Annotated in this window: 103 protein-coding genes, 2 tRNA genes and 1 riboswitch (1 of these 106 running past the window's edge); of the genes, 78 read left to right on the top strand and 27 right to left on the bottom strand. The window is 70.6% G+C overall.

The genetic code is table 11. The annotated features are described in order from the left end of the window. The 3 genes in view from AB4078_RS05185 to AB4078_RS05175 are tightly spaced (each overlapping or abutting the next) and all read left to right on the top strand, a layout consistent with a single transcriptional unit that may run on beyond the window. Positions 1–685 carry the 3' portion of a general stress protein gene (locus AB4078_RS05185; protein WP_441976232.1) on the top strand. It extends 104 nt beyond the left edge of the window, so the window shows 685 of its 789 coding nt (coding positions 105–789); the start codon falls outside the window, past its left edge; its stop codon occupies positions 683–685. Further along, on the top strand, positions 682–1,437 hold the full coding sequence (locus AB4078_RS05180) for an alpha/beta hydrolase family protein (RefSeq protein WP_441976231.1): 756 nt from the start codon (positions 682–684) through the stop codon (positions 1,435–1,437). Before AB4078_RS05185 ends, AB4078_RS05180 begins: the two co-directional genes overlap by 4 nt. Next, on the top strand, positions 1,434–2,612 hold the full coding sequence (locus tag AB4078_RS05175; protein WP_441976230.1) for a MalY/PatB family protein: 1,179 nt from the start codon (positions 1,434–1,436) through the stop codon (positions 2,610–2,612). Before AB4078_RS05180 ends, AB4078_RS05175 begins: the two co-directional genes overlap by 4 nt. Positions 2,613–2,645: 33 nt before the next feature. Here AB4078_RS05175 and AB4078_RS05170 read toward each other — a convergent pair whose 3' ends face one another. From AB4078_RS05170 to AB4078_RS05160, 3 genes are all read right to left on the bottom strand, one after another. Then, the gene (locus tag AB4078_RS05170) at positions 2,646–3,587 is read right to left on the bottom strand and encodes a phosphotransferase (protein WP_441976229.1); all 942 of its coding nucleotides are present in this window, start codon (positions 3,585–3,587) and stop codon (positions 2,646–2,648) included. Continuing rightward, the gene (locus AB4078_RS05165; protein WP_441976228.1) at positions 3,554–4,984 is read right to left on the bottom strand and encodes an aminopeptidase P family protein; all 1,431 of its coding nucleotides are present in this window, start codon (positions 4,982–4,984) and stop codon (positions 3,554–3,556) included. Before AB4078_RS05165 ends, AB4078_RS05170 begins: the two co-directional genes overlap by 34 nt. Positions 4,985–5,091: 107 nt before the next feature. Next, the gene (locus AB4078_RS05160; protein ID WP_441976227.1) at positions 5,092–6,588 is read right to left on the bottom strand and encodes a S8 family peptidase; all 1,497 of its coding nucleotides are present in this window, start codon (positions 6,586–6,588) and stop codon (positions 5,092–5,094) included. A 184-nt stretch (positions 6,589–6,772) separates the two neighbouring features. On the opposite strand from AB4078_RS05160, the gene AB4078_RS05155 reads away from it, so the two are divergent. Then, complete coding sequence (locus AB4078_RS05155) at positions 6,773–7,168, top strand: DUF3054 domain-containing protein (protein WP_441976226.1); 396 nt, start codon at positions 6,773–6,775, stop codon at positions 7,166–7,168. A gap of 52 nt (positions 7,169–7,220) precedes the next feature. On the opposite strand, the gene AB4078_RS05150 is transcribed toward AB4078_RS05155, so the two are convergent. Then, the gene (locus AB4078_RS05150) at positions 7,221–8,255 is read right to left on the bottom strand and encodes an endonuclease/exonuclease/phosphatase family protein (protein WP_441976225.1); all 1,035 of its coding nucleotides are present in this window, start codon (positions 8,253–8,255) and stop codon (positions 7,221–7,223) included. Between the two features lie 118 nt (positions 8,256–8,373). Between AB4078_RS05150 and AB4078_RS05145 the strand changes: the two genes are divergently transcribed. Then, entirely contained in the window at positions 8,374–9,264 is an 891-nt protein-coding gene (locus AB4078_RS05145; protein WP_441976224.1) for a PHP domain-containing protein, read from the top strand. 117 nt (positions 9,265–9,381) lie between these two features. Here the strand turns inward: AB4078_RS05145 and AB4078_RS05140 are convergent, their stop codons facing one another. Further along, positions 9,382–10,908: a DEAD/DEAH box helicase gene (locus tag AB4078_RS05140; protein ID WP_441976223.1), complete on the bottom strand. Its 1,527-nt coding sequence runs from the start codon at positions 10,906–10,908 to the stop codon at positions 9,382–9,384. Between the two features lie 210 nt (positions 10,909–11,118). Here AB4078_RS05140 and AB4078_RS05135 point away from each other — a divergent pair, with 210 nt between their 5' ends. Next, positions 11,119–11,832 (top strand): ferritin-like fold-containing protein, encoded by a 714-nt coding sequence (locus AB4078_RS05135; RefSeq protein ID WP_440734522.1) that lies wholly within the window; start codon positions 11,119–11,121, stop codon positions 11,830–11,832. Here AB4078_RS05135 and AB4078_RS05130 read toward each other — a convergent pair. The 3 genes from AB4078_RS05130 to AB4078_RS05120 are packed head-to-tail and all read right to left on the bottom strand — an operon-like array spanning position 11,829 to position 12,878. Next, positions 11,829–12,341 carry a hypothetical protein gene (locus AB4078_RS05130; protein WP_441976222.1) on the bottom strand — a complete coding sequence of 171 codons (513 nt, stop codon included), beginning with the start codon at positions 12,339–12,341 and terminating at the stop codon, positions 11,829–11,831. The two genes, AB4078_RS05135 and AB4078_RS05130, sit on opposite strands and share 4 nt — an antisense overlap. Before the next feature lie 7 nt (positions 12,342–12,348). Next, positions 12,349–12,636, bottom strand: a complete 288-nt coding sequence (locus AB4078_RS05125; RefSeq protein ID WP_441976221.1) for a hypothetical protein — start codon at positions 12,634–12,636, stop codon at positions 12,349–12,351. A 17-nt stretch (positions 12,637–12,653) separates the two neighbouring features. Then, entirely contained in the window at positions 12,654–12,878 is a 225-nt protein-coding gene (locus tag AB4078_RS05120) for a DUF3107 domain-containing protein (protein WP_233311956.1), read from the bottom strand. Between the two features lie 167 nt (positions 12,879–13,045). Between AB4078_RS05120 and AB4078_RS05115 the strand changes: the two genes are divergently transcribed. Both AB4078_RS05115 and AB4078_RS05110 read left to right on the top strand, forming a co-directional pair. Then, positions 13,046–16,270 (top strand): ATP-dependent helicase, encoded by a 3,225-nt coding sequence (locus AB4078_RS05115; protein WP_441976220.1) that lies wholly within the window; start codon positions 13,046–13,048, stop codon positions 16,268–16,270. Then, entirely contained in the window at positions 16,267–19,836 is a 3,570-nt protein-coding gene (locus tag AB4078_RS05110) for a UvrD-helicase domain-containing protein (protein ID WP_441976219.1), read from the top strand. Before AB4078_RS05115 ends, AB4078_RS05110 begins: the two co-directional genes overlap by 4 nt. Here the strand turns inward: AB4078_RS05110 and AB4078_RS05105 are convergent. Next, the gene (locus AB4078_RS05105; RefSeq protein ID WP_441976218.1) at positions 19,782–21,215 is read right to left on the bottom strand and encodes a phosphotransferase; all 1,434 of its coding nucleotides are present in this window, start codon (positions 21,213–21,215) and stop codon (positions 19,782–19,784) included. The genes AB4078_RS05110 and AB4078_RS05105 overlap by 55 nt on opposite strands. Before the next feature lie 68 nt (positions 21,216–21,283). On the opposite strand from AB4078_RS05105, the gene nudC reads away from it, so the two are divergent. Next, a complete protein-coding gene (gene nudC, locus AB4078_RS05100; RefSeq protein ID WP_441976217.1) occupies positions 21,284–22,297 on the top strand; it encodes an NAD(+) diphosphatase in 1,014 nt (337 codons plus the stop codon). After that, on the top strand, positions 22,294–24,021 hold the full coding sequence (locus tag AB4078_RS05095) for an ATP-dependent helicase (protein ID WP_441976216.1): 1,728 nt from the start codon (positions 22,294–22,296) through the stop codon (positions 24,019–24,021). The genes nudC and AB4078_RS05095 overlap by 4 nt, the downstream gene beginning before the upstream one ends. Before the next feature lie 756 nt (positions 24,022–24,777). Here the strand turns inward: AB4078_RS05095 and AB4078_RS05090 are convergent. Beyond that, positions 24,778–26,196 (bottom strand): zinc-dependent metalloprotease, encoded by a 1,419-nt coding sequence (locus AB4078_RS05090; RefSeq protein WP_441976215.1) that lies wholly within the window; start codon positions 26,194–26,196, stop codon positions 24,778–24,780. 234 nt (positions 26,197–26,430) lie between these two features. On the opposite strand from AB4078_RS05090, the gene AB4078_RS05085 reads away from it, so the two are divergent. The 4 genes from AB4078_RS05085 (at position 26,431) to AB4078_RS05070 (ending at position 31,836) form a co-directional block, all read left to right on the top strand. Beyond that, complete coding sequence (locus AB4078_RS05085) at positions 26,431–27,498, top strand: YlbL family protein (protein ID WP_441976446.1); 1,068 nt, start codon at positions 26,431–26,433, stop codon at positions 27,496–27,498. Between the two features lie 77 nt (positions 27,499–27,575). After that, complete coding sequence (locus AB4078_RS05080) at positions 27,576–30,485, top strand: UPF0182 family membrane protein (RefSeq protein ID WP_440734514.1); 2,910 nt, start codon at positions 27,576–27,578, stop codon at positions 30,483–30,485. A 48-nt stretch (positions 30,486–30,533) separates the two neighbouring features. Then, positions 30,534–30,607 (top strand) — tRNA-Met (locus tag AB4078_RS05075). 149 nt (positions 30,608–30,756) lie between these two features. Continuing rightward, the gene (locus AB4078_RS05070) at positions 30,757–31,836 is read left to right on the top strand and encodes an alkene reductase (RefSeq protein WP_441976214.1); all 1,080 of its coding nucleotides are present in this window, start codon (positions 30,757–30,759) and stop codon (positions 31,834–31,836) included. Positions 31,837–31,880: 44 nt separating this feature from the next. On the opposite strand, the gene AB4078_RS05065 is transcribed toward AB4078_RS05070, so the two are convergent. Next, the gene (locus AB4078_RS05065) at positions 31,881–32,669 is read right to left on the bottom strand and encodes an SPFH domain-containing protein (RefSeq protein ID WP_441976213.1); all 789 of its coding nucleotides are present in this window, start codon (positions 32,667–32,669) and stop codon (positions 31,881–31,883) included. 139 nt (positions 32,670–32,808) lie between these two features. Between AB4078_RS05065 and AB4078_RS05060 the strand changes: the two genes are divergently transcribed. Continuing rightward, a complete protein-coding gene (locus AB4078_RS05060; protein ID WP_441976212.1) occupies positions 32,809–33,612 on the top strand; it encodes a carbon-nitrogen hydrolase family protein in 804 nt (267 codons plus the stop codon). Positions 33,613–33,619: 7 nt separating this feature from the next. On the opposite strand, the gene AB4078_RS05055 is transcribed toward AB4078_RS05060, so the two are convergent. Further along, the gene (locus AB4078_RS05055; RefSeq protein WP_441976211.1) at positions 33,620–34,828 is read right to left on the bottom strand and encodes an aminotransferase class I/II-fold pyridoxal phosphate-dependent enzyme; all 1,209 of its coding nucleotides are present in this window, start codon (positions 34,826–34,828) and stop codon (positions 33,620–33,622) included. 98 nt (positions 34,829–34,926) lie between these two features. Between AB4078_RS05055 and AB4078_RS05050 the strand changes: the two genes are divergently transcribed. From AB4078_RS05050 to AB4078_RS05040, 3 genes are all read left to right on the top strand, one after another. After that, on the top strand, positions 34,927–36,408 hold the full coding sequence (locus AB4078_RS05050) for a S1C family serine protease (RefSeq protein WP_441976210.1): 1,482 nt from the start codon (positions 34,927–34,929) through the stop codon (positions 36,406–36,408). Between the two features lie 127 nt (positions 36,409–36,535). After that, a complete protein-coding gene (locus AB4078_RS05045; RefSeq protein ID WP_441976209.1) occupies positions 36,536–37,846 on the top strand; it encodes a CDP-glycerol glycerophosphotransferase family protein in 1,311 nt (436 codons plus the stop codon). Continuing rightward, complete coding sequence (locus AB4078_RS05040) at positions 37,843–39,297, top strand: CDP-glycerol glycerophosphotransferase family protein (protein WP_441976208.1); 1,455 nt, start codon at positions 37,843–37,845, stop codon at positions 39,295–39,297. Before AB4078_RS05045 ends, AB4078_RS05040 begins: the two co-directional genes overlap by 4 nt. Positions 39,298–39,339: 42 nt before the next feature. Here the strand turns inward: AB4078_RS05040 and AB4078_RS05035 are convergent, their stop codons facing one another. The 4 genes from AB4078_RS05035 to AB4078_RS05020 form a co-directional block, all read right to left on the bottom strand. After that, the gene (locus AB4078_RS05035; protein ID WP_441976445.1) at positions 39,340–40,377 is read right to left on the bottom strand and encodes a glycosyltransferase family 2 protein; all 1,038 of its coding nucleotides are present in this window, start codon (positions 40,375–40,377) and stop codon (positions 39,340–39,342) included. A gap of 139 nt (positions 40,378–40,516) precedes the next feature. Then, positions 40,517–40,822, bottom strand: coding sequence for a hypothetical protein (locus AB4078_RS05030; protein WP_441976207.1), 306 nt, complete (start codon positions 40,820–40,822; stop codon positions 40,517–40,519). 101 nt (positions 40,823–40,923) lie between these two features. Next, positions 40,924–41,922 carry a hypothetical protein gene (locus tag AB4078_RS05025; RefSeq protein ID WP_441976206.1) on the bottom strand — a complete coding sequence of 333 codons (999 nt, stop codon included), beginning with the start codon at positions 41,920–41,922 and terminating at the stop codon, positions 40,924–40,926. 98 nt (positions 41,923–42,020) lie between these two features. Continuing rightward, on the bottom strand, positions 42,021–42,713 hold the full coding sequence (locus AB4078_RS05020; RefSeq protein ID WP_440734504.1) for an NTP transferase domain-containing protein: 693 nt from the start codon (positions 42,711–42,713) through the stop codon (positions 42,021–42,023). 240 nt (positions 42,714–42,953) lie between these two features. Between AB4078_RS05020 and AB4078_RS05015 the strand changes: the two genes are divergently transcribed. From AB4078_RS05015 to AB4078_RS05005, 3 genes are all read left to right on the top strand, one after another. Then, entirely contained in the window at positions 42,954–44,810 is a 1,857-nt protein-coding gene (locus AB4078_RS05015) for an ABC transporter ATP-binding protein (protein WP_441976205.1), read from the top strand. Positions 44,811–44,815: 5 nt separating this feature from the next. Then, positions 44,816–46,354: a hypothetical protein gene (locus tag AB4078_RS05010; RefSeq protein ID WP_441976204.1), complete on the top strand. Its 1,539-nt coding sequence runs from the start codon at positions 44,816–44,818 to the stop codon at positions 46,352–46,354. Positions 46,355–46,429: 75 nt separating this feature from the next. Beyond that, positions 46,430–46,696, top strand: coding sequence for a DUF3039 domain-containing protein (locus AB4078_RS05005; RefSeq protein ID WP_045272272.1), 267 nt, complete (start codon positions 46,430–46,432; stop codon positions 46,694–46,696). A 3-nt stretch (positions 46,697–46,699) separates the two neighbouring features. Here the strand turns inward: AB4078_RS05005 and AB4078_RS05000 are convergent, their stop codons facing one another. Then, positions 46,700–48,022 carry a nicotinate phosphoribosyltransferase gene (locus tag AB4078_RS05000; RefSeq protein ID WP_441976203.1) on the bottom strand — a complete coding sequence of 441 codons (1,323 nt, stop codon included), beginning with the start codon at positions 48,020–48,022 and terminating at the stop codon, positions 46,700–46,702. A 64-nt stretch (positions 48,023–48,086) separates the two neighbouring features. Here AB4078_RS05000 and murI point away from each other — a divergent pair, with 64 nt between their 5' ends. The 5 genes from murI (at position 48,087) to AB4078_RS04975 (ending at position 52,136) form a co-directional block, all read left to right on the top strand. Continuing rightward, positions 48,087–48,920: a glutamate racemase gene (gene murI, locus AB4078_RS04995; protein ID WP_441976202.1), complete on the top strand. Its 834-nt coding sequence runs from the start codon at positions 48,087–48,089 to the stop codon at positions 48,918–48,920. Next, positions 48,917–49,678 (top strand): ribonuclease PH, encoded by a 762-nt coding sequence (rph, locus tag AB4078_RS04990; protein ID WP_441976201.1) that lies wholly within the window; start codon positions 48,917–48,919, stop codon positions 49,676–49,678. Before murI ends, rph begins: the two co-directional genes overlap by 4 nt. Then, entirely contained in the window at positions 49,675–50,265 is a 591-nt protein-coding gene (gene rdgB, locus AB4078_RS04985; RefSeq protein WP_440734498.1) for an RdgB/HAM1 family non-canonical purine NTP pyrophosphatase, read from the top strand. The genes rph and rdgB overlap by 4 nt, the downstream gene beginning before the upstream one ends. Before the next feature lie 54 nt (positions 50,266–50,319). Continuing rightward, on the top strand, positions 50,320–51,108 hold the full coding sequence (locus AB4078_RS04980) for an alpha/beta fold hydrolase (protein ID WP_441976200.1): 789 nt from the start codon (positions 50,320–50,322) through the stop codon (positions 51,106–51,108). A 95-nt stretch (positions 51,109–51,203) separates the two neighbouring features. After that, positions 51,204–52,136 (top strand): cation diffusion facilitator family transporter, encoded by a 933-nt coding sequence (locus AB4078_RS04975; protein WP_441976199.1) that lies wholly within the window; start codon positions 51,204–51,206, stop codon positions 52,134–52,136. An 18-nt stretch (positions 52,137–52,154) separates the two neighbouring features. On the opposite strand, the gene ligD is transcribed toward AB4078_RS04975, so the two are convergent. Beyond that, positions 52,155–54,164: a non-homologous end-joining DNA ligase gene (gene ligD, locus AB4078_RS04970; RefSeq protein WP_441976198.1), complete on the bottom strand. Its 2,010-nt coding sequence runs from the start codon at positions 54,162–54,164 to the stop codon at positions 52,155–52,157. A 46-nt stretch (positions 54,165–54,210) separates the two neighbouring features. On the opposite strand from ligD, the gene ku reads away from it, so the two are divergent. Continuing rightward, entirely contained in the window at positions 54,211–55,047 is an 837-nt protein-coding gene (ku, locus tag AB4078_RS04965; RefSeq protein WP_441976197.1) for a non-homologous end joining protein Ku, read from the top strand. 7 nt (positions 55,048–55,054) lie between these two features. On the opposite strand, the gene AB4078_RS04960 is transcribed toward ku, so the two are convergent. From AB4078_RS04960 to AB4078_RS04945, 4 genes are all read right to left on the bottom strand, one after another. Continuing rightward, positions 55,055–55,741 carry a DedA family protein gene (locus AB4078_RS04960; protein ID WP_441976196.1) on the bottom strand — a complete coding sequence of 229 codons (687 nt, stop codon included), beginning with the start codon at positions 55,739–55,741 and terminating at the stop codon, positions 55,055–55,057. A gap of 309 nt (positions 55,742–56,050) precedes the next feature. After that, positions 56,051–56,132: transfer RNA gene (locus tag AB4078_RS04955), tRNA-Leu, on the bottom strand. Between the two features lie 48 nt (positions 56,133–56,180). Further along, entirely contained in the window at positions 56,181–57,032 is an 852-nt protein-coding gene (locus AB4078_RS04950; RefSeq protein WP_441976195.1) for an aldo/keto reductase, read from the bottom strand. Positions 57,033–57,081: 49 nt separating this feature from the next. Further along, a complete protein-coding gene (locus AB4078_RS04945; protein WP_441976194.1) occupies positions 57,082–58,293 on the bottom strand; it encodes an MFS transporter in 1,212 nt (403 codons plus the stop codon). A gap of 110 nt (positions 58,294–58,403) precedes the next feature. Here AB4078_RS04945 and AB4078_RS04940 point away from each other — a divergent pair, with 110 nt between their 5' ends. From AB4078_RS04940 to AB4078_RS04905, 8 genes are all read left to right on the top strand, one after another. After that, positions 58,404–58,853, top strand: a complete 450-nt coding sequence (locus AB4078_RS04940; RefSeq protein ID WP_441976193.1) for a MarR family winged helix-turn-helix transcriptional regulator — start codon at positions 58,404–58,406, stop codon at positions 58,851–58,853. Positions 58,854–58,931: 78 nt separating this feature from the next. Beyond that, a complete protein-coding gene (locus tag AB4078_RS04935; RefSeq protein WP_441976192.1) occupies positions 58,932–60,107 on the top strand; it encodes a CpaF family protein in 1,176 nt (391 codons plus the stop codon). Continuing rightward, positions 60,104–60,958: a type II secretion system F family protein gene (locus AB4078_RS04930; RefSeq protein WP_441976191.1), complete on the top strand. Its 855-nt coding sequence runs from the start codon at positions 60,104–60,106 to the stop codon at positions 60,956–60,958. Before AB4078_RS04935 ends, AB4078_RS04930 begins: the two co-directional genes overlap by 4 nt. Next, positions 60,955–61,881 (top strand): type II secretion system F family protein, encoded by a 927-nt coding sequence (locus AB4078_RS04925; RefSeq protein ID WP_441976190.1) that lies wholly within the window; start codon positions 60,955–60,957, stop codon positions 61,879–61,881. Before AB4078_RS04930 ends, AB4078_RS04925 begins: the two co-directional genes overlap by 4 nt. Positions 61,882–61,919: 38 nt before the next feature. Continuing rightward, on the top strand, positions 61,920–62,117 hold the full coding sequence (locus AB4078_RS04920) for a hypothetical protein (RefSeq protein WP_441976189.1): 198 nt from the start codon (positions 61,920–61,922) through the stop codon (positions 62,115–62,117). A gap of 7 nt (positions 62,118–62,124) precedes the next feature. After that, complete coding sequence (locus tag AB4078_RS04915; RefSeq protein ID WP_441976188.1) at positions 62,125–62,538, top strand: TadE family protein; 414 nt, start codon at positions 62,125–62,127, stop codon at positions 62,536–62,538. A gap of 31 nt (positions 62,539–62,569) precedes the next feature. After that, positions 62,570–63,004, top strand: a complete 435-nt coding sequence (locus tag AB4078_RS04910; protein WP_441976187.1) for a TadE family protein — start codon at positions 62,570–62,572, stop codon at positions 63,002–63,004. Continuing rightward, complete coding sequence (locus AB4078_RS04905) at positions 63,001–63,501, top strand: pilus assembly protein TadG-related protein (protein ID WP_441976186.1); 501 nt, start codon at positions 63,001–63,003, stop codon at positions 63,499–63,501. Before AB4078_RS04910 ends, AB4078_RS04905 begins: the two co-directional genes overlap by 4 nt. Positions 63,502–63,507: 6 nt before the next feature. Here AB4078_RS04905 and AB4078_RS04900 read toward each other — a convergent pair whose 3' ends face one another. Both AB4078_RS04900 and AB4078_RS04895 read right to left on the bottom strand, forming a co-directional pair. After that, positions 63,508–65,004, bottom strand: coding sequence for a bifunctional phosphatase PAP2/diacylglycerol kinase family protein (locus AB4078_RS04900; protein ID WP_441976185.1), 1,497 nt, complete (start codon positions 65,002–65,004; stop codon positions 63,508–63,510). 120 nt (positions 65,005–65,124) lie between these two features. Beyond that, complete coding sequence (locus AB4078_RS04895; RefSeq protein ID WP_441976444.1) at positions 65,125–66,387, bottom strand: MFS transporter; 1,263 nt, start codon at positions 66,385–66,387, stop codon at positions 65,125–65,127. Positions 66,388–66,415: 28 nt separating this feature from the next. Here AB4078_RS04895 and prfB point away from each other — a divergent pair, with 28 nt between their 5' ends. From prfB to smpB, 5 genes are all read left to right on the top strand, one after another. Further along, a complete protein-coding gene (gene prfB, locus AB4078_RS04890; RefSeq protein WP_441976184.1) occupies positions 66,416–67,528 on the top strand; it encodes a peptide chain release factor 2 in 1,113 nt (370 codons plus the stop codon). 95 nt (positions 67,529–67,623) lie between these two features. Beyond that, on the top strand, positions 67,624–68,256 hold the full coding sequence (locus AB4078_RS04885) for a C40 family peptidase (RefSeq protein WP_440734481.1): 633 nt from the start codon (positions 67,624–67,626) through the stop codon (positions 68,254–68,256). 276 nt (positions 68,257–68,532) lie between these two features. Then, positions 68,533–69,528, top strand: coding sequence for a cell division ATP-binding protein FtsE (ftsE, locus tag AB4078_RS04880; protein WP_441976183.1), 996 nt, complete (start codon positions 68,533–68,535; stop codon positions 69,526–69,528). Continuing rightward, entirely contained in the window at positions 69,525–70,439 is a 915-nt protein-coding gene (gene ftsX / locus AB4078_RS04875) for a permease-like cell division protein FtsX (RefSeq protein ID WP_441976182.1), read from the top strand. The genes ftsE and ftsX overlap by 4 nt, the downstream gene beginning before the upstream one ends. A 51-nt stretch (positions 70,440–70,490) precedes the next feature. Further along, positions 70,491–70,967, top strand: coding sequence for an SsrA-binding protein SmpB (gene smpB / locus AB4078_RS04870; protein WP_045272294.1), 477 nt, complete (start codon positions 70,491–70,493; stop codon positions 70,965–70,967). 26 nt (positions 70,968–70,993) lie between these two features. Here the strand turns inward: smpB and AB4078_RS04865 are convergent, their stop codons facing one another. Continuing rightward, positions 70,994–72,892 carry a S9 family peptidase gene (locus tag AB4078_RS04865; protein ID WP_441976181.1) on the bottom strand — a complete coding sequence of 633 codons (1,899 nt, stop codon included), beginning with the start codon at positions 72,890–72,892 and terminating at the stop codon, positions 70,994–70,996. A gap of 103 nt (positions 72,893–72,995) precedes the next feature. Between AB4078_RS04865 and AB4078_RS04860 the strand changes: the two genes are divergently transcribed. Further along, positions 72,996–74,006: a methylenetetrahydrofolate reductase gene (locus tag AB4078_RS04860; protein WP_441976180.1), complete on the top strand. Its 1,011-nt coding sequence runs from the start codon at positions 72,996–72,998 to the stop codon at positions 74,004–74,006. 36 nt (positions 74,007–74,042) lie between these two features. Next, positions 74,043–76,364, top strand: coding sequence for a 5-methyltetrahydropteroyltriglutamate--homocysteine S-methyltransferase (gene metE, locus AB4078_RS04855; protein ID WP_441976179.1), 2,322 nt, complete (start codon positions 74,043–74,045; stop codon positions 76,362–76,364). A 120-nt stretch (positions 76,365–76,484) separates the two neighbouring features. Here the strand turns inward: metE and lexA are convergent, their stop codons facing one another. Next, entirely contained in the window at positions 76,485–77,171 is a 687-nt protein-coding gene (gene lexA, locus AB4078_RS04850; protein ID WP_441976178.1) for a transcriptional repressor LexA, read from the bottom strand. Between the two features lie 322 nt (positions 77,172–77,493). Between lexA and AB4078_RS04845 the strand changes: the two genes are divergently transcribed. The 6 genes from AB4078_RS04845 (at position 77,494) to AB4078_RS04820 (ending at position 81,962) form a co-directional block, all read left to right on the top strand. Further along, positions 77,494–77,850 carry a LysM peptidoglycan-binding domain-containing protein gene (locus AB4078_RS04845; protein ID WP_441976177.1) on the top strand — a complete coding sequence of 119 codons (357 nt, stop codon included), beginning with the start codon at positions 77,494–77,496 and terminating at the stop codon, positions 77,848–77,850. 100 nt (positions 77,851–77,950) lie between these two features. Further along, a complete protein-coding gene (locus tag AB4078_RS04840) occupies positions 77,951–79,036 on the top strand; it encodes a histidinol-phosphate transaminase (RefSeq protein WP_441976176.1) in 1,086 nt (361 codons plus the stop codon). Then, a complete protein-coding gene (gene hisB, locus AB4078_RS04835; protein WP_441976175.1) occupies positions 79,033–79,653 on the top strand; it encodes an imidazoleglycerol-phosphate dehydratase HisB in 621 nt (206 codons plus the stop codon). The genes AB4078_RS04840 and hisB overlap by 4 nt, the downstream gene beginning before the upstream one ends. Continuing rightward, on the top strand, positions 79,650–80,300 hold the full coding sequence (hisH, locus tag AB4078_RS04830; RefSeq protein WP_440734470.1) for an imidazole glycerol phosphate synthase subunit HisH: 651 nt from the start codon (positions 79,650–79,652) through the stop codon (positions 80,298–80,300). Before hisB ends, hisH begins: the two co-directional genes overlap by 4 nt. A 110-nt stretch (positions 80,301–80,410) precedes the next feature. After that, entirely contained in the window at positions 80,411–81,157 is a 747-nt protein-coding gene (gene priA, locus AB4078_RS04825; RefSeq protein WP_441976443.1) for a bifunctional 1-(5-phosphoribosyl)-5-((5-phosphoribosylamino)methylideneamino)imidazole-4-carboxamide isomerase/phosphoribosylanthranilate isomerase PriA, read from the top strand. Next, on the top strand, positions 81,141–81,962 hold the full coding sequence (locus AB4078_RS04820) for an SseB family protein (protein ID WP_441976174.1): 822 nt from the start codon (positions 81,141–81,143) through the stop codon (positions 81,960–81,962). The genes priA and AB4078_RS04820 overlap by 17 nt, the downstream gene beginning before the upstream one ends. Positions 81,963–81,980: 18 nt before the next feature. Here AB4078_RS04820 and AB4078_RS04815 read toward each other — a convergent pair whose 3' ends face one another. Continuing rightward, positions 81,981–82,316: a DUF1844 domain-containing protein gene (locus tag AB4078_RS04815; protein ID WP_440734732.1), complete on the bottom strand. Its 336-nt coding sequence runs from the start codon at positions 82,314–82,316 to the stop codon at positions 81,981–81,983. 333 nt (positions 82,317–82,649) lie between these two features. Between AB4078_RS04815 and infC the strand changes: the two genes are divergently transcribed. From infC to argH, 30 genes are all read left to right on the top strand, one after another. Further along, positions 82,650–83,297, top strand: coding sequence for a translation initiation factor IF-3 (infC, locus tag AB4078_RS04810; protein WP_440734731.1), 648 nt, complete (start codon positions 82,650–82,652; stop codon positions 83,295–83,297). 91 nt (positions 83,298–83,388) lie between these two features. Next, positions 83,389–83,583: a 50S ribosomal protein L35 gene (rpmI, locus tag AB4078_RS04805; RefSeq protein ID WP_440734468.1), complete on the top strand. Its 195-nt coding sequence runs from the start codon at positions 83,389–83,391 to the stop codon at positions 83,581–83,583. A 33-nt stretch (positions 83,584–83,616) separates the two neighbouring features. After that, on the top strand, positions 83,617–84,003 hold the full coding sequence (gene rplT, locus AB4078_RS04800; RefSeq protein ID WP_045272308.1) for a 50S ribosomal protein L20: 387 nt from the start codon (positions 83,617–83,619) through the stop codon (positions 84,001–84,003). 87 nt (positions 84,004–84,090) lie between these two features. Then, positions 84,091–84,891: a TrmH family RNA methyltransferase gene (locus AB4078_RS04795; RefSeq protein ID WP_440734467.1), complete on the top strand. Its 801-nt coding sequence runs from the start codon at positions 84,091–84,093 to the stop codon at positions 84,889–84,891. Positions 84,892–84,893: 2 nt separating this feature from the next. Next, the gene (locus AB4078_RS04790) at positions 84,894–85,562 is read left to right on the top strand and encodes a response regulator transcription factor (RefSeq protein ID WP_440734466.1); all 669 of its coding nucleotides are present in this window, start codon (positions 84,894–84,896) and stop codon (positions 85,560–85,562) included. A gap of 3 nt (positions 85,563–85,565) precedes the next feature. Then, complete coding sequence (locus tag AB4078_RS04785; RefSeq protein ID WP_441976173.1) at positions 85,566–86,945, top strand: sensor histidine kinase; 1,380 nt, start codon at positions 85,566–85,568, stop codon at positions 86,943–86,945. Then, positions 86,942–87,970 (top strand): TAXI family TRAP transporter solute-binding subunit, encoded by a 1,029-nt coding sequence (locus AB4078_RS04780; RefSeq protein ID WP_441976172.1) that lies wholly within the window; start codon positions 86,942–86,944, stop codon positions 87,968–87,970. The genes AB4078_RS04785 and AB4078_RS04780 overlap by 4 nt, the downstream gene beginning before the upstream one ends. 174 nt (positions 87,971–88,144) lie before the next feature. Then, positions 88,145–88,909, top strand: coding sequence for an amino acid ABC transporter ATP-binding protein (locus tag AB4078_RS04775; RefSeq protein WP_440734463.1), 765 nt, complete (start codon positions 88,145–88,147; stop codon positions 88,907–88,909). 42 nt (positions 88,910–88,951) lie between these two features. Continuing rightward, complete coding sequence (locus AB4078_RS04770) at positions 88,952–89,860, top strand: glutamate ABC transporter substrate-binding protein (RefSeq protein ID WP_441976171.1); 909 nt, start codon at positions 88,952–88,954, stop codon at positions 89,858–89,860. Between the two features lie 90 nt (positions 89,861–89,950). After that, positions 89,951–90,607 (top strand): amino acid ABC transporter permease, encoded by a 657-nt coding sequence (locus AB4078_RS04765; protein WP_440734461.1) that lies wholly within the window; start codon positions 89,951–89,953, stop codon positions 90,605–90,607. Next, positions 90,604–91,530, top strand: a complete 927-nt coding sequence (locus AB4078_RS04760; protein WP_441976170.1) for an amino acid ABC transporter permease — start codon at positions 90,604–90,606, stop codon at positions 91,528–91,530. The genes AB4078_RS04765 and AB4078_RS04760 overlap by 4 nt, the downstream gene beginning before the upstream one ends. Positions 91,531–91,607: 77 nt before the next feature. Next, positions 91,608–92,246: a hypothetical protein gene (locus AB4078_RS04755; RefSeq protein ID WP_441976169.1), complete on the top strand. Its 639-nt coding sequence runs from the start codon at positions 91,608–91,610 to the stop codon at positions 92,244–92,246. A 52-nt stretch (positions 92,247–92,298) separates the two neighbouring features. Further along, on the top strand, positions 92,299–93,369 hold the full coding sequence (gene pheS, locus AB4078_RS04750) for a phenylalanine--tRNA ligase subunit alpha (protein WP_440734458.1): 1,071 nt from the start codon (positions 92,299–92,301) through the stop codon (positions 93,367–93,369). Further along, a complete protein-coding gene (gene pheT, locus AB4078_RS04745; protein WP_441976168.1) occupies positions 93,369–95,891 on the top strand; it encodes a phenylalanine--tRNA ligase subunit beta in 2,523 nt (840 codons plus the stop codon). Before pheS ends, pheT begins: the two co-directional genes overlap by 1 nt. A gap of 93 nt (positions 95,892–95,984) precedes the next feature. Beyond that, the gene (locus AB4078_RS04740) at positions 95,985–97,790 is read left to right on the top strand and encodes a substrate-binding and vWA domain-containing protein (RefSeq protein ID WP_441976167.1); all 1,806 of its coding nucleotides are present in this window, start codon (positions 95,985–95,987) and stop codon (positions 97,788–97,790) included. An 11-nt stretch (positions 97,791–97,801) separates the two neighbouring features. Continuing rightward, positions 97,802–98,866, top strand: coding sequence for a hypothetical protein (locus AB4078_RS04735; protein WP_441976166.1), 1,065 nt, complete (start codon positions 97,802–97,804; stop codon positions 98,864–98,866). Positions 98,867–98,991: 125 nt separating this feature from the next. Further along, positions 98,992–99,678 carry an urease subunit gamma gene (locus AB4078_RS04730; RefSeq protein ID WP_441976165.1) on the top strand — a complete coding sequence of 229 codons (687 nt, stop codon included), beginning with the start codon at positions 98,992–98,994 and terminating at the stop codon, positions 99,676–99,678. Continuing rightward, positions 99,678–101,378 (top strand): urease subunit alpha, encoded by a 1,701-nt coding sequence (locus AB4078_RS04725; protein WP_441976164.1) that lies wholly within the window; start codon positions 99,678–99,680, stop codon positions 101,376–101,378. The genes AB4078_RS04730 and AB4078_RS04725 overlap by 1 nt, the downstream gene beginning before the upstream one ends. A gap of 2 nt (positions 101,379–101,380) precedes the next feature. Next, positions 101,381–102,082 carry an urease accessory protein UreF gene (locus AB4078_RS04720; RefSeq protein WP_441976163.1) on the top strand — a complete coding sequence of 234 codons (702 nt, stop codon included), beginning with the start codon at positions 101,381–101,383 and terminating at the stop codon, positions 102,080–102,082. Then, positions 102,075–102,830 (top strand): urease accessory protein UreG, encoded by a 756-nt coding sequence (ureG, locus tag AB4078_RS04715; RefSeq protein WP_440734451.1) that lies wholly within the window; start codon positions 102,075–102,077, stop codon positions 102,828–102,830. Before AB4078_RS04720 ends, ureG begins: the two co-directional genes overlap by 8 nt. Continuing rightward, positions 102,827–103,570: an urease accessory protein UreD gene (locus AB4078_RS04710; protein ID WP_441976162.1), complete on the top strand. Its 744-nt coding sequence runs from the start codon at positions 102,827–102,829 to the stop codon at positions 103,568–103,570. The genes ureG and AB4078_RS04710 overlap by 4 nt, the downstream gene beginning before the upstream one ends. Then, positions 103,560–104,531 carry a HoxN/HupN/NixA family nickel/cobalt transporter gene (locus tag AB4078_RS04705; protein ID WP_441976161.1) on the top strand — a complete coding sequence of 324 codons (972 nt, stop codon included), beginning with the start codon at positions 103,560–103,562 and terminating at the stop codon, positions 104,529–104,531. Before AB4078_RS04710 ends, AB4078_RS04705 begins: the two co-directional genes overlap by 11 nt. Positions 104,532–104,587: 56 nt before the next feature. After that, a riboswitch (TPP riboswitch) is annotated at positions 104,588–104,681 on the top strand. After that, positions 104,672–105,538: a hydroxyethylthiazole kinase gene (thiM, locus tag AB4078_RS04700; protein ID WP_441976160.1), complete on the top strand. Its 867-nt coding sequence runs from the start codon at positions 104,672–104,674 to the stop codon at positions 105,536–105,538. (Overlaps the previous riboswitch by 10 nt.) Next, the gene (locus AB4078_RS04695; RefSeq protein WP_441976159.1) at positions 105,535–107,742 is read left to right on the top strand and encodes a bifunctional hydroxymethylpyrimidine kinase/phosphomethylpyrimidine kinase; all 2,208 of its coding nucleotides are present in this window, start codon (positions 105,535–105,537) and stop codon (positions 107,740–107,742) included. Before thiM ends, AB4078_RS04695 begins: the two co-directional genes overlap by 4 nt. 328 nt (positions 107,743–108,070) lie before the next feature. Further along, a complete protein-coding gene (gene argC, locus AB4078_RS04690) occupies positions 108,071–109,123 on the top strand; it encodes an N-acetyl-gamma-glutamyl-phosphate reductase (RefSeq protein WP_440734446.1) in 1,053 nt (350 codons plus the stop codon). Continuing rightward, positions 109,120–110,277, top strand: coding sequence for a bifunctional glutamate N-acetyltransferase/amino-acid acetyltransferase ArgJ (gene argJ / locus AB4078_RS04685; RefSeq protein ID WP_441976158.1), 1,158 nt, complete (start codon positions 109,120–109,122; stop codon positions 110,275–110,277). The genes argC and argJ overlap by 4 nt, the downstream gene beginning before the upstream one ends. Further along, positions 110,274–111,173 carry an acetylglutamate kinase gene (argB, locus tag AB4078_RS04680; protein WP_440734444.1) on the top strand — a complete coding sequence of 300 codons (900 nt, stop codon included), beginning with the start codon at positions 110,274–110,276 and terminating at the stop codon, positions 111,171–111,173. Before argJ ends, argB begins: the two co-directional genes overlap by 4 nt. Further along, a complete protein-coding gene (locus tag AB4078_RS04675) occupies positions 111,170–112,423 on the top strand; it encodes an acetylornithine transaminase (protein WP_441976157.1) in 1,254 nt (417 codons plus the stop codon). Before argB ends, AB4078_RS04675 begins: the two co-directional genes overlap by 4 nt. Next, entirely contained in the window at positions 112,420–113,370 is a 951-nt protein-coding gene (gene argF / locus AB4078_RS04670; RefSeq protein ID WP_441976156.1) for an ornithine carbamoyltransferase, read from the top strand. Before AB4078_RS04675 ends, argF begins: the two co-directional genes overlap by 4 nt. After that, entirely contained in the window at positions 113,367–114,806 is a 1,440-nt protein-coding gene (gene argH, locus AB4078_RS04665; RefSeq protein ID WP_441976155.1) for an argininosuccinate lyase, read from the top strand. The genes argF and argH overlap by 4 nt, the downstream gene beginning before the upstream one ends. The last annotated feature ends 537 nt before the right edge of the window (positions 114,807–115,343 follow it).

Raw genomic sequence — 115,343 nt, 5'->3', positions numbered from 1 at the left:
GGGAGAGATCCCGGCCAGGGCGATCGCCATCGTCGGGGTCGGCGTGCAGACCGTGGAGCGGGTCACCGGTCGCCTCGGCTATGCGAACGCGGCGCGCTCCGGCGCGGTCAACGGCGTGCTCATCGGCCTCTTCCTCTCGGCGATCTTCGTGCTGGGCAACCCCGCCGTGCCGATGCAGGCCTTCGTGGGGATCCTGTTCGTCGGCGTCGCGATCGGGATGATCCTTAGTCTCATCACGTACTCGATCGTGCGTCGTCGCCGCGACTACGCGAGCGTGATGCAGCTCAAGGCCGATCATTACGAGGTCACGGTGCTGTCCGATTCGGTCGGCAAGGCGCGCCAGGTGCTCGGCCGTGCCGTCACCCCGATCCCGCAGTCCGCCCCTGCCGCCGGCACGACCGCGGCAGCGCCGCCCCAGTACGGAGAGCGGGTCGAGGAGCCGCCGCGGTACGGCGAGCGCATCGCGCCGCCGCGCCCGCCGATGCCGCCGGCACTGCCGACCGCCTCGGTGCAGCCCGCACAGGACGGTGGCCCGGCGACGGACGGTACCCCGGCGACCGACGGTACCCCGGCGACCGACGAAGCTCCCGCCGCCCCCGCGGAGAGCCCCGCCCTCGAGACGCCGCCCTCCGCGGCCACGCCCGTGGACGGCGAGAACCCGGCGGGCGACGGCACCTCGCGATGACGGGACGGGCCGAGGAGCGGTTCCGGATCGCGGTTCCGCTCCCTGCCGGTACGGCCGAGGTGTCGGCCGCGTTCGGCGCTGCCGACGGGGACCTCGCTGCCGGGGCCGATGCGCCGATCGTGGCGATCGCCCATGGCGCGGGCGCGGGCATGGATCATCCGTTCCTCATCGGTTTCGCCACGGCGCTGCGCACCGCGGGCCTGCACACCATGCGGTTCAACTTCCCGTACGTCGAGGCGGGACGGCGCATGCCGGGCCCGGCGGCGCACGCGATCCTCACCTGGCGCGCCGTCGTCGCCGCGGCGAGCGAGCGCGGATCCGGATCCGTCGTCGCCTGCGGCAAGTCCTATGGTGGGCGGATGGCGTCCATGGCCGCCGCCGAGGAGGCCGGCCTCGCCGCGACGGGGCTCGTCTACCTTGGCTATCCGCTGCACCAGCCGGGCAAGCCGGAGAAGCCGCGGACCGAGCATCTGCCGGCGGTGCCGCAGCCGCAGCTGTTCGTGGAGGGCACGAACGATCCGTTCGTGCAGCCGCTGTCGCAGCTCGAGGAGGCGGTGGCGTCGTGTCAGGACGCGCGGATCGCCTGGATCGACGGCGGCGGGCACTCGTTCGAGGTGAAAGGCCGCAAGCGCCCTGCCGCGGAGATCGGGGCGGATCTCGCGCCGCTGGTCGTGGAGTTCGCGTGGTCGGGTTTCGGCAAGGGCGCGTCGGAGATCGGCGCATCGGGGCGCAACGAAGGGGGAGACGCATGAGCATGGCGCAGGAGCTGGACGCGATCGGCATCGCCCGGCTGCGCGAGATCGGCAGCCTGAAGTGGTCGGTGTTCCCCGAGGCGATCGGCGCGTTCGTCGCCGAGATGGACTTCCCGCCCGCGCCGGCGATCGCAAGCGCGATGAAGGGCGCGATCGATGACGGCCTGACCGGATATCTGCCGGCGGCCGTGCGGGCGCGCATGAGCGAGGCGACCGCGCGCTGGCAGAAGGATCGCTACGGCTGGGACGTGCCGGCCGATCGGATCCGCCCCGTGCCGGATGTGCTGACCGCACTGCGCGCGACGATCGACTTCTTCACCGAGCCCGGCTCGAGGATCGTGCTGCCCACGCCCGCGTACATGCCGTTCCTGACGATCCCGGCGATGCACGACCGCGAGATCATCGAGGTGCCGATGCTCGTCGAGGGCGGGCGCCACGTCTACGACCTGGACGGCATCGACCGGGCGTTCGCGGACGGCGGCGGCCTGCTGATCCTGTGCAACCCGTACAACCCGCTGGGACGTGTGTTCGAGCGCGCGGAACTCGAAGCGGTCGCGGAGGTCGTCGCGCGGCACGGCGCGCGCGTGTTCTCGGACGAGATCCACGCGCCGCTCGTCTTCGCGCCGCACCGCCACGTTCCCTACGCCGGCATCAGCGCCGTGACAGCGGGACATACGATCACCGCCACCAGCGCCTCGAAGGCGTTCAACCTGCCCGGCCTCAAGGCGGCGCAGGTGATCCTGACGAACGACACGGATGTCGAGACCTGGGCGCGGCCGGAGGTCGCCTGGGCGGAGCACGGCACGGCGAATCTCGGCGTGATCGCGACCACCGCGGCCTTCGACGACAGCCGCGACTGGCTCGACGGCACGCTCGATTACCTCGACGGCAACCGCCGGCTGCTGGGCGAGCTCCTCGCCGAGCACATCCCCGGGATGGGCTACCGCGCCCCGGAGGGCACGTACATCGCCTGGCTGGAGGCGCGCGGGCTCGGCATCGAGGGGTCGCCGGCCGCGTTCTTCCGCGAGCACGCGGGCGTCGCCATGACCGACGGCATCGCCTGCGGCGCCGCCGGGGAGGGCTACCTGCGCTTCATCCTCGCCACGCCCCGCCCGGTCATCGAGCAGGCCGTGCGCCAGATGGCGGCGGCGCTGGGCGAGCACACCGTCGGCTGACAGCCGGAACATCCCCGCCGAAGAGCCTCGGCCTCAGCCCAGATCCGGATCGGCGAGCAGCCGTCGCATGGTGCGCAGGCCGAGAGCGGCCATCACGGGATTGGTGCGCTCGTAGTACCAGCCGAGGCCCATCGCCTGCTGCAGCGCCCACGCAGCTCCCCGGCACCATTCCTGGTCATCGCTGCCCAGAGCCGCACGGAGCCGGCGCCGGTCGTCGAGTCCGAGCAGGTGCCACGCGACCACGAGATCGAGCGACGGATCCGCCGCTCCGAAGGACCCGCCGTCCAGCACTCCGGCGAGCCGATCATCGTCCGAGACGAGCAGGTTCGGCGGGATCAGGTCCTTGTGCGACATGACCTCCGTGCCGGGGTGCGGGATCTGCGACAGCCGCTGCCAGAGCGCACGCGCGGACGGGACATCCAGCAGATGTCCGCTCTTCGCGAAGCACTGCGTCATCCACTCCTCGTGCGCGTGCAGCTCGCCGCCGCGCCCTCGGCCGTCGAACGTCCGCCCCCGCAGGGGTGCGAGACGCAGGGCCCCGATCAGCCGCGCCAGATCGTCGGCGAGCAGCGGGAGCGCACCAGGATCCTCGTCCGCCACGGTCTCGGAGGCAGTGCGACCGGGGATCCAGGCCTGCACCGACCATGCCGAAGGGTAGCCCTCGTCCCGGTCGATGACACCGCGCACGACGGGTGCGGGGAACGGGGAGCACGTCGCGAACTCGTCGAGGGCGCGCGCCTCCGCGGCCACGTCCTCGAGCGCCGCGGACTGCAGCGGGAACCGGGCGACGTGCGCGTCGCCGATCCGGAACAGTGCGTTCATCGTGCCCGGTGTCGACAGCGCCACCACCGGCTGCCCCGCCAGCGCGGGAAAGGCCGCCGCGATCCTCTCGGTCGCGGCGGCCTCGTCCAGCCGGAGCTGATCCGGGTGCATGTCCTCGGTCAGGACGCGGATCCCTGCACGCGGGCGATCCACGCCTCGACCTCGGCGGAGGTGCGTGGGATGGCGGCTGAGAGATTCACCGGGCCTTCGGCGGCGATGAGGATGTCGTCCTCGATGCGCACGCCGATGCCGCGGTACTCCTCGGGCACGGTCAGATCGTCGATCTGGAAGTACAGGCCGGGCTCGATCGTGAACACCATGCCGGGCTCGATCAGGCCGTCGTAGTACATCTCGCGGCGGGCCTGGGCGCAGTCGTGCACGTCGATGCCGAGATGGTGGCTCGTGCCGTGCACCATGTAGCGGCGGTGCTGGCCGCCCTGGTCGGCGTCGAGGGCCTCCTCGGCGGAGACGGGCAGCAGACCCCACTCGGCGGTACGACGGGCGATCACGTCCATCGCGGCCGCGTGCACCTCGCGGAACGGCACACCGACCTCGGCAGCGGCGAAGGCGGCGTCCGCGGCCTCGACCACGGTGTCGTAGATGCGGCGCTGCACCTCGCTGAACGTGCCGTTCACCGGCAGCGTGCGCGTGATATCGGCCGTGTAGAGGCTGTCGGCCTCGGCTCCGGCGTCGATGAGGATGAGGTCGCCCGGAAGCACGGCGCCGTCGTTGCGGGTCCAGTGCAGGTAGCACGCGTGCGGGCCGGATGCGGCGATCGTGTCGTAGCCCTCCCAGCTGCCGTCGCTGCGGGCGCGCTGGTGGAAGACGCCCTCGACGATGCGTTCGCCGCGCGGGTGCGCGACCGCCCGCGGAAGGTCGCGGATGATGTCGTCGAAGCCGTCCGCGGTGATCGCCACGGCTCGGCGCATCTCCGCGACCTCGTACTCGTCCTTGACGAGGCGCAGCTCGGAGACGAACCGGGTGAGCTCGTCGTCCTGGTCGACCACGAGGTCTTCCTCGCCCGCGGCGAACTCGTCGAGATGCGCGGTGGTCACGCCAAGGTCTGCGGCGACGCCGGCGAGAGCGGGACGCGGTCCGATCCAGAACTCGCCGATCGTCGCGTCGGAGTAGAACTCGCTCGTGGTGCGGTCGGCGCGCTCGCGGAAGTACAGCGTGACGTCGTGGCCGTCCGCGGTGGGCTCGAACACGAGCAGCGAGTCGGGCTCGGAGTCGACCGCCCAGCCGGTGAGGTGCGCGAACGCCGAGTGCGCCCGGAACGGGTAGTCGGTGTCATTGCTGCGCTGCTTGAGGGATCCGGCCGGGATCACCAGGCGCTTGCCGGGGAAGGCCGCGGAGACGGCGGCGCGACGTGCTGCTGCGTAGGGCGCCTGCGCGCGCGGAGCGGGCAGGGACTCGGGGCGTTCGGCCCAGCCCGTCGAGATGGTGTCGAGGAAGCCCTGCGGGAAAGGCTGGCGGCGGTTGGTCGTCGTCGAGGTGGTCGCGGTGGCGGCATCGCCCGGCTGCTCGATCGTGTCGTGCTCGGAGGTCATGGATCCATCCTCTCACCGGCCGGTGCGGGAAGGATCCGGGCGGCAGGCGACAAGGGCCCGGATCGCCGTGTCGGCGATCCGAGCCCCTCCTGTCGATCCGGATCAGATCACTGCACGGCCTTGAGCGCGTTCACGATGCCGTGACCGTAGTAGCTGTTCAGCTCGGCGGTGCCGACGCAGGCGGCTCCCTCGTCGTACTGCGGAGCCGAGCACTCGGTCGGCGTCGCGTCGTCCTCGAGCTTCTGCACGAGCTGGGCCGGGGTCAGCTCCGGGTGCGCGGACTTCATCAGCGCCAGCACGCCGGCGACGTGCGGGGAGGCCATCGAGGTGCCGCTCTTGAGGCCGTACTTCGCGCCCGGGATCGTGGAGAGGATCCTCGATCCGGGCGCCGCCACGTCGATCTCGCCGAGACCGCGGTTGGAGAAGTACGACAGCTGGCCGTCCTTGGTCAGCGAGGCGACGGTCACGACACCGGGGACCTGGGCCGGGATGTCCTTGCAGCCCTGGTTGATGGTGCGCGGCGTCGGGGTGGCTGCATCGTCCGGGCTGCCCTCGTCGAGGGTGTTCACCGTCAGGTCGAGGCCCGAGTTGCCGGCCGCGGCCGCGCTCACGACGCCCTTGGAGTTGGACCAGTTCACGGCGCGGGCGACGGCCTCGCGGACCGCTGCCTGGTCGGGCTGATCGTCGCACCAGAACTCGAACGGGTCGATGTAGTAGCTGTTGTTCGTGACGTCCATGCCGCGCTGGGCCGCCCACATGAAGCCGCAGACCGCGTACTCCGGGTAGATGAACCCGTCGTCGTTGACGACCTTGACCGACGCGAGGCGCACATTCGGGGCGACCCCGACGATGCCCACGCCGTTGCGGGCCGCCGCGATCGTGCCCGCGACGTGCGTGCCGTGGTCGGACGTGGTCGGGTACCACCCGCCATCGGTCTGGTCAGGGCGGCCGCCAGTGGTGCAGTTGACCGAGTCGGCGACGTCGATGTTCGCCTGCAGGTCGGGATGGGTCGGGTCGATGCCGGAGTCCAGCACGCCCACGAGCACGTTGCGGCTGCCGTCGGTGATCTGGTGCGCCTGATCCGCCTGGATCATGGTCATGTCCCACTGCTGGCCCTCGAGCGAGTCGGACGCGGAGGCGGGCACCGGCTCGGTGGGCTCATCGCCGTTGACCGGCTTGTTCTTGCCCTGGTTCCATCCGGAGGCTCCGGGACCCCACGGCGCCTGCGGGCCGGTGACCTTGTCCTTCACCTCGACGGTGCGGGTCGCGCCGACCGACGCGACGACGTTGCGGCCCTTGGCCTTCACGGTGTCGCGGAACGCCGCGCGATCGGACTGCGCGATCACGACGCCGATCTCGGGCCAGCTCTGCACGACGACGCCGCCCGCGTCGGTCACCGCCTTCTCGGCCTTGCGGGTCTGGCCCGGGTTCGCCTGGCCGGTGTTGACGACGTAGCTCATGACCGTGCCGTCCGGCGGAGTGATCGGGACGGGCGTCGAGGGCTCGCTCGTCGCCGCAGTGGCGCTGACGGAGCCCGCCAGGACCAGTCCCAGCGCCGCGACGGTGCAGGCGATGGTGCGGAACGAGCGGTGGGGGGTTGGCATCCTCATTGGTGAGGGTCCTCTCGTGGGGGTGGGTGCCGACAGGTCGGCGCGGGCGGATGGCCCTGCATCGTTTCTACTGGGCGCTCCCAGCCATTTCAATGCTTGCTGATAGCCGGATATCAGGGTAGGAGCGCGGCACGGCGCACGGCGCAGGACCCATAGCCCGCCGGGCTACCGTGGAGGGATGACCGAAGCCGCCCCTGACCGCCGATCCGTTCCGACCTGGCCCTGGGCGCTGGGGATCGACGCCGTGCTGGTGATCGTCTTCGCCGCGATCGGCCGGGCGAGCCATGATCACACGGTCGACGCCGTGGGCGTACTGGAGACGGCGTGGCCGTTCCTGGTGGGCTTGGCGGCGGGCTGGCTGATCCTGCGGGCATGGCGGGCGCCTTCCGCCCCGCTGCGCACCGGGATGGGGCTTGTCATGATCACGGTCGTGCTCGGGATGATCCTGCGCGTCGTGACCGGTGGCACCACCGCGGTCGCGTTCATCATCGTGGCCACGATCACTCTGCTCGTGTTCCTGGTCGGCTGGCGCGGGATCGCGGCGCTCATCGCCCGGGGGCGCGCTCGCCGCTGAGCCGCCGCGCCGCCCGGGCGCGCTTCGTGGATCGGCGCGCACGCACGCTCCGCTAGGGCGTCGCGGGCTCCAGCTGGGTGATCAGGGCGCGGTGGTCGCTGCCGCCCGCGCCGGCCGGGAGCACGGCGGACCCCGTGGCGCGCCAGTGCGCGGTCGCCATGACGTGGTCGATCGGGGCGCCGAGCAGCGCCGGCACGGATGTCGGCCAGGTGCCGACGCCACCCGAGCCGGAGTGGGAAGCCGCGTCGTGGCAGGCGCCGAGGTCGCCGCCGCCGGTGCCGAGCCCGCCCATGTGGTCCAGGGTCGCGTTGAAGTCGCCGGCGAGGATCACGTTCTTCCCGGCGGGGCACTGGTCGGCGACCCATCGCAGATCCTGCGTCCAGTCCGCCATCTCGTCCTCGCGCGGAGCGACGGTGTGCACGGCGACGACGATGGGGCCGTCGCCGTCGACCGGCATCACGACCGCGCTCGGGACCGAGGAGGTGTTGCTGGATCCGTCGGCGGAGGAGGGGATGACCGCGTAGTCGCCGAGGGCCGGCGAGATGAGCACCGTGGTCTGCCACGAATCCGGTCCCTGGGTGACCTCGGGACGATACTGCACGTGGTGCACCCACATCGGGTGCCCTGCCTCGCGCAGTGTGAGCGCGATCTCCTCTCCCACGGCCTCGGTCGTCTCCGGGAGCGCCACGATGTCGGCCTTCTGGGCGACGATCGTGGTCGCGATCTCGTCGGCCGAGACTGCCTCGCCCGCGGTGTTCCAGGCGAGCACGCGCACGCTCGTCGCGGTCTTGTCCGGCAGGGAGACGGCGGTGTCGATGCCGCGCAGCGCGAGGATGGCCGCCGAGGCGCCTCCGCCGAGCAGGGCGACGAGTGCGATCGACGCCGCGAACCCGCGCAGCGGGCGGGCGAACAGGAGCAGCAGCGCCAGCACCAGGATCCCGGCGAACACGAGCACGAGCACCGCGCGTGAGGCCACGATCTGCGTGATCGGGAACGTCTGCTCGAGGTGGAAGAACTGCGGCCAGGTCACGATCGCGGTGGCGATCGCGAAGAGCACGGTGAGGAGGATCCCGATCAGTCGAAACATCGTCTTCGAGCCTAGGCGAGCGGATCTGTGAGACATCTGGTGCGCAGCCGGGGATCCGCCCGACCGCCGCCCCGTGGCCGCGGCGGTCCGAGAGGCGGGGGATCGCTACGCTCGGAGGATGACCGATGCCGATCCGACGTCACGCCCCGCCCTCTTCGACGGGCCGATCGATCTGCATCTGCACTCGAACCGCTCGGACGGCACGGAGGATCCCGCGACCGTCGTCAGACGGGCCGCGGACGAAGGCCTGGGCACGATCGCTCTCACGGACCACGACACGACGGCCGGATGGGGCGATGCGGCCGCTGCCGCGACGGAACGCGGCATGACGTTCATCCCCGGCATGGAGCTGTCCTCGAAGGACGGCTGGCGCAGCGTCCACGTGCTCGCGTATCTGTTCGACCCCACGGATCCGGATCTTCTCGCCGAGACGGCGCGCATCCGCGACGACCGCATCGGCCGTGCCGAACGCATCGTGCGCAACATCGGCCGTGACTATGCGCTGCGCTGGGAGGACGTGCTCGAGCAGACCGATCCGGGGGCGACCGTGGGCCGGCCTCATATCGCCGATGCGCTGATCGCGCGAGGGATCGTGGGCGACCGCGGAGAGGCGTTCGACGGGATCCTGCATCCGCGCCAGGGGTACTACGAGGCGCACTACGCGCCGGATCCGCTCACGGCGATCGAGCTCGTCGTCGGCGCGGGGGGAGTGCCCGTGATCGCGCACCCGGCCGGGCGCGAGCGCATGACCGACGCCACCCTGCGGCGTCTCATCGACGCGGGCCTGGCCGGGCTCGAGATCGATCACCGCGAGAACACCGCCGAGGGGCGCGCCTGGCTGTGCGGCGTCGCCGCCGAGAACGACCTGATCGTGACCGGGTCCAGCGACTACCACGGCGCGGGCAAGCCGAACGTGCCCGGAGAGAACACCACGGATCCGGCCATGCTGCAGCGCATCATCGACCGCGGATCCGGTTCCGCCCCGGTCTACCCGATCCGGGCCCGGTAACTGCCCGCGAGACTGCAAATGGGCGACGAGACTGCACCTGTGAAGTGCAGTCTCGTCGCCCAGATGGAGTCTCGCGGTCAGAGGCGAGCGCGGGGCGGGAGCGAACGCGGGGCGGGCTCAGGCTCCGGGCTGCGGTGCGCTGCCCGCGGCGGCACCGCCGGAGGGACGGCGACGACGGCGGCGACGACGCTGCGCGGCGGGCTTGCCGTCGTGATGCTCGGCGCCCTGGCCGTCGTGCGTTCCGGATCCCTCGGCGGCACGGTCGGCGTCACCGGATCCGGCCGCCTTGGCGGCGGGAGCCTCCGCGCCCTCGGTGAACGTCGATCCGACCTCGTCCTCCGCGTTGCGGCGGCGGCGGCGACGGCGGGTGGTGCCCTCGCTCATGCCCTCGGCGGCGGCGGCGTCGGCGGCACGCTGCGGCTCGCGCTGCTTGCGGGCCGGCTTCTCGGAGACCGGTGCGGTGACCAGGCGTCCCTTGGTGCCGGCCGGAATGTTCAGGTCCTCGTAGAGGTGCGGGCTCGACGAGTACGTCTCGATGGGCTCGGGCTGGCCGAACTCGAGGGCGCGGTTGATGAGGGCCCACTTGTGCAGGTCCTCCCAGTCGACGAACGTGACCGCGATACCGGTCTTGCCCGCGCGGCCGGTGCGGCCCGCACGGTGCAGGTAGGTCTTGTCCTCGTCCGGGATCGTGTGGTTGATCACGTGCGTGACGTCATCGACGTCGATGCCGCGGGCGGCGACGTCGGTCGCGACCAGCACGTCCTTCTTGCCGGCCTTGAACGCGGCCATCGAGCGCTCGCGCTGATCCTGACCCATGTCGCCGTGCACGCCGCCGACATTGAAGCCGCGGTCGCCCAGCTCGTCGACCAGGCGCTGGGCGGCGCGCTTGGTGCGCGTGAAGATCACCGTCTTGCCGCGGCCCTCGGCCTGGAGGATGCGGGCGATGACCTCGTCCTTGTCCAGCGAGTGCGCGCGGTAGACGAGGTGCTTGATGTTCGCCTGAGTGAGGCCCTCGTCGGGGTCGTTCGCGCGGATGTGGATCGGGTTCGTCATGAACCGGCGCGCCAGCGCCACGATCGGTCCCGGCATCGTGGCGGAGAAGAGCTGCGTGTGGCGCACCGCGGGGACCTTCTGGAAGATCTTCTCGATGTCGGCGAGGAAGCCGAGGTCGAGCATCTTGTCGGCCTCGTCGAGCACGACCTCGGTCGCGTGGGACAGGTCGAGCAGACGCTGCCCCGCGAGGTCGATGAGGCGCCCGGGGGTGCCGACCACGATCTGCGCACCCGCCTTGAGCTGGTCGATCTGGCCCTCGTAGGCCTTGCCGCCGTAGATCGCGACGACGCTCGTCGAGCGGTTGCTGGTCAGCAGATCCATGTCCTCGTACACCTGCACCGCGAGTTCGCGGGTGGGCACGACGATGAGCGCCTTCACACCGGGCTCGGGGTCGAGTCCGAGACGCTGCACCACGGGGATGCCGAAGCCGAAGGTCTTGCCGGTGCCGGTCTTGGCCTGGCCGATGATGTCCTGGCCGGGAAGGCCGAGCGGGATGGTCTGCTCCTGGATCGGGAAGGCGTCGACGATGCCCTTCGCCGCGATGGCGTCCACGATGTCCTGATCGATGCCGAGATCGGCGAAAGAAGTCACAGTCTTTGATTGCCTGTCCGGCGGGCCTTGCGATCGCGGCGCCGCCTCGTTGATGGGGTCCACGCCGAATCCGTATGCACAGGCGCGGGGCTCCGATCCGTCGCCGGAGCGGGATCCAGCCTACCGGAGCGGGCACGCGTACCCGGGATCGGAGTGATCGGCGTGCGCGGCGCCCCCGGTCGGGCGGGACGTCTCGACTAGGCTGGGCGCGTGGTGAGGTGGTTCTGGCAGCGCGATAAGGCGCCGCGGCGCGCGCTGGTGCTCCGCTCCCGGGGCGATGCGGGTGACGCGACCCGCGTCGACTTCGCCGAGCTGGCGCCCGAGCTGAACACCTTCCTCGGTCAGGCCGCCTACCTTCAGCTCGGCTACTTCGAGACGCTGACCCGTCTCATCCGTGCGACGGACGATCTCGCGGAGAAGGAGATCCTCTCCCGCGCCGCCGGGGCGGCCCTCGCCAAACACCACGGCATCGTCGCGATCATCGCCGCGCACGGCGACCGTCCGACCGAGGTGATGCTGCCGTTCCGCGAGCAACTCGACGCGTTCCGCCGCAAGACCCTGGGCCCGCGCATCGCGGAGACCATGCTCGCGGTGTACCTCACCGCCGGCATGCTCGACGACTTCTACCTCGCGCTCGCCTCCAGCTACGGCGAGACCGGGACGAAGGTCGCCAGGATCCTCTCCGAGGCTGATGACCGGCACGAGATCGTCGGGATCGTGCAGGCCACGATCGCGAGCGACGAGCAGTGGCGCTCACTCCTGTCGATGTGGGGGCGCCGTCTCGTCGGCGACACGATCCTCGTCGCCAGGGCGGCGCTGCGCCCGCACCTGCCCGGCGCGGAGGACGACAAGCTCGAGCCGGTGTTCACCGAGCTCATGGGCGCGCACGCCCGCCGCATGGACGCGATGGGCCTCGCCTCCTAGTCGGGCATCCGCTCCAGCCGCCGGGTCAGCCGCCAGGCGATCGCGACAGGGATCACTCCGAGGATCCCGAACGACATGTCGATCAGCTGCCACCCGAGCGGGATTCCGCGGATCGAACCGGCGATGAGGGCGAGGGGGATGATCCCGGCGCAGGCGATCACGCCGAACTGGATCACCCAGATGTTGCGCACGGGGTCGATCAGCGGGCCGAGGAACACGACGGCGATGACGAGGTGGGCGAAGGCCAGCCAGTCGGTGCCGTACGCGATGAACGGATAGCGCGCCCCCGTGTCGGCGAGGGCGTCCGCGACGCGATCCACCCACGCCGCCGCATCCGGGAACAGCGCGGACAGCGCCGAACCGTCCAGCACCCCAGCAGCGAGACGCAGCTCCTCGCGGAGCGGGAAGGCCGTCACACCGCTCACGACGAGGCCGATGATCATGATGCCCAGGCAGAGCCGGATCCCACGCAGCGTGCGTGCGCGATCCCCGCCTTCGGAGGCGGTCACGCTCGGCTCAGACGCCGAGTTCGGCACGGCGCACGGCGTCGCCGCGACGGCGGGCGCCGGTGAGGATGACGCCGGCTGCCGCGGAGATCACGATCGCGCCGCCGAGGGCGATCAGCCACAGCCACACGCTCGACTCCTTCAGGCCCGCCCACTGCCCGAGAGTGTAGGCCGCGGCTGCGACGGCCGTCGCGATCGCCGGCACGAGAGCCACACCGCGGAGTTCGCGCTGGGGGATCGTGAAGTGCACTGCGACGCCGAGCGCGCAGGCGGCGATCAGCGCGAGCAGGATGTACACGCGGCTCGGTCCGTGCGTCAGGCCACGAAGCCGACGCGGCGGGACTCCTCGGTCCCGAGCTCGACGTAGCCGAGGTTCGCGGTCGGCACGATGTAGGAGTTGCCCTTGGTGTCGCTCAGGGTCACGTGGCTGGCACCCTGATCGAGGGCGCCGGCGATCTGGGTGCGCACCTCGTCGGCGGAGGCCGAGGTCTCGAAGCTGAGCTCACGGCCGGTGTTGATGATGCCGATGCGGATCTCCACGGGAATGCTCCTTGAAAGGTCGTGCTCTTGAAAGCCGATGTCCCGTCACTCTATCGCGGGGGCGAGTGGGTGGGACTGTGTGCCGGGCGGTGTTCGCCGAGGGCGATTCCCCGCCGGCGCCGCGGATCGCGGGCGGCGATGTCGGCCGCGGCAGATAGCGTGGGAGCATGCCCGCACAGCCCGCCCCGACCCCTGCGCAGGCAGCCGTGATCGGCGCCCCGGCGACGGCGGTCGGCACCGTGATCGGCGCGCCGGGCACGGGAAAGACGCACGCGCTCGTGGAGCGGGTCGCCGCGCTCGTCGACGGCGGTCTCGCCCCGGAGCAGGTGCTGGCACTGACTCCGAACAGACAGGCGGCCACGGCCCTGCGCGACCGGATCGGCGTGCGCGTGCGCGTCGCGACGCCGGGCCCGCTCGCCCGATCTCTGGGCTCGTTCGCGTTCCAGCTGGTCCGCGGCACCATGGTGCACGCGGGGCAGGAACCGCCGGCGCTGCTCACCGGTGCCGACCAGGATCGCATCATCGCGGATCTGCTCTCCGGCGATGCGGAGGACGAGGCCGAGGGTATCCGCAGCCGCTGGCCGGAGAGCTTGCCGGCGGCGGTGCGCTCGTCGAGAGCGTTCCGCTCCGAACTGCGCGCCTTCCTCGCCGAATGCACCGAGCTCGGCGTCACCCCGGCGGAGCTGGGGCGATCGGAGCGCCCGGCCTGGCGTGCCGTCGGATCCTTCGCACAGTCCTATCGGAGGGTGCTGGATCGCGCCCGCGCCGCGCACCGCGACGCCGCGGATCTGCTCGCGGAGGCCGCCGCCATCCTGCACACCGCCCCACAGGAGATGCTGGGCCCGCTCGGACGTCTGCGGGTGGTGCTCATCGACGACGCGCAGGAGCTGACCGCCGGCGGCGTGACGCTGGTCGAAGCTCTGCGCGCTCGCGGCATCGCGGTGCTGGCGTTCGGGGATCCGGACATTTCCTCCGGCGCGTTCCGTGGCGCCGGCCCCGAGCTGTTCGCGCGCCTCGCTGCGACGCTCGGCGACGTGCACGTGCTGGACGAGTCGCATCGGCAGGATCCGCCGCTCACCGCGCTGACCCGCACCGTGGTGCAGACGATCGGCGCGTCGGGACGGATCGAGCACCGCCGCGCGCCGGGAGCGGCAGAGGACGGCGCGCCGGGAGACGCGGTGCAGGCGTTCATCGCGCCGTCGCCGCACGAGGAGCACGACCTCATCGCACGCACGCTGCGCGAATGGCACCTGCTGCAGGGCATCGGGTGGGAGCACATGGCCGTGATCGCCCACGACACCCGCCAGGTGGCGGCCCTGGAGGCCGAGCTCGCCGCCCGCGAAGTGCCCACCCGCGCGGCCGGCGTGCAGCGCCCGCTCGGCAGCGAGACCATCGTGCGCGACATCGTCGGGATCGTGCGGCTCGCGCTCACCGAGCCGACGGAGCGGGATCCGCAACTGCTCGCCGAGGCGCTGCGCACGCCGTTCGGCGGGCTGGACGGCGTGGGGCTGCGCCGGCTCCGGGCGCGGCTGCGTCACCTCGAACTGGAAGCCGGCGGGTCCGCACCCGCACGGCTGCTGCTGCGTGACGGTCTCGCGGAGCCCGCGCGGTTCGCGAGGATCGACACGGCCGAAGCGCGTACCGCGGACCGGTTCGGCACCGTGCTGCACGAGGTGCGCGAAGCCCGGCTGCGCGGCGAGACGATCCACGAGCTGCTCTGGCGGGTGTGGGACTCCTCCCGCGCCCCCGACGGCCGACGCCTCGCGCTCGCGTGGCAGGAGGCCGCGGGCTCTCCTTCCGGCGCCGAGACCGCGCGCGCCCTGGACGCCCTGGTCGCGCTGTTCGACGCGGCCAAGCGCTCGGTGGAGCGCGCGCCGGAGAAGGGTCCCGAGGCGTTCATCCACGACATCCTCGACAGCGAGGTGCCCGAGGACTCCCTCTCCGCCCCGGAGCGCCCCGCCACGGTCACCCTGATGACGCCGGCCACCGCCCTCGGCACGGAGTTCGATGCCGTCGTGATCGCCGGCCTGCAGGACGGGGTGTGGCCGAACGTCCGGCTGCGCGGCGGGCTGCTGGAGACCTGGCGTCTCGGCGAGGCGGTCGCCGCGGCGCGCTCCGGTGAGCCGGAGCACGAGCACTCCACACTCGACCGGCGTCGTGCGGCGCTGCATGACGAGCTGCGTCTGTTCGTGCGGGCGCTCTCCCGCGCTCGCCACCGGCTGCTGGTGACCGCGGTCGACGACGACGATCAGAGTCCGAGCGCGTTCTTCGGGTTCCTGCCGGATCCGCTGCCCGCCCAGGAGCGGCATGCGCATCCGCTGACCCTCCGAGGCCTCGTCGCCAAGCACCGCAGGGTGCTCACGACCTCGCCGGACCCGGCTGCGCGGTCCGAGGCGGCCGGGCAGCTGCGACTGCTGGCCGAGGCGGACGTGCCGGGGGCGGATCCGGATGAGTGGTTCGGCGTGCGAGGGCCGTCCGATGAGCGTCCGCTGCGGGATCTGGAGACCGGATCGGTGTCCGTCTCGCCGTCACGGCTCGAGGCGTTCGAGGAGTGCGGGGTCAACTGGGCCGTGGCCGCGCTCGGGGGAGACACCGTCGCTCCGCCTTCGGCGGGCATCGGCACGATCGTGCACGCGGCGATGGAGCACGTGCCCGACGGCGACCTCGAGGCCATGCGGCGCATCCTCGAGGAGCGCTGGGGCGAGCTCGACTTCGAAACGCCGTGGATCGACGCCAAGGAGCGCCGCAGAGCGGACCTGTACCTGCAGCGCCTGCACGACTACCTGACCGAGGTGCAGCGCGAGGGAGGCCGAGTGATCGCCTCCGAAGGCGGATTCCGCTTCGCCGTCGACCTCGCCGCCGAGCCGACCGCGCACTCCATCGATCCCGAGAAGCCGGCGCAGCAGGCGATCGTCAGCGGCTACATCGACCGCGTCGAGGCGTATCCGGCGGGTTCCGGTGAGCACGAGGCCGCGCGCGGGCGCACCTGGAGCACGATGGCGGACGGCGCCGGGGGAGAGCGCGTGGTGGTGGTGGATCTGAAGACGGGCAAGTACGAGCCCGGCACAGAGGCGCTCGTGACCGAGCACGCGCAGCTGGCCGCGTATCAGCTCGCCGTCGAACAGGGTCAGGTCGAGGATGCGGATCCGGCCGCGCTCGCCGGTGCTCGCCTCGTCCTCGTCGCGCAGACCATCGGGCAGAGCCCCTACCGCGTGGCGCACCAGCATCGGCTGGGCGACGAGGCGCGCGCCGCGTTCCTGCAGCGCGTCGCCGAGGCGGGCCGCGGTATGGCCGCGTCGAGCTTCACGGCGCAGGTCGAGGCGCACTGCGCCGACACGCAGGTGCGGATCAGCCCTTGTCGCATCCACACCATCCCGGCGGTGAGCGCATGAGCGGCACGAGCGGGCCGGCCGTCGCAGGCCCCGCCGTGGTCAGCGACGGCGCGATCGAGGACGGCTGGGGCCCCGGCCACGGCATCGCCGCCACCGACATCTCCGCTGCCCTCGGCCTGCCTACGCCGACCCTGGCGCAGCAGCGCGTGATCGAGGCGCCTCCGACTCCGGCGCTCGTCGTCGCCGGCGCCGGCAGCGGCAAGACCGAGACCATGTCGGGCCGCGTGGTCTGGCTCGTCGCGAACGGTCACGTCGAGCGCGACGAGATCCTCGGGCTCACGTTCACCCGCAAGGCCGCCGGCGAGCTCGCCGAGCGGATCGCGCTGCGTCTCGATCGCATCGACGAGTACGGACGCAGGGGCCTGCTGCCGCATCTTGCGGAGATCGTGCGCACCGGCGCACTCGACCGGGTGGGGGCGGCGACCGGTCCCGCGCAGCGCGCCGCCGTGCAGCGCGAGGTGCTGGACGAACTCGCCGTGCGGTTCGACACCGGGTGGGATCCGACGGCCCCCCGCGCTGCGGAGGATCTCATCATCCGGCCTCGCGTGTCGACGTACAACGCCTTCGCGGACGGCATCGTGCGCGAGCACGCGGCGCACATCGGCCGTGACCCCGATGCGGCGATGCTCAGCCAGTCGGCGTCGTGGCTCATCGCCCGTTCTGTCGTGCTGCGTGCTGAGTTGGATGGCCTCGACGAGGTGGACCGCTCGTTGAACGGCGTGATCGATGCCGTGCAGCGTCTCGCGGGGGACGTGCTCGATCATCGGGTCGACCTGGATGCGATGGTCCGCATCGCCGCTCGGACTGCCTCCGACTTCGAGCCCTATCGCGGCAACGCCGATGTGGCCAAGGCCGTGGACAACCTCCGCACGATGCCGATCCTCGTGGATCTGGTGCGCGAGTACATCGCGGAGAAGGGACGCCGCGGCGTGCTCGACTTCGCCGACCAGGTCGGCGGTGCGTTCGACATCGTGCAGGCGTCGCCCGAGGTGCGTGCCGAGCTGCGCGCGCAGCACCGCGTCGTGCTGCTGGACGAGTATCAGGACACGTCCGTGATCCAGACGCGGTTCCTCGCCGCGCTGTTCCGCGACGGTGCCGTGATGGCGGTCGGGGATCCGCACCAGTCCATCTACGGATGGCGCGGTGCGAGCGCGGACAACCTCTACGCCTTCGGACGCACGTTCGCCGAGGAGCGGACCGCCGAGACCTACAGCCTGATGACGAGTTGGCGCAACGACGAGCGGATCCTCGATGTCGCGAATCGCCTGCTGCTGCCGCTGCAGCGCCCGGGCCTGGACGTACCGGCTCTCGAGCCGCGGCCCGGATCCGGCACGGGACGGGTGCAGGTGCGGTACGGCGAGACGGCGGACGACGAGGCCGAGGCGGTCGCGACCTGGTTCGCCGAGCGCCGGGCCGCGCACGACGAGGCACAGGAGGGGCGCACGCAGGATGCCCGCCCGCACACCGGCGCGATCCTGTTCCGGTCCAAGCGGCACATGCAGACCTTCGCGGGCGCCCTCGCCGCACAGGGCATCCCGCACCGGATCCTCGGTCTCGGCGGACTGCTGGCGACGCCGGAGGTGGTGGACGTGGTCTCGGCGCTGCGGGTGATCCACGATCCGGCGGCGGGATCCGCGCTGATCCGGCTGCTCGTCGGCCCGCGCTTCGCGATCGGCGTCGCAGACATGGCGGCGCTGTACGACCTGGCGCGGGAACTCGCGGTGCGAGACGGCGCGCTCGCTCCGCTGACGGACGAGCTGAAGCAGCGGCTGCGCTCCTCGCGCGGCGCCGACGAGGCCGTGTCGATCGTCGATGCGGTCGATTTCGTGCGCACCGCCCGCGACGACTACCGGCTGATCGAGCGGATCAGCCCTGCCGGCCGCGAGCGGCTGCGCGCGGCGGGGGAGATGCTGGAGCGACTGCGCCGGGCGGCAGGGCAGCCGATCCTCGAGCTGATCCGCGCGATCGAGTCCGAGCTGCGCCTGGACATCGAGCTCGCCGTGAACGAGACCCGGGGGCCTGCGAGGGTCGCCGCGACGCAGCTGCGCGCGTTCGGCGACGAGGTGCGCGCGTTCCTCGTCGCTGACGACCGTGGCACGATCTCGAGCCTGCTCGCCTGGCTCGACAAGGCCGAGATGACGGACGAGCTCATGCCCCGCACCGAGCCGCCGGAACCGGGCGTGGTGCAGCTGCTCACGATCCATGGCTCGAAGGGGCTGGAGTGGGACGCGGTGGCCGTTGTCCGCCTCGTGGAGGACGAGCTGCCGGGCCGGATCGCCGATGCGCAGGGCTGGTTCGGCTTCGGCGTCGTACCGTTCGCGCTGCGCGGCGACAGCGATGCGCTGCCGCGGTTCGCCTGGGATCCGCAGGCCGCCAGGGACGTCGCCGGCGACGATCCCCGCAAGCGCGAGAAGGCGGCTCTCGACTCGCTCGCCGCGGGCATCACCAAGGCCTACCCGCACGGCGGTGCGCTGCGCCGGTTCAAGGACGACTATCGCGACTACCAGCGCGCCGAGGAACGACGGCTGGCGTACGTCGCCGTCACGCGGGCGCGCACGGATCTGCTGCTGACCGGCTCGCACTGGTCCGGGCAGAAGAACTTGCGCAAGCCGAGTCCCTACCTGCTCGAGGCGATCGAAGAGCTCGGACTCGATCCGCTGCCCGAACCGCAGTCGGAGGACAACCCGTACGAGGGGGCGGCACGCACGAGCGTGTGGCCGATGGATCCACTCGGCGGACGCCGGGAACGGGTCGCAGGCGCCGCCGAGGAGGTGCGCCAGGCGATGGCCGATGCGACCGCACCGGCGCCGAGCGCGGAGCTCTCACGGCTGCTCGCCGAGCGGGCGGCGCGGCAGCGCGGCACGATCGCGGACGCGCCCACGCGCGTGCCGGCCTCGCGCTTCAAGGACTACGTCACCGACTACGGCGGCACGATCCGTGCGATCGCCCGTCCCATGCCGGAGCGCCCCTACCGGCAGACCCGGCTCGGCACGCTCTTCCACGCCTGGGTCGAGCACCGCTCCGGATCCGTGGGCGTCGGCACATCGCTGGATGATGCGCTGTGGGATCTGGACGACGATCAGCTCTCCCTGGCCGGCGGCGGTGCAGCCGCGGCAGAGGGCGATGCGGGGGACGAGATCGCCCGCGCGGACGCCGAGGACCTTGCACGACTGCGGGAGATCTTCGAGCGCAGCGAGTGGGCGCCACTCCGGCCGATCGCCGTGGAGACGGAGATCGATTTCGCTCTGCCCGTCGGCGACGGCGAGCCCGCGCGCATCGTGATCTGCAAGCTCGACGCCGTCTACCGGCGCGAGGATCGCGGCGGGCGCATCGAGATCGTGGATTGGAAGACCGGCCGACCGCCCGCGACGGCGGCCGAGCGCGAGGAGCGCATGCTGCAGCTCGCGCTGTACCGGCTCGCCTACCATCGCCGGTTCGGGGTGCCACTGGACGAGATCGACGTCGCGCTGTTCTACGTCGCTGACGACCTCGTGCTGCGGGGCGACACCGTCTACTCGGAGGAGGCGCTGGTCCAGCGCTGGAATGCGGCCCGCGCCGCGCGGTGAGCCTCGGCGACGTCGGAGTCGGAGCCGGCGATGCCGCCCTCGCTGGGCAGCAGCGTGCCGGGCCGCTCCGGGCTGTCTTCATCGTCCCGGTCCGCGGATCCCTGCGGGCTGGTGCCGCTGGGGCCGAACGACGCGCGCAGATCACCGAGATCCTCGGTCGCGTTCGGATCCCGATGCTCGATCGAGCCCGTCGCGGTCAGGTCCTCCCGGGCTCCGTCGTGGGGCGCCGCATCCTCCTCGGGCGCCTGGGATGCGCCTTCGTCGTCCTCGTCCGTGCGCGCGGCACCGCGTGGCCCGAACGCGGAGGTGTCGTCCATCGAGATCCCCGCGAACGCGCTCGCGTCGTAGGTGTCGGTGTGCATGGAGGTGTCGATGCGGGTCGCGCCGGTCGCGGGCACCCGGTCCAGGGCGGACATCGCCTCGTCCACGCCGGCGCCGGCGCTCGCGCGCGGGGCCAGGTCGTCATGGATCCCGTCGGCGAGAGCGTCCAGGAGCTGTGCCGCGTCGTCGACGATGTCGGCGCGATGCGTGTCGTGCCCGTGCAGCAGCCAGCGCGCGAGCTCGAGCTCGGCAAGCAGTCGGGCGCGCGTGGCGAGGCCGGCATCGGGAGCGCGCAGCGTGGCGGATGCATAGGCGTCCAGCACATCGGAACGCGCATCGGCGGCCAGGGTCAGCCAGGCGAGGTCCACGGCGGGGTCGCCGATCGACAGCGCATGCCACCCCACGATCCCGGTGACCCGCGGGCCGCGCTCGTCGTCATCCGCGAACACGAATGACTCCGCATGGGCGCCGCCCAGGGTGACGGCGGACTCGAAGCGCCACAGATCGTCGGCGTCGACCGCCTCGCGCCAGCGCACCGTGAGGCGAGCCGAGACGCGGCCGGTGGCTGCGGCGCGATCGATGAGCAGGCGCACCTCGTCGCGCGCCTCGGCGGCCGTCCGCTCCGCAAGACCCGCGCTGCGGACGACCGACGCGGGAAGGGCGTGCACCCCGGCGACGGCCTTGCCGATCGCGACGGCGGCGCCGGGGCCGGCCGGCACATCGGCGGCGTCGATCTGGAAACCGGGCAGCAGCGTCGTGACCAGCGCGCGCGTGTCCCCGACCCGGCCGTCGCCGAGGTGCTCGGGGGCGGCGAAGCGCAGCATCGAGCGGGCCCCGGCGGTGAGGGCGCGCAGCGCCAGGCTCTCCTTGGCGAGTTCGGAGGCCGTCTCGTCGTCGTTCGACGCGCGGATCACGACCTCCGTGCCGTCGGCCAGCGTCGCCACGGCGGAGTCGAATCGGCCGTCGCCGCCGGATGACAGGGCCCGTGCGCCGACGACATCGGCTCCGGGCACCGCCGCCGTGACCGCCGCGGCTAGAGTGAAGGGTGAGCGAGCCATGTCACCAGGGTAGGTCGAGCCTCGTCCGCACAGGGCCCGCCACGCCTGTGAGAAGGGGAGTCGAGACCGTGCCGGAGACCGTCCCCGAACCGAACGCCGATGACACCGTGGTCCTGGACGCCGCCGTCCTGGATGGCGTGGTCGCCGAGGGCGCAGTGCTCGACGGAGCCGCCCCCGAGGGCGCAGCAGCCGACAAAGGTGCCCCCGAGCGTGCGGCACTCGACAAGGGTGCGCAGTGGCGCGACGACCCGCAGACGATCACCCGTCTCCGCGCCGATCCCCGCACCGGAGTGCTCGTCGTGCGTGAGCGCCGCGTGCCCCTGGACGACGGCCTCATCCTCCTCTCCGCCGGTGACCCCGTCCTCGCCCGCACGCGGGAATGGGCTCTCTTGGGACGTCGTGCCGACGGATCCGGTCTGCTTCTCGCACTACAGGATCCGGAAGATGACACGGACGCGGACGGATCCTGGGCGCCGCGTTGGAGCGACCTGCGGGAAGCTCTCCCCGTGGTTGACGAGGTCGACGCGGAACTGGTCGTCTCCGCCATCGCCCTGGCCGGATGGCTGCACGACGCCGGATTCTGCCCCGCCTGCGGCAGCGCGGCCGAGCTGAGGCAGAGCGGCTGGTCCCGGCACTGCCCCTCGTGCGGGCGGGAGCACTTCCCCCGTACGGACCCCGCCGTGATCGTGGCTGTGCAGAGCGCCGACGGCGAACGCCTGCTCCTCGGCGCCAATGCGCAGTGGAAGGGCCGCTTCTACTCCTGCTTCGCGGGCTTCGTCGAGGCGGGGGAGTCACTCGAGACCACGGTGCACCGCGAGCTGTTCGAAGAGGCGGGCGTGCGCGTCCGCGACGTGGAGTACTTCTCCTCTCAGCCGTGGCCGTTCCCCCGCTCGCTCATGGTCGGGTTCCACGCCACCGCCGTGGACGAGGACGGCGTGCAGGGCGACGGCGAGGAGATCATCGACGTGCGCTGGCTCACCCGCGCGGAGGTCGGATCCGCTCTCGAGGGGAACGGACCCGTGGGACTGCCCGGCGCGGCATCGATCGCGCACCGTCTCATCGTCGACTGGCTTCGGCGGTGAGCGCGCTCGACGGCCTCGACGAACGCCAGCGGGAAGCCGCGTCCGTGCTGCGCGGACCGGTCGCCGTGCTCGCAGGTGCGGGCACCGGTAAGACCCGGGTGATCACGCACCGCATCGCGCACGGCGTCGAGACAGGCGCCTATACGCCGTCACGCGTCATGGCCGTGACGTTCACCGCGAAAGCGGCGGGGGAGCTGCGCGGCCGACTGCGCGCGCTCAACGTGCAGGGCGTCGCCGCACGCACGTTCCACGCCGCCGCCCTCTCTCAGCTCGGCTTCTTCTGGCCGCAACTGGCAGGAGCCCCCGCCCCCGCGATCGTGGACAACAAGGTGCGCCTGCTGGCCCAGGCCGCGGACATGCTGCGCCTCCGGCCCGACACCGCCACGCTGCGCGATCTGGCCTCCGCGATCGAGTGGCGCAAGGTCTCCATGCTGTCCATCGAAGAGGCGGCGCGGCGCGGACGGTCCGTCGGGCGGTTCGACGAGAACCAGGTGGCCGAGCTCTCCCGCGCCTACGAGACGCTCAAGGATGACCGGCATCAGCTCGACTTCGAGGACGTGCTGCTCGCGTGCGCGGGCATGCTCGAGGCGGAACCCCGGGTCGCCGCCGCGGTGCACGAGCAGTACCGGCACTTCACGGTCGATGAGTTCCAGGACGTCTCCCCGCTGCAGCACCGTCTGCTCGAGCTGTGGGTCGGCGACCGCGGGGACCTTTGCGTGGTCGGTGACGCCTCGCAGACCATCTACTCCTTCGCGGGCGCCGACCAGCATTACCTGCTCGACTTCGAGCGCCGTCACGCCGATGCGACGGTGGTGCGGCTGGAGACCAACTACCGCTCCGCGGCCGGGGTGCTCGGTGTGGCCAACGCGCTCATGAAGGGACGTCCCGGGGCGCTCGAGCTCGTGCCGGCCGCAGCCCCCGAATCCGAGGAGCCGCCGGCGATCCCCGTGCATGACCCGGTCGTGGTGGCGTTCGACGACGACGCGGAGGAGGCTCGCGGGGTCGCTGCGGCGATCGCCGCGCGCATCGCCGAGGGGGTGTCACCCGAGGAGATCGCGGTGCTCTACCGTGCCCACTCGCAATCCGGGGCGCTTCTGCAGGCGCTCGCCGCGGCCGGGGTCGCGGCCACGGTGCTGGGAGGGAAGCGCTTCTTCGACCTGCCGGAGGTGCGTCAGGCCGTGCAGGGCCTGCGCGCCGCCGCTGTCGCGCCGCAGCAGCACTCGTTCCTCGGCGCCGTGCGCGACGTGCTGCGCGGCCTCGGCTACACGGACGATCCGCCCGAGGCTGGCGGAGCACTGCGCGACGCCTGGGAGGCCCGCCGCGCCGTGCTGCGCCTCGCCGAGGACGCTCCGGCCGGCACCACCATGCGCAGCTTCGCGGACGACCTCTTCGCCCGGGCCAAGGATCAGCACGAGCCGGTGCTGCGGACCGTGACCCTGTCCACGCTGCACGCCGCGAAGGGCCTGGAATGGCCGCACGTGTATCTCGTGGGCTGCTCGGAGGGTCTGCTGCCGATCTCGTACGCGACGGGCTTCGACGCGATCGACGAGGAGCGCCGGCTCGCGTACGTCGGAGTCACGCGGGCCGCGCGAGCGCTGACGATGACGTGGTCGCGGGATGCGGATCGCGCAGGGCGGCGCCCGTCTCGCTTCCTTGCGGAGATCGGCAGAGGCAGTCTGCGTGAAATTCCACCGTCCGCGATGATCGGCGCCCGTCGCGGGTGATCCGCATCAGCCGGCCCGAGCCGTCGCGTACGGCCTGGGATCGCGTGCTGAGCAGGTCGGCGATCGCCTCCGCGGCGGACGCGATCCCGCCGAGCGGGACCCGGCCCGGATCCCGCTCGAGCAGCTGGACATGCAGGGCCGCCCAGGACGGATCCCGTTCGCGGTCGTGCGAGTCGCGGCAGGAAAGGCACGGGGTCCGCCCTGGCACCACGAGGGGTCCGACGGTCGATCCGCCGGCATCGAAGGCCAACGGCAGGTGCGGCAGATCGTCTGCCAGCATCGCCGCGGCGTCGCGCGCGGCTACGGCCCCGTGCCGGACGACCACCGCGACCGTGTCCGTGTCGTCCACGACATCGACGCCGGCATCCGCGAGCGCCTCCTCGAGGCGGAGCAGCGTGCGGGCCCCGACCACGGGCGACGGCGCCAGCCGTGTCGCGGCCCGGGGGACCACCTCGACGAGCACCGGCTCCAGCTGGGCGTGCAGTCTTCGGGCGGCGGGCAGCGGCGCGCCGACTCCGTGGGCGACGACCTCGAACGCGCGGGCGGGGATCCCGTGCGCGAGCTCCTGCAGCATGCGGGGGATCCACGGCGCTTCCACGTGCAGTGTCAGCGCCGGGTCGGCGCCGAGCTGCACGGTGTCGGCGTCGCGCCAGAGCACGGGGTGCGCCGGATCGAGTCGGATCGTGGACATGCCCCGATCATGACCGGTCCAAGACCTTGCCTGGAGGCCGGATGCGCGATCGGTGGAGAACTCGGTCAGACCGGCTTCTCGTCGGACCCATCGCCGGAGCCGTCCGGTTCGCCCGATCCGTCATCCTCGGAACCGTTCACGGCCCCGGGATCATCCGACTTCTCCGGATCGCCGAAGTCCTCGCCGTTCAGCAGCCGCTCGAGCGCCTCGTCCATCTCGTCGGGCGCGGGCTGCTCGCCCCGTGCGCGCGACTGCAGCCGCGCCACGAGCGCGGCCGGATCATCGATGTCGGACGCATCCGGCATCAGGTCGGGATAGTCCCACAGCGCGTCGCGGGCCTCCACGCCGACCGCCTCGGTGACGGCCCGCCACATCGCGGCGGCCTCGCGCAGCCGGCGCGGCCGGATCTTCAGCCCGACCAGGGCGCCCAGCGCGTCCTCTGCGGGGCCTCCCGCCGCGCGACGGCGGCGGGCCGCCTCGGCGATCCGAACGCTGTCGGGCAGCCGCGAGGTGGCCTGGGTGGTGACCACGTCGACCCAGCCGTCGATGGTGGCGATGAGGTTCTCCAGCCGCTCCAGCGCCTCTCGCTGTGCATCCGACAGCTCCGGCAGCAGCGCCCCGCCCTCGATCGCCTCGCGGAGCTCCTCGGGGTTCGACGGATCGAGCCGGCCGGCGACGTCCTCGAGCTTGTCGACGTCGACCGTCACGCCCTTCGCGAACTCGGTGATCTGCGTCATCACGTGCAGGTGCAGCCAGCGCGCGTGCCGGTACAGCCGGGCGTACGCGATCTCCCGGGCCGCCAGGTACAGCGCGATCTGATCCTCCGGGATCTCCAGCCCTTCGCCGAATGCAGCGAGGTTCTGCGGGATGACGGCCGCGGTGCCGGCCGGCAGCACGGGGATGCCCACGTCGCCGCCGGAGACCACCTCGAGCGACAGGTTGCCCAGCACCTGACCGAACTGCATCGCGAACACCGAGCTGCCGATGCCGCGCATCAGGCGCCCTGCGCCCTGAACCATGCCCTGCATCTCTTCGGGGGTCTGGCCCTCGAGCGCGCTCATCAGCGCGTCGGCGATGCTCGTGGACACCGGGGCGGCGACCTCCTTCCATACCGGAAGGGTCTGCTCGACCCACTCGCCGCGCGTGAGGGCGCGCGGGGCGGAGCCGAGCTCGGAGATCGTGGTCGCCTCGCCGACCCAGAGATCCGCGAGGGCGAAGGCGTCGGCGATCGACGCGCGGGAGCCCGTGTCGATGCCCTGACCATCACGGTTGGCGATGTGCAGCGCCTGCCGCAGCGTGGTCTCCCACGGGTCGCCGTTCATGGCGCCCTGCATCTGCTGCATCATCTGCTGCATCATCGCGGGGTCGAGGTTCAGCCCCTGCATGCCCTGCAGGGCGCTCAGGTCGAAGTCATCCGCCGACCCGCCGAGCATACGGCGGAGGAACTGCAGGAAGTCGTCGGAGTTCGGGTCGTTCTCAGCCATCGGGAGCCCTCTCAGCACGTGTATAGCCCGTGCTGACTACGCTAGTTGCACCACCACAGGATGCGCCGGGAACGGACCGCTCCGCTGTACGCCGCTCGCGAACGAGCATCAGACCCCCGGCCTGGAGGCCCTGTGACGATCAGTCCCGCGCCGAGCGATCCCGAGCAGACCGGGCGCGGAGGATCCGACGCGGGAGCGACGCGCGGGCGGCGGCGTGCACCCCGGGGCACCCGGATCGGGCTGATCGCGTTCATCGTGTCGCTCGTCGCGCTGCTGGTGCTGACCTTCCTCCCGCTGCCGTATGTCATCGAGCAGCCGGGACCGGTCTTCAACACTCTTGGCGAGGTCAAGGACGCGAAGGGCAAGTCCGTGCGGCTGATCTCCGTCACGGGCGCCGACACCCATCCCACCAAGGGTGCGCTGGATCTCACCACCGTGCAGGTCGTGGGCAACCGGGAGAACCCGCCGTCGTGGATGCAGCTCGTGCTGGCCTGGTTCGACCCGTCCAAGGCCGTGGTGCCGGTCGACGCCGTCTTCCCGCAGGGGGTCACCACGACGCAGCGCGATCAGGCGAACCAGCTGATGATGGTCGACTCGCAGCAGGAGGCCACCGCCGCAGCCCTGCGTGAACTCGGCCACGACGTGCCGGTTACGATCCAGGTCGCCTCGGTCACCGACGACGGCGCCGCGCACGGGATCCTGAAGGCGGGAGATGCGGTCATCGCCGTCAACGGCGCGAATCCGTCGGACACGGACGCGGTCCGGGCGGAGATCCAGCAGTCGGCGGGATCTCCTGTCACGCTCACGATCGAACGCGATGGCACGAGGCAGGACGTCTCGGTCACCCCGAAGAAGCAGGTCCAGAGCGGAAGCAGCCGCTGGCTGCTCGGCATCACGCTGCAGCAGAAGTACGACTTCCCGATCGATGTGAAGCTGCAGCTGGACAACGTCGGCGGTCCGAGCGCCGGCATGATGTTCGCGCTGGGCATCATCGACACGCTCACCCCCGGGGCCCTCAACGGCGGCAAGCAGGTCGCAGGCACCGGCACGATCACCGCGGACGGCACGGTCGGCCCGATCGGCGGCATCCGGCAGAAGCTCTACGGTGCGCGCGCGGCCGGCGCGGACTACTTCCTCGCGCCGGGGTCCAACTGCGACGAGGTCTACGGCCACGTCCCCTCCGGGCTGACGGTCGTGCGCACCGACACCCTGGAGCAGTCGCTCGATGCGCTCAAGGTCATCGCCGACGGGGGAGACGTCGCCGCGCTGCCCACGTGCACGGCGGCAGACCTGAAGAAGTAGCCCGCGCGTTCGCGACGGGCGAAGCCGGGGCGCCCGCGGCTCGGGATCTCGACAAAGCGCCGACCTAGGATGGGACGGTGACCACCTCACCCGCACCGGCCGCGCCCCGTACTGCCCGACGCATCGTCCTCGCGACGGTGGTGATCCTCGCCGTGCTCATCGCCGCGTTCTTCGTGTTCGCATCGATGTACACCGATTTCCTCTGGTACGACCAGCTGAACTTCGCCGGCGTGCTCACCACCCGCTGGATCGCGACTGCGACGATGTTCGTCGTCGGCTTCCTCGGCATGGCGGTGCCGATGTTCATCGCCATCCAGCTGGCCTACCGGATGCGGCCCGTCTACGTGCGGCTGAGCTCGCAGCTGGACCGGTACCAGGAGGTCGTCGAGCCGCTGCGTCGCCTGGCGATGTGGGGGATGCCGGTCTTCTTCGGCCTGTTCGCCGGCTTCGCCGCCGCGGGGCAGTGGGAGACCGTGTGGCAGTGGGCGAACGGCACCGCGACGGGCCAGAAGGACGCCCAGTTCCACCTGGACACCGGCTTCTACCTGTTCGACCTGCCCTTCTACGAGGCGCTGCTCGGCTTCATCTCCGCGGTGCTGATCCTGTCGCTGCTGGTGTCGGCGCTCGTGCTGTACCTGTACGGCTCGGTGCGGATCGGCCAGGGGGAGCTGCGCATCTCCAAGGCGGCCCGTGTGCAGCTGGCCGTGATCGCCGGCGTCTACCTGCTGACCCAGGCGGTGAGCCTGTGGATGGACCGTTACAAGACGCTCACCACCACTGAGGACAAGATCACGGGTGCGGCCTTCACCGGCGTCAACGCGGTGATCCCCGGTCTGTCGATCCTCGCGATCATCGCCGCGCTCGTGGCCGTGCTTTTCTTCGTCACCGCGGTGATCGGGCACTGGCGCTTCCCGCTGGCGGCGACCGCGCTGCTCATCGTGGCGGCCCTCGTGCTCGGCATCGCCTATCCGTGGGCGGTGAACACCTTCCAGGTGAAGCCGAACCAGAACCAGCTGCAGGCGCAGTACTACGAGCGCAACCTGACCGCCACCAAGGCGGCCTACGGGATCAACGGCGTGGAGACCACCCCGTTCAAGGCGCAGACCACGGCCGAGTCGGGGCAGCTGCGCAGCGACGCCGACACGACGGCGTCGATCCGCATCATGGATCCGAATGTGATCGGGCCGACGTTCCAGCAGCTCGAGCAGTACCGGAGCTATTACAAGTTCCCGTCGAAGCTCGACGTCGACCGCTACACGATCGACGGCAAGACCCAGGATGCGGTGGTCGCCGTCCGCGAGATCGACACGGACCGCATCGGCAGCCCGACGTGGAACAACAACACCCTCGTCTACACGCACGGCTACGGCCTCGTCGCCGCCGCCGGCAACAAGCGCACCGACGACGGGGAGCCGGTCTTCCTGGAGCGGGGCATCCCGACCTCGGGCACGCTGACCGACGCCCAGAAGTTCGAGCCGCGAGTGTACTTCGGCGAGAACTCGCCGGCCTATTCGATCGTGGGAGCGCCGAAGGGCACCGCGCCGGTCGAGATCGACTATCCGCGCGGCAAGGACTCCAGCGAGAACCAGACGAAGACGACGTTCACGGGTGACGGCGGACCGCGGGTCGGCAACTTCTTCACGAAGCTGCTGTACGCGCTGAAGTTCCAGTCCGAGCAGATCCTGTTCTCGGAGAGCGTGAACGAGGACTCCCAGATCCTCTACGACCGTGCACCGAAGGATCGAGTGCAGAAGGCGGCGCCGTACCTGACGCTGGACAGCGACCCGTACCCGAGCATCGTGGACGGCCGGATCGTGTGGATCGTGGACGGCTACACCACGAGCTCGAGCTACCCGTACTCGACCACCGTCAACCTGCCCAAGGCGATCAGCGACTCGGTCAACACCCAGCCCGGCTTCGTGACGGACGACATCAACTACATCCGCAACTCGGTCAAGGCCACCGTCGACGCCTACGACGGCAAGGTCACCCTGTACGCGTGGGATCCGACCGACCCGGTGCTGAAGACCTGGCAGAAGATCTATCCGTCCACGCTCAAGCCGATCAGCGACATGTCGGCGCAGCTCATGAGCCACGTGCGTTACCCCACCGACCTGTTCAAGGTGCAGCGCGCGATGCTCGGCACCTATCACGTCAACGACGCGGCCTCGTTCGCCCGGCAGGACAACCTCTGGGAGACCCCGAACGACCCGCAGAGCGATTCGGCCAACCCCGAGCTGCAGCCTCCGTACTACCTGACCATGAAGATGCCCGGGCAGGAGCAGTCCCAGTTCTCCATGTACACGAGCTTCATCCCCGCGTCGCAGGGATCGAACAGCCGGAACGTGCTGATGGGCTATCTGTCTGTCGACGCGGATGCCGGTTCGACCGCGGGGAAGAAATCGGATTCCTACGGCAAGCTGCGCATGCTGGAGATCGACGCCGACACCACGGTGCCGGGCCCCGGCCAGGTGCAGAACTCGTTCGACTCGGATCCGACCGTGGGCCAGCAGCTCAACCTGCTCAAGCAGGGGCAGTCGAAGGTGACCCACGGCAACCTGCTGACGCTGCCCGTCGGCGGCGGGTTCCTGTACGTGCAGCCGGTCTTCGTGCAGTCGTCCGGTGGCACCCAGGTGCCGCGTCTGCAGAAGATCCTCGTCGCCTTCGGCGACAAGATCGCCTTCGCCGACACGCTCACCGAGGCGCTGGACCAGCTGTTCGGCGGCGACTCGGGCGCCGCGGGCGGTGACAACAACATCACGCCCACTCCGACGCCGACCCCCGGGACGGGGACCGGCACCACGCCGCCCACCGGCGACGCGGCGTTCCAGTCCGCCCTGGCGGACGCGAAGGCGGCGATGGTCGCGCGCGACGCCGCGCTGAAGGCGGGGAACCTCTCGGAGTTCGCCGTGCAGGACCAGAAGCTCACCGACGCCGTGAACCGGCTGATCGAGCTCGAGGGGAGCGGCAGCACCACCACGAAGTAGCGCTCGATTCGCGCACTGCCGATTCCCGTGTTAGGCTATTCCTTGTGCCGCGGGGTGGAGCAGTTCGGTAGCTCGCCGGGCTCATAACCCGGAGGTCGCAGGTTCAAATCCTGTCCCCGCAACAAGAGAAGGCCCCCTGATCAGGGAAATCTGATCAGGGGGCCTTCGTCATGCGGCGATCGTGAGTCGTTCCGAGGGCCGCGATCCGGTGCCCAGGCGATCCGCATGCCGGTATCGGAATATCGTGCGAGGGCCGCGCCTTACCCTCCTTGTGAATCTTTACGAACCCGCCGTCTTCGGCGCCCTGCAGCTGTCCAACCGCGTGGTCATGGCCCCGCTCACCCGCACTCGTGCCCGGGCGGACGGCGTGCCGACGGCGACCATGGAGGAGTACTACCGGCAGAGGTCCGGACAGGGGCTCATCCTGACCGAGGGCACCTGGCCGTCCGCGGAGGGCAAGTCGTACCCGGGGCAGCCGGGCATCGTGACTCCCGCGCAGATCGACGGCTGGCGGCGGATCGCCGATGCCGTGCACGCGGCAGGCGGCACGATCGTCATGCAGCTCATGCATGGCGGCCGGATCTCCCATCCCGACATCTCGGGCGAACCGCGCGTGGTCGGCCCCAGTGCGCTCGCCGCGCCGGGGGAGACGCACACCCCTCACGGCAAGGCCGAGCTGCCGGTCGCGCACGCGCTGACCGAGGAGGAGATCACCGAGGTGATCGCCCAGTTCGCCGATGCGGCCCGCAACGCGATCGCTGCCGGCATGGACGGGGTGGAGGTACACGGTGCGAACGGCTATCTGGTGCATCAGTTCCTCTCGCCGGCGTCCAACACCCGTGAGGACCGCTACGGCGGCTCTCCCGAGAACCGAGCACGCTTCGCCGTCGAGGTCACGCGTGCCGTGGCCGACGCCGTGGGCGCCGAGCGGACCGGGATCCGGCTGTCGCCGCAGCACAACATCCAGGGCGTGCTCGAGCAGGACGACGCCGACGCCTGGGCCTCGTACACCGCGGTCGCCCAGGGCCTCGCACCCCTGGAGCTCGCCTTCGTCGACGTTCTCTTCGCGCAGCCCACCGCCGAGATCGTGCAGCACATCCGCCGCAGCGCCGGCGCGCCGCTCATCGTCAACTCGGGTTTCGCCGCCGTGACCGTCAAGGAGGAGGCGGAGGCGCTCGTGGCCGAGGGATGGGCGGACGCGGTGGCCGTCGGCCGGCCCGTCATCGCCAACCCCGACCTGGCGACGCGCTGGGTGCAGGACGCCGGACTCAATGCGCCGCGACCGGAGCTGTTCTACGGCGCCACCGCTGAGGGCTACATCGACTACCCGGCGCTCGAACCCATCGCGTGACGACATCGGAGGGCGGCGCCCCGGGTGCCGCCCTCCGATGCTGCTCAGTGCGCGCGCACCTGCGCCACCGCCGCCTCCCGGTCGATCATGTTCATGACCTCGCCGATCGTGTTGACCAGCGGCGCCGGCACGATCACCAGGGTGTTCTTGTCCACGCCGATCTCCACGAGCGTCTGCAGGGTGCGCAGCTGCAGCGCGAGCGGGTGCGACATCATCGTGTCGGATGCGGTGCCCAGCTGGGCGGCGGCGAGCGCCTCGCCCTCCGCGGCGATGATCTTCGCCCTCTTCTCGCGCTCGGCCTCGGCCTGCTTGGCCATCGCGCGCTTCATCGAGTCGGGCAGCAGGATGTCCTTGAGCTCGACGAGGGTGACCTCCACGCCCCAGTCGACTGTGGTCACGTCGAGGATCTCGCGGATGTTCACGTTCAGCGCCGCCGTGTCGGACAGGGTCTCGTCGAGGTGGTGCTGGCCGACGACCTTGCGCAGCGTGGTCTGCGCGATCTGGTCGATCGCAGAGCGCACGTTCTCGATGGCGATCACCGACTTCACCGGATCGACCACACGGTAGTACGCCACGGCCGAGACGCCGACCGTCACGTTGTCCTTGGTGATGATGCCCTGCGACTGGATCGGCAGCGTGACGATCCGCAGCGGCACCTTGATCATGACGTCGACGATCGGGAAGATGAACCGGATCCCGGGCTCCCGCACGTTGTGCAGCCGTCCGAACCGCAGCACGACGCCGCGTTCGTACTGCCGCACGATGCGCACGGACATGAAGAACACGATGATCGCGAGGATCACGACGACGGAGATGATGATGAGCGGGGTCATGGGGACCGCCTCCTCCGGCTCCGGTGACGTGCCGCGGGCCAGTGTCTCCATTGTCCTCCTGCCTGTGGCGTGCGTCGCCGGTTGCGGTCAGTTCGGGTGCGCGGATTGTCCATGCCGCACGGTGCGCGATGATGGAGCGATGACCGCCGTCACCGTTTCCGTCGCCGTGTGCCAGTTCGCGCCTGTCGCCGACCGTGCGGCGAACCGGGAGAGGATCGGCGACCTCGTCGTGCAGGCCGCCGGACGCGGGGTGCGGCTGATCGTGCTGCCGGAGTACTCCAGCTACTTCGTGGATCCGCTCGACGAGAGCCTCGCCGCGAACGCGGAGGAGCTGGACGACGCGTTCACCGGTCGGCTGCGGGAGCTGGCGGACCGGCACGGGGTCGTGATCGTCGCAGGTCTGGTCGAGCGGGCAGGTGCAGGACGGATCCGCAACGCCCTCGTCGCGGTGGACCGGACGGGGCTGCTCGCCGTCTACCGCAAGCAGCACCTGTACGACGCGTTCGGTCAGTCGGAGTCGCGCTGGATCGAGGCGGGCGAGCTCGGCGATGCCGCGACCTTCACCGTCGACGGAATGACGTTCGGGCTGATGACCTGTTACGACCTGCGTTTCCCCGAGGTCGCCCGCACCCTCGTCGACGCGGGCGCCGAGGCGCTCGTGGTGCCTGCGGAGTGGGTGCGCGGCCCGCTCAAGGAGCACCACTGGACCACGCTGCTCGCGGCGCGCGCGATCGAGAGCACCGCATACGTCGTCGCGGCCGATCACCCGACGCCGGTCGGCGTGGGGCATTCGGCCGTGATCGATCCGCAGGGCGTCACGGTCGCCGGGATCGGAACAGGCGAGGGGATCGCCGTCGCCGACCTGGACGCGGCGCTCGTCGCCCGCACCCGCGAGATCAATCCGGTGCTGCGGCTGCGCCGCTACCGGGTCGTGCCGCGCTGACCCCCGTTCACACTCCCGCGCGAAGTCCTGCCAGGCGCTCTGCGGCCTCCGCGATCACCTCGGGGCGCTTGCATGCGGCGAAGCGCACCAGGCCGCGGTAGTCCTCCCGGTGCTCGGGGCGCACGAACGCGGTGAGCGGGATCGCCGCGACACCGATCCGTTCCGGCAGCGCCCGGCAGAATGCGTCAGCGTCCGCCCCTCCGATCGCGGAGGCGTCGGCAACCGTGAAGTAGCCGCCGTCCGGGCGGTGCACCTCGAAGCCGGCCGCACTCAGGCCCTCCGCGAGGAGATCGTGCTTCGCGCGCAGCTGCTCCGCGGCGCCCGTGAAGAACACGTCGGGCAGGCGCAGGCCCGCGGCCACCGCCGGCTGGAACGGCCCGCCGTTGACGTAGGTGAGGAACTGCTTGACGCTGAGCACCGCGGTGATGAGCTCGGCGGGGCCGTGGATCCAGCCGATCTTCCACCCGGTCACCGAGAACGTCTTGCCCGCCGAGGAGATCGTGAGGGTTCGTTCGGCCGCGCCGGGCAGGGTCGCGATCGGCACATGCGGACCGGCGAAGGCGAGGTGCTCGTACACCTCGTCCGTGACGATGATCGCGTCGTGCTGGTGCGCCAGGCGCACGATCTCGCTCCGGACGGCGTCGCTCAGCACGGCTCCCGTGGGATTGTGCGGGTCGTTCACGAGGATCACCCGGCAGCGATCCGTGATCGCCGCCGCGAGCTCGTCGGGATCCGGCTGGAAGTCGGGCATGCGCAGCGGCACGGTGCGCAGCGTGGCGCCGCTGAGCGCCGCGATCGCCGCATACGAGTCGTAGAACGGCTCGAACACCACGATCTCGTCCTCGGGGCCGTCCACGAGGGCGAGGAGAGACGCGGCGATGGCCTCGGTGGCGCCCGCGGTGACGAGGACCTCGCGATCCGGATCGACGTCCAGACCATAGAAGAGCCGCTGATGCTCGGCGATCGCCTGCAGCAGGTCCGGCACACCGCGTCCGGGCGGATACTGGTTCGTGCCGTCGAGGATCGCGGCGCGGGCGGTCTCGAGGACCTCGGCCGGACCGTCCTCATCGGGGAACCCCTGCCCGAGGTTGATCGCCCCGGTGCGGCCCGCGAGCGCGGAGATCTCGGCGAAGATGGTAGGGGCGACCTCACCGGCTGCGGAGAGCAGACCGGCGCCGGCCGCCGTGCGGCGCCAGGCGCCGGGCAGGATTCCCATGCCGCCCAGGGTAACGCCATAGCGGAATCTCCCAGCCAGCATAAGAAAAACACAGAAACGGCCGTCAGTCTGTAAGGGCAAGGTTCAAAGGAGCAGACATGAACGAGCAGACGCCTCACCCCGACGCTGGGCACTCCGTGCCCCCGTCGTTCTCGTCCACCCCCGCGGCCGCCCCGGGCGCCTCCGCCCCGGACGGCGCCACGGCGCCCACCACCCCGATCCCGCCCACCGGCGCCTACGCGGCACCGGAGCAGGCGCACCCGACCCTGCCCGTGAACCCCGGGCATCCGGGAGCGCACGCCGGCGCCGCATTCGGTGCGGCCGCCACCACGGCTCCGGCCGCAGAGCCCCGGGCCAAGAGCGGCGTCGGCGGCGGCAAGATCGCAGCGATCATCATCGCCGCGGCCCTCGTCGGCGGCCTCGCCGGCGTCGGCGGAGCCGTCGGCTATGGTTCGCTGACCTCGTCGAACTCCTCCTCGACGAAGTCGAGCTCCGGGCCCAGCACCGTCACGGTGAACAATCCCGAGTCCGTGTCGGAGGCCACCGCGATCGCCGCGAAGACCGTGCCTTCGGTGGTCACGATCGAGGTCTCCGGATCCAGCGCCGCAGGATCCGGATCCGGCATCGTGCTCGACAAGGAAGGGCACATCCTCACCAACGCGCACGTGGTGACGCTGGACGGCGAGGTCTCCGATCCCACGATCCGGGTGACCACCTCGGACGGCCGCATCCTCGACGCCACGGTCGTCGGCGTCGACCCCACCTACGACATGGCCGTGATCAAGGTGAAGGACGGCTCGAGTCTGACCCCGATGGAGTTCGCCGACTCGTCCAAGGTCAACGTCGGATCCATGACGGTCGCCGTGGGCGCGCCCCTGGGCCTGTCCAACTCGGTGACCACCGGCATCGTCAGCGCGCTCAACCGCAGCATCCAGATCCAGTCGTCCGCCGCTCCCTCGCAAGGCTCCAACGGCGACCAGCAGCAGAGCCCGAACCAGGACGGTTCGCAGCAGCCGTTCCAGTTCGACATCCCCGGACGCGGATCCGGATCCCAGAGCGCCGCGGCGACCATCTCCATCTCCGTGATCCAGACGGACGCGGCGATCAACCCCGGCAACTCCGGCGGCGCGCTGGTCGACAGCGACGGCAAGCTCATCGGCGTGAACGTGGCGATCGCGAGCGCCGGATCCTCGTCCTCGTCGTCGGGCCAGTCCGGCAACATCGGCGTGGGCTTCGCGATCCCCTCGAACATCGCCAAGCGCGTCGCCGGCGAGATCATCGCCGACGGCAAGGCCACCCACGGCCTGCTCGGCGCCACCGTGCAGGACGCGAGTGGTCAGAAGGGCGCCACGGTCGTGGGCGCTGCCATCGCCTCGGTCACGAGCGGCGGCGCGGCGGCGAATGCGGGCGTCCAGGCCGGCGACGTGGTCACCGCTTTCAACGGCAACCCGATCACCGACGCCAGCGACCTCACCGCGCAGGTGCGCTCGGTCGCCGGCGGCAGCTCTGCGACCCTCACCGTCAACCGTGGCGGGAAGTCGCAGGACATCAAGGTCACCCTGGGCACGCTGTCCCAGTGACCCGCGCCTGAACCTTGCCAAGCAGAAGGGCGCCACCTCGCGACGCGGTCGCGGGTGGCGCCCTTCCTCGTCTGGGTCCCGGGGGATCCGTTCGTCGGCTCCGCCGACAGGGCGCTAGGCTCGCGGGGTGGCGTCCTTCTCCTTCCGTGCGGGCAACGCCGGCAAGCTGCTGAGGATCCCGCTCTATCTGCTCGGACGCGTGGGGACCCTGATCGTCCCGCGCGGGCGCGGCTGGGTGATCGGCTGCGGGGCGGGGATCGGAGACGGCGCCCTCGCCCTCTGGCGGGCCGCGGTCGAGGCGGGGCTGCAGCCGCTCTGGCTGACCGGATCCGACCGAGAGCAGCGCGATGCCGCAGCGCTCGGCATCCGCACGATCCCGAAGAACGGACTTCGCGGCTGGTGGGCCACGGCCCGTGCCGGCGTGGTCGTCGTCACGCACGGATTCGGCGACGTCAACCGCTACGCGACATCGGGCGCCTATCTCGTCCAGCTCTGGCACGGCATCCCGCTCAAGCGCATCGGGCTCGACTCCCCGGCCACGGTGCAGAGCGCGTTCCTGCCCGGCTTCGTGCCGCTGCAGAAGCTGCTCGGGCTGCTCTACCGCGCGCAGACCCGGCGCATCCGCGTCCTGCCCGCGGCGTCCGAGCGCTCCCGCGGGCGCCTGGAGTCCGCCTTCGGTCTGGGCGTGCAGCAGGTGCTCGTGACCGGCGAACCGCGCGTCGATGTGCTCTCCGCCGGGGATCCGGCCGAACGTCGTGCCGACGCGGTCGCGCGCCGCGACGACGCCGTCGGCCCCATCGCCGAGGGCACGCGCGTGGTGCTGTACGCGCCCACCTGGCGCGACGGAGCGCCAGACCCCGCCGTGCCGAGCGATACGGAATGGACGCGGATCCTCGAGGTCCTCGAGCGCACGGACAGCGTGCTGCTGGTGCGCTCGCATCCTCTGGGCGAAGGGGAGTACCGCCCTCCCACGCCGTCGGAGCGCGTTCGCACGATCGGATCCGCGCTGGTGCCCGACATCACGCCCGTGCTGCCCGCGATCGACGTGCTCGTGACGGACTACTCGTCGATGGCCTACGACGTCGGGCTGCTCGCGATGCCGGTGATCTACCTCGCTCCGGACCCGGTCGCGTACGCCACTTCGCGCGGCTTCTACGGAGAGTACGCCGAGGTCGCCGGCTCCGACCCCGCTGCGGACTGGACCGACGCGGCGGCGCAGCTGCAGGCGACCCTGCTGGAGGATGCGGAGTTCGAGCGCCGTGCCGCCCTCTCCCGCGAGCTCAGCGCGCGCATGCACGCGCATCGTGACGGCGGCAACACCGCCCGTGTGCTCGCCGCGATCCTCGCTCGCACCGGTGCCGCCACGAGCGCGGCGACGCCCGGCACCGCGACGGCGTTCCACGCATCTCCGACCCCCGCTTCGAAGGGAACCGCATGACGACCCCCCGCGTCACCTCTGTCCGCGTCGATGAGGAGCAGCAGGCGCTGCTGATCGCGGGGGAGGGCTCCGCGCCTGCCGAGGTCGAGCTCGCCGGCCGCCGAGCTGTCGCGGCCGCGATCGTCGCCGAGGACGGTCCGGACACGTGGAGCGCCGAACTGCCGCTTCGGGCTTCGCGCTGGGGCGGGGCTGAGCTGCCGCTGCCGAGTGGGGACTACGAGTTGACCGTGGATGGCGTCCCGCTCGACGACCTCGAGATCGGGAGCGTGCTGCTCGCCGGGCTCCGTGTGTCTGCGACGAGCGGCACCGTGCGCATCGCGCCGCCCGTCGACCCCGCCTACGAGACCGCGGAGGGCCGTCTCGCGCTCGAGGGCCGCTACGCGGCGCTGCCGGGCGCCGGCGAGAACGCGGTGTTCTTCGAGTCGTTCTACGGGCAGTCCAGTGGCTGCAATCCCGGCGCGATCGACCGCGAGCTCGCGCGACGCGCACCCCGCGTGACCCGCTACTGGAGCGTCGTGGACCTCTCCGTCCCGGTGCCGGAGGGGGCGATCGCCGTCGTCGAAGGTTCGCCGGAGTGGTGGCGGGCGCGTGCGGACGCGCGGCTGCTCGTGGTGAACGACTGGCTGCGCCGTCGGTTCGACCGCAAGCCCGGCCAGCGCGTGCTGCAGACCTGGCACGGCACTCCGCTCAAGCGGCTGGCGCTGCACCGCCCTGGGCTGCATCCGCGGCGCTGGCTCGCGGTCATCCGCGAATCCCGGCGCTGGGATGTTCTGCTCGCGCAGAACCCTTATGCGGAGCGCGTGCTGCGCAAGGCCTACGCGTTCCTGCGGAAGCCGATCTGGGTCGACGGCTATCCCCGCAACGACGTGCTCCTCACGGGCGACGCCGCACGCGTCCGCACGGCTCTCGGGATCGGCGAGAGCGAGCGAGTGCTGCTGTATGCGCCGACCTGGCGCGACGACCGGTCCGAGATGGTCGACTTCGTGGATCCGAATGCGCTCGCCGCGGCCGCCGACGCGGTTGTGCTCGTGCGCGGGCACTCCCGCACGATCCGCCCCGGGCGCGACCACGCCGGATCCCGCGTGATCGACGTCACCGGCTATCCCGATACCGCGGAGCTGCTTCTCGCTGCGGATGCGCTGGTCACCGACTACTCCTCGGTCATGTTCGATTTCAGCGCGACGGGCAAGCCGATGTACTTCCTGGTGCCGGATCTCGAGCACTACCGGGGCAAGCTGCGCGGCTTCTACTTCGACCTCGCCGCACGTGCGCCCGGGCCGCTCCTGCACACTCAGGAGGAGCTGGTCGCAGCGCTCTCCGACATGTCCGCGGTGGCACAGCATGCACCGAAATACGTCGCCTGGCAGGCGCAGTTCAATGGACGCGACGACGGGTCTGCCTCCGGCCGCGTCGTCGACCGGATCCTGGACCTCGGCTGGCTGGAGGCCTGACGCCCTCTCGGGCGCGGCCGGAGACAGGCGCAGGTACGCCGGTCATGGCAGCGGGGTGTTCCGCGACCCGAGCCGTGAGGTGTCGACGGTGTCGTGCGCGCCGCGCAGCACCCCCATCAGGAAGCCCAGTCCCCAGGAGAGGTGCATGGTCGGCAGTACCGCGAGGGTCCACAGCCGCTCCCGCGGGCTGCGGGGCGGATCGTGGGGGCGTGCGGGAGTGAGAGCCATTGCGATGACGAGCAGCGCATACGCGACGAGCGGCAGATACACCGCGGACGCGATGACCGAGCCGATGCCCGCGAGCACCCCGGTCACCTGCAGCACGCCGACGACGACCGCGAGCACCAGGAGCACGAGCAGCGCGGGCGGGGCGAAGAAGCGCACGCCGTTGCTGCGGCCGTAGCGCCGCACCAGCTCGCCGCGCCACGCGCCTGTGGAGCGGAACTGGCGAGCGAGCCGGATCCAGCTCTCCCGCGGCCAGTAGGTCACCGCGAGCTGCGGATCGAACCACACCGTGTGACCGGCCTGACGGATCCGGAGATTCAGCTCCCAGTCCTCGCCGCGCCGGATGGACTCGTCGAACAGTCCGACCTCGTCGAGGACGGCGCGGCGCATGACACCCAGGTACGCGGACTCCGCCCTGCCCTCCCTGGTGCCGCCGTGATAGCTGCCGCCGCCGAGACCCACCGGTGAGTTGTAGGCGCGGGCGACGGCGGCCTGGAACGGGGTGCGTCCGTCAGCGCGCATCACGCCGCCGACGTTCGCCGCGCCGGTGCGCTCGAGGGTGTCCAGGGCGCGCGCCGCGTATCCGGAGGAGAGCTCGGAGTGCGCGTCCACGCGGATGATCGTCGGATACCTGCTGGCGCGGATCGCGGCGTTCAGTCCGACCGGGATGTCCGCGGCGGGGTTGTGCACGATCCGGAGCCGTGGCTCGCGCGCGGCCATGCGCTCGGCGAGTTCGGTGGTGCCGTCGGAGGAGGGGCCCAGTGCCAGCACGAGCTCGGTCGGCCCGTCCACGTCCTGAGCGAGCACCGACGCGACGGCGTGCTCGAGGTAGGCGCGTTCATTGAGGACCGGCATCACGAACGACACGCCTGCGCCGGACAGCGGGGCGCCCGCGTCGGAGGGGGGCTCGCGAAGGGTCACTCGTCGATCCTTTCATGTCGGACTGCGAGATCAGCGGGAGCGGCGTCCGGGCGCGGCGGATTGTCGGTTCGGCTCAGACGACGAATCGCCAGATGTACTCGTGCCCGTCCTCAGGGCGGAACCAGGCGAGCGTGACGACGACGTCGTCGACGTCGGTGTCGCATAAGCACACCTCCATCTGCTCGCCGTGCTCGACGTGTCCCCACATGAGCGTGCGCCCCGGATCGCGCGAGGTGCGGGCGAAGACCCGGGCGAACTGCACCGTCGCACCCCTGTTCGTCACCATCGGGTGCGTGCGGTCGCGACGATCGACGTGCCACGGCACGGGATACGACGGCTGGGGGAGAGGCGGCTGCGGAGGGTCGGCGGAACGGTTCATGGCGTCACGCTAAGAGCAGGCGCCGACGAAGAATCGTCCTCTCGCCTCGCGATCACCTGGACGGTGCAGACTTCGTCCGAGCACGCGACTGTGCGGATCGATCAGACGTCCCGGTCCGGATCCGTCGGGTGCAGTTCGGACCCCGGCGCCTCGGGGGCCGAGATCGGCGCGGGCTTGCGGTGCAGCGATTCCACGGCCTTGCGGCCGACGAACCCGACGCCGCGCGCGGCGCCGCCGGCGGCTCCGACCACGGCCGATCCCGCCAGCTGAGCGCCACGGGCGATCCGACGTTCGATGCGCTGCGCACCCGGCACCGGTTCGAGTTCTGCCGGCAGCACCTGCGGCGGAAGCCCGAAAGCGCGATGCGAACTGGCGAGCACCCGGCGGCCGAGCACGTGGTTCCCTGCGCCGCCGATCACCGCGCCGACGCCGAACGGCAGTGCCTTGCCGATCAGTGACGCGCCGCCCATGCCGGCGAACTGCTTGATGAGCATGCTCTTCAGTCGGTCAGCGAGCGGCCCCACGGCGGCACGCGGCAGGGACTTCGTCACCAGCTCGCCCCAATAGGCGGGCCGGCCCACCCCTTTGCCGCCGGCCTGGCCGGCGAGCTGGCGGATCAGATCCACCCCCTCCTTGCCGAGCATGAGGGTCATCACGAGAGCCCTGGCGCGGTCCGGGTTCGTCACCGTGATGCCGTGCACCTCGGCGATCGACTGTGCGAACAGCGCCGTCGTCTCGACGAAGCCCGCCGTCTCGACACCGGACAGCGCAAGGGTCACGCCCGTGCCGATCCCGGGAATCACAGCGGTCGCCCCGACTGCGGCCCCGCCGGTCGTGACAGCCGCGAGGTAGCGTCGCTCCAGCAGCGTGATGATCTGTGCCGGAGTCGCATCCGGGTGGCGCAGACGGATGCTGCGGATGTGCGCGAGCACGAGCGGGCGCTGCACGGCCAGGACACGGTCGAGGCCGCGGATGTGCGCCGGGTGCTCTGAGGACCCGGCCGGAGGGAGGCCGCCGGCCCACGGCGCGTCATCCGGCAGGGAGTGGATCCGATGGATCGTCTTCTCGTCCCTGCCGCCCTTGCCTTCTTTTCGCCCCATGATTCAGAGCCTATGTCGACAGCCCTGCGAGAACGCCCGCAACGCAGAGAGAGCCCGTGCGCGCGAGGGGCGCGGCACGGGCTCTCCGGGTAGGAACGTCAGACGAAGAGGTTCGCCCGCTCCAGGTCCTCGGCGAAGTCGACCTCGACGGCGTACAGGTCGGAGATGTCCATCGGCTCCAGCAGCAGGCCGTTCTCGACGATCGCGAGCTCGAGTCCGCGCTCGAAGTAGTCCTGGTCGTCCACGCGCTGCAGCTGGCGCATGAACGCCTGCTTGTCGCGCGAGGAGATGTAGTTGATGCCAACGGCCTCGCCGATGCCGCCCTTGACGGTCTTGGAGAGCTCCTTGATGAAGCCCTCGGTGTCGACCGTGTACTTGACCTCTTCGTCGCTCACCTTGGCGGTGTTGACGGTGACGAAGGACTGGTCGCGCTCGATGTAGGCGATCGCGCGGCCCAGGATGCGCGGGTCGAACACGACGTCGCCGTTCATCCAGAGCACGCCCTTTCGCCCCGTGGCGGCGAGGCCGCGCAGGAGGCTCTTGGAGGTGTTGGTCTGGTCGTAGCGCTCGTTGTGCACGTAGTTCACATCGGGGAAGGCCTCGATGATCGTCTCGGCGCGATATCCCACGATGGTCGTGATGCGCACGTCGTCGCCGAAAGCGGCGTGGATGTTGTCGTGCTGCTGCTGCATGATCGAACGCCCGTCGTTGAGCTCGGTCAGCGGCTTCGGGAGGGAGCGCCCGAGGCGCGAGCCCATCCCGGCAGCGAGAATGATGGTCTGAAGAGTCACAGAAATACTCCTGTTACGTGTGTTCACGGTTATGTCACCGATGGGACACTTCCTCGTGCCGAAGATCATGGTATCGATCTGCCCTGAGTGCTTCATGGGCAGAGGGGGTGCGATGCCATTCCGTTACCGACTGCTCGGTTCATTCCCAGGTTCATCGTGGGCGACATCCTGTGCGTCGGATCCCGTCACTTCGGGTCGTCGGCCCTTTGCGCATCATCGTCGGTTGCTACCGTGAAGGGCATGACCGGAGCTCCCAACGACCCTCGCGCGCCCAAGGATTCCTCTCCTCCTGCAAAGCCTCGCCGCCCCGCGTCCGGCGGCGCCAGAGCGACGACGGCGCAGACGGCGCGGGTGAAGGCCGAAACCCAGGCGGCAGCGGCGCGTTCCGCGGCCGCGAAGCGCACGGCGGCCCGGACGAGTGCCGCGCGCGCCGCGGCCGCGAAGGCTGCGGCGGAGAAGGCGGGCGCGGCGAAGGCGGAGGCCGCCGCCGAGGAGGCGAAGGAGTCTGCGGCCAAGGTCGCCGCGGTCAAGGCTGCGACGCCGCGCGCCACGCGCGCGCCGCGCGCCACGGCCAAGGGCTCGACGGCCGCCGGGCGCGCGACCGCTGCGGCGAAGAGCACCGCTGCGGCTGCGGGAACCGAGGCGCCGGGGGACGCCTCGAGCTCGGAGGCCGGTGCCACCACGGCGAAGCGCACGACCGCAAAGCGCGCGACCACGCCGAAGACGACGGCTGCGAAGAGCACGGCCGCGAAGACGACGGCGGCCAGGACCACGGCCGCGCGGACGACGGCGGCGAAGAGCACGGCATCGAAGAGCACGGTATCGAAGGACACAGCCGCGAAGCGCACTCCGCGGGCGAAGGCCGAGGGCGCGGCGCCTACGACCGCACCCGCCGCCCTCGCCGCGCAGTCCGCGGCCTCCGTTGCAGAGGTCGTGAACCCGCCGTCCCCGGCGGAATCGGCGATCGAGACGGAACCGGACCAGCACACGCCCTCCCCGGAAGAGGCCGTGACGGGGCATGATGCTCCTGTGGACACCGAACTGGGGGCGGCCGCGCCGGCCGCGGATTCGGCGCAGGGCGCAATGGGGCCCGACTCACGGCCGGGGACCGACGCCGCATCGGCGGAGATCGTCGACTCCGTGCCCGAACCGACGGACTCGGACGGATCCGCCGAGCCCGAGCCTGAGCCTGAGCCTGAGCCGGCCGACCCCGCGCCCGCGCAGACGACTTCGAGCGAGCCGCCTACGGCTCCGCCTGCAGAAGAAGACGCATCCGCGTGGCAGGACGTCGCGGAAGATGCCGCCGCGGTGTCGGAGAGGCCTGCCGCAGACGTCGACGGACAGGCCCTCGTCGTGCGCGGGCTCGTCAAGCGCTTCGGCGACTCCGTCGCAGTGGCCGGGATCGACCTGACCGTCCCGGCCGGGTCCTTCTACGGCATCGTCGGGCCCAACGGCGCCGGCAAGACCACCACCCTCTCGATCATCGCGGGGCTGCTGCGCCCCGACGAGGGCACGGTGCGGATCAGCGGAATCGATCAGAGTGCGGATCCGGCTGCCGCGAAGAAGGCGCTCGGTGTGCTGCCTGACCGACTGCGCACCTTCGACCGGCTCACCGGACGTCAGCTGCTGCACTACTACGGTCTGCTGCGGGGACTGCCCGCCGACGTCGTCGAGAAGCGCGTGGCAGATCTGGCCAGGGCGTTCGATCTCACCGGTGCGCTCAGCCGCGTGGTCTCCGACTACTCCGCCGGTATGACGAAGAAGATCATGCTCGCCGGCGCGATGATCCACTCGCCGCGCGTGCTGGTGCTGGATGAGCCGTTCGAGTCGGTGGATCCGGTCTCCTCCGGTGTGATCCTGGACATCCTGCGCGCCTACGTCGCACACGGCGGCACCGTCGTCCTCTCCAGCCACGGCATGGATCTGGTCGAGCAGGTGTGCGCGCGGATCGCGATCATCGTCGGCGGCGAAGTGCTCGCCGAGGGCACGGTCGACGAGGTGCGCGCGGGGCAGACCCTCGAACAGCGCTTCGTGGAGCTCTCCGGCGCGGCCTCCGAAGTGGAGGGGCTGGAGTGGTTGCACACGTTTTCCGACTGAGACTGATGCTGGCGCTCGGCGCGCTGCGCGGCGACCGCAGCCGAGTGACCCGCACCATCCTGGCGCTGCTGCTCACCGCCGCGGCGACGACCGTGTCGGTCATCGCGATCCGCAGTCTTGCGCACACCTCCGAGGCCGCCGCGCACACGGTGATCGTGCTGGGCAGCTCGGCGGTGGTGCTGGGGTTCTTCGTGGCGCCGATCCTGGCGGGGTCCGTGGACCAGCTGGATCCGCGCCGCTTCGTGGTGTTCGGGGTCGATGAGCGCCGGCTTCCGCTCGTGCTCACCCTCGCCGCCTTCGTGAGCGTGCCGAGTCTGGCGCTGCTCGTGATCCAGGTGGCTGTGGTGATCGTCGCGATCTCGTTCGGAGCGCCCTGGGTCGTCGCGGTGCTCTCCGCGCTGCTGACGTTCGTCACGGCGGTGCTCGCAGCGCGCGTCGGGATGGCGCTCAGCGCGCGACTTCTGCCGGAGCGGCGCTCTCGCGAACTCACTGCGCTGTTCGCGCTCGCGGTGATCGTGATCGCGGTGCCGGTGTGCGTGTTCGTGGCCTCACTCGGCTGGGCTGGGGCGGTTCCCCCGGTCCTGCATGCCGTGGCCGGGGTGCTGGGCGTCACGCCGCTCGGCGCGTCTGCGGCGCTCCCGTTCCTCGCCGCATCGGGGCAGGCGGGTGCCGCGTGGGCGGCGGCCGTCATCGCGGTGCTGACGGCTGCGGTCGTCACGGCCGGGTGGCTGATGCTCGCCCGGCGCGCGCTGAGCACGACAGAGCGGCCGACAGCGGTGCGCGAGCGCCCGGGCCTCGGCTGGTTCGGGTTGCTGCCGTCGAATGCGTTCGGCGCCGTGGCGGCGCGCAGCCTGGTGTACTGGCTGCGGGACCGCCGCTACATCATGAACTTCGTGATCGTGCCGATCGCCGGCGCGCTCACCGTCGTGCCGCTGCTGGTCGCCGGGGTGCCGGTCGAGATCGCCGCGGCGTTGCCGGTCACGGTGATGGCGCTGTTCTTCGGCTGGCTCCCGCACAACGACGTCGCCTACGACTCCACGGCGTTCTGGATCCACGTGGCGAGCGGCATCAAGGGAGTGCCCGATCGGCTGGGCCGGCTCGTCCCTGTGCTCCTGATCGCAATCCCGACGTTGGCGGTGGCGATCCCCGTCACGCTCGCCGTGATCGGGCGCTGGTCCCTGCTGCCGGCGTTCGTGGGCGTGGTCGCAAGCCTGCTGCTGACCGGCCTTGGGCTGTCGAGCATCCTGTCTGCGGTGGCGCCGTACGCCGTCTCACGCCCGGGCGACAGCCCTTTCCAGCAGCCGCAGCGGGCGCGCGGTGGCGCACTGGGGCAGGCCGGCACGCTGGTCGGCGCCGTCGTGCTCAGTCTCCCGGCGCTTCTGCTGGCGTGGCCGGCGCTGGTGTCGGACGAGGCCTCCACGGCTCCGGCGCTGTGGACCGGGGGGCTGGTGGGCGTCGCCGTGCTCTTCCTCGGCGTCCAGACCGGCGGGCGTGCGTTCGATCGTCGTGGTGCCCAGCTGATGGAGTTCGTCGAGACGGCGTGAGCGGATCCGTCGGCGCTGCGATCGGATGCACGTGATCACGCGCCCACCCGGCCTCACGCGATTAGACTCGCGGTCATGAGTACCCCGCTGGATGCCCCGGACCAGGGCGGCGTCGCCACCCTCGATCGCGAACTCGAGCAGCTCCTCAACGAGGAACTGCAGGAGCCGGGAGACCACGAGCGGTTCTCCCATTACGTCAAGAAGGAGAAGATCCTCGAGTCTGCGCTCACCGGCAAGCCCGTGCGGGCGCTGTGCGGCAAGAAGTGGACTCCGGGACGGGACCCGGAGAAGTTCCCGGTCTGCCCGACCTGCAAGGAGATCTACGAGTCGATGGTCGGCTGACTCTCAGGCCACGTCGACGAACTCGGTCGGGATCGCCGGATCCGACTTGCTGAGCGCGAGGGCGCGCACCGGCAGTTCCTCGCGCACCCTGAGGTGGTGCTCCCGCGCGGTGACCGTGCCGGCCGGACCCTCGAAGGCCGAGTCGATCTCACCGCCCTCGACGAGGGGCACCTGAAGCGCCCGCCCGTCGGGGTGCTCCGCGGCTCCGAGCTCCTCGAAACCGTCGGCGACGAGCACGGTCTCCGACTGCGCGACGCCGTCCGCGAGGATCCGGAACGCCGCCTTGCGCCCGCCCTTCGAGGCCTTGTCCGCCGATGCCTTGGCCACGGCGACCCAGCCGCCGTCGGATCCCTGCCGCGCCACGAGCTTGTAGACCATGCTCGCGGTGGGGTAGCCGGATCCTGTGACCACCGAGGTACCCACGCCGTAGGCATCCACCGGCGACGCGGCGAGGGCGGCGATCGCGTACTCGTCGAGGTCGCTGGTCACGGTGATCTTCGTCTCAGTCGCGCCGAGCTCGTCGAGCTGCGCGCGCACCTCGGCGGCCATGATGGGCAGGTCGCCGGAGTCGATGCGAACCCCGCCCAGCCTGGTGCCCGCCACGCGGATGGCCGTCTCCACGCCCTGGCGGATGTCGTAGGTGTCCACGAGCAGTGTGGTGCCGGTTCCGAGCGCCGCGATCTGCGCTCGGAACGCGTCCTCCTCGCTGTCGTGCAGCAGCGTCCACGAGTGCGCCGCGGTACCCATCGTGGGGATGCCCCAGGAGCGGCCCGCCTCGAGGTTGCTGGTGGCGCCGAATCCGGCGATGAATGCGGCGCGGGCTGCGGCGACCGCAGAATCCTCAGCCGCGCGGCGCGACCCCATCTCGGCGAGGGGGCGCTCTCCGGCGGCGATGCTCATGCGGCTTGCCGCCGTGGCGACCGCCGAGTCGTGGTTGAGCACGCTGAGCGCCAGGGTCTCCAGGATCACGGCGTCGGCGAAGGTGCCCTCGACAGTGAGGATGGGGGATCCGGGGAAGTACAGCTCGCCCTCGCGGTAGCCGCGGATCGTCCCAGTGAACCGGTAGCCCTCGAGGTAGCGCAGAGCGTCGGCGTCGACGACCTTCGCGTCGCGCAGGTAGCGCAGCTCGTCGTCGCCGAAGCGGAAGTCGCGCAGCAGCGAGAGCAGGCGGCCGGTGCCGGCGACCACGCCGAATCGGCGCCCCCCGGACAGTCGCCGTGAGAACAGCTCGAACACGCTCTGCCGCGCGGCGGTGCCGTCGCGCAGCGCGGCCTCCAGCATCGTGAGCTCATAGCGATCGGTCTTGAGGGCGCTGGACGCGGTCATGATCGACAGCATAGGACGCACACCGCACGGGACCGCGCGGATCCGGCGACTAGGCTGGAGCATCATGAACGACGCGCCGATCGGGATCTTCGACTCCGGGGTCGGCGGTCTCACCGTCGCCCGGGCGATCAGGGCGCAGCTGCCCCGGGAATCCTTCGTCTACATCGGCGACACCGCGCACTCGCCCTACGGGCCGAAGCCCATCGCCGACGTGCGCCGCTATGCGCTCGAGGTGCTCGACACGCTCGTCGACCAGGGTGTGAAGATGCTCGTGATCGCCTGCAACACGGCGTCCTCGGCGATGCTGCGAGACGCCCGCGAGCGCTACGACCTGCCCGTCGTCGAGGTGATCGGCCCGGCCGTGCGCCGGGCGATCTCGACCACGCGCAATGGTCGGATCGGCGTGATCGGCACCGTCGGCACGATCGGATCCCGCGCCTATCAGGACATGCTCGAGGTGAATGAGAACCTCGCGGTGTTCACCGCCGCCTGCCCCCGGTTCGTCGAATTCGTCGAGGCGGGCATCACCGACACCCCGGAAGTGCTCCGGGTCGCCGAGGAGTACCTGGCGCCGCTGCGCGACGCTGACGTGGACACCCTCGTGCTCGGCTGCACGCACTACCCGTTCCTCCGTGGTGCGATCGGCTACGTCATGGCGGAGGGGGTCTCGCTCGTCTCCAGCGACGATGAGACCGCGGGCGACGTGTACCGCCAGCTCGTCCGCGGCGACCTGCTCGCCCCCGCCGATGCGCACCCCAGCTACGTGTATGAGGCGACCGGAGCCTCCGCCGACGACTTCACCGCTCTCGCCAACCGCCTGATGGGCCAGGAGGTGCGGGGCGTCCGGCTCGTGCAGACCGGCGTCATCGACCTTCCCCACCTCAAGGAGATCCCATGACCATTTCCCCGTCTGACGACGCCACCATCCGCAAGGACGGCCGCACCGTCGACCGGCTCCGGCCCATCACGATCGAACGCGGCTGGAGCGCTCAGGCGGAGGGATCCGCCCTGATCAGCTTCGGCAACACGAAGGTGCTGTGCACGGCGTCGTTCACGAACGGCGTGCCGCGCTGGCTCACCGGCAAAGGCAAGGGCTGGGTCACGGCCGAGTACGCGATGCTGCCGCGGGCCACGAACGAGCGCAACGACCGGGAGAGCGTGAAGGGCCGCATCGGTGGGCGCACGCACGAGATCTCGCGCCTGATCGGCAGGGCACTCCGTGCCGTCGTCGACACCAAGGCTCTCGGTGAGAACACGATCGTGATCGACTGCGACGTGCTGCAGGCCGACGGGGGCACTCGCACCGCGGCGATCACCGGGGCGTACGTCGCCCTCGCCGATGCGATCGAGTGGGGCCGGCGCAAGAAGTTCATCGGACAGAAGGCCCAGGTGCTGCACGATTCCGTCGCCGCGGTGTCGGTCGGCATCATCGACGGCGAGCCCATGCTCGACCTGGCCTACGTCGAGGACGTGCGCGCCGAGACCGACATGAACGTCGTCGTGACCGGGCGCGGACTGTTCGTCGAGGTGCAGGGCACGGCCGAGGGTGCGCCCTTCGACAAGCGCGAGCTCGACACACTGCTCGAGCTCGGCGTGAACGGCTGTGCGGATCTGCGTGACCGCCAACTCGCGGCCCTCGCGGAGGAGCGGGCGTGAGGATCGTCCTCGCGACGCACAACGCCCACAAGGTCACCGAGTTCGGCGGGATCGTCGCGGCCACCCGGCCCGATCTCGAGGTCGTCGGCTACGACGGGCCCGAGCCCGTCGAGGACGGCGTCACCTTCGAGGACAACGCCCTGATCAAGGCCCGTGCGGCCGCCGCGCACACGGGCCTGCCCGCGCTCGCCGACGACTCCGGCATCGCGGTGGACGTGCTGGGTGGTTCGCCCGGAGTCTTCTCCGCCTACTGGGCGGGGCAGCAGAAGGACGACATCGCGAACCGGGAACTGCTGCTGGATCAGCTCCGCGACATCGCGGATCCGCACCGTGCCGCGCACTACGTCAGCGTCATCGCGCTGGTGCTGCCGGATGGACGCGAGTGGACGGTCCGCGGCGAATGGCCGGGCCGGCTCGCGCACGCGGCCGTCGGCGCCGGCGGCTTCGGCTACGACCCCGTCTTCGTGCCCGAGGGGCAGAGCGGCGCCGAGCGTACGGTCGGTGAGTTCACGGCGGAGGAGAAGCAGGCTCAGTCGCACCGCGCCCGCGCCTTCGTCGCCCTGGTGCCGCTGCTCGCGGAACTCTGACCACCGCGAACCCGACCGTGGACGCCGTCGCGACCCGCGGGTAGCGTCGGCGGCGTGGACTTCGAAGACGGACGATCCCAGAGCCCGGCGCAGCTCTACTACCAGTGGCACGGTCCGGCGGGTGACGGACCGCCGCTGCTGCTCGTGCACGGCGGCGGCTCCACGATCGAAACGAACTGGGGTGCGCTGATCCCCGAGCTCGCCCGTGATCGCCGTCTACTGGCCGTCGAGCTGCAGGGGCACGGGCGCACGCCGACCGGATCCGGTCCCGCTTCATTCGAGCGCTCGGCCGATGACGTCGCGGGGCTCCTCGCCGAACTCGGTACCGGCGCGGTGCAGGTGCTCGGCTTCAGCAACGGCGGGCAGGTCGCTCTGCAGCTGGCGATGCGGCACCCGGCCCTGATCGCGCGGCTGATCGTCGCGTCGGCACCCTTCCAGCGGGACGGCATGATCGACGGGTTCTGGGACGGTCTTGCCTCGGGCGAGTTCGGCGACATGCCCGATGCCTACCGTGAGGCCGATGCGCTCGTCAGCGGGGATCCGGCGCATGCGGAGCGGATGTTCGTCCTGGACCGCGACCTCATGCTGACCGGGTTTCAGGACTTTCCGGGCGAAGGGGTCGCTGCGATCGCCGCGCCGACGCTGATCGTCGCCGGCGATCAGGACGTGATCCGCCGTGATCATGCCGTGGCACTCGCCGATCTGATCCCCGGAGCGCGGCTGCTCATCGTGCCCGGCGGCCACGGCGACTACCTCGGCGAGGTGTTCGCCACGGGCGAGGACCTCGCCCCGCTGCGTCGCACGCTGCCGATGCTGACCGATTTCCTGGACGACGTGTTCTGAGCCGCGCCCGACCGCACGCGCAACTGAGAATCATCCCCATTCCCGACTAGGCGAAAACCCCTCCGACCGGGGGATCCCGGCTCTACCCTGGAGGTATGCACGATCACGCACCCGCCACCGGGATCCGTTCCGCAGGCCATCGACGGCTGCTCGCGATCTCGCTGACGCTGACCTGCGTCATCATGCTCGTGCAGGTGGTCGGTGCGATCCTCAGCGGATCCCTCGCGCTGCTCGCCGACGCGGCGCACATGTTCACGGACGCATCCGCCCTGGTCATCGCGCTCATCGCGAGCGCGGTCGCGGCCCGTCCCGCCGACGATCGGCGCACGTTCGGCTACCAGCGCGCCGAGGTGTTCGGAGCGCTCATCAACGCGATCATCCTGATCCTGCTGTCGGCGTGGGTCGCCTTCGAGGGCGTCACACGGCTCCTGCACCCGACCCAGGTCGAGGTCGCCGGAACGCTCATGCTCATCGTGGCCGCCGTCGGCCTCGTCGCGAACGCGATCTCGATGTGGCTGCTCAGCGCGGCGCAGCGGGAGAGCATCAACGTGCGCGGCGCGTACCTGGAGGTGATGGGGGATCTGATCGGATCCGCGATGGTGATCGTCGCTGCGATCGTCATCATCACGACGGGCTGGATGCCCGCCGACGCGATCGCCTCCCTCGTGATCGCCGCGATGATCATCCCTCGGGCGGTCTCGCTGCTGCGCGAGGTGTTCTCGGTGCTCGCCGAGTCGGCGCCGAAGGGCACGGCCGTGAGCGAGATCCGCCAGCACCTGCTCGACTACCCTGGCGTCACTGGGGTGCACGACGTGCACGTCTGGCAGCTCACCCGCGGTGCGCCCGTCTTCACCGCGCATGTGTCGGTGCAGCCCGCGCTGCTCGTCGGCGGAGGAGCGTCGGCCCTCCTCGTGCAGATGCAGTCCTGCCTCGCCGAGCACTTCGACGTCGAGCACTCCACGTTCCAGATCGAGCCCGATGCGTCTGGTTCGGGCAACGCGGGCGACTGCGAGGCCGTGCACGCCTGACGGCCCTTTCGCGACCGGTCAGGACTCGACGACCACCTCGCCCGGCGACTTGTCCGGACGCAGGCCGCGCCAGCGCGAGTGCCTCAGCACGCCGTCGTCGGTCCAGTTCGCGAACTCGACCTCTCCGACGAGCTCCGGACGCACCCACAGCGCGTCGGACGCATCGGCGACGGGGACGCCGTCCACGGCCGGCGCCGACGTGCGCAGCGCGTCCAGCCGCGTGCCCAGCTCCTGCAGCATGCGATCCGTGAAGCCGGTGCCCACCCTGCCCACGTAGCGCAGGCCCGAGGGCAGCGCGGGGTCGGGGATCGCGAGCAGCAGCGACCCGATACGCCCGGTGCGGTCGCCCTTGCCGGGGCGGATGCCGACGATCACGACCTCCTGCGCGCGGGTGAGCTTGATCTTCAGCCACCGCGGTGAGCGCGCACCCGGGGCGTATGCCGACGCAGGGTCCTTCACGACCACGCCCTCCAGATCGAGCGCGGCGCTCGTGGCCAGGGCCGCATCGACGTCGTCGAACACCGGCGGCACGAGCACCGGCGCGGGCAGGTCGGCGGCGATCTGCTCCAGCAGCTCCCGGCGGTCGCGCAACGGCAGGGCGGTGAGGTCGTGCCCCTCCAGGCGGAGCAGATCGAACAGGTGGTAGCGCACCGGCGTGCGGATGACCTCGCGCTCGATCTCGCGTGCCCGGGTGAGGTGCATCCGATCCTGAAGGCGGTGGAAGCTCGGTCGGCCTGCGGCGTCCAGAGCGACGATCTCCCCGTCGACGACGGCTTCGCCCACGGGGAATCGGGGTGCGCCGTCGGCGGTGAGCTCGGGATAGCGGTCGGTGATGTCGGTGCCGCTGCGCGCTCGCAGCCGGAACCGGCCGTCCGACCAGGTCCCGATCGCGCGGATCCCGTCCCACTTGATCTCGGCCCAGCCCAGTCCGCGGGCCGTGCCCGGTGTGCCGTGGTCGGCGAGCATGGGGGAGTAGCCGGGGACCGGATCATCCGCCGGAGGGACGGAGGAGGCTTCTGGAGCGGTGGCCGTCCCGCCGGCCGCCGGTCCCGTCGAGGAGGCGACGCGCGTGCGGGCTTTCTCGACCGGTCGCCGATCCTGCCGACGCACGGTGAGCGGGGTGTCGGCCGTCGGCGGATGATTCTGAGTGATCACCGTGAACGGATCCAGCCCGCTCTCCGCCCGCTCGAGCACCTCGTCGAACCGCAGCTGCCGGAGATCCGGATCCTCCAGCTCCTCCCAGGTGCGGGGGGCGGCGACCCACGGCTGCGGGCGGCCGCGCAGCGAGTAGGGCGCGATCGTCGTCTTCTTGCCGTTGTTCTGGCTCCAGTCGAGGAACACCTTGCCTGCGCGCAGGGTCTTCGTCATCACGCTCGTCACGAGATCCGGGCGATCCGTCTCGATCGCCCGGGCGAGGGCGTGCGCGAAAGCGGAGATCTCCTCGCTCGTGCGGTCGCCGGGCAGGTGCGCGTAGAGGTGGATGCCCTTGCTGCCGCTTGTGACGGGCACCGGATCCATACCCATGCCGTCGAGGATGCCGCGTGCGATGAGCGCCACCTCGGCGCACTGCGCGAGCGTGACGCCCGGCCCCGGATCCAGGTCGAGTACGAGGCGATCCGGGTTGCCGCGCCCGCCGTCGGGAGCGAAGCGCCACTGCGGGATGTGCAGCTCGATCGCAGCGACCTGCGCCATCCAGACGAGCGTGGCGACCTCGTCGACGAGCGGATAGTCCTTCGCACCGCCGGAGTGCGGGATCTCCTGGCGCGGGATCCACCCGGGGGCGCCCGGTTCGAGCTGCTTGGCGAAGAAGGATCCCTGCGGATCCTCCGCGGTGCCGACGCCCTCCACCCAGCGTTTGCGCGTGACGGGGCGTCCGGCGAGGACCGGCAGCAGCTGCGGGGCGATCCGCGCGTAGTAGTCGATCACCTCGCCCTTGGTGGTGCCGGTGACCGGGTACACGACCTTGTCGAGGTTCGTCACGCGCAGACGCCGCTCGCCGATGCGCGCGAACTGCGGGCCGTCTGCCATGCCGTCAGGCTATCCCGCTGCTGCGGGAGTGGTGTGTACTGGTGCCATGAGGACGATCTGGAAGGGCTCGCTCACCTTCGGCCTGGTCAACGTGCCGGTCAAGGTGTACTCGGCGACGGAGGACCACGACGTCTCGCTGCACCAGGTGCACGACGCGGACGGCGGGCGGATCCGGTACAAGAGGGTGTGCGAGATCTGCGGACAGACCGTCGCCTACTCGGAGATCGACCGGGCCTACCAGGACGAGTCGCAGACCGTGGTGCTGACCAAGGATGACCTGGAGTCGCTGCCCGCCGAGCGCAGCCGGGAGATCGACGTCGTGGAGTTCGTGCCGTCGGACCAGGTGGATCTGCTCACGCTCGACAAGGCGTACTACCTGGAGCCGGATTCCAAGTCGCCAAAGGCCTATGTGCTGCTGCGCAAGACCCTGGAGGCCACGGACCGCACTGCGATCGTGCGTTTCACCCTGCGTCAGAAGACCCGGCTCGCGGCCCTGCGCGTGCGCGGCGATGTGCTCGTGCTGCAGACGCTGCTCTGGGCCGACGAGGTGCGCGAAGCCGACTTTCCCATCCTGCAGGAGGAGGTCACGGTCTCCGACAAGGAGCTCGAACTGTCGGCGTCGCTCGTCGAGGGCTTCTCCGCCGACTTCGACCCGAACGCGTTCGTCGACGAGTACCAGGTCGAACTGCGCACGCTCATCGACGCCAAGATCGAGAAGGGCGAGGCGTTCGAGACGGAAGAGACGTTCGCGCCCGCCGAGAAGGGCGGTGAGGTCATCGACCTCATGGAGGCGCTGCGGGCGAGCGTCGAGAAGTCGAAGGCCGCGCGTGCGGCGGCCTCCGAGAAGGGCGATGCGGACGGAGCCGCCCGCGACGCCGGCTGAGCTCGGCTCAGATCTCCGGCTCGACGGCCGGGATCCCCGCGGCGGACTCCTTCTTCGCCTTGCGGCGCTCGTTGAAGTAGTGCCAGGCGGTGACGGCGAGCGTGAGCGCGACGACGCCGAGCAGGATCACGTCGATGTACTTCGTCACGAGGTCGGCGACCCAGGGGATGTAGGCGATCAGGAAGCCGACGTAGGTGAGGCCGAAGCCCCAGATCAGGGCGCCGATGAGGTTGTACAGGCTGTACTTGCGCCACGGCATGTGCCCGACGCCGGCGGCGACGGGCGCGAAGGTGCGCACGACCGGCACGAAGCGCGCCAGGATCACCGTGAGACCGCCGAAGCGCTCGAAGAAGTGGTTCGTGCGCTCGACGTTCTTGCGGCTGAACAGACCGGACTCCTTGCGCTCGAAGACCGCAGGGCCGCCCTTGTGCCCGATCAGATAGCCGACCTCGCCGCCCAGGAACGCCGCCAGTGCGATCAGCAGGCCAACCGCCCAGATGTCCAGCCCGAAGACGTGGTTGGTGTGGGTCAGCAGGCCCGAGATGATCAACAGCGTGTCGCCCGGAAGCAGGAACCCGATGAGCAGACCTGTCTCGGCGAAGATGATGAACAGCACCACGGCGAGCGCCCAAGGGCCGGCACCGTTGATGATGACGTTCGGGTCGAGCCAGGGGATGAGGGCGGCGTGGTGCACAGGTGAGTCCCGTCCGTGGAGTCGTCGCTGGAGTGTTCGCCGAGATGCCGGCTTCTGTGAAGTCTAGAGCGGGCAGGTCTCGCTCGGCTGGGAGAGCGACGCGCGGAATCGGCGCTGGTGGGGTGACCTCGGGTCACCCCACCAGCAATGCCGTGCGGAAGGTGGGACTTGATTCCCTCTGGGCCCTCTCCACACGTCGCATGCGCGACGCGCGGAGCCTCTGGCCAGTGGGGCCCGGGGTTAAGGGGGCCCCGCTTCGAACGAAAAGCGCTGACGGGACGACCTCCGGCCGCCCCGTCAGCGCTTTCGTGCGGAAGGTGGGACTTGAACCCACACGCCCGGAGGCACAGGAACCTAAATCCTGCGTGTCTGCCAATTTCACCACTCCCGCGGGTGGACCCAGTCTACTGAGGCCGGATCCACCCCATTCCTCTGCCGATCAGCCGTGGAACTCGTGCGGGTGCGGTCCCGTGCGGCGGTCGCGGTCGAGGGCGTCGATCGCGGCGAGCTCGGCGGCGTCGAGGTCGAAGCCGAACACGTCGAAGTTCTCCGCGATGCGGCTCGGCGTCACCGACTTCGGGATGACCACGCGGCCCTGCTGCAGATGCCAGCGCAGCACCACCTGGGCCGGAGTGCGGCCGTGCCGGGCGGCGATGGCCGTGATGGCGGGATCCTGCAGCACCGCGCCCTGGGCGAGCGGGCTCCAGGCCTCCGTGGTCACGCCGGCCGCGGCGTCTGCGGCGATCACTGCGCGGTTCTGGAACGCGGGGTGCAGTTCCACCTGATTGACCGCGGGGACGACGGATCCGGTCTTGAGGATCCGCGCGAGGTGCACGGGCTCGAAGTTCGAGACGCCGATCGCGCGCATCCGGCCGTCGGCGTAGAGCGACTCGAGGCCGCGCCAGGTGCCGGCGTAGTCGCCGTCACCGAGCTCGGGCCAGTGGATCAGGTAGAGGTCGAGGGCGTCCAGGCCCAGCTTCTCGAGGCTCTCGTCGTACGCGCGGAGGGTCGCGTCGTAGCCCTGCTCGGCGTTCCACGCCTTCGAGGTGATGAAGAGCTCGTCGCGGGGGATGCCGGATTCGGCGATCGCGCGGCCGACACCCCGCTCGTTGCCGTAGATCGCCGCGGTGTCGATGCTGCGGTATCCGGTCCGCAGCGCGCTCGCGACGGCGGCCGTGGTCTCGCCGTCCGGGACCTGGAAGACCCCGAAGCCCAGCTGGGGCATGGCCACGCCGTTGTTCAGCGTGATGGTGGTGTTCGGGGTGATGGTGGGAACGGTCATGTCGTTCATCCTTCTGTGCGTGTTGCGAAGAGGGTGTCGTCGGGGGCGGAGCCGGGGATCAGCGCGCCGCGCCCGCGGGGACCGGAGTCGTGGTCGTCGGAGTGTGCGCTGCGCCTGGACGTGCGGTGCCGCGACGGGCGGTGAGCGCGGCGACCACCATCACGACGAGAGCGAGTGCGGTGATGCCGGCGCCGATCCAGATGGGGGAGGTGTATCCGAGGCCCGCGGCGATGCCGACGCCGCCGGCCCAGGCCCCGAGCGCGTTGCCCACGTTGAACGCGCCGATGTTCGCGCCGGATGCGAGCGTCGGGGCCGACGACGCGTATCCCATGATCCGGGACTGCAGCCCGGGTACGGTGCCGAATCCGAACCCGCCCATGAGGAAGAGGGCGACGACGGCGGCCGGACCGCTCGACGCGAAGAGCGCGAATCCGATGAGCACGACGATGAGGGCCGCGACGAAGACGATGAGCGTCACGTCGATGGATCGGTCCGCTGCCTTGCCACCGGCCCAGTTGCCGAGGAAGAGGCCCACGCCGAACAGCACGAGCAGCCACGGCACCATCGTGGAGGCGAAACCGCTGACCTCGGTGAGCGTGTAGGCGATGTAGGTGAACGCGCCGAACATGCCGCCGTACGCGAGCACGGTCACGATGAGCGAGAGCCACACCTGGCCGGAGCGGAAGGCGCCGAGCTCGTCGCGCAGGCGGGTGGGCGGGATGTCGTGCGTCGCCGGCACGAGCAGGGCGATCCCCACGAACGCGACGACCCCGATGATCGCGATCGCCCAGAACGTGGCGCGCCAGCCCAGCTGCTGGCCGAGGAAGGTGCCGAACGGGACGCCGAGCACGTTGGCCGCGGTGAGGCCGGTGAACATGATCGCGATCGCTCCGGCCTTCTTCGCGGCGGGGACGAGCGAGGCGGCCAGAACCGATCCGATGCCGAAGAACGCCCCGTGCGTGAGCGCGGCGATGATGCGGCCCACCATGGCGAGGCCGTAGCCCGGGGCGAGCGCGGTGACCGCGTTGCCGATGATGAAGAGCACGATGAGGCCGAGCAGCACGGGCTTGCGCGGAAGGCGAGTGGTGGCGGCGGTCAGGAACAGCGCGCCGACCACGACGCTCAGCGCGTAGCCGGAGATGAGCCATCCGGCGGCGGCCTCGGTGACGCCGAAGTCGGCGGCCACCTCGGGCAGCAGGCCCATGATGACGAATTCGGTGAGGCCGATTCCGAAGGCGCCGAGGGCGAGGGCGATCAGGCCGAGAGGCATGGGGGAACTCCTGATACAGTGAGATAGTTGCAGACGCGGGTTTTTGCGTCGGTGACCACAATACTTGCACGTGCAAATAGAAAGCGCAAGCAACTACTTTTGGAGGATCCATGGGCATCGCCGATGACGCCGTCGAGATCCGCGCCCGCGGATGGCGCACGATGGCCGCTCTGCACGCCATGATCGAGGCCGAGCTGGAGCGTGCGCTGTCGACCGAGGCAGGGCTCTCCGTGGTCGAGTACACCGTGCTGGAGGCGCTGAGCCGGCAGGACGGCTGGCACATGCGCATGCAGCAGCTGGCCCGTGCCGCGGCGCTCAGCCCGAGCGCGACCACCCGGTTGGTGAACCGGCTCGAGGACCGGGGGCTGCTCACCCGGATTCTCTGCGCCGACGACCGTCGCGGGATCTACACCGAGCTCACCCCGAGCGGGCAGAAGCTGTACGAGCGCGCACGTCCGGTGCATGACGAGACGCTGGAGCGGGTGCTCGCCGATGCGGCCGAGCAGCCGGAGCTGCTGCCGATGGTGGAAGCTCTGCACGACGTCGCGCGCGTCGGCTGACATACCTCCCGCGCCGTGCAGGGGCGGGTCTGTGGATAACTTCCGAGGCCGGCCCTCGGTTCCTGCGACGATGCAGGGGTGAGCCTGTCGACCGCTGCCGTCACCGAGAGGGTGCGCGCCCGGCTGCGTGCCGAGCGGACGGATCCTTCGGTCCATCCGGATGAGGCGCGGCGGATCGCCCAGTTCGAGGTGCGCCGTCACAACGATCAGGCGCTGGCTCGCGGCACGGCCACGATCGACGACGAGGCGGCGTGCGTGAGGGACATCCTCGCGGGGGTTGCCGGATACGGTCCGCTGCAGCCGCTGCTCGAGGATGACACGATCGAGGAGATCTGGCTGAACGGCCCCTCCCGCGTGTTCATCGCCCGAGAGGGGCGCAGTGAGCGCGTGCCGATCACCCTGACCGAGGCGCAGCTGCGCGATGTCGTGGAGCGCATGCTGCACTCCACGGGCCGGCGTGTGGACATCGGACAGCCGTTCGTGGATGCGTCCCTTCCGGACGGCTCCCGTTTGCACGTCGCGATCGCGGACGTGGTGCGGGGCTCGTGGGCGGTGAACATCAGGAAGTTCGTGCCGCGGTATCGGAGTCTGGAGTCGCTGGTCGCGCAGGGGATGGTGCCCACTCCGGTCGCGGCGATGCTCTCCGACGCCATGCGCGCGGGGCGCAGCGTCGTCGTATCGGGGCCGACGCATGCGGGCAAGACCACGCTGTTGGCGGCCTTGGTCGCCGAATGCGGCGAGCAGCGCGTGATCACGGTGGAGGAGACCTTCGAGCTGGGCGTGCAGGCACCGGATCTCGTGGCACTGCAGGGGCGTCAGGCGAGCCTCGAGGGGACGGGTGAGATCACGCTGCGCCGTCTCGTCAAAGAGGCGCTGCGCATGCGGCCGGATCGGCTGGTGGTCGGCGAGGTGCGCGATGCCGAAGCGCTCGACCTCGTGCTGGCGCTGAACACCGGCATCCCCGGTGCGGCGACGGTGCATGCGAACTCGGCGGCGGAGGCGCTGGACAAGCTGACCATGCTGCCGCTGCTCGCCGGCCGCAACATCGATCGTGCGTTCATCGCGCCGGCGCTCGCGGCATCGGTCGATCTCGTCGTGCACTGCCGTCGGGAGTCCGATGGAAGCCGGCTCGTCGCCGAGGTGATCGAGCCGCTCGGCGTCGATGCGGACGGACGCATCACCCACCGGGTGCTGCATGCGGAGTCGGCCCCGTATTCCGTTTCGCGCATGGTCGCCGAAGGGGACCTCGCATGACGGTGCTGATGGGGGCGCTGCTCGCCGCGGGCATGGTTCTGGCGGCGTCACCGTGGCTGTGGCCCGCCGGGAGCCGCGTGGTGCGCACTCCTCGCACCGGAGCGGCGACCCGGCTGCTGCGCGAGGCCGGGTTCCGTGCGGATGCGCGTGTGCTCGGGGTGAGCATGGTCGCGGGTGGTCTCGTCGCGGGTTCGGTGGCGTGGCTGACGACGGCGACCGCGGCGTTCGCGCTCGTGATCGCGGTGACGGGGGCCGCGATACCGCTGGTGTTCCTGCGGTCGCGGCGACAGCGCCTGCTGCGGCTGCGGCGCGGTCTGTGGCCCGATGTGTGCGATCTCCTGATCGCGTCGATCAGGGTCGGCATGCCGCTGCCCGACGCGGTCGCCGGCTTGGAGGAGGCTGCGCCTGCTCCGCTCCGCCCGGCGTTCGCCGCCTTCGCGCGTGATCTGCATGCGACGGGGCGGTTCGATGCGGCGGCGGTGAAGCTCAAGGAGGCGCTCGCGGATCCGGTCGGGGATCGGATCGTGGAGACGCTGCGCATGGCGCGGGAGGTCGGCGGCACCGAGCTCAGCACCGTGCTGCGGGCGCTCTCGAGCTCCGTGCGGGCGGAGGCCGCGCTGCGTGCCGAGGTGGAGGCGCGGCAGTCCTGGATTCGTGGCGCGGCCGTGCTCGGCGCGATCGCGCCGTGGGTGATCCTGGCCCTGCTCCTGCTGCGTCCCGAGGGAGTCGAGGCGTACTCCAGTCCCGAGGGCGTGGCGCTCATCCTGGGCGGCGCCGCAGTGTCGTTCGTCGCCTTCCGGGTCATGCTGCGCATCGGCCGGCTGCCGGAGCCGCGGAGATGGTTCCGATGAGCGCGCTGTCGGACGTCGCCGTCGCCGTGCTGCTCGGCGGGCTGCTGGCCGCGGGTCTGCTGCTCGTCCTGGCCGCCTTCCCGCGCTGGCGCTGGGCGAACCTCAGCACCCGCATCGCCCCGCACGTCCGCGATGTCGCCGATCTCACGGATCCGGCCGAGCGCCTGCCGTGGCGGATGCCGGCCGGCGGATCCTGGGCCGCGCGTGTCAAGGGCGCGTTCGGATTGTTCGGCGGCGGCGACGCCGGAGTCGCTTTGCGGATGACGCAGGCGGGCTTGCCGGGCGGACCCGGCGCCTTCCGCAGTCGCCAGCTGGTCTGGGTTCTCGTCGGACTGGGCGTCGGTGCTGCGGCCACGGTCGCGCTCGTGATCGCCGGACGCATGTCCGCGCCGGTCGCGCTGCTGCCCGTACTCGCCGCGATCACGGCGGGCGTCGCCTGCGATGTCCTGCTCGGCGCCCGGGCGAAGGCGCGCGTCGGGCGGCTCACCGAGGAGCTGCCGACGGTGCTGGAGTTCCTCGCCCTGTGTCTGTCCGCAGGGGAGGGCTTGCCGGATGCGCTGCGCCGGGTCGGGCAGGCCGGATCCGGCGAGCTCAGCGGGGAGCTGCGCGGCGTGATTCTCGCGGTGAACACCGGATCGTCTCTCGCCGATGCGCTCGGCGACTGCGCGCAGCGGCTGCAGATCCCCCCGCTGACACGCGCCGTGGATCAGATCATCGCCGCACTCGAGCGGGGAGCCCCGCTGGCGGCGGTGTTGCAGGCGCAGGCGTCGGACGCCCGCGAGGAGACCAAGCGCGGCCTGATCGAACAGGCCGGACGCAAGGAGATCCTCATGCTGCTCCCGCTGGTGTTCCTGATCCTGCCGCTCTCCGTCCTGTTCGCCGTGTTTCCCGGCGTGTTCATCCTGCGGCTCGGCATCGGCTGACCGCGCTTCCTGCTTCGGCCTCCACGAAAGGAACCCACATGTTCAGCGATCGCACCTCCGCTCGGCTCGAGCCGCCCCTCTTCGACGACCTCGACGATCCGGAACGTGGTGACGTCCCCGGCTGGGTGCTGATCACGCTCATGACGGCCGGACTGGTGGTGCTGATCTGGGCCGTCGCCGGACCCGCCCTCACGAACCTGTTCGAGCAGGCGATCGCGCGCGTGAGCGGACTCTGACGCGACCATGGGCGGCGTGCGGCGGCTGAGCGACGTGCTCGAAGACGACCGAGGGTCCAGCCCGGTCGAGTTCGTGCTCGTCGGTGCGCTGCTGACGGCGCTCACGCTCGGCGTGCTGCAGTTCGCATTGGCGGTCTATGTGCGCAACGTCGTGCACGATGCGGCTGTCGAGGGCGCGCACGTCGCGGCCCTCGCCGACACCGAGCCCGGCGAGGGCGTGCAGCGCACTGTGCTCGTGATCGGGCGTGCCGTCGGTGCCGACTACGCGAAGGACGTGACCGTGCACGAGACGGCCGCACTGGGCGTGCCGACCATGGAGATCACCGTGCAGACGACGCTGCCGCTCATCGGCCTGCTCGGGGTGCCGTCGGGGTTGGAGGTGACCGGCCGTGCTCCCGTGGAGTCGTTCACCGAGCGCTGACCGCATCGACTGTCCGGCGCCTGACGTCGGGATGTCGGGTGAGACCGGATCCGCAGCGCTCGAGTTCATCGGTCTCGGCGTGATCCTGCTGGTGCCGGTGGTCTATCTCGTGCTCGCGCTCGGCGCGATCCAGTCTCAGATGCTCGGCGTCGAGTCGGCGGCGCGGCACACGGCCCGCACGATGAGCGCGGCGATGGATGGCGCCGATGCGAGCGCCCGTGCCGACGCCGCGGTGCAGTCCGCGATCGAGGAGTACGGGATGGATCCGGCCACCGTCGACGTCGACATCCAGTGCGCGCCGCTCGGCGCGGAGTGTCCGTCGGCCGGTGCGACCGTCGTGGTCACGGTCACCGCGAAGGTCGCGCTTCCGTTCGTGCCGCCCGTGTTCGGACTCGATCGCGTCGGCAGCATGCCGGTGCAGGCGTCTTCGGCGTACAAGGTCTCGCGCACCTGGACCGGCGGATGAGCGCGATGCGGAGCAGGGGCCGAGTCGGCGAACCCGGCGAACTCCGAGGAATCGGTGGACTGGGCGAGCCCCGCGGACGGCGCACCCCGCTGCTCGACGACGAACACGGCAGCACGATGCCGCTCATTCTGGGATATGTCGTGCTCGCGATCGCGCTCATCTATGTGTGCGTCTGCGCGACGGATCTCTACATCGCGCAGAAGCGCCTGGACTCGGTGGCCGACGCCGCGGCGCTGGCCGGAGCCGACGGCTTCCGGGTGCAGATCGACGGCGAAGCGATCCGTGCCGAGCTCGACGACGTGGAGATCGCCGACCAGGCGCGCGCCGTGATCGGGATCATCGACGACCGCACGGAGCTGGTCTCGGCCGGCAGCCCCGACGGGCTCTCGGCCCGCGTGACGGTGCGTGCGTCCTGGGCGCCTCCGCTGCTCAGCGACTTCGTGCCGACGATGCTCACGATCCAGTCCACGGGAACCAGCCGCACCGCGCTCGAGTAGTGGCCTTCAGCCGTCGGCCCGCACCCGATAGACCGTCAGCGCCCGCCGCACGGCTTTCATCCGCAGCACGTCGCTCGCCTCGCCGACCTCGCCGTCGCGGGTGATGCGCTCCGGCCCGTTCGGGAGGGTGATCTCGAGCTCGGGGGCCGCGACCTCGTGATACTGCTTCACCCGTTGCAGCTGACCGGTGAGTGTCGCGAGCAGGACCACGAAGCGCGACCAGCGGTTCGACACGTCGAGGATCCGGACGTCGAGCAGCCCGTCCTGGAGATCTTCACGCGCACTCGGGGCGAAGCCGTGCGGTTCGTACTGACCGTTGCCGATGAACAGCAGACTCGAATCCCGGGTCGTGCCGTCGACGGTGATGGAGACGGTGCGATCCTTCTTCATCGTCCGCCACCCGGCGACGAGCGCCGCCAACGGCTTCCCGATCCGCTTCTCCAGGCCCTCGCGGATGCGCACGAAGTCCGTGTAGGCACCTACGCTCGCCGTGTTGAGGAAGATCCTGTCGTTCAGGTAGGCGACGTCCACCTTGTCGGCGGTGCCCCGCCTGATCGCCTGGACGGTGCGTTTTGCCCGATCAGCGCCGATGGTCCGGGCGAAGTGGTTGAAGGTGCCGGCCGGGAACACCGCCAAGGGCACGCCCCTCTCGACGGCGGCGTGCGCGGCCGCCGCCACGGTTCCGTCCCCGCCGGCGACGGCCAGCACGTCAGCCTTGGCCGCCGCTGCGCGCATCACCGCATCGACATCGTCGCTCTCTTTCAGCTCGACGATCCGCATCTCCGGCAGGACCCTGCGGAGACTTCTGGAGAGGGTAGCGCCGCGCCCGCTGTGCGACGCCGGATTGACGACCAGGGTCACTCCTCGGCCCCGAGGGCGGGGCGGCAGCTGGTCGAGCTCTCGCGGTTCCGACACGGCAGGCGGCGGCACGGGAGGTACGAGGCGGCGTCCGATCGCCGCCACCGTGCTGCCCAGGACGAGCCCGGCAGCCACATCGGACGGGTAGTGCGCTCCCGTAGCGACGCGGGAGAAGCCGACGAGCCCGGCGAGCACGTGCAGCGGGACGCTCGCGGCAGGGAGTTCGGCGGAGACACCCGCGGCGAAGGCCGCCGCACTCGCGGAATGCCCGCTGGGAAACGATGAGGAGAGCGGAGTCCTGCGCGAGAGCCGGCCGATCGGGACAAGGGCGCGGATCGGGCGCTCTCGGTGGTGCAGGCGTTTGGCGAGCTGGTTCGCGATGAGGCTCGTGGCACCCAGCGTCACGACGCCGCGCAGCGCTCCGCGGCGGGCACGACTGCGGCCGGTGAAGTACAGCCCGCTGGCGATCAGGAGCCAGAGCGCGGAGTGGTCCGCCGCATTCGTGAGCCTCGGCATCCACCGGTCCAGGACCGGGCTCGGCGTCGTCGCGACGGCCGAGAAGACGGCAGTGTCCAGGGCGTACACCTGCTCGCGGACCTCGGAGGCCGCGGCGCGGATCCCGCTCTCGTGCTTTCTGCGTGCCATCGGGCACCTCCCTCGCTCTCCACGTTAGTGATGCGACGCGGAAGCGGAGTGCGGGCTGCGTCGGGGCGGAGGACGTGATAGGGGATCGGCCGTGCCGGGCGATGACCGTCTGCGGTGGCTCTACGGCGTTGTGCGCCGCGGCACGAACCGGGGGATCCACCGCAGGAACCCGACCGCGCCCAGCACGCCGATCGCGCCCATGGCTGCGGCGCCGATCGCGAGGGAGCTGATCGCCGCGATGCCCGAGAACAGCAGGGGAGCGATCGCCCCGCCGGCGTCGGTGAGCGTGCGCCAGGAGCCGAGGAAGGCGGCCGGCTCCGACTGCGGAGCGACATCGGCGCCGAGCGTCAGCAGGATGCCGCTGGACAATCCGTTCCCCACGCCCAGCACGGCCGCGATCATGCCGAACCAGAGCACGTTCGTGGCCGCGTCGTGCGTGAGCGAGAGCACGAGGAAGCCCGCGCCCATCAGCACCATCGCGGGCAGCGCCGCCCAGAGCCGTCCGAACCGATCCATGACCTGACCGCTCGCATAGAACAGGGCGAAGTCGATCGCGCCGGACACGCCGACCACCAGGGCGATCGAGGAGGCGTCCAGCCCGATCGAGACGCCCCACAGCGGCAGCACCACCTGGCGGGCCGAGCGCACGGCCGACAGACTCGCCGCGGCGAGTCCCAAGCGCCCCAGCACGCCACGGTTGCGCCACATCGTGCGGAACACCCCCGCGCGCTCGATGGTGGGGATCGACCCGCTGACGGCCTCGCCGGTGTCCTCGACAGCGCCCTCGTGCTCCGCCGCGGACGACTGCGCCTGCGCCTCCGGATCCGGTCCGAACAGCACGAGCAGGATCAGTGCGACCAGCAGGACCGCGAAGAACCACAGTGCAGCGTTCTCGGTGCGGAAGAGGGCGAGCAGCGCGGCTGCGAGGAATGGGCCCACGAACATTCCGGCGCGGAAGGATCCGCCGAGCAGTGAGAGCGCCCGAGCGCGGAACTCGACCGGCACCCGTGTGGTCATGAACGCGTGCCGGGCGAGCCCGAAGGCCGCCGCCGACATCCCGACCACGAAGACCGCGATGGTGAACACGACCAGGCTCGGCGCCAGGGCTCCCGCGACCACGCCGATGAGGGACAGGGCACCCGCGACCACCATCGTGAACCGCTCGCCGACCTTCGCGACCAGCCAGCCCGCGGGGATGTTGCCGCACAGCTGGCCGACCACCAGCGCCGAGGCGATGAGACCGGCGGAGGCGAGCGTCGCCCCGCGGCTTGCGGCGATCACCGGGATGAGCGGCAGGACCGCGCCCTCACCGAGCGAGAACAGCAGCGTGGGCAGGTACACCATCGGTCCGAACTTCCACAGCACTGCCGACGCTCGAACCATCACAGCTCCACGGTAGTCTGGTACCGCCATGCTCGAACTTGATCTCTCCGCCGAAATCGCGGCCCTCCGTCAGACCTTCGGCGACATCCGCGAGGTCGCCGATGTCGACTCACTCCGCGCCGACATCGAACGCCTCAGCGAGGAGGCCGGCGCGCCCGACCTCTGGGACGACCCCGAGAAGGCGCAGAAGGTGACGAGCGCGCTCAGCCACCGCCAGTCGGAGCTCAAGCGCGTCACCGAGGTCGAGCAGCGCCTCGACGACCTCGAGGTGCTCATCGAGCTCGCCAACGAGATGGAGGACGAGGACTCCGCCGCCGAGGCGCGCGCCGAACTCGCCTCCCTCACCGAGACCGTGAACCAGCTCGAGGTGCAGACCCTGCTGGACGGCGAGTACGACGAGCGCGCTGCGATCATCACGATCCGCTCCGGCGCGGGCGGCGACGACGCCACCGACTTCGCCGAGATGCTGCTGCGCATGTACCTGCGCTACGCCGAGCGCCACAAGTTCCCCGTCAAGGTCATGGACACGTCCTACGCCGAGGGCGCGGGCATCAAGTCCACGACGTTCGAGGTCGACGCCCCCTACGCGTTCGGCACGCTCTCGGTCGAGGCAGGCACGCATCGCCTCGCCCGGATCAGCCCGTTCGGATCCGCGGACAAGCGCCAGACGTCCTTCGCGGCCGTCGAGGTCATCCCGCTCATGGAGGAGGCGACCGAGGTCGACATCCCCGAGGGCGACATCCGCGTCGACGTGTTCCGCTCGTCGGGACCCGGCGGCCAGTCGGTCAACACGACCGACTCCGCCGTGCGCATCACGCACCTCCCGACCGGCATCGTCGTCTCGATGCAGAACGAGAAGTCGCAGATCCAGAACCGCGCCGCCGCCATGCGCGTGCTGCAGACCCGCCTGCTGCTGCTGCAGAAGGAGGAGGAGGCTGCGAAGAAGAAGGAGCTCGCCGGCAACATCACCGCGAGCTGGGGCGACCAGATGCGCTCCTACTTCCTCTACGGCCAGCAGCTCGTGAAGGATCTGCGCACCGGCCACGAGTCCGGCAACCCCGCGACGGTGTTCGACGGCGACCTGGACGGCTTCATATCCGCGGGGATCCGGTGGCGCAAGCGCAAGGACGACGACGACTGATCGTCCGTCGCCCGACGGCTCAGGGACTTTCCAGGGTGCCGCGGCCGTGATTGTCGTAGGGTGGTGACCCGATGACTGTGACACGGAGAATCCCGATGACTGTGACACGGAAGACGGCAGCCGGCTGCGCGATCGCGGCCCTGATCGTCCCGGTGGCGGCGACGGCGGCGTACGCCTTCTCGCCGGGAGCGCCCGCGCCCGCGGCGCACACGGTGTCGCTCGTCGTGGCCCCGCAGACCTACACGGTCGCCTCCGCAGCGCTGGAGCCCAGCGCGAGCCGTGCCAGCTTCGACGTGCTGTACACGCCGCCGGCACCGGTCGTCGCCCCGGATCCGGCGCCCGCCGCCGCATCCGCGACCCCGGCGGCCGCGGCGCCGCAGAACTACTCCGGCGAGGCGATCGTCGCGTACGCCCAGACGTTCGTCGGCGTCGTGCCCTACGGCTGGGGCGCCGACCCGAGCGACTCCTTCGGCTGCGACGGACTCGTGCAGTACGTGTTCGGGCACTTCGGCGTCAGCCTGCCCCGCGGCGCCGACAACCAGGCTGCGCTCGGCACCGTGATCTCGGCCGACGAGGCGCGAGCGGGCGACCTGGTCTGGTGGCCCGGACGGCACATCGGCATCTGGGACGGCGCCGGCGGCATCATCGACTCGCCCGATTGGGGTCGCTACGTCGAGCACCACGCCCCGTGGGCGAGCTCCGGTCCGCCGATTTTCATCCGGCTCTGAACGCGAGCTCCTGGTGGCCGCCCCGCCGACGGCAGTAGAATCGAAGGCTCTCCAGGGCGGCAGAGGAGGTGCGCGGGATGAGCGCGACCAGGGCATGGCGTGCGGTCGGCGTGACGGCAGCGGGGCTGGCGCTGCTCGGTGCGATCGTGACGTTCCTCGCATTCGTCATCGGCAACGAGCCGTCCTGACGATCCCAGCCACCTCATAGCGGGGAACCCGCCGCGGTGGGGTGTCGCTCGCGGACTGGGCGCGCCGCCCGCTTAGGCTCGATTCGCCATGATCCGATTCGAGAACGTCACCAAGCGCTATCGCGGCACCAAGCGTCCCGCGCTCTCCGGGGTCGATTTCGAGGTGCAGCGAGGCGAGTTCGTCTTCCTCGTCGGCGCGTCGGGATCCGGGAAGAGCTCCTGTCTCCAGCTGATCCTCCGCGAGGAGTCGCCCACGTCCGGCCGCGTCGCCGTGCTCGGACGCGACCTGAAGTCCATCGCGAACCGTAAGGTCCCCTATTTCCGGCGCAGCATCGGATCCGTCTTCCAGGACTTCCGCCTGCTGCCTTCCAAGACCGTCTACCAGAACGTCGCATTCACGCTCCAGGTGACCGGCGCCTCCCGCGGCTTCATCCAGCAGGCGGTGCCCGAGGCGCTGGCCCTCGTCGGCCTGAGCGGCAAGGAGAAGCGCCTGCCGCACGAGCTGTCCGGAGGCGAGCAGCAGCGCGTGGCCATCGCCCGCGCCATCGTGAACCGTCCGCAGATCGTGCTCGCCGACGAGCCGACCGGAAACCTCGACCCCGGCACCTCAGTCGACATCATGCAGCTGCTCTCACGGATCAACGCCGGCGGCACCACCGTGGTCATGGCCACGCACGAGGCCGCTTTCGTCGACCAGATGCAGCGCCGCGTGATCGAGCTGCGCGACGGTGAGATGGTGCGCGACGAGGTCGGCGGCGGGTACGGCGACACCTCGAACGTCCCGCGTCTGACGCCCGAGGCGATCCGCGGGGCCGCGGCCACGGCCGCACTGCAGACCGTGCGCGAGGTGCACCGCGAAACCGAGGCCGCGATCGCGGATCCGGTTCCGGCCCCCTCCGAGGCCCGCGACGAGACTCCCGCCTCGGCGTCCGCGCTTCAGCAGCCGACGGTCAAACCGTCGGACGATGCGCGGCCCGCCACGCGCCCCATCACCGTGCCGACCGTCGACCTCGCCGAACTCGGGGTCGCCGACCGGCTCGGACTCGATACCGGCGACGACGAGGAAGTGGGTCCGACGTCATGAGGTTCGGACTCATCCTCGGCGAGGCGCTCACGGGCCTGCGCCGCAACGCCTCCATGGTCATCTCGGTCGTGCTGGTCACCTTCGTCTCGCTCACCTTCGTGGGTGCCGCGATCCTGATGCAGGCGCAGATCGGCACGATGCGCGCCTACTGGCAGGATCGCGCCCAGGTCGCGATCTACATGTGCTCGTCGGTGTCGACGTCGCCGGGCTGCATCGGCGGCACCGCGACCGAGGACCAGATCAAGGCCGTGCAGGCCGAGCTCGACGGTGACACGCTCAAGCCGCTGATCGCCAAGAGCAGCTTCCAGACCGCGGACGAGGCCTACCAGGAGACCCTGAAGCTCGTCGGCACGGACTACGCCGGTGTGCTCACCGCCGACCAGGTCAACGCGGTGTTCAAGGTGAACCTGAAGGACCAGACCCAGTCCGCCGTCATCGCCGAGGCCTTCAGCGGCATCAAGGGCGTGGATGAGGTGAAGGATCAGCTGGAGTATCTGGATCCGCTCTTCAACGCGCTCACCGTCGCGACGTACATCGCCGTCGGGATCGCCGTGCTGATGCTCATCGCCGCCGTGCTGCTGATCGGCACGACGATCCGGTTGTCGGCGTATGCGAGACGGCGGGAGATCGGGATCATGCGGCTCGTCGGCGCCTCGAACAGGTTCATCCAGACGCCGTTCGTGCTCGAGGGCGTGTTCGCCGCGGTCATCGGATCGGTGCTCGCGAGCGCCGCCGTGCTGCTGGGCGTGCACTTCGGCGTGCAGGAGTACCTCACGAAGCGGGTGGCCTTCATCACGACCTGGGTCGGGTGGCAGGACGCACTGCTCGTGGTTCCGGTGCTCATCGGCATCGGAGTGATCCTCGCCGCGCTCAGCGCCGGGTTCGCGATACGTCGCTGGCTGCGAGCCTGATAGGCTGACAGGCTGCCGTGCGCCCGCACGGCACAGATCCAGGAGACAACCATGCCCAGGGAACGCGGGGAGAAGGTCATCGCGACCAATCGTCGCGCACGTCACGACTACAACCTCGAGAAGTCGTACGAGGCGGGACTCGTGCTCACCGGCACCGAGGTGAAGTCGCTGCGCCAGGGACGTGCGAACCTGACGGACGGCTATGCGTTCATCAAGGGCAACGAGGCGTTCCTCGACGCCGTGCACATCCCGGAGTACTCGCAGGGGCACTGGACGAACCACTCCGCCAAGCGGATCCGCAAGCTCCTGCTGCACAAGGAGGAGATCGCGAAGCTCTCGCACGCCGTCTCCGCAGGCGGCTACACGCTGATCCCGCTGCGACTGTACTTCTCCGACGGACGCGCCAAGGTCGAGATCGCCCTCGCCAAGGGCAAGCGCGAGTACGACAAGCGGCAGGCCCTGCGCGAGCGTCAGGACACTCGCGAGGCGGAGCGCGCGATGCGCAGCCGCAACCGCCTGGGGGAGTAGCCGGGTTCAGGCTCGGCTGCCAGTTCTCACGGCACCGAGTCGAACCCGAACACACCGCCCAGGAATCGCAGTTCCGCCTCGGCGGCGGCGACGATCGTGTCCGCCTGCCGGAAGCCGTGCCCCTCGCCCTCGAACAGCACGTACTCGTGCGGCACTCCGCGGGCGGCGAGTGCGTCGCGGATCGCCTCGGATTGCGATGGCGGCACGACCGCGTCTTCCGAGCCCTGCAGGATCAGCACCGGCACGTCGATGCGATCCGCGTGCGTGAGCGGGGAACGGTCGATGTAGGTCTGCTCCGCCTCCGGCAGCGGGCCGACAAGACCGTCGAGGTAGTAGCGCTCGAAGTCGTGCGTCTCCTCGGCCAGAAGCCGCAGATCCACGACGCCGTACCGGTCGAGGCCGGCGGCGAACACCCCGCCGCGCACCAGGGCCGACAGCACCGTCCATCCGCCGGCCGAACCCCCGCGGATCGCGATGCGGGTCGGATCCGCGACGCCCGCATCGGCGAGGCCCTGCGCGGCAGCCAGCACATCGTCCACGTCGACGACGCCCCATTGGCCGTCGAGGCGCTCCCGGTACGCGCGCCCGTACCCGGTCGAGCCGCCGTAGTTCACCTCGAGCACGCCGATGCCGCGGCTCGTGAAGTACGTGATCCAGCCCGCCTGCGCGCCGGACGTGTGGGCGGTGGGTCCGCCGTGCACGTGCACGACGTAGGGCGGCAGCGCGCGCGGATCCGCGTCGACATCGGGGTTCGCCGGGGCGTGGTCGAACGCGTGCACGGGGCCGTGCGGCCCGTCGAAGGTCACGGGACGCGCCCCGGGCACCCAGGCCGGATCCACGGGGTCTCCGCCGCGGATCGCGTGCACGGTGCCTGCATCGACGTCCAGCTCCCACAGGCCGGGTGCGACCTGCGCGCCCTGTCCGGTGACCAGCGCGCGGGAACCGAGGGAGTCCTCCAGGCTCAGGTCGCCGCTGAACGGCACGTCGAGCTCGCGGAGGAGCGTGCCGTCGGCATCGAGCAGCACGAGCGCATCGGATCCGTTCGTGCGGACGGCGAGGATCCTGCCGTCATCGAGCACCCGGAACCAGCGCTGCCCGAGCACCCACAGGCCGCCGCCGGTGTCGGCGTCGACGAAGGGCGAGTCCTCCCTGATGGCGGGAGGCGTCGGGATCGGGGGCGCCGGCTGCACGGGGATCCGCGCGCGGTGAAGATTCCAGCGACCGCTCGCATCGTCGGCGAACAGCACCTCGTCGTCGGAGAGCCACTCGGGCTGCAGGGCGGCGCGCGCGGGAATCGTGGAGCGGGCTCCCGTCGCGAGGTCCACCGCGAAGGCGATCGCGCGCTCCCACGGCATCTTGCGCTCGTCCCAGGCGACGAACGCGAGCCGCGCACCGTCGGGGGAGAGCGCCGGGTGCGCGAAGAAGCCGTTGCCGCTGAGGACCGTGGTGACGGCCGCGTCGTCCGCCGCGGATCCGTCCAGCGGGATCTCCACGATCGCGCGCTGGTGCGGGTCGGGGCGCAGGTCCTCGCGCACCGCGAACAGGCGGCCCTGCTGCACCAGGAGCCCTCCGTAGCGCGGCCCCGCCGCGGTCAGCGGCACAGGCGCCGTCGCGCCGAGATCCAGGCGGTGCACACGCTGGTCCTCGCCGTCGACGAAGAGCAGGGTTCCGTCCTCGGCCACCGTCCACGCGCCGCCGCCGTATTCGTGCACGCGCGAACGGGCGTTCCACGGCGCGCGCAGCACCTCGTGCACGGCGCCAGCGGCGTCCCGGTGCATCACACGCATCCGTCCGCGCTCCTGCGGCACCGACTCGCTCCACCAGATCCCGCCCGCGGCGTACCGGGCGCCGTCGATCTTCGTGCCGGCGACGGCGAGGCCGGCGGCGGACAGCGGAGAGGGCCAGGATCCGTGCGGAGTGCTCATGACCCGAGCCTAGAAGAGCGCGAGCCGACACATGGTGAAACACAGCATGCGTCGCATCGCGGCGCCGCCTAGCGTGGGGTGACCGCCCCGACCCTGGAGAGAGATGTCCTTCGACGCGCCGCCGTTCGCCCCCGCCGGGGTCGCTCAGCCGCGCGTGCCGCTCTCCTTCGAGCTGTATCCGCCGCGCACTACCGCCCCGATCGAGGCGCTGCACGAGACGATCCAGCAGCTGGCCACGGCCGCGCCGAGGTTCATCTCCGTGACCTACGGCGCCGGCGGGTCCGTCGGGGGACGTTCGCTCGACGTGCTGCGCTACATCCGCGAGCACACCTCGGTCGAGCCGCTCGCGCATCTCACCTGCGTCGGCAACACGTATGCCGGAGCCTCGCGGCTGATCCGGGAGTTCCTCGACGCCGGGATCCTCAGTTTCCTCGCCCTGCGCGGCGACCCGCCGCTCGACGAGAGCGAGCCGTTCCTCGGGGATCTGGAGAGCTCGGCGCAGCTCGTGCAGCTCATCGACCGGGCGCAGGCCGAGCGCGCGCCGTACCAGGAGCGACCGATCCCCGGCGTTCCGCGAGCCGTGCAGGTGACGCCGCGACGCAAGGTGAGCATCGCCGTGGCCGCCTACCCCAACGGGCATCCGCGTTCGACCTATCGCAACCAGGACATCGACGCGCTGCTGGCCAAGCAGGCCGCGGGGGCGACCCTCGCGATCACGCAGCTGTTCTTCCACCCCGACGACTACTTCGCGTTCGTGGAGCGCGCACGTCGCGCCGGGGTCACGATCCCGATCCTGCCGGGCATCATGCCGATCACCTCGCCCGCGCGCCTGCGCCGTGTGCTGGAGCTCAGCGGCGAGGAGCTTCCCGCCGAACTGTCCATCGCCCTCGAGGTCGAGCCGACGGCCGAGGGCCGCACCGAGATCGGCGTCGCGCATGCGGGGTCGCTCGTGCGAGAGCTGGTGGACGGCGGCGCGCCGGGCGTGCACCTGTACGCGTTCAACCAGCACCGCACCGTGCTGGATGTGCTCGAGGGGGCCGGCGTGCTGCCCGAGCGTAGCGCCGTCTCTCCGCAGGGCATCCCGCAGTTCGCAGATTCCCGCGGCGCGCACTAGGCCGCTTCCTTCCCCCTTCCGTCAGAGAGGACCGTCATGACCGCATTCCCCGAGGGCACCATCCTGGGCTACCCGCGCATCGGCCGCCGCCGTGAGCTCAAAAAGGCCGTCGAGGCGTTCTGGGCCGGACGGATCGATGAGGCCGAGCTCGAGCGCACCACCGCTGAGCTGCGCGCGACGACGCGCGAGCGCCTCGCCGAGCAGGGCCTGGGTCGCGCCGACTCGGCGATCCCCGAGTCCTTCTCGTACTACGACCAGGTGCTCGATGCCGCCGTCACCGTGGGCGCGATCCCCGCTCGTTTCGAAGACCTTCGGTCCGCCGACGGCACGATCGGCCTGCCGGCGTACTTCACCATCGCCCGCGGCGAGGGAGAGCGTGCGCCGCTCGAGATGACCAAGTGGTTCGACACGAACTACCACTACCTCGTACCCGAGATCGGACCGGACACCGCCTTCTCGCTCTCCAGCGGCCGCATCGTGCGTCAGGTGCAGGAAGCGGCGCAGGCCGGCTTCCGCACCCGCCCCGTGATCGTCGGCCCCGTCACCTTCCTCGCGCTCGCCAAGGCGGCTGACGAGGCCCCGGAGGGCTTCGACCCGCTGTCCCGCCTGGACGACCTGGTCCCGGTCTACGCCGAGCTGCTCGGTGCGCTCAAGGCCGCCGGTGCCGAGTGGGTGCAGCTGGACGAGCCCGCCCTGGTGAGCGAGTCGCTGCCGTCGTCCGTCGCCGAACTCGGCGCCGCCGCCTCGCGCGCCTACGCGGTTCTCGGCGGCCTCGCCGAGCGTCCGGCGATCTTCGTCGCCGCGCCCTACGCCGCGCTCGACGCGAACCTCGCCGTCCTCGCCGCGGCTCCGATCGAGGCCATCGGTCTCGACCTCGTGCGCGGCACCGTGCCCGCCGCTGTCCCGGGACTCGCCGACAAGGTTCTGGTCGGAGGCGTGATCGACGGGCACAACATCTGGCGGGGCGACCTGGCCGCAGCCTTCGACACGCTCGAGGCACTGCGCGACCTCGGTGCGGCCGGTGTGTCCGCGTCGACCTCCACGTCGCTGCAGCACGTGCCGCACGACGTCGAGGACGAGTCGAAGCTCGACGCCCGCCTGGTGAACTGGCTCGCCTTCGCCGACCAGAAGGTCGCGCAGGTCACCACCCTCGCGAAGGGTCTCTCCGAGGGTCGCGCCGCGATCGCCGTGGAGCTCGACGCCGCCTCCGCCGCTCTGACCGACCGGCTCGGCGCGCCCGGCGTGCGCGTGGACGCCGTCCGTGCCCGCACCGCCGCACTGACCGCCACGGACTTCGACCGCGGCGACTACGACGCCCGGGTGGCTGCGCAGTCGATCGCGCTCGATTTGCCCGCGCTTCCGCTCACCACGATCGGGTCCTTCCCGCAGACCGGCGAGATCCGCCGCGCCCGCGCGCAGTTCACCAAGGGCGAGATCACGGCGGATGAGTACGACGGCTTCCTCCGCGAGGAGATCGGCCGCGTCGTGACGCTGCAGGAGGAACTGGGCCTGGACGTGCTCGTGCACGGCGAGCCCGAGCGCAACGACATGGTGCAGTACTTCGCCGAGAACCTCGACGGCTTCGACGTCACCGAGAACGGCTGGGTGCAGTCCTACGGATCCCGTGCCACCCGCCCGTCGATCCTCTGGGGCGATGTCTCGCGGCCGGCCCCGATCACGGTCGAGTGGTCGCAGTACGCGCAGTCGCTCACGGCGAAGCCCATGAAGGGGATGCTGACGGGTCCGGTGACGATCCTGGCCTGGTCGTTCGTCCGCGACGACCAGCCGCTCGCCGAGACCGCCAACCAGGTGGCTCTTGCGCTGCGCGACGAGATCGCGGACCTGGAGGCCGCCGGCATCGGCGTCATCCAGGTCGACGAGCCGGCGCTGCGCGAGCTCCTGCCTCTCAAGAAGGCCGACCAGCCCGCGTACCTGGACTGGTCCGTCGCCTCCTTCCGCCTCTCCACCGCGGGCGCCGAGACGGCGACGCAGGTGCACACCCACCTCTGCTACTCGGAGTTCGGCGTCGTCATCGACGCGATCAAGGCGCTGGACGCCGACGTGACCTCGATCGAGGCCGCGCGCAGCCGCATGGAGGTCGTCACCGACATCGCTGCGTCGGGCTTCGACCACGGCATCGGACCGGGCGTTTACGACATCCACTCGCCGCGCGTCCCCGACGCGTCCGAGGTGGAGACGCTCCTGCGCCGTGCCGTCGAGGAGATCCCCACGCGGCAGCTCTGGGTCAACCCGGACTGCGGTCTGAAGACCCGCGGCTACGAGGAGACCAACGCCTCGCTGCGCAACATCGTCGAGGCCACGCGCCGCGTCCGCGAGGACGTGTCGGTCGCGGTCTGATCTTCCCGCACCGGGCGTCTTCGTCGAGGCCCCCTCGCAGCACCGAGGCCCCCTCCCAGATACGGGTCTGAGAGGGGGCCTCGGTACGCAGAAGGGGCTTCGACGTGGAAGGGGCGGGAATCAGACCGCGCGCAGCACCGCCACGACCTTGCCGAGCACCGTCGCATCGTCGCCGAGGATCGGTTCGAATGCGCTGTTGCGGGGGAGCAGCCACACGTGGCCATCGCGACGGCGGAACGTCTTCACCGTGGCTTCGCCGTCGAGCATCGCGGCGACGATCTCGCCGTTCTCCGCCGTGCCCTGAGAGCGCACGACGACCCAGTCGCCGTCGCAGATGGCCGCGTCGATCATCGACTCGCCAGAGACCTTCAGCATGAACAGATCGCCCTTGCCGACGAGCTGACGGGGGAGCGGGAAGATCTCCTCGACCTGCTGCTCGGCGGTGATCGGCACACCGGCGGCGATCCGGCCCACGAGGGGCACGAGTGCCGCGTCGCCGACGGACGGGGCCGTATCGGCGGGATTCTCGGTGGATGTGCCGGGAAGGTCGATCAGGACCTCCATGGCCCGGGTCTTGCCGGCATCGCGACGCAGATAGCCGCTGAGCTCGAGCTGGCCGAGCTGATGCGTCACGCTGCTGAGGGACTTGAGGCCGACGGCGTCGCCGATCTCGCGCATGCTCGGCGGGTAGCCGTGCCGCGCGATCGAGGTCTGGATGACCTCGAGGATCGCCATCTGCTTCGCACTGAGGCTCTTGCGGCGCCGTGTCCGCGGGGCCTCGGGGCCGGGGGTCGCACCGTCGCTCATGCCATCTCCTTCGTGTGCGTCGTGCCCTCGCGGATCGGTGGGATCGGCATGGATTCGCGGGCGGCGATTCGAATGTCGGTGGTCCGTGATGGGGTCTTCGTATCGAAACCGTATCCGAGATCGGACCGAAATCGATAGATCTGTTCGAGCGTGTCGGCAAGTTTTCGGAACCGATATTCGAAGAAGGCTTGACAGATGTTCGAACTCGAAAGTAGTTTCGGTACGTAGGTTCGCCTCTCCAGAGGCCCGGATTCGAAGATTCTCATCAGAGGATGCGCATCCGGGGAGAGGCGGACCGACACAGACACTGAGGAGAAGCACCATGAGCAGCATCACCTTCGCCGGTCAGGTACCCGCCACGCGACTGCGGATCACCGCACGCGGCCGGCGCGTGCTCGCGGCGCTGGTCGCGCTCCCGGTGGCCGGAACGATCGCGTTCGCGGCGCTGAGCAGCGGATCCGCGCTCGCCTCCGGGGAGCAGACGACGGGCAACACCTTCGCGACCGTCACGGTGCAGCCCGGCGACACCCTGTGGTCGATCGCGGGCGAGATCGCGCCGAATGCCGACCCGCGCGACGTGGTCGCCGAGATCTCGAAGCTGAACCTCGTCGACGGAGGTGTGATCGAGGTCGGACAGCACCTGGCGATCCCGGCACGGTACGGATCGACCGGGCGCTGATCCCGTACTTCGGCGTCGCTCAGCAACCGTACTTCGGCGTCGCTCAGCAACCGCGGTCATCTGTGCCACGCACCACAGCGCGGCCGCCTAGCATGGCAGGGTGACTGTCTCGCTCGACGATTTACCCCTTCGCGACGATCTCCGTGGGCTGCGGCCCTATGGCGCCCCGCAGGCTCCGCTGCCCGTGGCGCTGAACGTGAACGAGAACACGCATCCGGTGCCGGAGCAGGTCGCGAGCGACATCCTCGACGACATCGCCGTGGCGCTGCGTGACGTCAACCGCTATCCGGATCGTGAGTTCACAGAGCTCCGTGAGGCGTTCGCCGGCTACCTCGGCCATGACCTCACCGCCGCGAACATCTGGGCCGGTAACGGCTCGAACGAGGTGCTGCAGCACATCCTGCAGGCGTTCGCCGGTCCCGGTCGCACCGTGTTCGGGTTCGCCCCGACCTATTCCATGTACCCGCTGCTCACTCAGGGCACGGGGGCTTCCTGGATCGCCGGTACCCGCCACCCCGACTACGAGCTCACCGTCGACGAGGCGGTGGCACAGGTCGTGGAGCACGACCCCGACGTCATCCTGCTGTGCGCGCCGAACAACCCCACCGGCACTCCGCTCCGGCTCGACGTGATCGAGGCGGTGTACGAGGCGGCGCGCGGCATCGTGATCGTGGACGAGGCCTACCAGGAGTTCGCCCCGAAGGATTCGCCGTCGGCGCTGACGCTGCTGCAGGGACGTCCGCGGCTCGCCGTCTCCCGCACCATGAGCAAGGCCTTCGCCTTCGCCGGAGCGCGGGTCGGCTACCTCGCGGCGGATCCGGCATTCATCGACGCACTGCGTCTCGTGCGCCTGCCGTACCACCTGAGCGCCCTCACCCAGGCGGCGGCGGTCGCGGCCCTGCGCAATGCGCCGATCATGCTCGCGATGGTCGACGAGATCGTCGCGCAGCGCGATCGGATCTCGGCCACGCTCGAGGCCCTCGGCTACACGCCGCACCCGTCCTGGTCGAACTTCGTGCTGTTCGGCGGCGTCGCGGACCCGGCGGCAACGTGGCGCGCTCTGTATGACAAGGGCGTGTTGATCCGCGATGTCGGCATCCCGAACCACCTGCGCGTCACGGCCGGCACAGAGGCCGAGACCACCGCATTCCTGGACGCCCTCGCCTCGATAGGATCGGCCTCATGACCGCTGAGACCCCTGCTGCGGCCCGGACCGCGCGTCGCACCCGCTCCACGTCCGAGTCGACGATCGAGCTCGAGCTCAACCTCGACGGCACGGGTCAGAGCCACATCGACACCTCGGTCCCGTTCTTCGACCACCTGCTGACGGCGTTCGCGAAGCACTCGCTGACGGATCTTACGGTGCGCGCCTCGGGCGACATCCACATCGATGCGCACCACACGGTGGAGGACGTCGCGATCGTGCTCGGTCAGGCGATCCGCGAGGCGCTGGGCGACAAGAGCGGCATCTCCCGCTACGGCGACGCTCTCGTGCCCCTCGACGAAGCGCTCGTGCAGGCGGTCGTCGACATCTCGGGTCGGCCCTATCTCGTTCACGAGGGTGAGCCGGCGGGCTACGAGCACCACCTGATCGGCGGCCACTTCACGGGATCCCTCGTCCGTCACGTCTTCGAAGCGATCGCGTACAACGCGGCGCTCACCGTGCACGTGCGCGTGATCAGCGGTCGCGACCCGCACCACATCGCCGAAGCCGAGTTCAAGGCGTTCGCGCGCGCGTTCCGTCAGGCCAAGTCGCTGGACCCGCTGGTGGTCGGCGTGCCCTCCACCAAGGGCGCGCTGTGACCGCCCAGGCAGAGGGTCGCCGTCCGACCGTCGCGGTCTTCGACTACGGATCCGGCAATGTGCACTCCGCCGTGAAGGCGCTGATCCGCGCCGGCGCGGACGCGGAGCTCACCGGCGATCGCACCGCGGCGCTCGAGGCCGACGGGCTCGTCGTCCCGGGCGTCGGCGCGTTCGCGGCCGTCCGCGAGGCGCTGGCCGCGCACGGCGGTGACGAGATCATCGAACGGCGCCTGGCCGGCGGTCGTCCTGTTCTGGGCATCTGCGTGGGCATGCAGGTGCTGTTCGCCGGCGGTGTCGAGCGCGGCGCCGAGGTCGACGGCCTCGGGGAGTGGCCCGGCATCGTCACCGAGCTGGACGCGCCGGTGCTGCCGCACATGGGCTGGAACACCGTGGAGCCCGACCCGGACAGCGTCCTGTTCCGGGGGATCGAGCACGAACGCTTCTACTTCGTGCACTCGTTCGCCGCGCAGACGTGGGAGCTCGACGTCATGCCGCCGTTCCCGCAGCCGCGGCTCACCTGGGCCGAGCATGGCTCGCGATTCCTCGCCGCGGTCGAGAACGGACCGCTGTCCGCGACCCAGTTCCACCCGGAGAAGTCCGGCGAGGCCGGCATCCAGCTGCTGCGCAACTGGATCTCCACGCTCTGACCCCCTCCTCGGAGTGTGACGGCGGGGGATTGGTGCCCCGCACGCACCCGGACTACTCTCTTCTCGTGCCGCGCCCGAAGAGCGCAGCGCACCGTGACCCGAAGGACGACATGAACGAGTTCGCGCAGTCCCCCTCCCTGACCCTGCTCCCGGCGGTGGACGTCGCCGGCGGCCAGGCCGTGCGCCTGACGCAGGGCGAGGCCGGAAGCGAGACCAGCTACGGCGATCCGCTCGATGCCGCCGCCGAGTGGGTGGACCAGGGCGCCGAGTGGATCCACCTCGTCGACCTCGATGCCGCGTTCGGCCGCGGCAGCAACACGGCGATCCTGCGCCGCGTGATCAAGCAGTTCCGCAGCGTCAACGTGGAGCTCTCCGGCGGGATCCGCGACGACGCGAGCCTCGAGGCGGCGCTGGAGTCGGGCGCGTCACGTATCAATCTCGGCACCGCGGCGCTGGAGAACCCCGAGTGGGCCGCCGACGTCATCGCGCGCTATGGCGATGCCGTGGCAGTGGGCCTGGACGTGCGCGGCACAACACTTGCCGCCCGTGGCTGGACCAAGGAGGGCGGAGACCTCTGGACGGTGCTCGACCGCCTCGAGGACGCCGGCTGCAGCCGCTACGTCGTCACCGACGTCACCAAGGACGGCACGCTCAAGGGGCCGAACCTCGACCTGCTCCGCGAGATCACCGCGCGCACCCCGAAGCCCGTGGTGGCATCCGGCGGTATCGCGAACCTCGATGACATCGCCGCGCTCCGCGAGCTCGTGCCGCTCGGCGTCGAGGGCGCGATCGTCGGCAAGGCGCTGTACGCCGGCGCGTTCACCCTGGCCGAGGCGCTGGATGTCGCCGGATCCTGACGGTGCCGTGTCTGGTGCTGCCGGATGCGATCACGATCACGGCGCGCATCCCAGCACGGGCGACTCCGCAGGAGTTCCCTGGGCGGGGCGTTCGTTCGAGGAGAACACCCGCGCGGGTGATGACGGCTCTGCGGACCCGGCTCTCTGGGACGCGCTGACCCGGTTCCGCGCCGGTGCCGGGTCGCAGGCCGAGGTCGTCGACGCGTTCCGCGCCGCGCGCGTGCTCGTGCCGCTCGTCGCGGAGAAGGGCGAGGAGGGCGTGGCACCGTCGGGCCTGACGGTGGACAAGACCCAGGAGCTCTCGCTCGTCACCGTCGCCGCGCCCGACGGACGCACGGTGCAGCCGGCGTTCACGAGCGTCGACACGATGCGCGCGTGGGATCCGATCGCGCGCCCCATCCCTGTCGAGGCCGCCCGCGTGGCGCTGTCCGCCTCTTCGGGGGACGCGGAGCTCATCGTGCTGGACCCCGGATCCGAGACCGAGTTCGTGCTGCGCCGTCCCGCGGTGTGGGCGATCGCGCAGGGGCAGCAGTGGGAGCCGAGCTTCCTCTCGCCCGAGGTCTACGCGGGCCTTCTGGAGAGCGTCGGCAGCGAGCTCGCCGTGATCGATGTCGCCGTCTCCGCAGGCGACCCGGACGCGCGCCTGCGCGGCCCGGAGCTCGTCGTCACGCTCGAGCTCGTCGAGGGACTGGACCGGGAGACGCTCGATGCGGTGCTCGCGCGTCTCGCTCAGCGCTGGGCCGCAGACGACCGCATCGCCGTGCTCGTCGACTCGCTCACGGTGAAGCTGCGCGCCAGCGTCTGAGGGTGCGGGCGAGCCCGGTCAGTTGACCGGGCCGGTCCACTTCTCGCCGGGCCCCTGCCCGATCGGATCCGGGATGACGGACGCCTCTCGGAACGCGAGCTGCACGGAGCGCAGCCCGTCGCGCAGCGAGCGTGCGTGCATGTCGCTGATCTCGGGGGCGGCGGCCGTGATGAGGCCGGCCAGGGCGTTGATGAGCTTGCGGGCCTCGTCCAGATCCTTCTGCGTCTCGGGGTCATCGGCCAGGCCGACCTTGACCGCGGCGGCGCTGAGCAGATGCACGGCGGCGGTGGTGATCACCTCGACGGCGGCGACGTCGGCGATGTCCCGGGCGGCGCCCGTCGCGGTGTCATCCAGCGTGGAGGTGGAGGGGGAGACGTGCTCGTGGCCGTCGGGCGCGGGAGTGCTCACAGTGCCGGCTTTCCGAAGGTCTTGCCTTCTGATAGACTTCTGCGGGCTCCGGGGCTTATGTCCCGGCACGAAAGAGGATTCACTTCCCACCCGCGCTTGCCGCTCAAGGCTACCGGGTCCAGCACTCCGCCGATTCACATCGGTAGCCGCCGTGCAGCGACAGCTGTGCAGCGGGTCAGGGTGTCGCCGGCGTCTGACTGCCGGCGGGTGGGACGATTCTGATTTCGCCCGTGATCCGTCCGGATCACGGTGGCCGAAACCATCGTCTAAGGAGTCCGCATCAGCGATCCCCGCACCAATGAGCGCATCCGCGTCCCCGAGGTCCGCCTCGTCGGCCCCGCGGGTGAGCAGATCGGCGTCGTCCGCATCGAGGCCGCACTGCGTCTTGCGCAGGAAGCCGACCTCGATCTCGTCGAGGTGGCCCCGAACTCGAAGCCTCCCGTGGTCAAGATCATGGACTACGGCAAGTTCAAGTACGAGGCCGCGCAGAAGGCGAAGGAAGCTCGCCGCAACCAGGCGAACACCATCCTGAAGGAGGTGCGCTTCCGTCTGAAGATCGAGGCGCACGACTACACGACCAAGCTCAAGCGTGCCGAGGGCTTCCTGAAGGCCGGCGACAAGGTGAAGGCGATGATCCTGTTCCGCGGTCGGGAGCAGTCCCGTCCCGAGCAGGGCGTGCGGCTCCTCCGCAAGTTCGCCGAGGACGTGGCCGAGTTCGGCACGGTGGAGTCCAACCCCACCATCGACGGACGCAACATGGTCATGGTCGTCGCCCCGCTGAAGAACAAGTCCGAGGCGAAGGCCGAGCAGAACGCGGTGCGCGACGCGCAGCGCGCGGCCAACAAGCAGGCGGCCCGCGACGCCAAGGCGCCGGGCGCGCCGGCAGAGCCCGCAGAATCGGCTGCTCCCGCCTCGACCACGGAGTGATCCGGTCGGAGCGATAAGCCCCACACAGACCTCCCGCAATGCGCGGGCAGAACCCTGTCGCCCAGCTGGGCGCCATACGAAGGAAGAGAAGATGCCGAAGCAGAAGACCCACTCGGGTGCCAAGAAGCGCTTCAAGATCACCGGCAGCGGCAAGCTGAAGAAGCAGCAGGCCGGGATGCGTCACAACCTCGAGCACAAGTCGAGCCGCCGCACCCGCCGCCTCAACCAGGACCAGGTGATGTCGAAGGCTGACACCAAGGTCGCCAAGAAGCTCCTCGGCCGCTGACGCGCCCGATCTCACGAACAGGAACACACGAAAATGGCTAGAGTCAAGCGCGCCGTCAACGCTCACAAGAAGCGTCGCGTCATCCTCGAGCGCGCCTCGGGTTACCGTGGCCAGCGCTCGCGCCTGTACCGCAAGGCGAAGGAGCAGGTCACCCACTCCCTCGTCTACGCGTACCGCGACCGTCGCAAGCGCAAGGGCGACTTCCGTCGTCTGTGGATCCAGCGCATCAACGCCGCTGCCCGCCAGAACGGCATCACGTACAACCGCTTCATCCAGGGCCTCGGTCTCGCCGGCGTCCAGGTCGACCGCCGCATGCTCGCCGAGCTCGCCGTCAACGAGCCGGCGACGTTCGCCGCGCTGGTCGAGACGGCCCGCAAGGCTCTGCCGGCGGACGTCAACGCGCCCAAGTCGGCTGCGTAAGCACGAAGTCGGCTGCGTAAGCATCTGAATCACGAAGGGGCGTCGTCCATGAGGGCGGCGCCCCTTCGGTGTCCCTAGACTGTGATCGTGCTGGAGAACCCCCGATCCCCGCGCGTGCGCGCCGTCGCCAAGCTCACCAAGCGCAGCGCCCGCACCGAGACAGGCCTGTTCCTGCTGGAGGGCCCGCAGGCGGTCCGCGAAGCGCTGTCCTATCGGCCCGAGGCCATCGTCGAGCTCTTCGCGACGCCGACCGCATGGGACAAGCACGGCGACCTGCGTCAGGCGGCGGCCGACGCGGACGTGCGCTTCGAGTACGTGACCGAGTTCGTGCTCGCGGCGATGGCCGACACCGTCACGCCGCAGGGCGTGGTCGCGGTGGCCCGGCAGACGCCCACGTCCGTGCGGGACATCTTCGCCGCCGCTCCGCGCCTCGTCGCGATCTGCGAGGAGGTGCGCGACCCCGGCAACCTCGGCACCATCATCCGCGCCGCCGACGCGACGGGCGCCGACGCGGTCGTGCTCACCGGACGCACGGTCGACCTGTACAACCCGAAGGTCGTGCGCTCGACCACCGGATCCCTCTTCCATCTGCCGGTCTCGGTCGGCGGCGATCTCGCCGATGTCATCGAGCGCGCGCACGCTGCCGGCCTGCAGGTCGTCGCCGCGGACGTGAAGGGCGATGACCTGCTCGCGGCCCGTGCCGAAGGCGTGCTCGCCCGGCCCACGGCGTGGTTGTTCGGCAACGAGGCGCACGGGCTGGAGGAGCCGGCGCTGGAGCTGGCCGATCGGGCGCTCCGGCTGCCGATCTTCGGCCGGGCCGAGTCGCTGAACCTCGCCACCGCCGCCAGTGTCTGCCTCTACGAGAGCGCGTTCGCCCAGCGCGCCTGAGTATGAAGATCCTCATCGTCGAAGACGACGAACGCGTGGCCGACGCCCTCGCCGGGTTCCTCGGCCGTGCCGGCTATGCGGTGGAGCGTGCGGGCGACGGACGGGGCGCTCTCGACATGCTCGGCACCGACACGGAGGCCGTGATCCTCGATCTCGGCCTTCCAGACATCGACGGCATCGACCTCTGCCGCCGCATCCGCGCGGTCAGCGGGGTCCCGATCCTCATCGCCACCGCGCGCAGCCAGGTGCACGAGCGCATACGGGGACTGCGCGCCGGGGCCGACGACTTCCTGGTCAAGCCCTATGACGTGCAGGAGCTGCTCGCCCGCATCGAGGCGGTCACCCGCCGCAGCCATGCGATCGCCGGCGAGGTCGGGCCGGTCGGCATCGACATCGACGGTGTGCGGATCGACCTCGTCGCGCGCCGGGTGCTCGTGGACGGCGAGCCCGTGGAGCTGACCCGCAAGGAGTTCGACATCGTCGCGGTGTTGGCCAGGTATCCGGGTGTCGCCGTGCCGCGCGAGCGACTCATCCGCGAGGTGTGGAACACCGATTGGCAGAGTTTCGCCCGCTCGCTCGAGGTGCACGTCGCCTCGATCCGGCGCAAGCTGGGGCGGCCGGCGCTCATCGAGACGGTCCGCGGCGTGGGCTACCGGCTGACGGGACTGTGACCCGTGCGGAAGCGGTTGTTCATCGTGTTCCTGGTGCCGCTCGCGGCGGTGCTGCTGCTGCTCGGCGGCGCATACGGCTGGGCGGCCTCCCGCAGCGTGCAGCAGGGCTTCTACACGCAGCAGGTCGGTGACATCGGCACGTTCGTGACGAGCGCGCGGCAGGCGCTGCTGTCTGGAAGCTCCGAAGTGCTGGACGGCGAACTGCAGCGGTACCACGATCTGTACGGCACGCGCGTGATCGTGGTCGACCGGTCCGGCCGACCCTGGTCACCGCAGCAGGGCGAGTCCCCGGTGCTCGACGACGCCACCGTGAACAAGGTGCAGCTCGCTCTCTCCGGGCGGCGCAGCGACCTGCCGGAGCCCGTCCTGCTGCCGTGGCAGTTCGCCGAGCAGTCGCTGGTGGAGCCGATCTTCGATCAGGGCGACGTCATCGGCGCCGTGGTCATGTCCGCGAGCGTGGAGGCGCCGCGTGCCGAGATCGTGCGGCAGTGGATCCTGCTCGGCATCGTCAGCGTGGTCGCGATCGGCATCGGCCTGCTCGTGGTGCTGGGCCTCGCGCGCTGGGTGCTCAAGCCGGTGCACCGCGTGGACGAGGCGATGGAGGCCATCGAGCGCGGTGACATGGAGGCGCGCATCGCCGACGACACCGGACCCCCGGAGCTGCACCGCATGATCCTGCTCTTCAACCGGATGGCGGAGGAGATCGAGCGCGTGGTGTCGCGTCAGCAGGAGTTCGCCCTCAACGCGTCGCACGAACTGCGCAATCCGCTGAGCGCTCTGCTGCTGCGGGTGGAATCGCTCGCGACGGGCCTGGACCGCAGCTGGGACGACGAGGTCGAGGCGACGCGCGAAGAGGGCCGGCGGATGTCGAGGATCCTGGAGACCCTTCTGTCGTTCGCGCGCGGATCCGATCCCGCGCCGCTGCGCGATCCGGTCGATCTCGCCGATCTCGCCGAGCGCCGCGTGGTGGCCTGGCAGGACGCGGCGGCCGCGAAAGGCGTCGCACTGGCTCTGCACGTCCACGCACCGGTGCGCTCCACCACGGATGAGACCATCGCCGAGAGCGCGCTGGACGCCGTGATCGACAACGCCGTGAAGTTCTCGCCGGCGGGCACGGTGGTCGACATCACAGTGGCGCGCGCGGAGGCCGCTTGCGAGCTGTCGGTGCGCGATCACGGTCCGGGCCTTGCGGAGGACGAGCTCGCGCACGCGACCGACCGGCACTGGCGCAGTCACCGGACGCGCGCGATCCCCGGCACGGGCCTGGGCCTCGCGATCGCCACGGATCTGCTGGCCACGGTCGATGCAGGGGTGCGTCTGGAGGCACCGGAGGACGGTGGGCTCCGGGTGGTCCTGGTGCTCCCCGCCGCGGAGGCGCGATGACCGTGCAGAGCAGCCAGGGGCGGCCCCGGCGCACCGCGCCGAGCGGTGGCGCGACGCGGTCGGGGTGGAGGACGGCGCGGATGCTGGTCGCGCTGCTGCTCTGCGTGCTGAGCGTGTCGAGCCTCGCCTCGTGCGCACCGGAGGACCGCAGCTGGGCGGACAAGCCGCAGACGATCGCCGGCGGGGGAGCGACCGGGGTCTACTACGGCTACGGCCAGCAGTACGCCGCGGCTCTCGCCACCCGCCTCGGCGTCCGGTTCACCGCGCAGCAGACCAATGGATCCGTCGACAACCTGGAGCGGATCGGATCCGGCCGGGCGGTGCTCGGCTTCGCGCAGGGCGATGCGGTCGCGGACGCCGTGGCGGGCACGGGCGCGTTCGAAGAGGCGATCCCGATCGTCGCCGTCGCTCGGCTGTACGACGAGTACGTGCACATCGTGGTCAGGGACGGATCCGATGTGCACGACCTGCGCGACCTCGCAGGGCGCAGGGTCTCGCTGGGCGCGCGCGGCTCCGGGGTGGAACTCGTCGCCCGACGCGTGCTCGCGGCCGCCGACGTGGACGCCGCCGCGATCAGCAATCCGGAGCTGGGCCTCGAGGGGTCGATCGCGGCTCTGCGCAAGGGGGAGATCGACGCGTTCTTCTGGGTGGGCGGGTTGCCGACACCGGGCATCGCGACGCTCGCGGCCGGCACTCCGATCCGGTTGCTGTCGATTCCGCCGGCTGTCGTCGAGGCCGTCAACGCGGCGCATGCCGGTGCCTACCGGCAGGCCGACTTCCCGATCGGCGGCTATGGCATCGACAGCTCGACGGTGACGATGACGGTGCCGAACTACCTGATCGCCCGCGCCGATGCGCCGGAGGCGCTCATCCACGACGCGACGGCGGTGCTTTTCGACGAGCGCGCGACGATCGCCCGGGTTGCACCCGCGGCGGCGCTGCTCGATCGCAGGCAGGCGATCTTCACCGACCCGATCCCGTTGCACACCGGTGCCGCACGGTACTACCGGGAGACGCACGACTGAGGGTGCGGCGCATCCTGTGGAACACCGCTGTCGCGTGCGGGAAACCGCCCGGAAACGGGAGCGACGAAACCCTCAAGGAATCCTCAAGCGCAGTGCTCCGGGAGCGGGCGAACCAATAGCGTCATCGTCACCCCGCGGTTCCATCCGCCTCGCTCGTCCTCACGGAGTTCCGACATGCCCGAATCCCGCCCTGCCTCCGTCGGCGCACCCCTGGTCGTGGTCGACCACGTGCAGAAGCACTATGGCGACTTCCAGGCGCTGACCGACATCGACCTCACCGTGCACAAGGGCGAGGTGGTCGTCATCATCGGACCGTCCGGATCCGGCAAGTCGACCCTCTGCCGCACCATCAACCGTCTGGAGACCATCACCAGCGGCTCGATCACGATCGACGGCAAGGAGCTTCCTGCCGAGGGCAAGGGCCTGGCCCAGCTGCGCGCCGACGTCGGCATGGTGTTCCAGTCGTTCAACCTGTTCGCGCATCTGACGATCCTCGAGAACGTCACGCTGGGGCCGATCAAGGTGCGCGGCCTCAAGAAAGCGGATGCGGAGAAGGAGGCCATGCAGCTGCTCGAGCGCGTGGGCGTGGCCCAGCAGGCCTCCAAGCTCCCCGCACAGCTCTCCGGCGGGCAGCAGCAGCGCGTCGCGATCGCCCGGGCACTGGCGATGCACCCCAAGGTGATGCTCTTCGACGAGCCGACCAGCGCGCTGGATCCGGAGATGATCACCGAAGTCCTCGACGTCATGATCGAGCTGGCCGCGAGCGGGATGACGATGATCGTCGTCACGCACGAGATGGGCTTCGCCCGCAAGGCGGCGAACCGCGTCGTGTTCATGGCCGACGGCCGGATCCTCGAGGAGGCCGGTCCCGAGGAGTTCTTCACCAACCCGCAGTCGGACCGTGCCAAGGACTTCCTGTCCAAGCTGCTCACCCACTGACCTGATCCCGCACCACAGCACCCTGCACTGAAGGAGAAGCACATGCGAAAGTCACGGATCCTCACCGGCATCGGCATCGCCGCCGTCGCCCTGATCGCCCTCACCGGCTGCAACAGCGGCAGCCCGACCAGCCCCGGATCCACGGGGGAGGGCCTGAGCCCGACCAGCGACAAGCCGCTGTTCGAGGTCGCCAAGGACGTCAAGCTCGAAGGCAGCCCGACGTTCGACCGCATCACCAAGAACGGCAAGATCACCATCGGCGTCAAGGAGGACCAGCCTGGCCTCGGCTTCAAGGACGCGACCACGGGTGAGCGGAGCGGCTTCGACATCGACATCGCGCGCTGGATCGCGGCGTCGCTCGGCTACAGCGAGGACAAGATCGAGTTCAAGCCGATCCCGTCGGCCAACCGCGAGCAGTCCATCGTGAACGGCGACATCGACTATTACGTCGGCACCTACTCGATCACCGACAAGCGCAAGGCCGTGATCGACTTCGCCGGCCCGTACTTCGTCACCGGCCAGGGCCTGCTGGTCCGCAAGAGCGAGGACACGATCAAGAGCGAGAAGGATCTCGCCGGCAAGACGGTCTGCTCCGCGACCGGATCCACGCCCCTGCAGAACATCCAGGCGAACTTCCCCGACACCAAGACGGTCGGTCTCGACCTGTACTCCGCGTGTGTGGACCAGCTGATCAGCAAGCAGGTCGATGCCGTGACGACGGACCAGGCCATCCTGATCGGCTACGCCTCGCAGGATCCAGAAGAGCTCAAAGTCGTCGGCGAGCCCTTCACGACGGAGAAGTACGGCGTGGGCCTGGCCAAGGGCGACGCGGCACTGCAGACGTTCATCAACACGATGTTCACCGAAGGCGGCGACACCTGGAAGGCGATCTTCGAGAAGAACCTCGGCGCCAGCGGCATGAAGGTCACCCAGCCCGCGGTCGAGAAGTGATCCGGGGCGGCCGGCGGGGCTGACCCCGCCGGCCGCTTCTTCCCCGACGTCCTCGGACGTCCCCGAACCCGAACCGGAAGGAGAGAGCGCGTGGACGCACTCCTGGGCAATCTCGACCTGTGGGGGCAGGCGACCCTGAACACGGTCCTGCTCTTCCTCGGCGGCGGCGCGCTGGCGCTCGTGCTGGGCACCATCGTCGGCGCCATGCGGGTCTCGCCGGTGCCGATCGCCCGCGGCGTGGGCACGGTGTACGTGAACCTGGTGCGCAACACCCCGCTCACCCTGGTGTTCTTCTTCTTCGTCTTCGGATATCCGAAGCTCGATCTTCCGGAGATCCCGTTCATGCCGCTGGGCATCATCGCCCTCGGCATCTACACCGCGACCTATGTCGCGGAAGTCCTCCGTGCCGGCATCAACACCGTGCCCGTGGGGCAGGCCGAGGCCGCCCGCGCGATCGGCCTCACCTTCGGGCAGGTGATGACGCTTGTCGTCATGCCGCAGGCGTTCCGATCGGTGGTGCCGCCCATGATGAGCGTGTTCATCGCGCTGCTGAAGAACACGACGGTGGCGGCCGGCTTCTCCATCGCCGAGCTCGCCGCGCTGCGCGCCACCGTCGCCGATTCCGCGAACCGGCCGGGCACTGTCATGGAGATCCTGTTGTGGGTCGCCGTGGTGTTCATCGTCCTGGTGTTCCTGCTGAGCCTCGTGCAGCGGCACTTCGAGAAGAAGTGGAGGATCGTCCGATGAGCGGCGCATCCGTTCTCTACGATGTCCCCGGCCCCAAGGCCGTCCGGCGCAACCTCCTCCTCGGCATCGTGACCGTCCTGGTCGTGGTCGCCGCGGTCGGTTTCGTCGTCTATAGATTCGCGGTGACCGGCCAGTTCGACGCCGCGCGGTGGAACCTCTTCACCTACTCGCTCGTCTGGCAGGGGATGGCCCAGGCGCTGTGGGCGACCGTGAGCGCCTTCCTCGCCGCCGCGGTCGGCAGCATCCTGCTCGGCTTCGTGCTGGCGATCGGGCGGCTCTCCGACCACGCCTGGGTGCGGGTGCCGGTCACCGTCGTGATCGAACTGCTGCGCGCCGTGCCGGTGCTGGTCATGATGATGATCTTCTTCTACGGCGTGAACTCGATCCCCGGATCCACCTTCCGGATGTCGGCGTACGCGGCCGTCGTGATCGGCCTCGTGCTCTACAACGGTTCCGTGCTCGCCGAGGCGCTGCGCGCCGGTGTCGAGGCGCTGCCGAAGGGGCAGAAGGAGGCCGGTTACGCGATCGGCCTGCGCAAGTCCGGCGTCATGGTTTTCATCCTGCTGCCGCAGGCGATCCGGGCGATGCTGCCGGTCATCGTGGCTCAGCTCGTGGTGACGCTCAAGGACACGGCGCTCGGCTTCATCATCACCTACCCCGAACTCATCTACTACGCCAAGTACCTCAGCGGGCAGCCCGGCCGCCCGCTGCTGCAGGCGGGTCTCATCGTCGCGGTCATCTACATCTCCATGTGCCTGATCCTCTCCGGTATCGCGAAGTGGCTCGAGGTGCGCACCCGGCGCTCGCCGAAGGTGCTCCACCACGTCGGCAACTCCGCCGCGGACGACGAGTCGACCCTGACCGAGGTCATCGCGCTGCAGGGCCGCGCCGGCAACCTCGACGCCGGCGGCGGGCCGCGCTGACCCCGGCGCGCTCAGCGGGGGGCTTGAGCGCGCCGGTCCCCACCACGCCGACCGAGGCGCCCTGTAGCCTCGCGGTCATGGTGCACGTCGAACCGGTCTCCGCGTACCCGCCCGCATCGAGCCGCACGCTCGCACAGTGGCTCGACCCGGAGCTGGGGAAGCAGTACGCACCGGAGTTCTCCACCCGGCTGCGGGAGATCGCGGATGCGCGGGCTGCGGCGGCCGGCATGTGGGCGGCGCTTCTGAGCGTGGGCATCTCGGCCGTTCTGTTCGCAGGGGTGATGGTCGCCGTCACCGGCCGAACGCTGTCGACCATGCCATGGATGATCGTCGGCCTTGTCCTCGCGGCGGCCGGCGGATGGTTCCTGCAGCGCGTGCGGCGTTGGGTGCCGAGGCCGGGGACCTCCCTGTCCGTCCGCGGCCCGGGGAGTCTGCGGAGCGGGCTGTGGGCGGCCGGAGGGATCCTGTGCGTCTTCACGGTGTTCCTCGCGATCGGCGCCCTGACGAGCGGCCGGGTGCTGGTGCCGGTGCTCGTCGAACTCGGCATGGTGCTCCTGCTCGTCTCGGTCTTCGTCGTGCCGCCCTCGATCGTCGGCCGCAGCAGGCAGATCCTGCGACGGCAGACGCAGAGGAATCCTCGCCTCGCAGCGACCCTGGAGCGCGAGCGTCTGTCGTGGGCGCCGACAGAGCGCACGGAGATGTTCGGGCCGCTCTGAGCGATCGGTGGCGGGCGGGGCGGATGCCGCCGCGCCGGTAGACTCGGTTCTCGTGTCCGACAACGCACAGACTTCCCCTCGCGCTTCCGAAGCAGCACAGATCACCCCCGAGGCGGTGGAGACCGCCGTCGAGGCCGCGCTCGCCGCGATCGGGTCCGCGGCCGACACCGCCGAGCTGAAGGCCGCACGCGCTGCGCACGTCGCCGAGGGGTCGCCGCTCGCGATCCTCAACGCGTCCATGCGCCAGGTCGCTCCCGAGCACAAGGCCGCCTTCGGCAAGCTCATCGGCCAGGGCCGCGGGCGCGTCACGCAGGCGCTCGCCGCCAAGGAGGCGGAGCTGGCCGAGGCCGAGACCGCCGCGCGGCTCGAGGCCGAGCGCGTCGACATCACCGCGGTCGCCTCGCGTACCCGGGTCGGCGCCCGGCACCCGCTCACGCTGCTGCAGGAGCAGATCAGCGACGTGTTCGTCGGCATGGGCTGGGAGATCGCCGAAGGCCCCGAGCTCGAGCACGAGTGGTTCAACTTCGACGCGCTGAACTTCGACGTCGACCACCCCGCACGTCAGGAGCAGGACACGTTCTACGTGGATCCGCCCTCGCGTCACCTCGTGATGCGCACGCACACCAGCCCCGTGCAGGTGCGCTCGATGCTCGACCGCGAAGTGCCCATCTACGTGCTGTGCCCCGGGCGCGTCTACCGCACCGACGAGTTCGACGCCACCCACCTGCCGGTGTTCACCCAGTTCGAGGGCCTCGTCGTCGACAAGGGCATCTCGATGGCGCACCTCAAGGGCACGCTCGACCACGTCGCGCGTCAGCTCTTCGGCCCGGAGGCGAAGACCCGCTTCCGCACGAACTTCTTCCCCTTCACGGAGCCCTCCGCCGAACTCGACCTGTGGCACCCGACCTTCAAGGGCGGCGCGCGGTGGATCGAGTGGGGCGGCTGCGGCATGGTCAACCCCAACGTGCTGCGCGCGGCGGGGATCGACCCCGATGTGTACAGCGGCTTCGCGTTCGGCATGGGCGTCGAGCGCGCCTTGATGTTCCGCAGCGATGTGCAGGACATGCGTGACATGGCCGAGGGCGATGTCCGTTTCAGCGAGCAGTTCGGGATGGTGGTGTGATGCGCGTCCCGCTTTCGTGGCTGCGTGAGTACGTGGATGTGGCCGAGACGGTCACGCCGGACGACGTCTTCGCGGCGCTCGTCTCCGTGGGCTTCGAGGAGGAGGAGCTGCACGGCTTCGACATCTCCGGCCCGGTCGTCGTCGGGCAGGTGCTCTCCTTCGAGGAGGAGCCGCAGTCCAACGGCAAGACCATCCGCTGGTGCCAGGTCGACGTGGGCGAGGCGAACGGCGGCGTCCGCGGCATCGTCTGCGGCGCGAGCAACTTCGCAGTGGGGGACAAGGTCGTCGTGACCCTGCCCGGCGCCGTGCTGCCCGGGCCTTTCCCGATCGCCGCGCGCAAGACCTACGGGCATGTCTCCGACGGCATGATCGCCTCGGCCCGCGAGCTCGGTCTCGGCGATGAGCACAACGGGATCCTGATCCTCTCCGAACTCGGCATCGACGCCCCTGTCGGCACCGACGCGATCGCCCTCCTCGGACTCGACGACGTCGCCGTCGACGTGAACGTCACGCCCGACCGCGGCTACGCGTTCTCGCTCCGCGGCATCGCCCGCGAGTACGCGCACGCGACCGGAGCCGCCTTCCGCGACCCCGCCGACCGCGACTTCGCCGAGCTGCAGCCCGGCAGCGGCCGCACCGCGGTCGTCGAGGACACGGCTCCCATTCGCGGCGCCACCGGCGCGACCGAGTTCGTCACCCGCGTGGTGCGCGGCGTGGATCCGTCCCGTCCCACTCCGCCGTGGATGATCGCGCGCCTCACCCTCGCGGGTATGCGCTCGCTCGGCGTGCTCATCGACATCACCAACTACGTGATGCTCGAGCTCGGCAACCCCGTGCACGGCTACGACCTGGACAAGCTCGACGGGAACATCGTGGTCCGCCGTGCTGCGCAGGGCGAGACCATGGTCACGCTCGACGGCCAGAAGCGGATCCTGCACGCCGAGGACCTCCTGATCACCGACGGCTCGGGTCCGATCGGCCTCGCCGGCGTCATGGGCGGCGGCACGACCGAGATGAGCGGCACCACGCGCAACGTGCTCATCGAGGCGGCGACGTTCGACCCCATCACGATCGCGCGCTCCGCCCGCCGGCACAAGCTGCCCAGCGAGGCGTCCAAGCGCTTCGAGCGCGGAGTGGATCCGCTCATCCCGTTCGCTGCCGCGCGTCGCGTCGCCGATCTCATGGTCGAACTCGCCGGCGGCACCCTGACGGAGGAGGGCGGCGCGCTCTTCGCCGAGGTCTACATCGAGGGCATCGACCTTCCGGCCGGCTTCGTGCAGGGCCTGATCGGGGTGGACTACACCGACGACGAGGTCACGGGCGCGCTCGAGACGATCGGCGCCGAGGTCACGGCGGACGACCCTTCGACAGGCTCAGCGACCGGGTGGGTAGTGATCCCGCCGAGCTGGCGCCCCGACCTCACCGACAAATGGTCGCTGGCCGAAGAGGTCGCGCGCATCCACGGACTGGACCGGATCCCGTCCGTGCTGCCGACCCCGCCGTCCGGTCGCGGACTGACCGACTTGCAGCAGGGCCGGCGCCGCGTCGCGAACGCCCTGGCCGCCGCAGGACTCGTGGAGACCCCGGCGTTCCCGTTCACCACTCAGGAGCAGAACGACCTGCACGGCTCCGCCTCCGGGGAGAGCCTTCCCGGTGTGCGCCTCGCGAACCCGCTCGACGGGCAGACGCCGTTCCTGCGGCGCTCCCTGCTCCCCGGGCTGCTGCAGATCGCGCATCGCAACATCGCGCGCGGCCTCGTGGATCTGGCGATCTTCGAGACCGGCGTCGTGTTCCTGCCGGAGCCGGGCGTGGTCTACGGCACCGACGAGGTGCCGCCGCTGGGTGTCCGGCCCTCGGACGAGAAGCTCGCCGAGCTGGACGCCTCGATCCCGCCGCAGGCCCGCCTCGTCGCCGCCCTGTTCACCGGGCACGTCACCCCGCGCCAGCCGGGGCGTGCGGCCGAGGAGTACGGCCTCAGCGAGGCGCTCGACGCCGTGCGCGTGATCGCGGATGCCGCGGGCGTCGAGATCGACGTCGTGCAGGGCAGCCGTGCGTCCCTTCACCCGGGACGCGCCGGTGTGCTGCAGGTGCGCGGCACCGAGGTCGGCTACGTCGGCGAGCTGCACCCCCAGGTGTCGGCCGACGCAGACCTGCCCGGACGCGCGGTGGTGCTCGAGCTCGACCTCGACGGCGTGCTGGCGCTGGCGGGGGAGCGCGTGGTCGCGGCATCGCTGTCGACCTACCCCGCCGCGACGCAGGACGTGTCGCTCGTGCTCGACGCCGGGATCCCCGCGGCCGATGTGAGCGCCGCCCTGTCCGAGGGCGCGGGAGCGCTCCTCGAGTCGGTCCGCCTCGTCGACGACTACCGTGGCGAGGGCGTTCCGGACGGATCCAAGAGCCTGACCTTCGCGCTGCGCTTCCGGGCCGATGATCGCACGCTGACCGCCGCGGAGGCGACGGAGGCGAAGCTCGCCGGCGTCGCCGTCGCGACCGAGCGGTTCGGAGCTCAGATCCGCGACTGACGCGGACACGCGCTCGGTTAGTGTGGGCGCATGGACACAGCACGAGGGGGACGAGGGGGACGTTCCGGCGGGACCGCCCGCAGGAGACGGGCGGTGGCCGTCGTGGCGACGGCGGGCGCAGCGATCGTGGCGCTGATCGTGAGCGCGTGCACGCCGACCGCGGACCACGGCGGCAGCGGAAGCACCAGCGGATCCTCCTTCGAGAACGACGGGTGCACGCACGTCGCGGTCGCGACGTCGTCGGAGAAGGTCAACATGCTGGACGCACTGGCCGCTGCGTTCAAGGACTCCGCCGAGAGCAAGGGCCTGAAGACGTGCGCGACGGTGCGCCCGGTCAACGTGTCATCGGGCAACGCTGCGGCATATCTCACCCAGGGCGGAGACTGGCCGACCAAGGATCGCGACCTGTGGCCGACGCTCTGGTCACCGGCGTCGACGGTGTGGACCGATCGCGTCGCTGCGGCGTCCTCGGCCTCCCTCGTCGGAGAGCCGGCGTCGTTCGCGCGCACGCCGATCGTGTTCGGCATGCCGGAGACGATGGCCAAGGCGCTGGGCTGGCCGGACAAGAAGCTGGGCATCGCCGATCTCGCGAACCTGTGCAAGAACCCGGACGGCTGGGGCAGCGTCGGCAAGCCGATCTGGGGATCCTTCAAGATCTCCAAGACCAACCCGAACACGTCCACGACCGGTCTCTCCACGATCCTGATGCAGGCCTACGCCGCGAGCGGGAAGTCGAGCGACCTGACACCCGCGGACGTGGACGCCGCCGCCGACTTCTCCCGGGTATTCGAGGAGTGCGTGATCCACTACGGCGACACCACCGGCAATGTGCTGTCCCGCCTGTACGAAGAGACGCAGCACGGTGCGAAAGGCTCGGGTTACGTCTCGGCCGTGGCGCTGGAGGAGACCTCGCTGATCAACTACAACCTGGGCAACCCCGACTCGCACACCGTGCAGCCGGGGGAGAAGCTCACCCCGCCCAAGGACAGGCTCGTGGCGATCTACCCGTCCGGTGGATCGCTGTGGTCCGACGACCCGATCACCGTGCTCGGAGCGGACTGGGTCACCGACGCCCAGCGCGCGGCGGGGACGGCGTTCGCCGCGTTCCTGCAGACACCCGCGGCGCAGAAGCTGCTGCCGGCCTACGGCTTCCGCCCGCTGGACGAGAAGGCCGACCTCGGCGACCTGTTCACGAGGCAGAACGGCATCGATCCTGCCCAGCCCGCTATCTCGCTGCCCAAGCCGGACGTGAGCACGATCTCTGCGGCTCTGGACCAGTGGGCACAGGTGCGAAAGCCGTCCTCGGTGATGGAGCTCATCGACATCTCCGGATCCATGGACGACTCGATCGGCGATGGAAGAAGTCGTCTGGACGGCGCGATCGACGGCGCGCAGCAGAACCTGCAGCATTTCCGCGGCACGGACGAGGTGGGGGTGTGGGCGTTCACCACGGAGGTGCAGTCGTCGGCCGGTAAGAACGTGCTCGCCGTGCGCGACATCTCGCCGCTCGGCTCCGACCGGGAGTCGTTGAGCGGCTCCCTCAACGATCTGCATTACGCGCACCGCGCCGGCACGCCGTTGTACGACGCCGTGCTCACGGCGTACAAGGCGATGAGCGCGCGCGCCGAACCCGGCCGCATCAATGCGATCGTGCTGCTCTCCGATGGTCAGGACACCGACTCCGACACCTCGCTGGACTCTCTGGTGGCGCAGCTCGGCAAGGACGCGAAGGAGGGCGGTGACCAGTCCCTGGTGCGCGTGTTCGCGATCGCGTACGGCGCGGACGCGGACAAGACCGCCCTGAAGCGGATCGCCGAGGCGACCGGCGGGCAGATGTTCGACGCCTCGGATCCGCAGCGCATCGATCTCGTGTTCGCCTCGGTGATCAACAACTTCTGAGTGAGGCGCGCATGACCGAGCACACGGGCGCCGGAGCGGCCGCGGATCCGTCCGGCGGCTGGCTGGATGACGCTGCGAGCCATCTGCAGCAGGGGGCTGTCTACGTCTCGCCGGATGTCGCGAATGCGAGCGGACTGCAGACGCAGCTGGCGAAACTGGTACCGTCCGACGGCTCCATCGCGGTGGTCGTGCTACCCGACCAGGCCTACCTGGACTCGAAGCCGTACCCTACGTACCTGCTCGACAAGCTCTTCGACGGAACGCACTACGGCTCCCTCGTGGTCGCGATAGGCACCGACCTGCAGGCCACGTCGCGCACGATCCCGAAGGATGAGGCGATGTCGATCGCGAACGAGGCGGAGATCAGCGCGAACGGGAACACCGCGAACGCGCTCACCGCGGCGGTGCAGCGAATCGAGGCGTCGGTGCCGGAAGGCGAATCGACCTCGGGAGGCGCGGGCCCGGCGGTGGCATGGTTGCTGCCTGTCGGGATCGTCGCCGCGCTCGTCGCTGCGGGAATCGTGACGGCGATCACCGTGCTGCGTCGACGCCGCGGACGCCGAGCGGAACCCGCCGCGATCCCGTCGTCCGTCAATGACAGGCTCACCCGATTGAGCGCCCTGCAGCAGGACTATGCGCGACTGGGCGCCGGGGACGCGATCGCCGCGCGGACGGCGACCACGATCGGCTCCCTCGTCGGCACCGTGTCGCAGCTGTTCCCACGGCTGGATGCGAGAGCCGCGGATGATCAGCGCGGTCTCGCCGAGGTCGAGTACACCGACAAGCTCGGCCGCCTGGTTGCGGCGCTGGATCGCGACTACCTGCTGGACATCTTGCAGAATCCGCAGCTGTGGGAGGACCCGGACGAGCGGATCCAGGAGGTGCAGGAGGCCCTGGACGCCGTATCCCAGCAGGCGCTGGACAACGTCAAGCAGGTGAACGCCCGCAAAGCCCTTCATTTCCAAGTCTCACTGGACTCATTGGTCGGCCGCGATGAGCTGCGCGATTGGGAGCGCGAGTTCACACGCAACTCGAAGCCGACCGACTCGGGCGAGGACCAGACGGACCGCAAGTGACGGGGGCGCCGGCGGAGGGACCGGGAACCGGGCCGAATCCGTAACACGGCGGAAACACGTTCGACCTCGAGCCGATACCCCGGGAGGCTTAGAGTCTCGATGTTCCCTGACATCGGAGGCCCTGCATGCACGTGAGTCCGGCTGAGACCGAGAAGCTCCTGCTGGCCGTCGCGGGCATGGTGGCGAGGGACCGCCTGGCGCGAGGAGTGCGGCTCAACTACCCGGAGACCGTGGCGCTGCTCAGCACCTGGGTGATCGAGCGGGCGCGCGAGGGCGCACTCGTCGAAGATCTCATGCAGCAGGGGCGCGAGGTGCTGACCGCCGACGAGGTTCTGCCCGGGGTCGCGATGATGCTGCACGATGTGCAGATCGAGGCCACGTTCCCGGACGGGCGCAAGCTGGTGACGGTGCACCACCCGATTCAGGAGCCGCCCACCGCGCGGTCGGACGAACAGGCCGTTCCGGCGGAGGCGCCCGGTGCGTACCGCATCGTGCCGGGATCGATCGAACTGAACGCGCGCAGCTCGGCGGATGCGGCGAAGAGCCTGGTCTTCCTGAACACCGGCGACCGGCCCATCCAGGTCGGCTCGCACGTGCACCTGCCGGACGTCAACACCGCCCTCGCCTTCGACCGTGCCGCGGCGCATAGCTTCCGACTGGACATCCCGTCGGGCACGTCGCAACGGTTCGAGCCGGGGGCGTCTCGCGAACTGGCGATCGTCGCCCTCGCGGGGATGCGCCGAGTGCCAGGCCTGCAACGGGGGAACACGGACGAACCGGCGCTCGACGCCGAGATGGGGAGGGGCGCCTGATGCGTCTGGACCGCGAGCGCTATGCGTCCATGTACGGCCCCACCGCGGGCGATCAGGTGCGCCTCGGCGACACCGATCTGTGGATCGAGATCGAGCGGGACCTCACCGCCGGCGGCGAGGAGGCCGTGTTCGGAGGCGGCAAGTCGATCCGCGAGTCCATGGCGCAGTCGATCGCTACCCGGGCCGAGGGCGCGCTCGACACCGTGATCACCAACGCGATCGTGCTCGACTGGTGGGGCATCGTGCGCGCCGACGTGGGCCTGCGCGACGGCCGGATCGTCGCGCTGGGGCGCTCGGGCAACCCGGACATCGCCGATGGCGTGCATCCCGATCTCGTGATCGGGCCTTCGACCGACGTGATCTCGGGCGAAGGGAGGATCCTCACCGCCGGTGGGATCGACTCGCACGTGCACCTGCTCTCACCGTCGCAGATCCACGAAGCTCTCGCAGCGGGGATCACCACGATCGTCGGCGGCGGCACCGGCCCCTCCGAGGCATCCAAGGCGACGACCGTCACCCCGGGGGCGTGGCACCTCGAGACGATGCACCGGTCGCTGGACCGCTTCCCGGTCAATGTGCTGCTGCTCGGCAAGGGCAGCACGGTCTCCCAGGAGGCGCTGCGCGAGCAGGCGCTCGCCGGTGCCGCCGGATACAAGATCCACGAGGACTGGGGGGCCACGCCGGCCGCGATCGACGCGGCGCTGACGGCCGCCGAGGAGTGGGGCCTGCAGGTCGCGCTGCACTCCGACTCGCTCAACGAGACGGGCTATGTGCAGTCCACCATCGACGCCATCGGCGGGCGCGGCATCCATGCGTTTCACGTCGAGGGCGCCGGCGGCGGTCATGCTCCGGACATCCTCGCGATCGCGTCGCTGCCCAACGTGCTGCCCGGATCGACCAACCCGACGCTGCCGCACACCGTGAACACCGTGGCCGAGCACCTCGACATGCTCATGGTGTGCCACCATCTCAATCCGGCCGTGCCGGAGGATCTGGCGTTTGCGGAATCCCGGATCCGGGCCACGACGATCGCCGCCGAGGACATCCTGCACGATATGGGGGCGCTCTCGGTCACGTCCTCCGACGCCCAGGCGATGGGGCGGATCGGCGAGGTCATCACCCGCACCTGGCAGGTCGCGCACGTCATGAAGCACCGTCGCGGGCGGCTGAGCGAGAGCCTGCCCGCCGACAACGAGCGGGCCCGGCGATACGTCGCCAAGTACACGATCAACCCGGCCATCGGGCACGGGATCGATCACGAGGTCGGATCCGTCGAGGTCGGCAAGCTCGCCGATCTCGTGCTGTGGGATCCGCGCTTCTTCGGCGTGCGCCCCGAGGTCGTCATCAAGGGCGGCGGCCTGGTCTGGGGCGCGCTGGGGGATCCGAACGCGTCCATCCCGACGCCGCAGCCGGTCCTGATGCGCCCCGCCTTCCTGGACGCGATCGGCGCCGATCTGTCCGTGACGTTCGTCTCGCCCGCCGCGCTCGCCGACGGTCTCCAGGAGCGTCTGGGCCTGCGCCGCCGGCTCGCCGCTGTGCGGAGCACCCGGGCGGTCACGAAGGCGGATCTGAAGAACAACGACGCCCTCCCGCGGATCGACATCCGTCCCGACACGTTCGCGATCTCGATCGACGGCGAGTCCGTGGTACCCGCCCCTGTGGATCGGCTTCCGCTCGCCCAGCTGTACGCGATGTTCTGATCATGACCGCTCCGGCACTCCTGTCGACGCGCCCCGCGTCGCTCACCGTCGCGATGCTGCTCGCCGACGGCCGGCTGCCGTCGGGCGGGCACGCGCATTCGGCCGGTCTCGAGCCCGCACTTCTCGCGGGCATGTCCGCGGAGGAGGTACCGGCGTACCTCGTCGGGCGGGCGCGGACCACGAGCCTCCTGGAAGCCGGGACGGCGGTCGTCGCACGGCACCGGCTGCGTGACGCCTCGTCTGATCCGGGGCTCGACGAGATCGTCGATCACTGGGCGGCGCGCACCCCCAGCGCGGCGCAGCGTGAGGCGTCCCGGCTCCTCGGACGAGGTGTTCTGCGCCTGGCTGCACGGCTCTGGCCCGATGCCGAGGCCGTGCGGGCATGCGTCGAGCTGACAGCCCCGCCGAGGCCGGTGGTCGTCGGCGCGATCGCCGCGGTGACCGACATGGATCCGCGTGACCTGGTCCGGGTCTTCGTCTACGAGGACGCGCAGACCGCCGCAGCGGCTCTGCTCAAGCTCGCCCCAACCGACCCCGCGGTGCCCGTCGGCTGGGTCCTCGCTGCGTGCACCGCAGTCGAGGAGTTCGTCGACGCCGTCGCCGAACTGACCGATCCCGCCGGCATCCCCGCCGGCAGTGCCCCTCACTCCGAGGGCTGGGCGGAAGCCCACGCCCTCACGAACCGGAGGTTGTTCCGTGCCTGATTCCCTCGTTCCCCGTGCCCTCCGCCTCGGCATCGCCGGCCCCGTCGGGGTGGGCAAGTCCACCCTCATCGCAACGGCGTGCCGCGCTCTCGCGGACGAGATCGCGCTCGGCGTGATCACGAACGACATCTACACCGACGAGGATGCGCGCTTCCTCCGCTCCGCCGGCGTGCTGGATCCGGACCGGATCCGCGCGGTGGAGACCGGCGCCTGCCCGCACACTGCGATCCGCGACGACGTGACGGCGAACCTGCTCGCCGTCGAGGACATCGAGCGCGACTTCGCGCCGCTGGATGTCGTGATCATCGAGTCCGGCGGTGACAACCTGACGGCGACCTTCTCGCCGGCGCTCGTGGATGCGCAGATCTTCGTGCTCGACGTCGCCGGGGGCGGGGATGTCGCGCGCAAGGGCGGCCCGGGGATCGCCCGCGCCGACCTGCTCGTGGTGAACAAGACCGACCTCGCCCCGTATGTCGGCGTCGACGTGGCGCAGATGGTGCATGACGCGTCGGACGCCCGGGATGGCAGAGAGGTGCTCGCGCTCTCGCGCACCGACCCGGACTCCGTGGCGCGGCTCAAGGGCTGGGTCCTGGATATGCTCGCCGCGTACCGCTCCGGCGCGCATGAGCCCCAGGATCCGGGCCCGATGGCGCCGCATTTCCACGCCGACGACAGCGAGGCCGGCGGATACGTGCACAGCCACGATGACGGTGCGGTGCACGTGCACGCGCACGCGGAATCCCGGTGACGGACGCCGTCACCGCATCGACCACGGTCGTCCAGGTCGCAGCCGGTGCCGATCGTGCCCGCGTCGTGCTGCGCTCCGGCGCGATCGCCGCACGCATCCTGGAACGCCGGCCGCGCTACGCCCGCGTCGGGCTCGTCGCCGCGGGAGCGCTCCTGCTCGGGGGCGATGCCGTCGACCTGCGCATCTCGGTCGGCGCGGACTGCACGCTCGAGCTGGAGGACATCGGCGGCACCGTCGCCTATGACGGTGAGGGCAGACGCGCCTCGTGGACGGCGCGCATCGAGATCGGCGACCGCGGGATCTGCACGTGGCACGGCCAGCCCTTCGTCATCGCCGACGGCGCCGACGTCGACCGTCGCACGGACGCGGAACTCGGCGACGGTGCGGCGCTGCTGCTGCGCGAGACGCTCATCCTGGGCCGTGTCGGGGAGCGCGGGGGCGCGATCCGGGCGCGCACCGGGGTCACCGTGCAGGGCACGCCCGCGCTGATCGAACACCTGGACGTGGATGGGCGGTCTCCGATCCCCGGGGTCCTCGGCTCCGATCGCGTGCTCGACAGCGTGGTCCTGATCGGGCGCGAGCCCGCGGAGCAGGATCCCCCCTGGCGCACGAGCGGGATCGCTGTGCTGCGCCCCGAGCGCGGTGGGCTGGTGGTGCGATCGGTCGTCGACGCTGCCCATCTCGGCGATCTCGCGACCAGGTGGGGCGCGCTGCGGGAGGAGCTGATCCATGAGGCCTAGCCCGGCCGCGTACGTCGTCGGTGCGCTGCACGTTCTCGGATGGGGTGCGCTGCTGCTGTCCGCGGGATCTCCGCTCGGCATCGGGCTGGGGGTCACCGCGTATCTGCTCGGACTCCGGCATGCGTTCGACGCCGACCACATCGCTGCGATCGACAACACGACGCGGCAGCTCCTCGGGCGCGGGCGTCCGGCGCGAGGCGTGGGTCTGTGGTTCTCCCTCGGTCACGCGAGCGTCGTCTCGGTCCTCTGCGTGCTGCTGGCGTTCGGTGTCGGCGCGCTCGCCGCGGGAATCTCGGATCCGGACTCGCCGCTGCAGGTCTGGACGGGCGTCATCGGTCCGGTCGTGTCGGGCGTCTTCCTGCTCGTCATCGCGGGGGCGAACATCCTCGCCCTGCGCCGCCGTCGCCGGCCCGGCGATCATCGGCACGGCGGTCCCGCATGGGCGCTGATGGGCCGGCTCAACGCGGTGATCGACCGACCGTCGCGGATGTACGTCGTGGGCCTGCTGTTCGGCCTGGGCTTCGACACGGCGACGGAGATCGGTCTGCTGGCCCTGGCGGGCTCCGCAGCGTCCCGTGCCGTGCCGTGGTGGATGATCCTGATCCTCCCGGTGCTGTTCGCCGCGGGCATGTCGCTGCTGGACTCCGCTCAGGGGGCGATGTCGCGGCGCGCATACTCGTGGGGCTCGACCGGACGCGAGCGGGCGATGCGGCGCTACGACCTGCTGGTGACGGGCGTGTCGATCGTCGTGGCGCTCGTGATCGGCGTCGCCGAGCTCGCGGGGGTGGCGCTGCGGAGCCTGCCGCACCCGAGTGGCTTCGCGCGCGCCGTGGGCGAGCTCGATCTGAACGCGCTCGGGTTCGTCCTGACCGGGCTGCTGATCGTCTTCTGGGCGGCCGCCGCAGCGTGGGCCGGGGTCGTGAACGGACAGCGGTCCGCAGAGCGGTCCCCGCTGGACTGACCGCGCCTTCGCCGCGCGCGAGGCGTGCGAGGCGAAGGCGCCTGGCTAGACTGGCCCGCAGTGACACGGGGTGCCGCATCCGCGGCTGAGATCACACCCGTCGAACCTGATCTAGGTCGTACTAGCGAAGGGATGTCGCGATGAACGCGCGTCTGGAATTGTCGTCCGAGTCCACGGTGGAATCCGCCGCGGACCTTCTCACGCAGCTGCGGGCGGAGCCCCCGCTCGTGCAGTGCATCACGAATTCGGTCGTGACCGGCTTCACGGCGAACGTGCTGCTCGCGCTCGGCGCGGCTCCCGCGATGGTGGACATCACGGGCGAAGCCGGCATGTTCGCCGCGATCTCGTCCGGGCTCCTGGTCAACCTCGGCACGCCCACGCCCGAGCAGCGCTCGGCGAGCCTCGAGGCCGTCGGCGGTGCGCGCACGGCGGGGACGCCGTGGGTGCTGGATCCGGTCGCGGTCGGCGTGCTGCCGGTGCGCACCGCGCTGGCGCAGGACCTGCTCGCGCTGCGTCCCACCCTCATCCGCGGCAACGCGTCGGAGATCCTCGCCCTCGCCGGCCGCAGCCTGGGCGGACGCGGCGTGGATGCACTGGACGGCACCGAGGCGGCGGGTGGCGCAGCCCGCGAACTGGCCCGGAGCACTGGGGGAGCGGTGGCCGTATCGGGCCCCGTCGACCTCCTCGTCGACGCCGAGCACGAGATCCGGATCGCGAACGGTGATGCCCTGCTCACCCGTGTCACAGGGGGCGGCTGCGCGCTGGGTGCGGTGATGGCCGCCTTCCTCGGGGCTGCGCGGCAGACCGGCGACAGCCCTCTGGTCGCCGCCTCCGCGGCCACCCTCGTCTACACGCTGGCCGCCGAGGACGCCGCCTCCCGATCCGACGGTCCCGGATCCTTCGCCGTCGCCCTGCTCGACGCGCTCGCGGCGATCCGGCCGGAGTCCCTCACGGCGCGCGCACGCGTCGAGGCCGTGGCGATCGAGACGGCGGAGGCCACGGCATGACGCTCGCAGACGTCGCCACCGCGCCGCGCCACGCCGGCACCCGCGAGGCGACCTCGCGGCGAAGGCTGACGGCGGAAGACCTTGCGCTCTACCTCGTCACGGACCCCGTGCTGAGCGGTGCACGCGGAGTGCCCGCCGTGGTCGACGCCGCCGTGGCGGGCGGTGTCCGGATCGTGCAGCTGCGCGACAAGGACGCCGATGACGCCGCGATCGTGGAGCAGCTCGTCGAGCTCTCCGAGGTCATCGCGGGGCGGGCGCTGCTCGTCGTCGATGATCGGCTCGACGCCGTCGTGAAGGCGCGGCGCCGCGGCGCGCGCGTGGACGGCATCCACATCGGCCAGTCGGACGTGTCGCCCCTCGTCGCCCGTTCGGTGCTCGGCCCCGATGCGATCGTCGGCCTCACGGCGAACCAGCCGGCGCACCTCGAAGCCGCGACGGTGCTGCCGGCCGGCACCGTCGACTACCTGGGTGTGGGAGTGATCCACCCCACGACCACCAAGCGCAACCACCCGCCGGAGCTGGGCGTGGCCGGATTCGCCGCGTTCGCCGCGGCCAGCTCGTTGCCGTGCGTCGCGATCGGCGGCATCAGCCGTGAGGATGTGGCCGCCCTGCGTGCGGCGGGCGCGGCCGGCGTCGCCGTGGTGTCCGCATTGTGCGCGGCCCCGGATCCTCGGGACGCGGCGCGCACGCTGCTGCGGGCCTGGGGTGCGGGCGGCGTGCCGCGGGTGCTCTCGATCGCCGGCAGCGACCCCTCCGGGGGCGCGGGAATCCAGGCGGATCTCAAGGCGATCGCCGCGAACGGCGGTTACGGCATGGCCGCGATCACCGCTCTGACCGCGCAGAACACCCGCGGCGTCCGGGCCGTGCACGTCCCGCCCGCCGCATTCCTGCGCGCCCAGCTCGACGCGATCGGCGACGACGTGCGGGTCGACGCCGTGAAGATCGGAATGCTCGCAGAGGCCGCGGTCATCGCGGAGGTCGAATCGTGGCTGCGAGCGCACCGCCCGCCCACGGTCGTGCTGGATCCGGTCATGGTCGCCACCAGCGGGGACCGGCTGCTGGACACCGAAGCGGAGCAGGCCCTGCGCGCGCTGCTGCCGCTGGCCGACCTCCTCACTCCGAACCTCCCCGAACTGGCCGTCCTCGTACGGGAGCCTGCGGCGACGAGCTGGACGGGCGCCCTCGGCCAGGCGCAGCGGCTCGCGGCGGCGACCGGTGCGCTGGTGCTCGTGAAGGGCGGGCATCTCGGCGGCGACGAGGCGCCCGACGCGCTCGTCGGTCCCTCGGGGCCGGTACGCGAGTATCCCGGCTCCCGCATTCGCACCGCGAGCACCCACGGCACAGGATGCTCGCTCTCCGCCGGGCTCGCGACCCGCCGGGCTGCCGATCTCGACTGGCGCGATGCGGTGGCCGAGGTGCGGTCGTGGCTGCGCGAATCGATCGCCGCCGGCGCCGGGCTGCAGGTCGGATCCGGTCACGGTCCGATCAGCCACTTCGCCGGGCTGTGGCGGCGCGGGGGACTGGCCGCCGTCCCTGAGGCGGAGACCGTCGCCTCGGACTGGTGGGAGGCGATCGCGCCCATCCGGGACGCGATCGACGAGCTGCCGTTCCTGCGCCGGATGGTGGACGGATCCCTCTCGGCGGCCGCGTTCCGCTGGTATCTGGCGCAGGACGCGTTGTACCTGCGCGAGTACGCGCGCACCCTGGCCGAGGCGGCCCGCCTTGCGCCGACTCCTGAGGAGCAGGCGTTCTGGGCGCACTCGGCAGAGCAGGCGGTGATCGTGGAGCTTGAGCTGCACGCGAGCAGGATCTCTCCCGACGGGGTGGGGGTCGACACGTTCCGGGCCGAGCCCGCCCCGGCGACCGTCGCCTATCTCGACCACCTCCGCGGTGCCGCGTTCGATGCCGACTACGGCGTGCTGATCGCGGCCCTGCTGCCCTGCTTCTGGCTGTACTCCGACGTGGGCGCCAGACTGCACGCCGCTGCCAGCAGCGACCCGTCGCGCCCCTTCGCCGAGCACCCCTTCAAGGACTGGCTCGACGAGTACGCGGATCCGGGGTTCGCCGACGCGACGGCGAGGGCGATCCGGTTCGTCACCGCGCGCGCGGCCGCCGCGGATGCGGCCACGCGCGAGCGGATGCGGGTCGCTTTCGTGCGCTCGAGCGAGCACGAGCGGGCCTTCTTCGCCGCGGCCGCTCTCTGAGCGAGCGCAGCGCGACGGGTGGCGGCGGCCGGGTGTCGCCGCCACCCGCGACCGGGCTCGATGACGCACGAAGGCGCCCTCGATTTGGAGGAGAGCGCCACCCCGCGCTATCGTCGCCGCATGCTTCCGGCTCCGCACACGACCACCCTCACGGGTGCGGTCGTGGTGCGTCGACGCCGTTCGGGCGACCGCCGACTCTAGGCGACCCCGCGCTCCCGCGTCGTTCGCGGTCGAGTGCCGGCGTCGCCGCCTCCGGCCCCGCATCGCACTCCTGTCCCGCGCCGTCTTCTTGGGCGTCGCCGGCAGACCCGACCGTTAAGGTGGAAGCATGACGTATTCCGTCGCCGTCTCCGGCGCATCCGGTTATGCGGGCGGCGAGATCCTTCGCCTGCTCGCGAACCATCCCGACGTCGAGATCCGCACCGTCACGGCGCACTCGAACGCCGGACAGAAGCTCTCCGAGCATCAGCCGCATCTGCGCTCGCTCGCGCACCTCACCCTGCAGGACACGACGCCGGAGATCCTCGCCGGCCACGACATCGTGTTCCTCGCCCTGCCGCACGGCCAGTCCGGTCAGTACACCGACGCCCTCGGCGAGGTCCCGCTCGTGATCGATGCGGGAGCCGACCACAGACTCACCTCCGAGGCCGCGTGGGACGCGTTCTACGGCGGGGACTTCCACGAGCCGTGGGCCTACGGCGTCCCCGAGTTGCCGGTGAACGGCGTCAAGCAGCGCGAGCACCTCCGCGGCGCCAGCCGCATCGCGGCCCCCGGCTGCAACGCGTCCACGGTGAGCCTGAGCCTCGCCCCCGGCGTCGCGGCGGGCGTGATCGACCCGTCCGACATCGTGACCGTGCTCGCCGTCGGCCCATCCGGTGCCGGCAAGAGTCTCAAGACCCATCTGCTGGGCAGTGAGATCCTCGGATCCGCCAATCCGTACGCCGTCGGCGGCACGCACCGGCACATCCCCGAGATCCGTCAGGCTCTCGCCGCCGCGTCGGGCGTGGCGCCCGAGGGGATCCGGATCTCGTTCACCCCGGTCATCGTGCCGATGGCCCGCGGGATCCTCGCGACCTCGACGGCCCCGATCGTCCCAGGCGCCACCGACGCGCAGATCCGCGAGGCCTGGCAGAGCGCCTATGGCGACGAGGTCTTCGTGCAGCTGCTGCCGGAGGGATCCGTCCCTCGCACCGCCGACGTGCTCGGCGCCAACACGGCGCTCATCGGCCTCGCGATCGATCGCGCCGCGAACCGCGTCGTCGTCGTCACCGCCGTCGACAACCTCGTCAAGGGCACGGCGGGAGCCGCCATCCAGTCCATGAACATCGCGCTCGGTCTCGCCGAGACCACGGCGCTCAGCATCAACGGAGTCGCCCCATGAGCGTGACCGCACCCCAGGGATTCGAGGCGGCCGGCGTCGTCGCGGGTCTCAAGTCCACCGGAAAGCCCGATGTGGCCCTCGTCGTGAACCGCGGCCCGCGAAAGGTCGGCGCCGCGGTGTTCACCAGCAACCGCGCCAAGGCGAACCCGATCATCTGGTCGCAGGAGGTGGTGAAGGACGGCATCGTCGAGGCCGTCGTGCTGAACTCCGGTGGTGCGAACTGCTTCACGGGCCCGTTCGGGTTCCAGACCAGCCATCTCACGGCGGAGCGCGCCGCAGAGCTGCTGGGGGTGAGCGCCGGCGACGTGGTGGTCTGCTCCACCGGGCTGATCGGCACCGGGGACGAGGTCTTCCGCGGCAAGGTGCTCGCGGGCGTCGAGGCCGGCGTCGCGCAGCTGAGCGCCGACGGCGGACAGGCCGCCGCCGAGGCGATCATGACCACCGACACCGTCGCCAAGACGGTCGCGGTGAGCCGAGACGGCTGGACCATCGGCGGCATGGCGAAGGGCGCGGGCATGCTCGCTCCGGGTCTCGCGACGATGCTCGTGGTGCTCACGACCGATGCGGAGCTCGATGCGGCCGAGGCTCACGCCCTTCTGCGTCGCGCGACCGGCGCCACCTTCGACCGGCTCGACTCCGACGGGTGCATGTCCACGAATGACCAGGTGACGCTGCTCGCCAACGGCGCGAGCGGGATCCGGCCCGACCTGGACGACTTCGCGGCCGCGCTCACCGAGGTCTCGGACGAGCTGGCCCGCAAGCTGCAGGACGACGCCGAGGGCGCCAGTCACGCGATCTCGATCGAGGTCGTGCATGCCGCGAGCGAGCAGGACGCGGTCGAGGTGGGTCGCGCGGTCGCGCGCAACAACCTGTTCAAGGCGGCGATCTTCGGCAACGACCCGAACTGGGGGCGCGTGCTGGCCGCGATCGGCACCACCCGGGCCGCATTCGATCCCTACGACGTGGACGTCTGGATGAACGGGGTGCGGGTGTGCACCGCCGGCGGTCCCGACCGTCCGCGCGAGGAGGTCGATCTGGCCCCGCGCGCGACGCACGTGCTGATCGATCTCAAGGTCGGCGAGGCCGCGGCGACGATCCGCACCAACGACCTCACGCACGACTACGTGCACGAGAACAGCGCGTACTCCTCATGAGCGACCTTCAGGACACCGCGCCCGAGGAAGCCGCGATCAAGGCGCAGACGCTGATCGAGTCGCTGCCCTGGCTGAAGAGGTACCGCGATCAGATCGTCGTCGTGAAGTACGGCGGCAACGCGATGATCAGCGATGAGCTGCAGGAGGCGTTCGCGCAGGACATCGCCTACCTCCGCTACGTCGGCGTGCAGCCGGTCGTCGTGCACGGCGGAGGACCGCAGATCTCCGACATGCTGGAGCGGCTCGAGATCCCCAGCGAGTTCAAGGGCGGCTACCGGGTCACCAACACCGAAGCGATCAGCGTCGTGCGGATGGTGCTCACCGGCCAGGTCAACCCTCAGCTCGTCTCGAAGATCAACTCGCACGGACCGATCGCCACGGGTCTGAGCGGAGAGGACGCCGGGCTCTTCGGCGGACGTCGCCGCGGCGTGATCATCGACGGCGAAGAGGTCGACCTCGGCCGCGTCGGCGACGTCGTGCAGGTGGATCCGACGCCGGTCCATGACCATCTGGCCGCGGGACGGGTGCCGGTCGTCTCCAGCATCGCCCCGGATCTGGACCATCCTGGTCAGTCGCTGAACGTGAACGCGGACGCGGCGGCGGCGGCGCTGGCGACCGCGCTCGGCGCGGTCAAGCTCGTGATCCTCACCGACGTCGCTGGACTCTACGCCGACTGGCCGAACCGCGACTCGCTCGTCTCGCACCTGACCACGACGGAGCTGAAGACCATGCTCCCGTCGCTCGAGTCGGGCATGATCCCGAAGATGACCGCGTGCCTGGAGGCCGTGGAGTCGGGCGTGCATGCGGCGGCCATCATCGACGGACGGGTGCCGCATTCGGTGCTCGTCGAACTGTTCACCAGCAAGGGAATCGGAACGGAGGTGGTGGCGGGATGACCTCGCACGCCGCACAGACATCGGCACCGGCACAGGCCTGGCAGGGCGCGGCCGACCGCGACCTGATCCTGAACGCGGGCCCGCGGTTCGAGCTGCTCGTCCGCGGCGAGGGGTCGCACCTGTGGGACGGCGAGGGGCGACGCTACCTCGACTTCCTCGCGGGGATCGCGGTCACCGCTCTCGGGCACGCCCACCCCGTCTTCGTCGAGGCGGTCTCGCGCCAGGCCGCCACTCTCGCGCACGTGTCGAACTACTTCGCCACTCCTCCGCAGCTCGAGCTCGCGGCCCGGCTGAAGCGTCTCGCCGGTACCGGCGACGCGGGGAGGGTGTTCTTCGGGAACTCCGGCACGGAGGCCAACGAAGCGGCGTTCAAGCTCGCGCGCCTGCACGGTTTGTCTTCGGACCTGGGCACCGAGCGCCCACGGATCCTGTCCCTCGACAACGCGTTCCACGGCCGCACGATCGGCGCGCTCGCGCTGACCGCGAAGGCGTCCATGCGTGACCCGTTCCAGCCGCTGCCCGGGGGAGTGGAGCACATCCCCGCCACGATCGAGGCGCTCGAGGCGGCGATGGACGATCGCGTCGCGGCACTGTTCGTCGAGCCGATCCAGGGCGAGGCCGGCGTGCTCGAGCTGCCGGAGGGCTACCTCCGTGCCGCGCGCGAGCTCACCGCGAAGCACGGCGCGCTGCTCATCGTGGACGAGATCCAGACCGGCGCCGGCCGCACGGGCGACTGGTTCGCGTTCCAGCACGAGGGGATCGTGCCCGACGCGATCACCCTCGCGAAGGGGATCGGCGGCGGCTTCCCGATCGGCGCGCTCGTGGCGTTCGGGGACGCGGCGGCTCTGCTGCAGCCGGGCTCGCACGGCTCCACCTTCGGCGGCAACCCGCTCGCCACCGCGGTCAGCAACGCCGTGCTCGAGGAGATCGAGCAGGCGGGCCTCGTGCAGAACGCGCGCGAACGCGGTGCGCAGCTGCGCGAGGTCGTCGAGGGGATCGGATCCCCGCTCGTCGCCGGTGTGCGCGGCCGCGGTCTGCTCCTCGGCGTGGCGCTGGCCGTTCCCGTCGCGGGCGACGTCGTCGCCGCGGCGCAGCGTCTCGGGCTCGTCATCAACGCCGCGAACCCGTCCTCAGTGCGAATCGCTCCGGCGCTCACGATCGGCGACGCCGAGATCGCCGAGTTCACCGACCTGTTCACCGCCGCCCTTGCCGAGGTCGCGGCCACCGCTCTCACGGAGACGAACGCATGACCCGCCACCTGCTGCGCGACGACGACCTGACCACGGCCGAGCAGACCGAGATCCTCGATCTCGCCCTCGAGCTGAAGAAGGATCGCTGGGCCGACAAGACGCTCGCCGGTCCGCAGACGGTCGCGGTGATCTTCGACAAGTCCTCGACCCGCACGCGTGTGTCGTTCGCGGTCGGCATCGCGGATCTGGGCGGATCCCCGCTGATCATCTCGACCGCGAACAGCCAGCTCGGCGGCAAGGAGACTCCGGCGGACACGGCCAGGGTGCTCGAGCGTCAGGTCGCCGCGATCGTGTGGCGCACCTACGCGCAGGCGGGTCTCGAGGAGATGGCCGCGGGCACCAGGGTGCCGGTGATCAACGCGCTTTCCGACGACTTCCACCCGTGCCAGCTGCTCGCCGACCTGCTCACGATCCGCGAGCACAAGGGCGACTTGAAGGGTCTCACCCTCTCGTTCTTCGGTGACGGACGCAGCAACATGGCGCACTCCTACGTGCTGGCCGGCGTCACCGCGGGCATGCACGTGCGGGTGGCCTCTCCCGAGGCGTATGCACCCCGTGCGGACGTCGTCGCCGACGCTCACCGCCGCGCCGCGGAGACCGGCGGATCCCTGACCCTTCTCACGGATCCGGACCAGGCTGCGGCCGGTGCCGATGTGATCGTCACCGACACCTGGGTGTCGATGGGCAAGGAGGAGGAGAAGGCGCAGCGCCTGCGTGACCTCGGTGGCTACAAGGTCACGAGCGCGACCATGGCTCTCGCGACGCCCGAGGCGATCTTCATCCACTGCCTGCCCGCCGACCGCGGCTACGAGGTCGACTCCGAGGTCATCGACGGCCCGCAGAGCGTGGTCTGGGACGAGGCGGAGAACCGCCTGCACGCGCAGAAGGCGCTGCTGGTGTGGCTCATCGGGAAGTCTTCGGGGTCGTTGAGCGAGGAAACGAAGTGACTGAGACGAAACGCACCGCCGCGCACGGCACGAACCAGGGCGCGCTCTGGGGCGGCCGCTTCGCCGGAGGTCCCAGTCCCGAACTCGCCGAGCTCAGCCGGTCGACGCATTTCGACTGGATCCTCGCGCCCTATGACATCGCCGGCTCGCACGCCCACGCGACCGCGCTCGAGGCCGCCGGATACCTGGAGGCCGACGAGGCCGCGCGCATGCACGCGGGTCTCGACGCCCTCGCGACGAGGATCGCGGATGGCACACTGCTCCCGCAGCCCGGGGATGAGGACGTGCACGGCGCGCTCGAGGCGGCGCTCATCGCCGAGGTCGGCGCGGATCTGGGCGGGCGTCTGCGTGCCGGGCGCAGCCGCAACGACCAGATCGCGACGCTTGTGCGCATGTATCTGATCGACCACGCCCGTCTCATCGCGCGCGAGGTGCTCGGCCTCGTCGACGCGCTCGTCGCGCAGGCGCAGGCGCATGACAGTGCGATCCTGCCGGGGCGCACGCATCTGCAGCACGCGCAGCCCGTGCTCCTCGCGCACCACCTGCAGGCGCACGCCTGGCCGCTGGTGCGGGATCTCGAGCGGCTCGTCGACTGGCGCACGCGCGCCGGCGTGTCGCCGTACGGCGGGGGCGCGCTGGCCGGATCGACTCTGGGCCTGGACCCGGCGCTGGTCGCCCGTGAGCTCGGCCTCGACCGTCCTGCGGAGAACTCGCTGGACGGAACCGCTTCCCGCGACGTCGTCGCGGAGTTCGCGTTCATCACGGCGATGATCGGCGTCAACCTGTCCCGCTTCTCCGAGGAGATCATCCTCTGGAACACCCGCGAGTTCGGCTTCGTCACGCTCGACGACGGATACTCCACGGGATCCAGCATCATGCCGCAGAAGAAGAACCCGGACATCGCCGAGCTCGCGCGCGGCAAGTCCGGGCGCCTCATCGGCAACCTGTCCGGGCTCATGGCGACGCTCAAGGGTCTGCCGCTCGCGTACAACCGCGATCTGCAGGAGGACAAGGAGCCGGTGTTCGACTCGGTCCGCACGCTCGAGGTCGTGCTGCCGGCGTTCACCGGGATGGTGGCGACGCTGCGGTTCGACACCGAGCGCATGGCCGAGCTCGCTCCCCAGGGATTCTCGCTCGCGACCGACGTCGCTGAGTGGCTGGTGAAGAGCCGGGTGCCGTTCCGGGAGGCTCACGAGATCTCCGGATCCCTGGTGCGGGCGTGCGAGCAGCGCGGCATCGGTCTCGAGGATGCGGATGACGCGCTCCTCGCCGAGGTGTCGCCGCACCTGACCCCTGGGGTGCGCGAGGTGCTCACGATCGAGGGATCCGTCGCGAGCCGCGATGGCGTCGGCGGCACCGCTCCGGTGCGCGTCGCCGAGCAGCGCATCGAGCTCGTCGCCCGGGCGCAGTCCGCCGCCCACGCGCTCGGGATGTGACCTCTGCGGATGTCCATCGGCAGCCGCCCCGGACCCTTGAAACCCCCCTCTCGGCCCTCGCCGGGAGGGGGGTTTTCCCGTTCATCAGGTATTTCGCCGGTTGGATACCAGGTAGCGGGGGTGTGCGACACGCCCGGGCTGCGAGCCCGATTTGCCGGAACCCGGGGATCCGCGTAACTTATTACTTGTTCGCCCCAAGCGGTAGAGCGAAGGGCCGGAAGGCCTGACTCCCCAAGCGGCGAACAAACCCCGATCTCAACGAAGAACTTCCCTCGTGGAAGATCTTCTACTATGATTGGGAACTCCCACCTCAGGTTCGCCGCAAGGCGCAGCGAGGGGGAGTGAGATCTAGCCCTATTTGTGATGCCGCGAGGCTGAGCTGTAGGAGCATCCGATCCTTGAGAACTCAACAGCGTGCACTTGTCAAATGCCAATTTATTCCTCGTCCAGTCCTTTTTGGGCTGGTTGAGAAATTCCTTTGGATCAAAGACCAACCCTTTGGGGTTGGCATTCGGATGAAGTCAGCAATGATATGAT

Source organism: Microbacterium sp. 2MCAF23, from assembly GCF_052115565.1.
GTDB lineage: Bacteria > Actinomycetota > Actinomycetes > Actinomycetales > Microbacteriaceae > Microbacterium.
Note: the sequence above shows the minus strand (reverse complement) of the source record. Positions and strands in the feature narration are given on the sequence as shown.

Coding starts and splice junctions, on each gene's coding strand:
- AB4078_RS05180 (WP_441976231.1), top strand. CDS start 682: ATGACGGGACGGGCCGAGGAGCGGTTCCGGATCGCGGTTCCGCTCCCT.
- AB4078_RS05175 (WP_441976230.1), top strand. CDS start 1,434: ATGAGCATGGCGCAGGAGCTGGACGCGATCGGCATCGCCCGGCTGCGC.
- AB4078_RS05165 (WP_441976228.1), bottom strand. CDS start 4,984: ATGACCTCCGAGCACGACACGATCGAGCAGCCGGGCGATGCCGCCACC.
- AB4078_RS05160 (WP_441976227.1), bottom strand. CDS start 6,588: ATGCCAACCCCCCACCGCTCGTTCCGCACCATCGCCTGCACCGTCGCG.
- AB4078_RS05155 (WP_441976226.1), top strand. CDS start 6,773: ATGACCGAAGCCGCCCCTGACCGCCGATCCGTTCCGACCTGGCCCTGG.
- AB4078_RS05150 (WP_441976225.1), bottom strand. CDS start 8,255: ATGTTTCGACTGATCGGGATCCTCCTCACCGTGCTCTTCGCGATCGCC.
- AB4078_RS05145 (WP_441976224.1), top strand. CDS start 8,374: ATGACCGATGCCGATCCGACGTCACGCCCCGCCCTCTTCGACGGGCCG.
- AB4078_RS05115 (WP_441976220.1), top strand. CDS start 13,046: ATGCCCGCACAGCCCGCCCCGACCCCTGCGCAGGCAGCCGTGATCGGC.
- AB4078_RS05110 (WP_441976219.1), top strand. CDS start 16,267: ATGAGCGGCACGAGCGGGCCGGCCGTCGCAGGCCCCGCCGTGGTCAGC.
- AB4078_RS05105 (WP_441976218.1), bottom strand. CDS start 21,215: ATGGCTCGCTCACCCTTCACTCTAGCCGCGGCGGTCACGGCGGCGGTG.
- AB4078_RS05090 (WP_441976215.1), bottom strand. CDS start 26,196: ATGGCTGAGAACGACCCGAACTCCGACGACTTCCTGCAGTTCCTCCGC.
- AB4078_RS05065 (WP_441976213.1), bottom strand. CDS start 32,669: ATGACCCCGCTCATCATCATCTCCGTCGTCGTGATCCTCGCGATCATC.
- AB4078_RS05060 (WP_441976212.1), top strand. CDS start 32,809: ATGACCGCCGTCACCGTTTCCGTCGCCGTGTGCCAGTTCGCGCCTGTC.
- AB4078_RS05055 (WP_441976211.1), bottom strand. CDS start 34,828: ATGGGAATCCTGCCCGGCGCCTGGCGCCGCACGGCGGCCGGCGCCGGT.
- AB4078_RS05050 (WP_441976210.1), top strand. CDS start 34,927: ATGAACGAGCAGACGCCTCACCCCGACGCTGGGCACTCCGTGCCCCCG.
- AB4078_RS05040 (WP_441976208.1), top strand. CDS start 37,843: ATGACGACCCCCCGCGTCACCTCTGTCCGCGTCGATGAGGAGCAGCAG.
- AB4078_RS05035 (WP_441976445.1), bottom strand. CDS start 40,377: ATGCCGGTCCTCAATGAACGCGCCTACCTCGAGCACGCCGTCGCGTCG.
- AB4078_RS05030 (WP_441976207.1), bottom strand. CDS start 40,822: ATGAACCGTTCCGCCGACCCTCCGCAGCCGCCTCTCCCCCAGCCGTCG.
- AB4078_RS05025 (WP_441976206.1), bottom strand. CDS start 41,922: ATGGGGCGAAAAGAAGGCAAGGGCGGCAGGGACGAGAAGACGATCCAT.
- AB4078_RS05015 (WP_441976205.1), top strand. CDS start 42,954: ATGACCGGAGCTCCCAACGACCCTCGCGCGCCCAAGGATTCCTCTCCT.
- AB4078_RS05010 (WP_441976204.1), top strand. CDS start 44,816: ATGCTGGCGCTCGGCGCGCTGCGCGGCGACCGCAGCCGAGTGACCCGC.
- AB4078_RS05005 (WP_045272272.1), top strand. CDS start 46,430: ATGAGTACCCCGCTGGATGCCCCGGACCAGGGCGGCGTCGCCACCCTC.
- AB4078_RS05000 (WP_441976203.1), bottom strand. CDS start 48,022: ATGACCGCGTCCAGCGCCCTCAAGACCGATCGCTATGAGCTCACGATG.
- murI (WP_441976202.1), top strand. CDS start 48,087: ATGAACGACGCGCCGATCGGGATCTTCGACTCCGGGGTCGGCGGTCTC.
- rph (WP_441976201.1), top strand. CDS start 48,917: ATGACCATTTCCCCGTCTGACGACGCCACCATCCGCAAGGACGGCCGC.
- AB4078_RS04975 (WP_441976199.1), top strand. CDS start 51,204: ATGCACGATCACGCACCCGCCACCGGGATCCGTTCCGCAGGCCATCGA.
- ligD (WP_441976198.1), bottom strand. CDS start 54,164: ATGGCAGACGGCCCGCAGTTCGCGCGCATCGGCGAGCGGCGTCTGCGC.
- ku (WP_441976197.1), top strand. CDS start 54,211: ATGAGGACGATCTGGAAGGGCTCGCTCACCTTCGGCCTGGTCAACGTG.
- AB4078_RS04950 (WP_441976195.1), bottom strand. CDS start 57,032: ATGAACGACATGACCGTTCCCACCATCACCCCGAACACCACCATCACG.
- AB4078_RS04945 (WP_441976194.1), bottom strand. CDS start 58,293: ATGCCTCTCGGCCTGATCGCCCTCGCCCTCGGCGCCTTCGGAATCGGC.
- AB4078_RS04940 (WP_441976193.1), top strand. CDS start 58,404: ATGGGCATCGCCGATGACGCCGTCGAGATCCGCGCCCGCGGATGGCGC.
- AB4078_RS04930 (WP_441976191.1), top strand. CDS start 60,104: ATGACGGTGCTGATGGGGGCGCTGCTCGCCGCGGGCATGGTTCTGGCG.
- AB4078_RS04925 (WP_441976190.1), top strand. CDS start 60,955: ATGAGCGCGCTGTCGGACGTCGCCGTCGCCGTGCTGCTCGGCGGGCTG.
- AB4078_RS04920 (WP_441976189.1), top strand. CDS start 61,920: ATGTTCAGCGATCGCACCTCCGCTCGGCTCGAGCCGCCCCTCTTCGAC.
- AB4078_RS04915 (WP_441976188.1), top strand. CDS start 62,125: ATGGGCGGCGTGCGGCGGCTGAGCGACGTGCTCGAAGACGACCGAGGG.
- AB4078_RS04910 (WP_441976187.1), top strand. CDS start 62,570: ATGTCGGGTGAGACCGGATCCGCAGCGCTCGAGTTCATCGGTCTCGGC.
- AB4078_RS04905 (WP_441976186.1), top strand. CDS start 63,001: ATGAGCGCGATGCGGAGCAGGGGCCGAGTCGGCGAACCCGGCGAACTC.
- AB4078_RS04900 (WP_441976185.1), bottom strand. CDS start 65,004: ATGGCACGCAGAAAGCACGAGAGCGGGATCCGCGCCGCGGCCTCCGAG.
- AB4078_RS04895 (WP_441976444.1), bottom strand. CDS start 66,387: ATGGTTCGAGCGTCGGCAGTGCTGTGGAAGTTCGGACCGATGGTGTAC.
- prfB (WP_441976184.1), top strand. CDS start 66,416: ATGCTCGAACTTGATCTCTCCGCCGAAATCGCGGCCCTCCGTCAGACC.
- AB4078_RS04885 (WP_440734481.1), top strand. CDS start 67,624: ATGACTGTGACACGGAAGACGGCAGCCGGCTGCGCGATCGCGGCCCTG.
- ftsE (WP_441976183.1), top strand. CDS start 68,533: ATGATCCGATTCGAGAACGTCACCAAGCGCTATCGCGGCACCAAGCGT.
- ftsX (WP_441976182.1), top strand. CDS start 69,525: ATGAGGTTCGGACTCATCCTCGGCGAGGCGCTCACGGGCCTGCGCCGC.
- smpB (WP_045272294.1), top strand. CDS start 70,491: ATGCCCAGGGAACGCGGGGAGAAGGTCATCGCGACCAATCGTCGCGCA.
- AB4078_RS04865 (WP_441976181.1), bottom strand. CDS start 72,892: ATGAGCACTCCGCACGGATCCTGGCCCTCTCCGCTGTCCGCCGCCGGC.
- AB4078_RS04860 (WP_441976180.1), top strand. CDS start 72,996: ATGTCCTTCGACGCGCCGCCGTTCGCCCCCGCCGGGGTCGCTCAGCCG.
- metE (WP_441976179.1), top strand. CDS start 74,043: ATGACCGCATTCCCCGAGGGCACCATCCTGGGCTACCCGCGCATCGGC.
- lexA (WP_441976178.1), bottom strand. CDS start 77,171: ATGAGCGACGGTGCGACCCCCGGCCCCGAGGCCCCGCGGACACGGCGC.
- AB4078_RS04845 (WP_441976177.1), top strand. CDS start 77,494: ATGAGCAGCATCACCTTCGCCGGTCAGGTACCCGCCACGCGACTGCGG.
- hisB (WP_441976175.1), top strand. CDS start 79,033: ATGACCGCTGAGACCCCTGCTGCGGCCCGGACCGCGCGTCGCACCCGC.
- priA (WP_441976443.1), top strand. CDS start 80,411: ATGAACGAGTTCGCGCAGTCCCCCTCCCTGACCCTGCTCCCGGCGGTG.
- AB4078_RS04820 (WP_441976174.1), top strand. CDS start 81,141: ATGTCGCCGGATCCTGACGGTGCCGTGTCTGGTGCTGCCGGATGCGAT.
- rpmI (WP_440734468.1), top strand. CDS start 83,389: ATGCCGAAGCAGAAGACCCACTCGGGTGCCAAGAAGCGCTTCAAGATC.
- rplT (WP_045272308.1), top strand. CDS start 83,617: ATGGCTAGAGTCAAGCGCGCCGTCAACGCTCACAAGAAGCGTCGCGTC.
- AB4078_RS04790 (WP_440734466.1), top strand. CDS start 84,894: ATGAAGATCCTCATCGTCGAAGACGACGAACGCGTGGCCGACGCCCTC.
- AB4078_RS04780 (WP_441976172.1), top strand. CDS start 86,942: ATGACCGTGCAGAGCAGCCAGGGGCGGCCCCGGCGCACCGCGCCGAGC.
- AB4078_RS04775 (WP_440734463.1), top strand. CDS start 88,145: ATGCCCGAATCCCGCCCTGCCTCCGTCGGCGCACCCCTGGTCGTGGTC.
- AB4078_RS04770 (WP_441976171.1), top strand. CDS start 88,952: ATGCGAAAGTCACGGATCCTCACCGGCATCGGCATCGCCGCCGTCGCC.
- AB4078_RS04760 (WP_441976170.1), top strand. CDS start 90,604: ATGAGCGGCGCATCCGTTCTCTACGATGTCCCCGGCCCCAAGGCCGTC.
- AB4078_RS04755 (WP_441976169.1), top strand. CDS start 91,608: ATGGTGCACGTCGAACCGGTCTCCGCGTACCCGCCCGCATCGAGCCGC.
- pheT (WP_441976168.1), top strand. CDS start 93,369: ATGCGCGTCCCGCTTTCGTGGCTGCGTGAGTACGTGGATGTGGCCGAG.
- AB4078_RS04735 (WP_441976166.1), top strand. CDS start 97,802: ATGACCGAGCACACGGGCGCCGGAGCGGCCGCGGATCCGTCCGGCGGC.
- AB4078_RS04730 (WP_441976165.1), top strand. CDS start 98,992: ATGCACGTGAGTCCGGCTGAGACCGAGAAGCTCCTGCTGGCCGTCGCG.
- AB4078_RS04725 (WP_441976164.1), top strand. CDS start 99,678: ATGCGTCTGGACCGCGAGCGCTATGCGTCCATGTACGGCCCCACCGCG.
- AB4078_RS04720 (WP_441976163.1), top strand. CDS start 101,381: ATGACCGCTCCGGCACTCCTGTCGACGCGCCCCGCGTCGCTCACCGTC.
- AB4078_RS04705 (WP_441976161.1), top strand. CDS start 103,560: ATGAGGCCTAGCCCGGCCGCGTACGTCGTCGGTGCGCTGCACGTTCTC.
- thiM (WP_441976160.1), top strand. CDS start 104,672: ATGAACGCGCGTCTGGAATTGTCGTCCGAGTCCACGGTGGAATCCGCC.
- AB4078_RS04695 (WP_441976159.1), top strand. CDS start 105,535: ATGACGCTCGCAGACGTCGCCACCGCGCCGCGCCACGCCGGCACCCGC.
- argC (WP_440734446.1), top strand. CDS start 108,071: ATGACGTATTCCGTCGCCGTCTCCGGCGCATCCGGTTATGCGGGCGGC.
- argJ (WP_441976158.1), top strand. CDS start 109,120: ATGAGCGTGACCGCACCCCAGGGATTCGAGGCGGCCGGCGTCGTCGCG.
- argB (WP_440734444.1), top strand. CDS start 110,274: ATGAGCGACCTTCAGGACACCGCGCCCGAGGAAGCCGCGATCAAGGCG.
- AB4078_RS04675 (WP_441976157.1), top strand. CDS start 111,170: ATGACCTCGCACGCCGCACAGACATCGGCACCGGCACAGGCCTGGCAG.
- argF (WP_441976156.1), top strand. CDS start 112,420: ATGACCCGCCACCTGCTGCGCGACGACGACCTGACCACGGCCGAGCAG.